The sequence below is a fragment of the Burkholderia sp. BCC0419 genome (genome assembly GCF_902830285.1).
GTDB lineage: Bacteria > Pseudomonadota > Gammaproteobacteria > Burkholderiales > Burkholderiaceae > Burkholderia.
Window position 1 is genome coordinate 2,104,723 of record NZ_CADESR010000001.1, and the last position, 115,343, is coordinate 2,220,065.

Annotated in this window: 88 protein-coding genes, 3 tRNA genes and 3 pseudogenes (2 of these 94 only partly in view); 33 read left to right on the top strand and 61 right to left on the bottom strand. The window is 65.5% G+C overall.

All coding sequences use genetic code 11. From position 1 onward, the window contains the following. The 7 genes from HWW87_RS09400 to HWW87_RS09425 form a co-directional block, all read right to left on the bottom strand. A protein-coding gene (locus HWW87_RS09400; RefSeq protein ID WP_175820065.1) for a cellulose synthase subunit BcsC-related outer membrane protein crosses the window boundary here: on the bottom strand, positions 1 to 3,205 show its 5' portion. 680 nt of this gene lie to the left of the window's left edge; only the first 3,205 of its 3,885 coding nucleotides appear in the window; its start codon is at positions 3,203 to 3,205; its stop codon lies beyond the left edge, outside the window. Next, on the bottom strand, positions 3,190 to 4,419 hold the full coding sequence (gene bcsZ / locus HWW87_RS37095) for a cellulose synthase complex periplasmic endoglucanase BcsZ (protein WP_244107160.1): 1,230 nt from the start codon (positions 4,417 to 4,419) through the stop codon (positions 3,190 to 3,192). The genes HWW87_RS09400 and bcsZ overlap by 16 nt, the downstream gene beginning before the upstream one ends. Before the next feature lie 3 nt (positions 4,420 to 4,422). After that, positions 4,423 to 6,756 carry a cellulose biosynthesis cyclic di-GMP-binding regulatory protein BcsB gene (gene bcsB / locus HWW87_RS09405; protein WP_244107162.1) on the bottom strand — a complete coding sequence of 778 codons (2,334 nt, stop codon included), beginning with the start codon at positions 6,754 to 6,756 and terminating at the stop codon, positions 4,423 to 4,425. An 836-nt stretch (positions 6,757 to 7,592) separates the two neighbouring features. Further along, entirely contained in the window at positions 7,593 to 8,045 is a 453-nt protein-coding gene (locus tag HWW87_RS09410) for a hypothetical protein (RefSeq protein ID WP_175820066.1), read from the bottom strand. Then, positions 8,045 to 9,454 carry a phosphatase PAP2/dual specificity phosphatase family protein gene (locus tag HWW87_RS09415; protein ID WP_175820067.1) on the bottom strand — a complete coding sequence of 470 codons (1,410 nt, stop codon included), beginning with the start codon at positions 9,452 to 9,454 and terminating at the stop codon, positions 8,045 to 8,047. Before HWW87_RS09415 ends, HWW87_RS09410 begins: the two co-directional genes overlap by 1 nt. Beyond that, entirely contained in the window at positions 9,451 to 11,220 is a 1,770-nt protein-coding gene (locus HWW87_RS09420; protein WP_175820068.1) for a bifunctional alpha/beta hydrolase/class I SAM-dependent methyltransferase, read from the bottom strand. Before HWW87_RS09420 ends, HWW87_RS09415 begins: the two co-directional genes overlap by 4 nt. Before the next feature lie 59 nt (positions 11,221 to 11,279). Beyond that, on the bottom strand, positions 11,280 to 11,885 hold the full coding sequence (locus HWW87_RS09425; protein WP_175820069.1) for a CDP-alcohol phosphatidyltransferase family protein: 606 nt from the start codon (positions 11,883 to 11,885) through the stop codon (positions 11,280 to 11,282). Positions 11,886 to 12,354: 469 nt separating this feature from the next. On the opposite strand from HWW87_RS09425, the gene HWW87_RS09430 reads away from it, so the two are divergent. Both HWW87_RS09430 and HWW87_RS09435 read left to right on the top strand, forming a co-directional pair. Beyond that, the gene (locus HWW87_RS09430; protein WP_175820070.1) at positions 12,355 to 12,987 is read left to right on the top strand and encodes a lysophospholipid acyltransferase family protein; all 633 of its coding nucleotides are present in this window, start codon (positions 12,355 to 12,357) and stop codon (positions 12,985 to 12,987) included. A 37-nt stretch (positions 12,988 to 13,024) separates the two neighbouring features. Then, a complete protein-coding gene (locus tag HWW87_RS09435; protein ID WP_012328300.1) occupies positions 13,025 to 13,954 on the top strand; it encodes a phosphatidate cytidylyltransferase in 930 nt (309 codons plus the stop codon). A gap of 234 nt (positions 13,955 to 14,188) precedes the next feature. Here the strand turns inward: HWW87_RS09435 and HWW87_RS09440 are convergent, their stop codons facing one another. The 5 genes from HWW87_RS09440 to HWW87_RS09460 all read right to left on the bottom strand — a co-directional run bounded on the left by HWW87_RS09440 (position 14,189) and on the right by HWW87_RS09460 (position 27,895). Beyond that, complete coding sequence (locus HWW87_RS09440) at positions 14,189 to 15,928, bottom strand: ShlB/FhaC/HecB family hemolysin secretion/activation protein (protein ID WP_175820071.1); 1,740 nt, start codon at positions 15,926 to 15,928, stop codon at positions 14,189 to 14,191. A 641-nt stretch (positions 15,929 to 16,569) separates the two neighbouring features. Beyond that, complete coding sequence (locus tag HWW87_RS09445) at positions 16,570 to 17,031, bottom strand: hypothetical protein (RefSeq protein WP_175820072.1); 462 nt, start codon at positions 17,029 to 17,031, stop codon at positions 16,570 to 16,572. Then, positions 17,025 to 18,365 carry a polymorphic toxin type 22 domain-containing protein gene (locus HWW87_RS09450; protein WP_175820073.1) on the bottom strand — a complete coding sequence of 447 codons (1,341 nt, stop codon included), beginning with the start codon at positions 18,363 to 18,365 and terminating at the stop codon, positions 17,025 to 17,027. The genes HWW87_RS09445 and HWW87_RS09450 overlap by 7 nt, the downstream gene beginning before the upstream one ends. A gap of 67 nt (positions 18,366 to 18,432) precedes the next feature. Next, on the bottom strand, positions 18,433 to 18,708 hold the full coding sequence (locus tag HWW87_RS09455; RefSeq protein WP_244107163.1) for a DUF4231 domain-containing protein: 276 nt from the start codon (positions 18,706 to 18,708) through the stop codon (positions 18,433 to 18,435). Then, positions 18,692 to 27,895, bottom strand: coding sequence for a hemagglutinin repeat-containing protein (locus HWW87_RS09460; RefSeq protein ID WP_175820074.1), 9,204 nt, complete (start codon positions 27,893 to 27,895; stop codon positions 18,692 to 18,694). The genes HWW87_RS09455 and HWW87_RS09460 overlap by 17 nt, the downstream gene beginning before the upstream one ends. A 212-nt stretch (positions 27,896 to 28,107) precedes the next feature. On the opposite strand from HWW87_RS09460, the pseudogene HWW87_RS09465 reads away from it, so the two are divergent. Beyond that, a pseudogene (locus tag HWW87_RS09465) lies at positions 28,108 to 28,286 on the top strand (phosphatidate cytidylyltransferase); the annotation flags it as partial. 44 nt (positions 28,287 to 28,330) lie between these two features. Here the strand turns inward: HWW87_RS09465 and HWW87_RS09470 are convergent. Together HWW87_RS09470 and HWW87_RS09475 are read right to left on the bottom strand one after the other, a co-directional pair. Then, entirely contained in the window at positions 28,331 to 29,155 is an 825-nt protein-coding gene (locus tag HWW87_RS09470; RefSeq protein ID WP_175820075.1) for a topoisomerase IV, read from the bottom strand. Positions 29,156 to 29,206: 51 nt separating this feature from the next. Then, the gene (locus HWW87_RS09475) at positions 29,207 to 29,962 is read right to left on the bottom strand and encodes a hypothetical protein (RefSeq protein ID WP_244107164.1); all 756 of its coding nucleotides are present in this window, start codon (positions 29,960 to 29,962) and stop codon (positions 29,207 to 29,209) included. A 218-nt stretch (positions 29,963 to 30,180) separates the two neighbouring features. On the opposite strand from HWW87_RS09475, the gene HWW87_RS09480 reads away from it, so the two are divergent. Then, the gene (locus tag HWW87_RS09480; RefSeq protein WP_175820076.1) at positions 30,181 to 31,002 is read left to right on the top strand and encodes a carbon-nitrogen hydrolase family protein; all 822 of its coding nucleotides are present in this window, start codon (positions 30,181 to 30,183) and stop codon (positions 31,000 to 31,002) included. Between the two features lie 32 nt (positions 31,003 to 31,034). Here the strand turns inward: HWW87_RS09480 and HWW87_RS09485 are convergent, their stop codons facing one another. From HWW87_RS09485 to HWW87_RS09495, 3 genes are read right to left on the bottom strand one after another with little or no spacing between them, the layout of a single operon-like run. Beyond that, positions 31,035 to 31,346, bottom strand: a complete 312-nt coding sequence (locus tag HWW87_RS09485) for a hypothetical protein (RefSeq protein WP_175820077.1) — start codon at positions 31,344 to 31,346, stop codon at positions 31,035 to 31,037. After that, positions 31,346 to 32,704, bottom strand: coding sequence for an acyclic terpene utilization AtuA family protein (locus HWW87_RS09490; protein WP_175820078.1), 1,359 nt, complete (start codon positions 32,702 to 32,704; stop codon positions 31,346 to 31,348). Before HWW87_RS09490 ends, HWW87_RS09485 begins: the two co-directional genes overlap by 1 nt. A 40-nt stretch (positions 32,705 to 32,744) precedes the next feature. Continuing rightward, a complete protein-coding gene (locus HWW87_RS09495) occupies positions 32,745 to 34,043 on the bottom strand; it encodes a citrate:proton symporter (RefSeq protein ID WP_175820079.1) in 1,299 nt (432 codons plus the stop codon). 97 nt (positions 34,044 to 34,140) lie between these two features. Here HWW87_RS09495 and HWW87_RS09500 point away from each other — a divergent pair, with 97 nt between their 5' ends. Then, positions 34,141 to 35,037, top strand: a complete 897-nt coding sequence (locus tag HWW87_RS09500; protein WP_175820080.1) for a LysR family transcriptional regulator — start codon at positions 34,141 to 34,143, stop codon at positions 35,035 to 35,037. A gap of 32 nt (positions 35,038 to 35,069) precedes the next feature. On the opposite strand, the gene HWW87_RS09505 is transcribed toward HWW87_RS09500, so the two are convergent. Both HWW87_RS09505 and HWW87_RS09510 read right to left on the bottom strand, forming a co-directional pair. Continuing rightward, entirely contained in the window at positions 35,070 to 35,654 is a 585-nt protein-coding gene (locus tag HWW87_RS09505) for a flavin reductase family protein (RefSeq protein WP_006481567.1), read from the bottom strand. Positions 35,655 to 35,786: 132 nt separating this feature from the next. Beyond that, a complete protein-coding gene (locus tag HWW87_RS09510; protein ID WP_006481570.1) occupies positions 35,787 to 36,212 on the bottom strand; it encodes a VOC family protein in 426 nt (141 codons plus the stop codon). 112 nt (positions 36,213 to 36,324) lie between these two features. Between HWW87_RS09510 and HWW87_RS09515 the strand changes: the two genes are divergently transcribed. Beyond that, a complete protein-coding gene (locus tag HWW87_RS09515; protein WP_175820081.1) occupies positions 36,325 to 37,215 on the top strand; it encodes a LysR family transcriptional regulator in 891 nt (296 codons plus the stop codon). Positions 37,216 to 37,230: 15 nt separating this feature from the next. Here the strand turns inward: HWW87_RS09515 and HWW87_RS09520 are convergent, their stop codons facing one another. The 4 genes from HWW87_RS09520 to HWW87_RS09535 form a co-directional block, all read right to left on the bottom strand. Continuing rightward, positions 37,231 to 38,007 carry a hypothetical protein gene (locus tag HWW87_RS09520; protein ID WP_175820082.1) on the bottom strand — a complete coding sequence of 259 codons (777 nt, stop codon included), beginning with the start codon at positions 38,005 to 38,007 and terminating at the stop codon, positions 37,231 to 37,233. Between the two features lie 74 nt (positions 38,008 to 38,081). Beyond that, positions 38,082 to 40,643, bottom strand: a complete 2,562-nt coding sequence (locus HWW87_RS09525) for a TonB-dependent receptor (protein WP_175820083.1) — start codon at positions 40,641 to 40,643, stop codon at positions 38,082 to 38,084. A 54-nt stretch (positions 40,644 to 40,697) separates the two neighbouring features. After that, on the bottom strand, positions 40,698 to 41,690 hold the full coding sequence (locus tag HWW87_RS09530; RefSeq protein WP_175820084.1) for a FecR family protein: 993 nt from the start codon (positions 41,688 to 41,690) through the stop codon (positions 40,698 to 40,700). A gap of 3 nt (positions 41,691 to 41,693) precedes the next feature. Beyond that, on the bottom strand, positions 41,694 to 42,203 hold the full coding sequence (locus HWW87_RS09535; protein WP_175820085.1) for a sigma-70 family RNA polymerase sigma factor: 510 nt from the start codon (positions 42,201 to 42,203) through the stop codon (positions 41,694 to 41,696). Positions 42,204 to 42,686: 483 nt separating this feature from the next. On the opposite strand from HWW87_RS09535, the gene HWW87_RS09540 reads away from it, so the two are divergent. Together HWW87_RS09540 and HWW87_RS09545 are read left to right on the top strand one after the other, a co-directional pair. Next, positions 42,687 to 43,847 carry a porin gene (locus HWW87_RS09540; RefSeq protein ID WP_175820086.1) on the top strand — a complete coding sequence of 387 codons (1,161 nt, stop codon included), beginning with the start codon at positions 42,687 to 42,689 and terminating at the stop codon, positions 43,845 to 43,847. 405 nt (positions 43,848 to 44,252) lie between these two features. Beyond that, positions 44,253 to 45,482, top strand: a complete 1,230-nt coding sequence (locus HWW87_RS09545; protein ID WP_175820087.1) for a transglycosylase SLT domain-containing protein — start codon at positions 44,253 to 44,255, stop codon at positions 45,480 to 45,482. A 31-nt stretch (positions 45,483 to 45,513) separates the two neighbouring features. Here HWW87_RS09545 and HWW87_RS09550 read toward each other — a convergent pair whose 3' ends face one another. The 3 genes from HWW87_RS09550 to HWW87_RS09560 form a co-directional block, all read right to left on the bottom strand. Next, positions 45,514 to 45,993, bottom strand: a complete 480-nt coding sequence (locus HWW87_RS09550) for a hypothetical protein (RefSeq protein WP_175820088.1) — start codon at positions 45,991 to 45,993, stop codon at positions 45,514 to 45,516. A 38-nt stretch (positions 45,994 to 46,031) separates the two neighbouring features. Further along, positions 46,032 to 46,367, bottom strand: coding sequence for a hypothetical protein (locus HWW87_RS09555; protein ID WP_175820089.1), 336 nt, complete (start codon positions 46,365 to 46,367; stop codon positions 46,032 to 46,034). 280 nt (positions 46,368 to 46,647) lie between these two features. Further along, positions 46,648 to 47,394, bottom strand: coding sequence for a MipA/OmpV family protein (locus HWW87_RS09560; protein ID WP_175820090.1), 747 nt, complete (start codon positions 47,392 to 47,394; stop codon positions 46,648 to 46,650). 245 nt (positions 47,395 to 47,639) lie between these two features. On the opposite strand from HWW87_RS09560, the gene HWW87_RS09565 reads away from it, so the two are divergent. After that, complete coding sequence (locus HWW87_RS09565) at positions 47,640 to 48,365, top strand: response regulator (protein WP_175820091.1); 726 nt, start codon at positions 47,640 to 47,642, stop codon at positions 48,363 to 48,365. After that, positions 48,366 to 49,751 carry an ATP-binding protein gene (locus HWW87_RS09570; protein ID WP_175820092.1) on the top strand — a complete coding sequence of 462 codons (1,386 nt, stop codon included), beginning with the start codon at positions 48,366 to 48,368 and terminating at the stop codon, positions 49,749 to 49,751. Between the two features lie 13 nt (positions 49,752 to 49,764). Here the strand turns inward: HWW87_RS09570 and HWW87_RS09575 are convergent. The 7 genes and pseudogenes from HWW87_RS09575 to HWW87_RS09605 form a co-directional block, all read right to left on the bottom strand. Beyond that, positions 49,765 to 50,818 (bottom strand): annotated as a pseudogene (locus HWW87_RS09575) (transposase). A gap of 129 nt (positions 50,819 to 50,947) precedes the next feature. Next, the gene (locus HWW87_RS09580) at positions 50,948 to 51,988 is read right to left on the bottom strand and encodes an iron ABC transporter permease (protein ID WP_175820093.1); all 1,041 of its coding nucleotides are present in this window, start codon (positions 51,986 to 51,988) and stop codon (positions 50,948 to 50,950) included. Beyond that, on the bottom strand, positions 51,985 to 52,977 hold the full coding sequence (locus HWW87_RS09585) for an ABC transporter substrate-binding protein (RefSeq protein ID WP_175820094.1): 993 nt from the start codon (positions 52,975 to 52,977) through the stop codon (positions 51,985 to 51,987). Before HWW87_RS09585 ends, HWW87_RS09580 begins: the two co-directional genes overlap by 4 nt. After that, a complete protein-coding gene (locus HWW87_RS09590; RefSeq protein ID WP_174386465.1) occupies positions 52,974 to 53,759 on the bottom strand; it encodes an ABC transporter ATP-binding protein in 786 nt (261 codons plus the stop codon). Before HWW87_RS09590 ends, HWW87_RS09585 begins: the two co-directional genes overlap by 4 nt. An 11-nt stretch (positions 53,760 to 53,770) precedes the next feature. Further along, entirely contained in the window at positions 53,771 to 55,861 is a 2,091-nt protein-coding gene (locus HWW87_RS09595; RefSeq protein WP_175820704.1) for a TonB-dependent siderophore receptor, read from the bottom strand. 259 nt (positions 55,862 to 56,120) lie between these two features. Further along, positions 56,121 to 56,432, bottom strand: a pseudogene (locus HWW87_RS09600) (transporter); the annotation flags it as partial. Positions 56,433 to 56,626: 194 nt separating this feature from the next. Next, complete coding sequence (locus tag HWW87_RS09605; RefSeq protein WP_175820095.1) at positions 56,627 to 57,550, bottom strand: LysR family transcriptional regulator; 924 nt, start codon at positions 57,548 to 57,550, stop codon at positions 56,627 to 56,629. 118 nt (positions 57,551 to 57,668) lie between these two features. On the opposite strand from HWW87_RS09605, the gene HWW87_RS09610 reads away from it, so the two are divergent. The 3 genes from HWW87_RS09610 to HWW87_RS09620 are packed head-to-tail and all read left to right on the top strand — an operon-like array spanning position 57,669 to position 59,924. Next, positions 57,669 to 58,550 carry an intradiol ring-cleavage dioxygenase gene (locus HWW87_RS09610; RefSeq protein ID WP_175820096.1) on the top strand — a complete coding sequence of 294 codons (882 nt, stop codon included), beginning with the start codon at positions 57,669 to 57,671 and terminating at the stop codon, positions 58,548 to 58,550. After that, the gene (locus HWW87_RS09615) at positions 58,547 to 58,849 is read left to right on the top strand and encodes a Dabb family protein (protein ID WP_175820097.1); all 303 of its coding nucleotides are present in this window, start codon (positions 58,547 to 58,549) and stop codon (positions 58,847 to 58,849) included. Before HWW87_RS09610 ends, HWW87_RS09615 begins: the two co-directional genes overlap by 4 nt. Before the next feature lie 7 nt (positions 58,850 to 58,856). Further along, complete coding sequence (locus HWW87_RS09620) at positions 58,857 to 59,924, top strand: maleylacetate reductase (RefSeq protein WP_175820098.1); 1,068 nt, start codon at positions 58,857 to 58,859, stop codon at positions 59,922 to 59,924. A gap of 167 nt (positions 59,925 to 60,091) precedes the next feature. On the opposite strand, the gene HWW87_RS09625 is transcribed toward HWW87_RS09620, so the two are convergent. Both HWW87_RS09625 and HWW87_RS09630 read right to left on the bottom strand, forming a co-directional pair. Continuing rightward, positions 60,092 to 60,532 (bottom strand): nuclear transport factor 2 family protein, encoded by a 441-nt coding sequence (locus tag HWW87_RS09625; protein ID WP_175820099.1) that lies wholly within the window; start codon positions 60,530 to 60,532, stop codon positions 60,092 to 60,094. A gap of 46 nt (positions 60,533 to 60,578) precedes the next feature. Continuing rightward, positions 60,579 to 62,603, bottom strand: coding sequence for an NADPH-dependent 2,4-dienoyl-CoA reductase (locus HWW87_RS09630; protein ID WP_175820100.1), 2,025 nt, complete (start codon positions 62,601 to 62,603; stop codon positions 60,579 to 60,581). A 152-nt stretch (positions 62,604 to 62,755) separates the two neighbouring features. On the opposite strand from HWW87_RS09630, the gene HWW87_RS09635 reads away from it, so the two are divergent. Continuing rightward, positions 62,756 to 63,322: a PadR family transcriptional regulator gene (locus HWW87_RS09635; RefSeq protein ID WP_175820101.1), complete on the top strand. Its 567-nt coding sequence runs from the start codon at positions 62,756 to 62,758 to the stop codon at positions 63,320 to 63,322. A 159-nt stretch (positions 63,323 to 63,481) separates the two neighbouring features. Here HWW87_RS09635 and HWW87_RS09640 read toward each other — a convergent pair whose 3' ends face one another. The 5 genes from HWW87_RS09640 to wecB form a co-directional block, all read right to left on the bottom strand. Then, a complete protein-coding gene (locus tag HWW87_RS09640) occupies positions 63,482 to 64,462 on the bottom strand; it encodes an NADPH:quinone oxidoreductase family protein (RefSeq protein WP_175820102.1) in 981 nt (326 codons plus the stop codon). Between the two features lie 144 nt (positions 64,463 to 64,606). Beyond that, positions 64,607 to 66,436, bottom strand: a complete 1,830-nt coding sequence (locus tag HWW87_RS09645) for an acyl-CoA dehydrogenase (protein ID WP_175820103.1) — start codon at positions 66,434 to 66,436, stop codon at positions 64,607 to 64,609. Positions 66,437 to 66,611: 175 nt separating this feature from the next. Continuing rightward, the gene (locus tag HWW87_RS09650; RefSeq protein WP_175820104.1) at positions 66,612 to 68,936 is read right to left on the bottom strand and encodes a xanthine dehydrogenase family protein molybdopterin-binding subunit; all 2,325 of its coding nucleotides are present in this window, start codon (positions 68,934 to 68,936) and stop codon (positions 66,612 to 66,614) included. Next, positions 68,933 to 69,394 (bottom strand): (2Fe-2S)-binding protein, encoded by a 462-nt coding sequence (locus HWW87_RS09655; protein ID WP_126360814.1) that lies wholly within the window; start codon positions 69,392 to 69,394, stop codon positions 68,933 to 68,935. Before HWW87_RS09655 ends, HWW87_RS09650 begins: the two co-directional genes overlap by 4 nt. Before the next feature lie 454 nt (positions 69,395 to 69,848). After that, positions 69,849 to 71,066, bottom strand: a complete 1,218-nt coding sequence (gene wecB / locus HWW87_RS09660) for a UDP-N-acetylglucosamine 2-epimerase (non-hydrolyzing) (protein ID WP_175820105.1) — start codon at positions 71,064 to 71,066, stop codon at positions 69,849 to 69,851. 1,319 nt (positions 71,067 to 72,385) lie between these two features. Between wecB and HWW87_RS09665 the strand changes: the two genes are divergently transcribed. Continuing rightward, on the top strand, positions 72,386 to 73,474 hold the full coding sequence (locus HWW87_RS09665) for a hypothetical protein (RefSeq protein WP_175820106.1): 1,089 nt from the start codon (positions 72,386 to 72,388) through the stop codon (positions 73,472 to 73,474). 47 nt (positions 73,475 to 73,521) lie between these two features. Then, a complete protein-coding gene (gene glmS, locus HWW87_RS09670; RefSeq protein WP_175820107.1) occupies positions 73,522 to 75,339 on the top strand; it encodes a glutamine--fructose-6-phosphate transaminase (isomerizing) in 1,818 nt (605 codons plus the stop codon). A 347-nt stretch (positions 75,340 to 75,686) separates the two neighbouring features. On the opposite strand, the gene HWW87_RS09675 is transcribed toward glmS, so the two are convergent. The 3 genes from HWW87_RS09675 to HWW87_RS09685 all read right to left on the bottom strand — a co-directional run bounded on the left by HWW87_RS09675 (position 75,687) and on the right by HWW87_RS09685 (position 78,692). Beyond that, on the bottom strand, positions 75,687 to 76,655 hold the full coding sequence (locus HWW87_RS09675; protein ID WP_175820108.1) for a hypothetical protein: 969 nt from the start codon (positions 76,653 to 76,655) through the stop codon (positions 75,687 to 75,689). A gap of 105 nt (positions 76,656 to 76,760) precedes the next feature. Continuing rightward, positions 76,761 to 78,404: a DUF2334 domain-containing protein gene (locus HWW87_RS09680; protein WP_175820109.1), complete on the bottom strand. Its 1,644-nt coding sequence runs from the start codon at positions 78,402 to 78,404 to the stop codon at positions 76,761 to 76,763. 12 nt (positions 78,405 to 78,416) lie between these two features. Further along, positions 78,417 to 78,692 carry a hypothetical protein gene (locus HWW87_RS09685; protein WP_175820110.1) on the bottom strand — a complete coding sequence of 92 codons (276 nt, stop codon included), beginning with the start codon at positions 78,690 to 78,692 and terminating at the stop codon, positions 78,417 to 78,419. Positions 78,693 to 79,651: 959 nt separating this feature from the next. On the opposite strand from HWW87_RS09685, the gene HWW87_RS09690 reads away from it, so the two are divergent. Together HWW87_RS09690 and HWW87_RS09695 are read left to right on the top strand one after the other, a co-directional pair. Next, entirely contained in the window at positions 79,652 to 81,610 is a 1,959-nt protein-coding gene (locus HWW87_RS09690; RefSeq protein WP_244107166.1) for a glycosyl transferase family protein, read from the top strand. Then, entirely contained in the window at positions 81,607 to 83,301 is a 1,695-nt protein-coding gene (locus HWW87_RS09695; RefSeq protein ID WP_175820112.1) for a bacteriophage N4 adsorption protein A, read from the top strand. Before HWW87_RS09690 ends, HWW87_RS09695 begins: the two co-directional genes overlap by 4 nt. A 43-nt stretch (positions 83,302 to 83,344) precedes the next feature. On the opposite strand, the gene HWW87_RS09700 is transcribed toward HWW87_RS09695, so the two are convergent. Then, positions 83,345 to 84,247, bottom strand: coding sequence for a hypothetical protein (locus tag HWW87_RS09700; protein WP_244107167.1), 903 nt, complete (start codon positions 84,245 to 84,247; stop codon positions 83,345 to 83,347). 564 nt (positions 84,248 to 84,811) lie between these two features. Beyond that, a tRNA-Arg gene (locus HWW87_RS09705) sits at positions 84,812 to 84,892 on the bottom strand. A 69-nt stretch (positions 84,893 to 84,961) separates the two neighbouring features. Here HWW87_RS09705 and HWW87_RS09710 point away from each other — a divergent pair. Together HWW87_RS09710 and HWW87_RS09715 are read left to right on the top strand one after the other, a co-directional pair. Further along, positions 84,962 to 85,981: a site-specific integrase gene (locus tag HWW87_RS09710; protein WP_175820114.1), complete on the top strand. Its 1,020-nt coding sequence runs from the start codon at positions 84,962 to 84,964 to the stop codon at positions 85,979 to 85,981. A gap of 98 nt (positions 85,982 to 86,079) precedes the next feature. Then, positions 86,080 to 87,225: a site-specific integrase gene (locus tag HWW87_RS09715; protein ID WP_175769869.1), complete on the top strand. Its 1,146-nt coding sequence runs from the start codon at positions 86,080 to 86,082 to the stop codon at positions 87,223 to 87,225. A 385-nt stretch (positions 87,226 to 87,610) separates the two neighbouring features. Here HWW87_RS09715 and HWW87_RS09720 read toward each other — a convergent pair whose 3' ends face one another. The 7 genes from HWW87_RS09720 to HWW87_RS09750 all read right to left on the bottom strand — a co-directional run bounded on the left by HWW87_RS09720 (position 87,611) and on the right by HWW87_RS09750 (position 94,634). Further along, positions 87,611 to 89,986, bottom strand: a complete 2,376-nt coding sequence (locus HWW87_RS09720; protein WP_244107168.1) for a hypothetical protein — start codon at positions 89,984 to 89,986, stop codon at positions 87,611 to 87,613. Between the two features lie 18 nt (positions 89,987 to 90,004). Further along, positions 90,005 to 90,895, bottom strand: coding sequence for a hypothetical protein (locus HWW87_RS09725; protein ID WP_244107169.1), 891 nt, complete (start codon positions 90,893 to 90,895; stop codon positions 90,005 to 90,007). A 197-nt stretch (positions 90,896 to 91,092) separates the two neighbouring features. Beyond that, a complete protein-coding gene (locus HWW87_RS09730) occupies positions 91,093 to 91,353 on the bottom strand; it encodes a hypothetical protein (protein ID WP_175820116.1) in 261 nt (86 codons plus the stop codon). Between the two features lie 113 nt (positions 91,354 to 91,466). Then, the gene (locus HWW87_RS09735; protein WP_244107171.1) at positions 91,467 to 91,751 is read right to left on the bottom strand and encodes a hypothetical protein; all 285 of its coding nucleotides are present in this window, start codon (positions 91,749 to 91,751) and stop codon (positions 91,467 to 91,469) included. A 582-nt stretch (positions 91,752 to 92,333) separates the two neighbouring features. After that, positions 92,334 to 93,149 (bottom strand): hypothetical protein, encoded by an 816-nt coding sequence (locus HWW87_RS09740; RefSeq protein ID WP_175820117.1) that lies wholly within the window; start codon positions 93,147 to 93,149, stop codon positions 92,334 to 92,336. A gap of 210 nt (positions 93,150 to 93,359) precedes the next feature. Further along, positions 93,360 to 93,905, bottom strand: coding sequence for a hypothetical protein (locus tag HWW87_RS09745; RefSeq protein WP_175769865.1), 546 nt, complete (start codon positions 93,903 to 93,905; stop codon positions 93,360 to 93,362). 111 nt (positions 93,906 to 94,016) lie between these two features. Then, positions 94,017 to 94,634 (bottom strand): recombinase family protein, encoded by a 618-nt coding sequence (locus HWW87_RS09750; protein ID WP_174433405.1) that lies wholly within the window; start codon positions 94,632 to 94,634, stop codon positions 94,017 to 94,019. A gap of 511 nt (positions 94,635 to 95,145) precedes the next feature. Here HWW87_RS09750 and HWW87_RS09755 point away from each other — a divergent pair. Beyond that, complete coding sequence (locus HWW87_RS09755; RefSeq protein ID WP_174433377.1) at positions 95,146 to 96,609, top strand: AAA family ATPase; 1,464 nt, start codon at positions 95,146 to 95,148, stop codon at positions 96,607 to 96,609. A gap of 220 nt (positions 96,610 to 96,829) precedes the next feature. Here HWW87_RS09755 and HWW87_RS09760 read toward each other — a convergent pair. Together HWW87_RS09760 and HWW87_RS09765 are read right to left on the bottom strand one after the other, a co-directional pair. Beyond that, positions 96,830 to 96,906 (bottom strand) — tRNA-Arg (locus tag HWW87_RS09760). A gap of 183 nt (positions 96,907 to 97,089) precedes the next feature. Continuing rightward, entirely contained in the window at positions 97,090 to 97,920 is an 831-nt protein-coding gene (locus HWW87_RS09765; RefSeq protein ID WP_175820118.1) for an undecaprenyl-diphosphate phosphatase, read from the bottom strand. Positions 97,921 to 98,399: 479 nt separating this feature from the next. On the opposite strand from HWW87_RS09765, the gene HWW87_RS09770 reads away from it, so the two are divergent. From HWW87_RS09770 to HWW87_RS09790, 5 genes are all read left to right on the top strand, one after another. Continuing rightward, positions 98,400 to 99,311 carry an aldose epimerase gene (locus HWW87_RS09770; protein WP_175820119.1) on the top strand — a complete coding sequence of 304 codons (912 nt, stop codon included), beginning with the start codon at positions 98,400 to 98,402 and terminating at the stop codon, positions 99,309 to 99,311. A 131-nt stretch (positions 99,312 to 99,442) separates the two neighbouring features. Then, the gene (locus tag HWW87_RS09775; RefSeq protein WP_175820120.1) at positions 99,443 to 100,144 is read left to right on the top strand and encodes a peptidoglycan DD-metalloendopeptidase family protein; all 702 of its coding nucleotides are present in this window, start codon (positions 99,443 to 99,445) and stop codon (positions 100,142 to 100,144) included. A 367-nt stretch (positions 100,145 to 100,511) separates the two neighbouring features. Then, entirely contained in the window at positions 100,512 to 102,134 is a 1,623-nt protein-coding gene (locus HWW87_RS09780; RefSeq protein ID WP_175820121.1) for an acyl-CoA synthetase, read from the top strand. 72 nt (positions 102,135 to 102,206) lie between these two features. Further along, positions 102,207 to 102,530 carry a DUF2288 domain-containing protein gene (locus tag HWW87_RS09785; RefSeq protein WP_175820122.1) on the top strand — a complete coding sequence of 108 codons (324 nt, stop codon included), beginning with the start codon at positions 102,207 to 102,209 and terminating at the stop codon, positions 102,528 to 102,530. A gap of 10 nt (positions 102,531 to 102,540) precedes the next feature. Beyond that, positions 102,541 to 103,920, top strand: coding sequence for an MATE family efflux transporter (locus tag HWW87_RS09790; RefSeq protein WP_175820123.1), 1,380 nt, complete (start codon positions 102,541 to 102,543; stop codon positions 103,918 to 103,920). A gap of 19 nt (positions 103,921 to 103,939) precedes the next feature. On the opposite strand, the gene HWW87_RS09795 is transcribed toward HWW87_RS09790, so the two are convergent. Beyond that, positions 103,940 to 104,116 (bottom strand): hypothetical protein, encoded by a 177-nt coding sequence (locus HWW87_RS09795; protein WP_175820124.1) that lies wholly within the window; start codon positions 104,114 to 104,116, stop codon positions 103,940 to 103,942. Between the two features lie 136 nt (positions 104,117 to 104,252). Between HWW87_RS09795 and HWW87_RS09800 the strand changes: the two genes are divergently transcribed. Beyond that, positions 104,253 to 104,423, top strand: a complete 171-nt coding sequence (locus HWW87_RS09800) for a hypothetical protein (protein WP_174433383.1) — start codon at positions 104,253 to 104,255, stop codon at positions 104,421 to 104,423. 204 nt (positions 104,424 to 104,627) lie between these two features. Here the strand turns inward: HWW87_RS09800 and HWW87_RS09805 are convergent, their stop codons facing one another. Together HWW87_RS09805 and sixA are read right to left on the bottom strand one after the other, a co-directional pair. After that, positions 104,628 to 105,434 (bottom strand): GNAT family N-acyltransferase, encoded by an 807-nt coding sequence (locus HWW87_RS09805; protein WP_175820125.1) that lies wholly within the window; start codon positions 105,432 to 105,434, stop codon positions 104,628 to 104,630. A gap of 170 nt (positions 105,435 to 105,604) precedes the next feature. After that, positions 105,605 to 106,066 (bottom strand): phosphohistidine phosphatase SixA, encoded by a 462-nt coding sequence (gene sixA / locus HWW87_RS09810; RefSeq protein WP_175820126.1) that lies wholly within the window; start codon positions 106,064 to 106,066, stop codon positions 105,605 to 105,607. Between the two features lie 167 nt (positions 106,067 to 106,233). Between sixA and HWW87_RS09815 the strand changes: the two genes are divergently transcribed. Then, positions 106,234 to 106,310, top strand: a tRNA-Pro gene (locus tag HWW87_RS09815). A gap of 625 nt (positions 106,311 to 106,935) precedes the next feature. On the opposite strand, the gene HWW87_RS09825 is transcribed toward HWW87_RS09815, so the two are convergent. Continuing rightward, on the bottom strand, positions 106,936 to 107,439 hold the full coding sequence (locus HWW87_RS09825; protein WP_175820128.1) for a DUF4189 domain-containing protein: 504 nt from the start codon (positions 107,437 to 107,439) through the stop codon (positions 106,936 to 106,938). Between the two features lie 348 nt (positions 107,440 to 107,787). Here HWW87_RS09825 and HWW87_RS09830 point away from each other — a divergent pair, with 348 nt between their 5' ends. Then, on the top strand, positions 107,788 to 108,177 hold the full coding sequence (locus HWW87_RS09830; RefSeq protein ID WP_175820129.1) for a zinc-binding dehydrogenase: 390 nt from the start codon (positions 107,788 to 107,790) through the stop codon (positions 108,175 to 108,177). A gap of 86 nt (positions 108,178 to 108,263) precedes the next feature. Here HWW87_RS09830 and HWW87_RS09835 read toward each other — a convergent pair whose 3' ends face one another. Then, complete coding sequence (locus tag HWW87_RS09835; RefSeq protein WP_244107173.1) at positions 108,264 to 109,607, bottom strand: MFS transporter; 1,344 nt, start codon at positions 109,605 to 109,607, stop codon at positions 108,264 to 108,266. A 35-nt stretch (positions 109,608 to 109,642) separates the two neighbouring features. After that, positions 109,643 to 110,137, bottom strand: coding sequence for a MaoC family dehydratase (locus HWW87_RS09840; RefSeq protein ID WP_175820130.1), 495 nt, complete (start codon positions 110,135 to 110,137; stop codon positions 109,643 to 109,645). A 176-nt stretch (positions 110,138 to 110,313) separates the two neighbouring features. On the opposite strand from HWW87_RS09840, the gene HWW87_RS09845 reads away from it, so the two are divergent. The 4 genes from HWW87_RS09845 (at position 110,314) to HWW87_RS09860 (ending at position 114,246) form a co-directional block, all read left to right on the top strand. Next, positions 110,314 to 111,216, top strand: coding sequence for a LysR family transcriptional regulator (locus HWW87_RS09845; RefSeq protein ID WP_175820131.1), 903 nt, complete (start codon positions 110,314 to 110,316; stop codon positions 111,214 to 111,216). A 101-nt stretch (positions 111,217 to 111,317) separates the two neighbouring features. Then, entirely contained in the window at positions 111,318 to 112,541 is a 1,224-nt protein-coding gene (locus tag HWW87_RS09850) for a CaiB/BaiF CoA-transferase family protein (RefSeq protein ID WP_175820132.1), read from the top strand. A gap of 23 nt (positions 112,542 to 112,564) precedes the next feature. After that, the gene (locus tag HWW87_RS09855; protein WP_175820133.1) at positions 112,565 to 113,347 is read left to right on the top strand and encodes an enoyl-CoA hydratase; all 783 of its coding nucleotides are present in this window, start codon (positions 112,565 to 112,567) and stop codon (positions 113,345 to 113,347) included. Positions 113,348 to 113,811: 464 nt separating this feature from the next. Further along, positions 113,812 to 114,246 carry a hypothetical protein gene (locus HWW87_RS09860; protein ID WP_175820134.1) on the top strand — a complete coding sequence of 145 codons (435 nt, stop codon included), beginning with the start codon at positions 113,812 to 113,814 and terminating at the stop codon, positions 114,244 to 114,246. A 124-nt stretch (positions 114,247 to 114,370) separates the two neighbouring features. Here the strand turns inward: HWW87_RS09860 and ppx are convergent, their stop codons facing one another. Further along, positions 114,371 to 115,343, bottom strand: partial view of an exopolyphosphatase gene (gene ppx / locus HWW87_RS09865; protein ID WP_175820135.1) — the 3' portion only. It continues 542 nt past the right edge of the window; 973 of the gene's 1,515 nt are visible here — the last part of the coding sequence; its start codon lies beyond the right edge, outside the window — the gene reads right to left on this strand; it ends in the stop codon at positions 114,371 to 114,373.

The window sequence follows — 115,343 nt, forward strand, 5'->3', positions numbered from 1 at the left end:
CGCGCATCCCCGCGTACGACAGCACGCTGCTCGTTTCCGGCCGCCGCGACGCATTCACGGAGAAGCTCGCGGGGCCCGCGTCGAAGCGATAGCGCACGCCGCCGACCAGGTAATGCACCGGGAAGCCGAGCGGCGACGTGCCGAGATCGACGCGCCACGCATCCGACAGATAGCCGGCGCCGAGCGCGACGCCCGTCGTCGACTGGTGCAGCGAGCCCGGCGGATTCGCGATCAGTGCGGCGGCCTGCGGGTTCGTCTGGCCCTTGAGCGCCGCGTACGTGCCGAACGTCTTCAGTGAATAGGCATCCGGATTACTCGTATCGAGCGTGCCCGGGTCGAGGTGCACGGTGTCGATCTGCGCGAACACGTGCCCGTCGTAGCGGATCGGCATCTGCATGTAGACCGGCACCTGCTGCGCACGATACGACGAGATGCCTTCGTCGCCCGATTTGTACGCGGGTATCCAGCCGGTCTCGATCTCGGGATTGCGCCGCTGCGCGAGGTCCGCGAACGCGGCCTGCGCGGGCGTGAGCCCGTCGCGGCCCGGGCTCACGCCCGTCGCGCGTTCCTGCGACTGCGACAGCCGGTACAGCGACGCCGCATCGTCATAGCGGCCCTGCGCCTCGGCCACGCGCCCGGCCGCGACCGTCACGTCGGCGCGTGCCGGATACGCGGCCTGCAGCCGGTCGGTCACCTGCGCGGCTTCGTCCGGGCGGCGCAGCGCGTTCAGGCGGCGCACGGCGGACAGTTGCGTGTCGACGTCGTCGTCCGGCGTGCGCGCCAGCACGGCCTGCACGCGCTCGCGTGCGGCGGCGCGGTTGCCGCTGTCCTCGTCGATCCGCGCGAGCGCGAGCTGCGTATCGGCATCGTCCGGCGTGCGCGCGACGACCGGCGCGAGCGCCTCGCGCGCCGCGTCGTAATGACCCTGTGCGCGCTCGAGATCGGCGAGTTCGAGCGCGTAACGCTTGTCCGCGCGGCCGGCCGGGCTCGCGCGCTCGAGCAGCGTGCGCGCCCGCGCATAGTCCTGTTGGGCGATCGCGTCGTCGGTCTGCCGCAGCACGAGCCGCAGCGACTGGTCCTCCAGTCGCGCCGTCTGCGCGGGCGAGAGCGACGGGTCGCGGCGCAGCGTGTCGAGCCACGCGGCGAGCGCATCGTCGCGCCCCGCGCGGCCGAGCAAATCGCCGTAGCGCAGCCGCACGTCCGCGTCGGCTTCGCGCGGATGCGCGGCGATCCAGTCGCGCAGCGGCGCGAGGCCGCGCTCGGGTTCGCCCGCGTCGATCCATTGCGCGCCGATCGCGGCGAGCATGTCGGGATCGTCCGGCGCGCTCGCCTGCGCGTGCGCGAGCGTCGCGGCGAAGGCCGCGCGGTCGCCGCGTGCCTGCGCGCTTCGCGCGTCGGCCAGCGCGCTTTCGGCATCGAGCTTGCGCGCGAGCGCCCGCATCCCGTCCGACTGGTGCGCATCGTCGACCGGCGCCAGCGCGGCCTGCGCGCCCGCGACATCGTCGACCGAGTTGCGGTACAGCGCGCTCGCGTAGCGCATCTCGGGCGTATCGCTCCGCGCGAGCCCGTCGTCCATCACGGTGCGGCCGAGCTGCGGCAGCCCCATGTCGCGATAAAGGCGCGCGAGCGCGAAGCGCGTCCACGGCGCGTCGGGCGCCGCGCGCACGGCCGCCTCGTAGCGTTGCGCGGCCGGCCCGCGTGCGCCCTTGTCGGCCAGCGCGCGCGCCTCGTTCGCGAGCACGTCGCCGCGCAGGCCGTCGAGCGCGCGGCGATCGTCGGCGCCCGTCACGCGCCCTTGCAGCGCGTCGAGCAGCGGGCCGATCCGGTCCGCGCGGCCGGTGTTTTCATACAGCGTGGCCGTGTCGCGCACGGCCGACAGGCTCGGCGAACGCGCGGCCAGCAAGCCGCGCAGCAACGGCTCCGCCTGCGCCCAGTCGCGCTGCGCGAGCAGCGCATCGGCAAGCTGCAGCTTCGCGTCCGGGTTGTCCGGCTGCATCGCGAGCGCCGCCCGCGCGGCGCGCTCGGCATCCCGCGGGCGCCCGGCGCTGGCCGCTTCGCGGCCCTGGGCGAGCAGCCCCCAGAACTGCGCGGTACGCGCGAGGCCCTGCCATTTGCCGCGCTGGTCGGTCGCCCGCGTCGCGGCCCGCGCGAACAGCGCGCGCGCTTCGTCGTGCCGCCCTTCGCGCAAGCGCAGCAGGCCGAGCCCACCCAGCGCATCGGCGTCGTCCGCCCGCGCCCGCGCGGCGCGCGCGAGCAGCGGATCGGCGGCGGCCAGGTCGCCGCGCGCGAGCGCCTGCAACCCGCGCTGCTGCGCGATGTAGTCGGGATCGCGTTCGAGCCGGCGCTGCGCGTCGCGCTGCTGGTCGAGGGCGGCCGCGCGATCGCGGAATTCGGTGTCGTCCGGCGCGAGCGCGAGATACGCGTGCAGCGCATCGAGATACGCGGGGTCGCTGCCGGCCGACTGCAGCACGCGCCGCCACAGCGCCATCGCTTCCGTATGGTCCGCGTCGGCGCGCTTCACGAGCGACGAGGCGATCCGGTTCGCTTCCGGCCGCGTGTCGTCGCGCTGGTTCAACAACCGTGCGAGCGCGACCGACGCGCTCGTGTCCCGCGGATCGGCGGCGACCGCTCGGCGCAGCGCGGCGATCGCCGGCTCGCGCCCGCCCGGTGCATTCGACACGATCTGGTAATACTCGGCGCCGAGCGCGCCCGACGGTGCGCCGTTCGGAAACAGCGCGACGATCCGCCGGGCTGCCTCGTCGGCGCGGCCGCTGCGCGCGAGCAGCCGGATCTGCGCCATCTCGCCGCGCCCGCTCGTCGCGACGCGGTATTCGTCGGCCACCCGCCGCGTGGCCGGCGCATTCGGCGACTGCGCCTGCAGCCGCGCCAGCGACGCCTGCGCGCCTTTCGCGTCGCCGAGCCGCAGCAGCACACGCACCTGTTCGGCCAGCAGCTCGGGATCGCCCGGCGCGATCAGCAGGCCCTTGCGCAGCGCATCGCGCGCGAGGTCGTCGCGATGCTTGATGCCCCACATCCGCGCGGTGTCGAGCTCGCGCCGTGCATCGGCGGCAGCCGAGGTCGCCGGTGTCGCGGGGGTCGCCACCGTCGCGCCCGAGACAGCGCCCGGCGCCGCCGCGCACACCGACGACGCGAGCCACGCGAATCCCGCGACGTGCGGCGCGGCGCACTTCAGCGGGCGGCGCACGAACGGCCTCCCCAGCGGATGTCGAGCGTGCCGTCCGCACCGAACCGGTAGCGGCCATCGCGCCAGCCGAGGCCGAACAGCGTCAGCACGCTCGTGTAGTAGCCAGGCGCCGACTGGCGCGCGAGCGTATCGACGCGGGCCGCCTGTGCATCCGCGAGCGCGTGCTGGCCGCGCGCGTCGAGAAACGGCACGGCGGCCGCGGAGAAACCGCCGTTGCCGTCGTTCGGCCCCGCGACGCCCGTCGTCGTATCGACCCGCTCCGGCGGTGCGCCATGCGCGGCGATATGGTCGGCAAACGGCGCGAACTTCGCGAGCAGCGGCGCGGCGAGCGGATCGGCGCGATCGAGCATGCCGGCCCACAGGTACACGCGGATCGCGTTGTACGCGCTCTCCGCATGCGTCTGCGGATCGGGCCCGAAACCGTTGCCCGCGCGATACAGCGCCCAGTCGGGCGAGAAGCCCTTCGGCGCGGTGTCGAGCAGCACGCGCCCGGTGCTGGATGCCAGCGCGGCCCAGCGCCGGTCGTCGGGCAGCCGCGCGCCGAGCGCGCGAATCACCTGCGGCGGCGAATAGCTCGGATTCACGCGCCATTGGCCGTTGGCCAGCTTGAACCCGGTCGGCCCCGGCAGCAGCGTGAGGCCGAGGCCCGGCACGGTCGCCGTCTCGGCGTCGAGCACGCGCTTCGCGAGCAGCGCGCCGCGCGCCGTATAGCTGCGCTCGTGCCACAGCCGCCCGGCTTCGACGAGCGCATACGCGATCCACAGGTCGGCGTCCGACGCCGGGTTCGCGTCGAGCACGCGCCACGCGCCGTCCGGTGCGCGGCCCCACAGCCACGCCGGCAGGTGCGCGCTCAGGTCGCCCTGCGCGAGGTTGTTCTCGGTCCATGCGAGGATCGTGTCGAACATGCGCCGGTCGTTCGCGACCAGCGCGAAGAAAAGTCCATACGCCTGCCCCTCCGATACCGTGCGCGAATCGGCCGAACCGACGTCGATCACGCGGCCGTCGGCCGAGATGAAATCGCGCTTGAACGTATCCCAGCGCGGCCACGCCGCGCTGCATCCCGCACCGACCGCATCGGCTGCACTCGCCCCCGCGGCGTGCGCGCGCGTGGCCATGCCGGCCGCCGCGCACGTCACCGCAACCGCCAGCGCGAGCATCGCGCCGACACGCCGCGCCGGCTGCGTTGCCCGTCGCTTCGTCATTGCCCGCGCCATCCGTTACATCCCCCGTCGACGCGCGGCGATTCGCTGCAGCACGCTGAACACGCCGAGCGCGAGCAGCAGCCCCGCGACGACGCCGACCGCGCCGAGCACGACCGGATGCCGCGCCGCCTCTGTCCACACGCGCGCATACCACGGCACGAAGCCGACCACGTAAGGCTCGCCGACCCGCAGGCTGTCGACCTGCCCCGGCCGCACCAGCGCGAGGTCGCCCTGCAATTGCGACACGAGCCCGCCGTTCTCGAACACGTCGAGCAGATCGCCGAGGCGCGGCTGGTCGGTCGCCGTCAGCGCGACGACGCTGCGGCCGCGGCTGCCCGGCAGCTCGAAACCGGCGAGCGCCGCGAGCGGGCCCGTCTGTTCGATGTGCGCGCCGCCGTCGGCGACGCCCACGCCGTTGCGCCAGCGCTCCTTCACCGTGAACGCGACGCGCGTCACGCCACCGCCCGCGCCGCCCTGCTCGCCGATCGCGAGCGGCAGCGCCGTGCGCCACTGCGCGAGCAGCGGCGACGCCGGCGAGCCGTCGATCACGAGCAGATCCTTGTGCCCCGACAGCGCGGCGACGTCGCCGGGCCGCGCGACCTGCACGCGCAGCGCCGGGTAGCCGGTCCATTCGCCCATGTGGCCGAGCATCGTCAGATAGGCCTCGAGCTCCTGCGGCGACGGCCGGTCGGGCATCACGACGGCCGTCTGCGACAGGTCCGCGAAGCGCGTGAACGGGAAGCCGCTGTTCGCGAAGAACGCGAGGTTCGGCAATTGCGCGTAATGAACGAAGTGCGAGAAGTCGATCGTCGAATCGGGATCGATCGCCGCGCGCTGCGGCTCCGTGGCCGCGCTCGAGCACAGGCCCGTCTTCTGCGAATCGAGCGTGAAGCGGAACTGCAGCTGGTTGCCACTGCCGACGCGGAACGCGGGAATGTCGACGTCGCTCGTCACGCGCCCTTCCGGCACCGCCAGCAGCGGCAGCTGCATGCGGCCGTGCGCGTCCTCCGCGTGGGCCGGCCCGAGCCGGTACGACTTCACGAGCTGATCGTTGATCTCGACCGCGAGCGTCGAATTGTCCTGCACGGTCGGCGCCGTGTAGCGGTAGCGCAGCGTGATCGGCACGCCCGCGCCGTTCCACGAATGCAGATCGGCCGGCACGCGCAGGTTCAGCCGGATCGCGTCGGGCGTCGTGCCGCGCACTTCGAGCTGGCGCGGGTCGTTCACGAGCTCGCGGAACGCGATCGGCCGATTCACCGGCAGCCAGCGCGGCGCGTCGTACGGCTTGCGCGGCGCGCCCAGATCGACGTGCGCGACCGTCGCCGCCGGCCCCGACAGCGCCGCGCGGCCGAGCACGAGCGTCGCGACCGCGTCGTCGACCTCGGCCGCCGTACGGCCCGTGACGACCAGCAGCTTGCGGCCCGGCGCGGCCGGGTTGTCGGCGACCGCGAGCAGCGGGCCGCCCACCGGCGGCAGCGCGAGACCGGCCGGCAGCATCGCGGCCGTGCCGACCACGACGGCCTGGTCGTCGGCCGGCAGCGCGGTCGACACCGGGAAGCGCGCATGCCGGTAGTCGGCCAGCGCGCCGAACCACGACGCGAGCACGCCCGCGCTGCGCAGCGTCGCCGAATCGGGCGTGGCCGGCAGCACGAACGGCAGCCGCACGCGGCCGTTGTCGCGCCGGTCGAAGAACGGTGCCGGCAGCAGCGCGAGATCGTTCGGCAGGCGCACCGGCGATTCGTCGAGGATCAGCTCGCTCGTCGGGCTCACGTCGGCCCACAGCGCCGAGTTCGTCGGATCCTCGCAATGGTCGAGCGTGTAATGCGCGATCAGGCGCAGGCCGATCTGGTTGAAATCGGAAAAGTAGCGCGGATCGATCGGGATCTCCTGCGTCACCGTGCGGCCCGCGCGGGCGGCGTCGAACGGGACGGTCGCGATCACCTCGCCGTTGACCGACACCTTCAGGTGCGACAGCGGAAAGACCAGCGACGGCGAATACGCGTAGGTCAGGCGCAACCGCGCGCCCGTGATCACGCGATCGAGCCGCACGCCGGCGTTGATCGTGCGTGCGTCGTCGGCGCCGCGCAGGCGCAGCGGATCGAACGCGCCGAGCGACGCGAACGGCACATGCACGGTCGTCGCCGGCAGGCCGGCGGCCGGCGCGCTGGCCGCCGTCGGCGCGGCCGCGGGCACTGCGGCCGGCGCCACATCGGGCGCCGCCGCGCGACCGGCAGCGGCCGTCGAAGCGGCGGCCGGCACCGCCGGCATCGGCGCGGCCGACAGCGCGGCCGTGTGGAAAGCGCCGGTCATCGCGGCCGCCAGGACGAACAGCGACACGGCCGGCTTCATGCGCCGCCCCGCGTCGTCACGATCGTCCGGTGATCCTGCGCGTCGCAACCGACGCGCGCAAAGCAGCTATGCCCGTAAGTGCACATCCCCTCTGCTTCCCCTCATATCTATGACTTGATTGCATTTATCGGTACGACGCGGCGGATGCTTGAATGACCGGTTCGTCGCGCTGGGGGGCGCCTGGCACAGGCGTCCGCCCATTCGTCACACTATCTCAAAAATAGAACAAAACTTACCGTGATTCGCGACTGAGAGGCGAAAAGAACCCGAATTCGGTCGAAAATGCTGCGCAGGAAGAACGAACAGCAAGAATTGCGCCGTTGCCGCCGGCAGGCCGACACGGCATGCTGCCGGCGCGCGACGGCTGGCCCGGCACCGGCTACGGTCCGTTGCGGACCGCCGAAACGCGCTGCCGCGAGCGGCGCGTATGCTACCGCAAGCACGCACTGCGCGACGGATTTTCTTCGCGGAAAACTGATTTGAATCAATTCATCGACACCGCCACCCGCTCCCGGGCGTGCAGCGGCGCGGCGCCGGTCGATATCGCGACGACCCGGGCCCCGAGATTCGGAGCACGATCGCTCACGGCCGGTTTCCGCCAATAACGCGCGTGCGCCCTGCCAGATCTCGGCGTTCCGCGAGGTCGGGCTTGCGCGGAGCGCGCGGCAAGCCGGCGAATCCGCCGAATTCGACAGCGGGCGCTACGGCCGGGTGTCGGCGTCGGCAGCGCGGAGCGATCGGCCGACGGCACCCGTAAGAAAAACGGACTGGCCGCGCATTCGAAACAGACGACGCAAGGAACCAACTGAACGCGGTCGCCGCGTACAGGCGCCGTGCTAGCCGGTCGGCGACACCGCGATCGCGATCCCGACGACGAGCCACTGCACGATCGCGACGAGCACGGCGGCCCGGCACAGCCCGACCGCGCCGCGCACGCGCGCGTCGAGCGTGCGCCCGGCCTTCGTCGCATCGATCCAGCCCAGATCGGCGAGCGCGCGGTCGAGCGCCGCGAGCCCGTCGTCGACCGACCCGTCGCCGTCCACCGCCCGGGCGAGCGCGGCAAACAGCCGCCGGTCGATCTCGATGCGCGCCGCGTACCACAGCGCCGCGATCCCCGATCCCGTGCTGACGGCGGCCAGCAGCACGCGCGCGAGCGTCGCCAGCGGCCAGCCCGCCGCGATCCATCCGCCCGCGCCGGCCGCGGCCAGCGCGGCCGCGATCGCCCACACGCCTGCATCGAGCGCGCCGCGCGCGGCGGCGATCCTGAACGGGGCGGACGGATCGCGCATCACCCGCGCGCCTCATCGCGACGGCGATCGATCCACTGCTGCAGCACGGCCACGCCGTCATCCGACCACACCGCGTGCGGCCGAACCGCGCGCACCGCGGCCAGCGCGTCGCGCGCATCCGTCAGCCCGCGCCGCGCGGCAAGCCATGCGGCCGCGCACAGCACGCTGCGCCCGTAGCCGAGCGCGCAACAGACCAGCACGTCGCGCCCTTCGCCGTGCAGGCGTTCGAGCGCCGCGACGGCCTGCGCAAGCTGCGCCGCCGTCGGCGCGACGAGGTCGAGCTGCGGCACGCACGCATACGCGAACGATGCATCGGCCGCGGCCCAGCGCGGCATCTCGGCGGTCAGGTCGACCAGCGCGGTGAAGCCGTGGCGCCGGATATCGCGCGTCGTCGGCGACCGGCCGATCGACACACGCTCGTCGATCCGCACCGGGGTCGGCTGCCGGAACGTCCACAGCCGTGAATTGACGAACGCGCCGGCGATCGTCGGCGCGAGCAGCCAGCCGATGAAGACCGGGAACCGCCCGTGCGCATCCTTCTGGAATGCGCCGGGCGCGCCGCGCCGGTAGGCCCATGCGACGCAGGCGAGCGCCAGCGCGACCCACCCTGCCGCCAGCGCCCAGCCCGGCGCGCGCGGCACGCACGCCAGCGCCGCGAGTGCGACCAGCGCGGCACCGAGCACATAGCGGCGCGCGAGCGCGCGACCGGCCTTACTCGGCGACGCATCGGCGCCCGGCAAGCGGCCCGCGACATCGCGCAGCGGAAACAGGAACAGCGCGAGACAGCCGACAGCCGCCCCGGTCGGCACGTCGATCGCGTGATGCTGGTAGGTCGTCAGCACCGACACGCCGATCGCCGCGAACCACAGATGCAGCACGACGCGCGCGAACGTGCCGCGCAGGTGCTTCGCATAGACGGCCCACAGCACGACGAGCAAGCCGATATGCAGTGACGGCGCCTGGTTGAACGGCTTGTCGAAACCCATCAGCAGCGTGAACAGCGCACCTGCCACGCCACCCGCGTCGGGCCGTTCGAAGCCGAAGCGCAGCGGCCACGCGATGAAGCACGCGACCGACACCAGCTGCACGGTCAGCAGCCGCTTCACGTGATCGAGCAGATCGTCGCGGCGCGTCCAGAAGAAGAACGACAGCGCATACAGCAGGTCGATCGACCAGTACGGCACGATCGTCCACGGCACGAACGGGATCGCATGCTCCCAGCCGAACGCGAACGTCGGCACCGCGGCGCGGCGCGCGGCGAGCCAGTTCGCGAAGCCGTACGTCGAGAAGAACACGGCGCCCATCGCCGCGAGCCAGCCGAAGCGCAGCGCGAACGACGCGTCGCGCGCGCCGGCCGCCGGCTCCGCGAGCCCGCCACGCGCGCCCGCGCCGCCGCCGAGCGCGCTCATGACGCGTCGACCCGCTGCGCGAGGCTGACCGTGAAGATGCCCATCTCGTCGATCCGCTGGTCGAGCTTGCGGAAACCCGCCCGCGCGACGAGCTCGTCCATTTCGGCCTGCGAACGGCGGCGCATCACCCAGGTCGACTCGCCACGGTGATTGTTCAGCGCGCGCGCGATGAATTCGAGCTGCGGATGCCACGGCTGCCCCGTATAGACGAGATAGCCGCCCGGCGGCACGGCCTGCGCGAGCCCGCGCAGCGAGCGCTCGATCAGCGCGTTCTCGCCGAACAGCTCGTACAGGCCCGACACGATCGCCAGCGTCGGCCGCGGCTCGAGCGTCGCGAGCGACGCCTCGTCGAACGCGTCGCCGCGTTCGAAGCGCGCGATCGGCTCGAGGCCGCGCTGCGCGATCAGCACGCGCCCGGCCTCGACGTTCGGCGGGCTGTAGTCGCGCAGCGTGATGTCGTCGGGCGCCGCGCCGTCGCGTTCGGCGGCCGTCGCGATCGCATCGAGCACGTAGCGTCCGTGGCCGGCCGCGATGTCGACGATCCGCACCGGCGTGCCGAGCCCGCGCAGCCGGCCGATCGCCGTGCCGATCAGTTCCTGCAGATGCACCTTGCGCTGGCGAATGCCGACCCAGCCCGGCGAATCGAGATACGTGCGGTCGATCAGCGCGCCGATGCCGAGCCGCCCCTGCGCGCGGTTGCGGTACACGTAGTCGAGCGTCGAGCCCGAATCGAAGCCGAGCCGCAGCCCGAGCGCGATGCCGTCCGACAGCGCGCCACCGGCTTTGAGGCCGGCGCGCGTGAGCGCCCAGTACGCACGGGCGAACACGTTGGCCGGCGGCCGGCCGAGCGCCGCGTACTCGTCGTGGAACGCGCCGCGCCGGTCCGCATCGGCGAGCGACACGCGCGGGCTCGGCGCATCGAACTCGCGCAGCACGAACGCCCGCAGCGGCGCGAGCGCCTGCGCGCGGTCGCGCTCGCCGAGCGTGTCGTGATAGAAGCCCGGCAGCACGATGCGCTCCTTGCGCGCCGAGCCGAGCCGCTCGAAGAAGCGGTCTTGCGGGCCGCGATGCACGACCCAGTCGGCGCCCGAGATCAGCAACTGCGTCGGCACGGTGATCGCGGCCGCGTCGGCGACGATCCGCTGCGCGGTATCGTGCAGGTCGAGCAGCATGTTGACCGCGATCGGCCGCGTGATCAGCGGATCGGACGCGTAGCTCGCGATCCGTTCGGGATCGTGCGTGAGGAATTTCGGCTTCACGTAGCTGTTCACGTAGAACAGCCCGCGCAGCTTGTGCATCAGCCGCAGCCCGGGCCGCGCGAACGGCACGTAGAGCTTGATGTGAAACGCCGGCGACGCGACGACGAGCGCGCGGATCGGCGGCGCGTAGTCGTGCGCCCAGGTCGCCGCGAGCACCGCGCCGACGCTCTGGCCGATGACGGCCATATCGTCGATCGCGATGCCGTGCGTGTCGCGGATATGCTCGACGAAGGTCTGCAGGTCGCGCACCGACGCAGCCGCGCTCGGGCTGTAGCCGCGCGCGCCCGGTGAGCGGCCGTGGCCGCGTGCGTCCCAGGCGAAAAAGGCGAATTCCGGCAGGTCGAGCTCGTCGACGAGGTGTGCGACGCGCGCCGAATGTTCGTGCCCGCGATGCAGCAGCACGATGGCGCCGCGGCAGCGCGCGCCCGTCGCTGGCCAGTGACGATAGAACAGCGTTTCGCCGTCGTGCGTGATGAAGTCGGCCTCACGGGCCGTGCGTGTGCTCATGCGATCTCTCTCGTTTCGTTATTCGAATGATGTGGCGCCGCCCTCCGGCGCCCGGCCCGTCAGCCGCCCGCTTCGGCGATGCCGGCCTGCACGCGCCGCACCGCCGTCACGATCGACAGTACGATCAGCAGCCGCCACAGCCACGCGGCGACGCTGCCGACCGGCAAGCCGAGGCCGATCCACAGCGCGAACGCGCCGAGGGCCAGCGCCCGGTCGCTCTTGCCGAACGGGCCGTCGTAGCGGCGCGTCGCGCCGACGAGCGGGCCGATCAGCCCCGCGCATTCGACGATCACCGCCGTCAGCGCGAACAGCCAGACGTCCGCCGGAGCGAACGCGGGAACGGCGAGGAACGGCAGCACGAGCGCGACGTCGGACACGATGTCGCCCAGCTCGTTCAGGTACGCGCCGAGCGTGCTCTTCTGCCCGTGCTCGCGCGCGAGCATCCCGTCGATCGCGTTGAGCGCCATCCGCGCGAACAGCCATAGCGGAATCAGCAGGAACAGCGCGCGGGCGAACACGCCGAGCCCGGCGAGCGCGCCGACGACGATCGAGCCGCCGGCCGCGAACAGCGTGACCTGGTTGGCCGTGACGCCGCGTTCGGCGAGCGAATTCGCGAACGGGCGCAGACGGTTCTGGAATTTGGGTTTGAGTGCGTAGAGGCTCATCGTTTCGTATTCGTATTATTCGCGCGGCACGGTCGGATACGTTTCCCGCCGCCATGCCCCGGGCGGCGAAACGGCCGTCGTCGGCCTGGATTGAACGGCCCTCATCGTCGCCGAGCGGCCTCGATGCGTCAAGCATGCAGGCCCGCCCCGCCCGCGTGGCGCCAATCTGGCGTTTTTCGGCGAAACTCGCGATAATCCGCTGGCCCGATCGCAGCGAGATCCCTTCGAACTGCAGACGGGCACTCGTGCAACAGCCGATTATCACGCCGCCGACCGGCGCATTCGCCGCGACGCAACAGCGTGCGACGGCGAATCGTCCGATTATCGCGGACCTGCGACAGGCAGCCACGAACTTGAAAAAATTTAAACAAGAGCCGTCCGGCGCGCATCCTGCCGCGCCGGCATTCCGGGGTTCCGCCCGCCGCGCGTGCGCAGCGGGCCGGGCATGCACGCAGGAGGCAGCGCGCCGATGAACATCGTCAACGTCTGGCAGCGCGACTTCCTGCTGTCCATCGTGCGGCTCGTCGCCGGCGCGTATCCCGTCTGGCATCAGGCGCCGCCGTCGCCGACCCAGAAGATCTATTTCTCGAACCATACGAGCCACATCGACACGCTCGCGATCCTCGCCGCGCTGCCGCGCGACGTGCGCGCGGTCGTGCGGCCGGTCGCCGCGCGCGACTACTGGGACAGCAGCGACCTGAAGCGCCACATCGCGCAGAAGCTGCTGAACGTCGTGCTGATCGACCGTCACCGCGAAAACGGCGGCGACCCGTTGGAGCCGGTGCGCGACGCGCTGCGGCAGGGCCACTCGATCATCATCTTCCCGGAAGGCACGCGCGGCGCCGACGTATTGCCGCAGCCGTTCAAGAGCGGGCTGTTCCATCTCGCGACCGAGTTCCCGGACGTCGCGCTCGCGCCCGTCTACCTCGAGAACCTGCAGCGCATCATGCCGAAGGGCGCGATCTGGCCCGTGCCGCTGATCTGCAAGGTGCATTTCGGGGCGAACGAAGCGCTCGGCGCCGACGAAGACAAGCCGACGTTCCTCGCCCGCATGCGCGACGCGGTCGTCGCGCTCGCGCCGCCGCAACGGCCGGCCGGCTGAACGCGGCGCTCCCTTCTCCCTTTTCCGGATATCAACCATGCGAACCCTCTTCTGGGAACTGGTCGCGGGCGTCACGGGCGTGCTCGTCGTCGCGACCGTGATCGGCGCGATCCTCGGCGCGCGCAGCGGCGGCACCAGCGCGACCATCGTCAACCTGAACCAGCGCATTCGCGCATGGTGGGCGATGATCGCGATCATGGCCGTCGCGATCGGCCTCGGCAACAACGTCACGTACCTGGTGTTCGCGCTGCTGTCGTACCTGACGCTGCGCGAGTTCATCACGCTCACGCCGACCACCGCGAGCGACCATACGACGCTCTTCATCGCGTTCTTCATCGCGATCCCCGTGCAGTACCTGCTGCTCGGCATCAACTGGTACGGGATGTACTCGATCTTCGTGCCCGTGCACCTGTTCTTCGCGATGTCGCTCGTGTCGGCGCTCACGCAGGACACGCGCGACTTCCTGAGCCGCAACGCGAAGATCAACTGGGCGCTGATGGTGTGCGTGTACGGGCTGAGCCACGCGCCGGCCGTGCTGATCCTCGACATTCCGCGCTACGCCGGGCAGAACGCGCTGCTGCTGTTCTTCTTCCTGTTCGTCGTGCAGATCAGCGACGTGCTGCAATACGTGGTCGGCAAGTTGTTCGGACGCCGCAAGATCGCGCCGCAGCTGTCGCCGTCGAAGACGATCGAGGGCTTCGTCGGCGGCGGCCTGCTGGCCACGCTGTGCGGCGCCTCGCTGTATCGCGTGACGCCGTTCAGCTTCGGCGCGGCGTTCGGCATCTCGCTCGCGATCGTGATCGCGGGCTTCGTCGGCGGGCTCGTGCTGTCGGCCGTCAAGCGCTCGCTCGGCACGAAGGACTGGGGCTCGATGATCGCCGGCCACGGCGGGATGCTCGATCGCGTCGATTCGATCTGCTTCGCCGCGCCGGTGTTTTTCCACCTGGTGCGCTACCTGTATGTGTGATGCGCGGGCGGCGCAACGCCGCCCGTCGTACGCCAAAACTTGTCGCCGATCGAGCACCGTGTCGGTCGTCCAGCTGAAGTGGCACTGGCAAGCCTGGCATTCAAACATCGATAGCCGGCCGACTGTTCGCGAACAAGACTGCAGCGATCTGCGCGGTCAGCAACACCGTCGGTTCCCGGTCCTCGTCGTCGTTATCGAATCCATGAAGCGCCGGCCGGATTGATCGCGTATTCATCAAAACTGGGCCGTCAGCTGGAACCCGAGCGTGACCCGGTTCGTCGGGAAACCAGACGGCTTGTACACCGGCGTACCGGCGAACAGGTCGTAGCCGTACCCGCCGAAACGCGTCGCGACGCTCCCCTTCACGCCGATCACCGCGCCTGCCAGTTGCGTGCCGACCAGCGCGACCGGCTGCGGGCCCCACACGCGGCCGTAGTCGAGGCCCGCGTAGGCCGCCACCCCCGTCTGTCCGATCGGCGCTTGAAGCTCGTTGCGCCAGTAGAAACCTCGAGAAGCCGCCAGCATCGTCTCTCCATCGAAGCCGCGTACCGTGTAGCGGCTGCCGATCGTCAGGTCGTCGATGTAATACAGCGTGTGGCCCGTGTATTGGCCGTGGAACGTCGTCACGTAACGGAACGGCTGCTGCGCGATAGCGAACGGCACCGACAGGTTCGCGTCGAGCACCGCCATCTTGTAACGGTAGGTCGGGCCGCCGTCGGCCGCAAGAATGTCGTCCTGCGCGCCGAATGCGCCGATGCCCTGCCGGTACGCGAGCGTGCCGTCGAATTGCGCGTTGCCGAAGTAGTGACGATCAGTCAGGCCGAATTCGACGAACGTGTTGTTGCGGCGCTGCTGCGGAATTTCGGTGTCTTCGATGAAGCTCTGACCGAAGCGGCGCGACAGCCGGAACTGCGCACCGAACACGTCGTTCTGGCTGCGCGACAGCACGCGGTTCAGCTTGAAGTCGACCGTCTTCGAATTGCCGCTCGCGATGAACGTCTGGTTGACGCCGGCGATCTGCTGGTAGTACGTGCTCGTGTATGCGGAAAGCGTCGCGGTCCAGTACCCCCACGGGATCGAATAGAAGCCGTTCCAGCCGTGCGAGCCAAGCCGCTTGTCGCCGAACTCGAGATCCTGGCTCATACCGATGTTGAAGATGTCGTTCAGGCCGAGCGGGTTGTCGACGCCGAGCGACAGGTTGCCCTGCAGTCGGCCGGTCGCGCGTGTGCCCGAGTTGTCGATCGAGGCGACGACCGTCCACGGCTTGCCGCGCTTCACATCGAGCACGACGTCACTTTCGCCTGGCACATCGGCCGGCACGATCTGCATCGACACGTCCTGGCTCGACACCCGTTTCATCTGCTCGAGGCCCTGCTCGAGATCGCGCAGGTTCAGCAGTTCGCCGTCGCCGGTCGGGAAGGCGGTTTTCCAGGTGCCGCGGAGCTTCTCGTCGGCGAAACGCACGTGGCGAATCACGCCGGGAATCAGCGCAAACTTGAGGGTACCGGTCGACAGATCCTGTTCGGGCAACAGCACGCGCGTGGTGACGTACCCGCGCGCCAGGATCGCTTGCGACAGGCCCTTGACGAGCACGTCGAGCCCCTGTTTGCCGACGCACTGGCCGGTGTAGTGCTCGAGCCATTCGCGCGCGAAGGCGAAGCGATCCATCGGCAACGCCGATGCGCCTTGCGATTTCAGGGATGCAGGCAGTGCGTCGGGTACGTCGAGTGCGAAATGCTCGATGCGAAAGCACGGTGTTTCGGACGGCAGCGCTGGATAGCCTGCGCTCGCCGTCACGCTCGAACGCACCCCGGGCGCGGTGACGGTCCGTTCGCGTTCACGAGCCTCTTCCTGCTGTCGGGTTTGCTGGTCGTTACCTGGAACAATCAGACGCGGAGCTTCTTGCGCCGACACACCGGTCACGATAAACAGCAGTGCTGCGGCAGCCAAATTCCCTCGGCGAATAATTTTCATGTTTTTCTAGATATGAGTCGTTGACTACAACCGAATCATGCGCATTCGTCAAGGATGCGACTACTTATTAACGCTACCAGCACACTGATCGCCGAGAAAAGTCCAGAAATAAATGCACGGGTGGCAGCCACACGAGTCCAATCAGCAGGATGCTGCTCGTGCATCATCTTGCCCCACTATTCCGGATTTTTGCTTCCGCCAACTGCTTGCTATCCAACCATCCTACTTTCCAAGAAATATCTCAGTATAAAAATATATTCTTCAATGCCACGAAAATTACGAAGCCCATAATTTCAGCGAAAGAGCACCAGCAGATAATTTTCTGCAGCCGTGTTTTCGGAACAGATTCAATTGGCGCCCCTGGCCACCATCTAACTCAAGCTTCCCTCAACCAATCCAGAATCCCATGTCAATAAAATTTTTTATCAAAAAATATTCTTTAGCATCACGCACGCAATGAAACTCACAATCGCAACGAAGACAATAACCCCACCATCTTCTGAAATAGTGTTTTGTTTTTAATCATGTAATCCCAACAAATTTATTATCCTGATTTATCTTGATCTATATTACACTCCCAGACCACCCTACATTATGTGCCCGTCAGAATTTCAGGATGCGGCCATCAGTTAGCAAACTACTCAACGCGCCTCGCCAGTACGTAGTAAACGCTGGCACTTAGAAATACTCGCAGCATCGAAAATCATTGCTATCGAACCATTCCTATCAGCTGTCGGAGCAGTTACTGATGCAAAAGCACCACCCTTACAAAGCGACAATTCGTTAGCCTCCTTTTTAACTGGCACCCATCCGCGTGCAAGCAATGTATTGCCGTAGGCTCTCTCTAGACCAACACCCCATGTTTTCCGATCAACACTCAGCAAGAGATAAACTCTCGCGAACGTTGTTTTTTCATTATTGTCATAACGAACAACACGCCCACCATCATTAATAATCGCTCGCATATCGTCACGCATCATCGCCAATTGGTCGAATAGTTGGCCTTGCGTAGGATCAGCTTGACAAGATCGAACAAGGCTGACCATTGCCACCGCGAAAATCGCAATTATCAAAAATTGAAACCACGTTTTAAATTTCACCAACGGGAACCTCCGACAGGCTTCGATACCGTAACACCAGTTGAAACTCCGGGCGTACCAACCCCAAACTCAATAGATGTCTGACCACCAATTGAATGATTCAATCCTATGCAAACGCCAAGCATACATCCGCCGATCGGAATTGCGGCTCCATTAAGGAAATTATTGGTTTCAAGCGTGGGGGAATCGCCTGGAAACAACAGATACCCAAACATAATATTCCCAGAGGGTGAAAACGGATTTGCCTTCCCACCGCCCACGTATATCTGGCCATCATGCAAGTTCACGGATGTTCCGTAGGCGACGCTCATACCGGATCCATTTGCGGAAGAATAATCCGGCGCCCGAAAACCAGGCCCTGCCGACTTGCCCGAGTTGCTCGCCAACGCAACCTGCTCGGGCGTTGGCGAGCCGTCCTTATTTCCGAACATGAGCGGATTATTGTAGTACTGGTCCTTGGCAAACAGTCCACCACCGTTCTGGTTAATATAAGCCACCGCTGTCGAATCACCACCCGGTCCTTTGCTGGCTGCTGCATCCACCAAACGATATCCATTCACCAGCAACATGTTCTGTGCTTGATCGATCGTAATGTCTTGCCCGGTTTTCTGCTTATAGAACGCCACGAAGTCCTTCGCGCGATCTTGCGCCCACTTCCGTTCGTCCGGATGCAACTGCCGATTGAATCGGTCAGCGTTATACCCAGAGAACGCTCCCGCTTCACCGCCAACTGCGGCACCGGCTCCCGTCGCAAGCGCGTTCGCCACGATGTTGCCCAGCGCCTGATTCATATTCGCGTTGCCGGTCGGATCGCTCCCCGCGATCGCGCTGCTCAGTTCGTTCAGTTTGCCTGAAGCGATCGACGCAATCGCCGCACCGGCGGCACCACCTACCGCGTTGCCGCCCGCCAATCCGGTCACCAGCGCCGCGCCTGCACCTTGCATCAGTGCACGGTTCGCCCCGCCTTCCTTCCACGCGTCGACGCCTGCCTGGTCGCCATTGGCTGCGGCGTCCTTCATCATCTTGTCCGCGTAGTCTCCGATCCGGCGCGACACCGCTTCGCCAGCCGCGCTGGCCGCAGCCATCATGTCCGACTGGTTGGCCAACAGGTTCTGCATGTCCGGCAGTTTGGCGACTGTTCCGTTCGTGTTCGTCGTATCGCGGTTCAAGCTCGCCACATCCTGCTTCTGGTTCGCCGAATCCGTGATCGTCACCGTCCCCGCGCTGACGCCGCTCTTCGTCGTCGCGCTATCACTACCGCTGTCGTTCTGCCCAAGCATGGGCGCTGCACCCCCCGCATTCTTGCCCGACGTGCTGCCGTGCGTACTGTAGTTCATCCCGCCGTCGCCGGTCGTCGCACCCGCACTGAAGCCGCTCGAAATCGCATCGCTGAGTTTATTGTCATCAGGACTTGTCCGGCTCGTCGCTCTTCGCTTCGTAGCTCTTGCGTGCCTTTTTGTAGCTGTTATCGAATGGCTTGATCCTCAACATCGCGGCGCGACTTGTATAGCCACCGACCAGCGCTATCCCGAAGCCAGCCAATAACACAATCCCTCCAAAAATTGATGGCGGAATGAATTTGACTGCGACATACATCGCCAATACCCCTATCACAATCAAACTCAATCTCACCCATCGAGGAAAATTTCCATCCTCGAACAATTTAATTTTTCGCACCATTCCCTCCCGTGTTTCCCGTTGCCGCCTTCACGACGCTCTGCCAATAAGAATTGAGTATCCCTTGAACCTTATTTGAAATATCACTGCTGCTAACGGTATTCGACACTCCATTGATAACCGGGCCTAGGAGTGGGTATTTCTCCGATGCTGCATTCGACACCACGTTCAGTACGCCACCAACGCCATACTGCCCAAAGTCTGGACTCACCATCTGTCCGATAGCATCGGCGCCGACACCAACGGCAGTCGCCCCAAATGCAATCTGCGCGAACAATGGAGCAAACGGAGATGGGGCAGACGCCAGTGCGCCGCTCGTCGACCCAACCCACCCGGCAGTCGTTGAGGTGACCGACGCTAAATCACCCGTGGTTGACTTGATGTAATTCACGTCGGTTTGGTTCGGCAGGCGAGTAAATGGCCCTGTCAGCGTGAAATGATAATCTGGCTTCGCCGGCTGATCGTAACTGAACTGGCTCGGCACCTGACTAGGCACAGCCGAGTTCGCATTTGCCACGATGTATGCCTGCAGATCCGAGTTCACCTGTGCCGTCGCCTGGGTCAGAATTGGTTTCCCGTCGGCCGTCGAACCCGCATAAATCCATTTAGCCCCAGAGTCCGTCGGCGCTTGCCCCACCAGCGTCTCCGGCGCACCTGATTGATGCTGGCCATCGACCGACACACCCATGATTCTCATCTGATCCTCAATTTGCGCTTGGGTATATTTACCTTTGCTCTTCTCTGCCAACTGCTTCGCGAGCGTCTTTTCCTCAGGATGCAACTGCCGATTGAATCGGTCAGCGTTATACCCAGAGAACGCCCCAGACTCCCCACCCACAGCTGCACCGCCCCCCGTCGCAAGCGCGTTCGCCACGATGTTGCCCAGCGCCTGATTCATATTCGCGTTGCCGGTCGGATCGCTCCCCGCGATCGCGCTGCTCAGTTCGTTCAGTTTGCCTGAAGCGATCGACGCAATCGCCGCACCGGCGGCACCACCTACCGCGTTGCCGCCCGCCAATCCGGTCACCAGCGCCGCGCCTGCACCTTGCATCAGTGCGCGGTTCGCTCCGCCTTCCTTCCACGCGTCGACGCCTGCCTGGTCGCCATTGGCTGCGGCGTCCTTCATCATCTTGTCCGCGTAGTCTCCGATCCGGCGCGACACCGCTTCGCCAGCCGCGCTGGCCGCAGCCATCATGTCCGACTGCTTGGCCAACAGGTTCTGCATGTCCGGCAGTTTGGCGACTGTTCCGTTCGTGTTCGTCGTATCGCGGTTCAAGCTCGCCACGTCCTGCTTCTGGTTTGCCGAATCCGTGATCGTCACCGTCCCCGCGCTGAGACCGCTCTTCGTCGTCGCGCTATCACTGCCGCTGTCGTTCTGGCCAAGCATAGGCGCTGCACCACCCGCATTCTTGCCCGACGTGCTGCCGTGCGTGCTGTAGTTCATCCCGCCGTCGCCGGTCGTCGCACCCGCACTGAAGCCGCTCGAGCTCGCATCGTAATGCGACTGGTTCTGGATGTCCGAGAAGGACAGCGAGCCCGTCGTCAGCGAATTCTTCGACGCATCCGCTTGACTTGCGATGAGTCCACCCTTCAGGTCGGTATTACCGGTGACATTGATATTGAAACCGCCGTCACCTGCTTGAATCCCGGCTTGCTCATTGACGCCGGCATAGCTGCCCGACGCGTTGCCCTTGCTCTGGCTGAAGCTCGCACTGGCACCGCCCTGACTGATGCTGAAGCCGCCACCCGAACTCGACTGATGCGCCGCGCTCGACAACGTGTCCTGCACGCTGACGATGTTCAGGTTTCCACCCACGTCGGCGTTCACCTGATTGCCCTTCACGTTCGAGCCGATGATGTTCGTATCGCCGCCCGAGATGATCGTCACATTGTTTGCAGCATTCACATGGCTGTTGTTCTGCGTGGCCAGATCGCTGTTACCGTCGCCGTTGGCCTTCGACATCGCCGCGGAAACACCGAACCCGCCGGTGCCGACCGACACGCCCACGCTCGCGCTCTTCGACTCGTTCGTGCTGCGAGTCGAATCGGTGTCCGTCGTATTGACGATATTGACCTGATTTTTTGCCGCCAGAATCACATCGTTTGCGTTCACATTCGAGCCGGCGATCGTCACATTACCGCTGCCAGCCTGACCGTTGCCGGTCGCCGCAAACGCCACCGTTCCGCCCGCATTCACATTCGAGCCACGATTCGTCACGCTGTCTTCGGAAAACGCGCTCTTGCTATGGCTACTACCGACGCTGACTTCGACCTTGAACTGAGGCGTCTCGCCCGCCCCCAGCGTCCTGACCAGATCGCCCGCAGCCATGTTCGCATCCCACGCGGCGCTCGCCGCGGCCATCCCGTGCAGCGCCGCTGCCCGGCCATCCTGGCTATTGCCGGACGCACGCGATTGACCAACGGCATTCGATACCGCGTCGATCACCGGTGCCTTCAGCGCCAGCGTCAGGCCGCTCTTCGAGACCTCCTGCGTCTCCGCGCGATGGTTCTTGTCCTGCGCCGCGTCGATCGTCACGTTCGCGCCTGTCCCGCTGAGATTCTTCGCTGCGATGAGGTCGCTTCCGGTCACATGCAGATCGTTTCCAGCCGTGATGTTGAGGTTACCCTTCAGCGAACCGATCGTGCTGCCGTTGTTCGATACCTCGGCCGTCTGACTGGTCGTCTTCAACGAACTGCTGCCCACTGACACCGACAGTCCGCCGCCCGACATCAGACCGGATTCCTTCTTGTTGTAGTAGCTCGACGATTGCAAGGTGTCCTGCGACGTCGTGACCGTCACGTTGCGCGCTGCCGCGAGCGTCACGTCATTCGTTCCGACGATGGTGCTGCCCTGAACATTGACGTCCTTTCCACTGACGATGTTCACGCCGTCCGCCGACACCAGACTGCCGCGATTGAGCGTCATCGTCTGGTCGATCCCGCTGGCGACCTTCACGCCGCTCACCACATTGCTATGGCTATGCGTTTCATGCGAGTTCAACTCGTGCGTTTCGGTTGCCGCGCCGACATTCACATCACCAGCCGCGAGCAGGTTCGCATTGCCCTTCTCGAGGCTGATTGCGCTGCCGGAGAGCGTAATGTCCTTGCCCGACACGATGTTGACCGTGTCGCCGCCCTTGAGCGTCGTCCCGGTCAGCGCCTGATCCGACGTGTGCAGCGTCTCCGCATAGCTGCCGTGACTGTCGCTGCCGGAACTGTTGCTGTTCACCGTCGATGTCGTGCTCGCCGCGCCGAGCGTCACGTTGCCCTTGGCAGCAAGCGTCCCACCCTGGCCGAGGTCGATCTGCGCGCCCTTCGCCGTCAGATCGCCGCCCACGACGACGTTCGATTGCCCGCCGACCGTCACCGAGCTACCGGTGACCTTGTTGATGTCGGTGTTCGACACGCCGTTCGCCCGCTGCACGATCTTGTGCTCGCCGGTCTGCACCGCACCGAGATCCCAGTTACCGCCGACGTTCATGCCGAGGTTGCCGCCGACCGACAGGTTGCCCGCGTTCTGCTGGAAGTTGCCGCCAGTGACGATCGACGCATTGCCCGCGACGTCCAGCTTCGCTGTCGGCCCGAGCGTCGTCACCACGCTCGTGGCACCGTCGCGGCTCACGCGCGTATTGGTCTTCGTCGCGGTATCGAGAATCAGGTCTTTCCCGGCATCCAGTTGCAGACTGCCAGCCTTCACGTTCGCCGACGTCAGGTCGATGTTGTTCTCGGTCTTCAGCGCCATCAGCCCGCCGCTTTGCAGCGCGCCGAACGCGTTGTCGATCTGCTTGCCCTGGATCGCCAGCGTGTTGTCTGCCTTGATCGTGCCGCTGTTCGTGAATGACTGCGCGTTCTGGAAATCGATGTTCGTTGCGGAAATCAGCGGGCCATTGACATTCTGCTGGCTGGCTTTCGCGAGATACACGACTGGCACGAGCACCGACTGGCCGTCGACCACGCGCGTTTCCATCATGATCACGTTGCTGGTCAGCTTCGACACCTGCTCGGCCGACAGGCTCGCGCCCATCGGCAGATCGAGCGACTTCGACAGATCCGCGCCCGCCGTCATCAACGATTGATACATCGTCTGCAAGTCGGCATACGGCCCCAGCACCGCCTTGCCGGTCAGCGCCGTTACCTGATTGCGCACGAGCTGCTGTTCATAGAAGCCGTCGCCGAGACGCTTCGGAATATGCGTGAGGTCGACGCCGAGTTGACCGAAGAAGTAGTCGCTCGAAATGAAGTTCTTCTGGTTCGTGAACGCCGGGTTCGTCTCGATCACGTAGTTCGCATTCGGCGCGGTAGTCGGCCGGTACAGCCCGCCCTGCGGAATCGTGAGGTTGTTCAGCACGTTCAGCGCCGTCGCGCTGGCGATGATCGGATCGACCGGCGCTGGCGGCCCGCCGTGCACCGACGACGCGCCCGATTTCACGCCACTCGCGTTACCGCTCAGGTTGGTCGGTGTAAGACCCGGCACCGACTGCCCCGGCAACAAGCCGAGCGACGGAATCGATGCGTTACCGGCCGTGTTGCTGACGCTGACGCCCGTCCCCGAGATCGTGCCGTTAGAACTCAGCGTCGAAAAGTAGCCCGGCAGCGTGTAATCCTTGATCGACGCCGGCGCCGCCTGCGTATAGCCGCCTGGACGCCCCGTCACGAACGGCGCATTGCCGAACGGCAGTTGCCAGTCGTGTTCGGTGTTGTCGTAGTTGTTGTAGTGATATTGCCCTGAGTAGGAAACCGTCACGCCCGGCAGTTTCTGGCCGGATGCCGCCCAGCCGTCGGCGTCGTAGCGGGCCGGCATCTTGATGTCGCCGACCGCCGCGATGTTGCTCCAATAGTTTTGCAAGGTGCCGACCGACGACGCATCGATCTTGCCGCCCGACACGATCTGCGCGGCCGGGCTGATGTCCGTCACGGTCGTCGCCGTCGCGCTGTCCGCATAGTAGGTCGTCTTCTGGTAGTTGCTGTTCCACTGCCCCCCATGAGGCGGATCGGTCGGAACCCCACCGACGAAATCCAGAAAGAGTTCACGCACTTCGGGCTTGCTCAGGTCGACCCCGCCCACGTCCCGACCCGAGCAGGCCTCCATGTGGACCGCCACGCATCCGGACATGCTGATGCCGAACTGCGCGAGCAATGCCGGATCGATCTGGCTGGTGGACGTCTTCATCACGCGGCGCGTGCTCGTCACCTTGTCGGCGTGCAGTTCCATGTCGGCGCCGGACTGGATCAGGGCAGACACGTTATTGATCAGCGCCGCGTTCCTGTAGTTGCCGCTCGCGTCCTTGCCGCCCGCCAGCACGACCTTGCCCATGCCGAAGATGGCGGTCGTCGCCATCGAATCGGCCGCAGTCGTGTCGTCGCGGTTTTCAATGTCGTGCGCGAGGATTTCGAGCGTGCCGCTGCTGTCCGATGCACCGATCAGCGCGGTCGGCCCGAGGTTCGAGATCGTATTCGTCGCGTTGAGCGAGGCGCTGGCGCCCACGAGCGCACCGGTATTGATCAGGTTGGTCGATTGCGTATGCAGCAGGCCGCCGGCCGTCAGGGCACCCACGTTGACGATGTTGCCCGCGTTCACGCTCAGGTTGTTGACCGATTGCAGGTTCGCGTTGTTCGTGAAGGTGCCGGGCAGCGTGAAGGCGAGATCGTGACCGACGTTGAACTGCGTGTCGGATGCTGCTGTGTAGTCGCCCTGCAGGTTCACGTTCGCGTCGTGCGTTGCGCTGTACGTGCCGCCGCCCTGCAGCGTGGCCGCCGCGACCGACAGATCGTGCGTCGAGCTGATCTGGCCGTTCGTGTTCGTGATCGCGCCGGTCGTCGTGACGTCCACGTCGCCGTTCGAATTCGTGACGTTGCCAATGGTGCCGCCACTGTTGTCCAGGGTGTTGCCTTGAACATGCAGCGATGCGCCACTGAGCTGACCGCCTTGCGTGTTGCTGATCGACGCCGCGCTGACCGTCACATCGCCATTGCCGGTAATCGCGCCCATGCCCGCTACGCCGCCGGCGTGGCTGTTGGCGATCTGGCTGCCGCCTTGCACCGTCATCTTGCCCGCACCGAGGTCGACAATGGCGCCGTCCGCGTTGTCGATCGAGGCCGATTGAATGGCGAGCGTGCTGGTGTCGCCCGCTGTCGACTGCCCGGCCTGGATGTGGCCGCCCCGGTTTGACAGGGCACCGCCGCCCTTCAATGACAGCGACGCATCCGATCGAAGCAGGCCCTGCGCGTTGTTCATGTCGCCCGCAATCGTGGCGTTGATGCCGCGCTGCGCGGCGAGGATACCGCTGGCGTTGTTCCAGGAAGCCGCGTTGACGATGGCTTGTCCCTTCGTCACGATGGTGCCCGACGCGTTGTTCAGCGCACTCGATCCGTTGCCCGGCGCAATCGTCAGCGTACCCGTGCCAGCGTGCGTAATGGTGCCGCCCGCGTTGTTCAGCTCGGCGGGGTCAAGCGTCAGGTCCGTGGCGTTGGTCTGAATCACACCGGCCGCCGAGTTGTCGAGCGTGCCGCTGACATTGATGTCCATCGCCGACGAGCCGTATTGCGTGATCGTGCCGGCGTGGTTCACGAGGTTGGCGGCCGTCAGCGCAAGCTGATTGGCTTCGAGCTTGCCGCCGCTGTTGTCGAGCATCGAATCGGCGATGACGGACAGGTTCGGCGCGACGATCGAACCGCCCTGGTTCGTCATCGAACCGGTGCGGATCGTCGCGTTCGTGCTGGCACCGATCTGGCCGCCGTCGTTCGACAACGTACCGCTTGTGGCACTTACGTCCGTATTCGACAACAGCTTGCCGCTCGCATTGTTCAGCGTACCGCCGACGGTTGCCGTCAGTCCGTTCTGCGCGTTGATCGAGCCCGCTGCGTTGTTCAGCGTGCCGGTTTGCGCGACGACGCGCCCGTTGCTGGCGATCGCGCCACCGATGTTCGACACAGAGCCGGAACCGTTGCCGAGCGTCAGCGTGCCGTTGCCGGCATGGGTGATCGTGCCGCCATCGTTGACGATCGACGTCGGTGCGAGCGTCAGGTCGGTACTGTTGGTTTGCAGCGTGCCGCCACTGGAATTGTCGAGCGTGCCGGACACGTCCACGCTCATCGCGCTGGCGCCGGTCTGTGTGATCGTGCCGCCGTGGTTCACGAGATCCGTCGCGTTCAACGACACTTGGTCGGCCTGTACGGTGCCCGCGCTGTTGTCGAGCGTCGTACCAGTCAGCGCGGCTGTCCGACCGACGATCGAGCCGCCGTTATTGACCAGGCGTGCGCCCGCATCGACAGCGACCTTTTGCGCAGCCTGCAGCGTGCCGCTGCCGTTGTCGACCGACTGGCCCGATACCCGCAGATTCGTGTTGGATGTGATCGCACCGCGATTGACAACGTTTGCGCCTTGAACCGACACATCGCCATTGCCGGCGATGACGCCGCCTTGCGCGCCATTCGCCGTCACGCCCGCTGCGTTGGTCAACTGGCTGCTGGTCGTCACAGAGAGACCGTCGCTGTTGAGCGACGTAATCCGACCCGCCGTGTTGTCCAGTGACGCACCAGCCACCGTCATGCCCGCCGCGCTTTGGATGGTGCCCTGGTTGTTCGCGATGGCGCCGCCCCCCACGTCCGCCGTGCTTTCGGATACCAGCTCACCCGACTGGTTGGCGATCTGGCCGGCGACGTTGACCGACAACGGACCCTGCGACGAGACCTTGCCGCCTTGGTTCGACAGGTTGCCGCCGGTCAGCATCGTGCTGCCGCCACTCGACAGGCTACCGTGGTCGTTGATCACCGTGCCCATCGCGTTCGCGTGAATAGCGCCTTGCGCGCTCGTCGTTGCGTTCGACAGGTTCACGTCGCCGGCAGTCGCGTTCAGCGACAGATCGCCGTTCGTCGCCGTCTGGCTGCCGGCGAGATTCACGCTGCCGCCCGTCAGCGACGCATTGCCGCCTGCGACATTCTGGCCGGTCGCGGTCAGTTGGCCCGACGCAGTGAGGTTCAGGTCGCCGCTGTGCGCGACGGAACCGTCGTTGTTCACGCCCGCGCCGAGCGTGCCGGTCGAGTTGACGCTGCCAGCGTTGACCGTCGTGTTCTGCTGCGCCGCGAGCGTCCCGGTGTTCGTGAGATCGGCGGCGGTGTTCGCCGACAGCGATTGTTGCGCATACGTGGTGCCGCTATTCTGGATGCCGCCCGAGGCCGACAGCGCCATATTGCCGCTTGCCGTGGTCTTGCCGGTGAGCACGAGCCGGCCGTTCGACTGCAGCGTCAGGTCGCCTGCCTGCGCGGCGATGGTGCCGGCGTTGGCCACCCCCACACCAAACTCGTTCGATGCGAGGACGATCCTATTGGCATACATACCGCCCAACTGGCTCACGTCGATCGCGACTACCGGAGCGGAGCCGTCGCCGGCGATCGGCGTCGCAGCAAGCGTGTCGTGATTGACCTGAGCCGCGCCTGCGATCACGTTCAGGTTCTTCGCATAGATGGCGGAATTGACCTGTACAGCGCGGGCGATAAGGTCCACCTGATCGGTACCGGTTGCGTTCAAGCCGGCGCCCGAGACGGTCACGAGGCCGCGGTTGACGTTGTACCCGGCGAGCGAACCATCGGCGCCGTAGTACGGCACGCCGGTCGTCAAGGTCGCGCGACTGGTATTCAGGAAGGTTCCACCGTCCACGAAAATCCCGGACGGATTCGCCAGGACGAGTTCCGCGCGGGCGCCTGCGATCTCCACGGCGCCGCGAATTTGAGAGGGGTTCGGACTGTTGACCTGGTTGACGATGATCCGCGCGGCCTGCCCGGCTCCGTAATTCGGGTTGCCGTTGATCCAGCCCGCCTGCTGTGTCTGAACCATCGTGGCCGAGTTGTTCAGGATCGCGCCGGCCTTTTGGACATCGAACTGATTGTAGGTGTTGACCGATACGCCGGCACCTGAAGGCTTGGCCACGTTGACTTGGGGCAGACCGTTCGGCGTCTGGATCACCTGTGTGCTGGTACCCGGCGTCGGGATGATCTGCGCACCGGACAGGGGGGGCAACATGCCGAGCGCGGCGACACCTGCCATCACAACGCGAACGCCAGACGACGATGAACGCCGCCGCGCACGCGCCTCGCCCGTTGCCGATTTCCCCTCAGCCGTCGCCGTCTCCGCGACGGCAACCACCATACCCCGAAGCCTGAAATACACCAGGCGATGCGTATTCTTGTTCATTCTCGCCGACGCGGCCTGCGTCCGTTCGTTTGGTTATTGAACGCGAGCTTACTGAAACATCGAAAAACGGCTGTCAAATATTGCCAAGATGTTGAATGCGAACCACAAATTTCGATTTTCAGTCTCGTCTGATTGACGTGTGCTGACGTACGACTTCGACAGCCGCCAGTCGAACGACAAGTCTCCGAGTACCACGCTAATTCGCCGTTTTAATCTCGCTCGCGATCGTGATCGCGGGCTTCGTTGGCGGGCTCGTGCTGTCGTCAAGCGCTCGCTCGGCACGAAGGACTGGGGCTCGATGATCGCCGGCCACGGCGGGATGCTCGATCGCGTCGATTCGATCTGCTTCGCCGCGCCGGTGTTTTTCCACCTGGTGCGCTACCTATATGTTGATGTGCGGGCGGCGCAACGCCGCCTGTCCCTGCACGCGAAGGATCAGTACCCGTCGCGCAGCGCCTTGGGCACGAGGTAGCGGCCGCGCGCGGCGTCGAACTTCACCGTGTAGCGTGCATGGATGGCCTTGTCGCCGCGCGTACCCGTTTCCGTGACCGTCAGCGGATAGACGTCGCCGGCGCCGGTCGTGTCCGGCACGATCTCGAAGCGGCGTTCCTCGCAGCGCGCGCGGGCGTGCGCGCATTCCGTCGACTCCGCATTGTCGAGCGCCTCGTCGATGCGCGCCGCCGCATGCACCAGCGCATTGCCGTACGGCAGCCAGATCGACCGGAAGCGTTGCGTATAGCCTTGCCGCGTGTCGCTTTCACCGATCACGAACCCGAACAGGTGCTGCCCGAACCGCTCGATGCGCACCGTGCCCGGTTCGCCGCGCTCGCCCGATGCGATCTCCGTTGTTTTCGCGACCGGCTCGAGCGTCCTGTCGTCCGGCGAAGGCTTCAGCACGTACAGGTCGATCGTGCCCGGCGTCGCGTCCGCATCCATGCCCGGCATCCCGTTCTGCACCGCCGCCTCGGTCTCGCCGCACATCGCGAGCAGCGTGCGCGGGCCGTCCGCGGTCGCCACGCGCAGCACGCCGCACGGCGAATAGATGGAATCGTCCCCTTCCGCCTGCCAGCCCTTGCGGTCCGCGCGCCAGTTGCCGTAGGTGTCGTGGATGAAGGTCTGCAGTGGCCGGTCGGGCCGGGGCGGCTCGGCGGCATGAACGGGCGACAGCGCGGCGAGCACCGTGAGTACCGTGAGCGCGCCAAGGGCAGCGCGCGAAGCCGTGAGCGGCTTGAGACGTCGGTTCCGGTTCTGGACAGTCATGATGAGATCAGGTCGGATTGATGTGTGGCAAATCGTTGCAGATTCGTCCAATCAGGGTTGCCGTGGCGCGATGCCCGTGCCGTCGGGCTTCAGCCGCGTGGAACGCACCCATCCTTCGGCGATGCCGCGCGTGCGCGGATTCAGGTAGACGACCGACGTGAAGCGGCCGTACTCGGTCCGCGCGTCGACGCGGTCATGCTCGACGATGAACAGCCCATCGATCCTGCATGCGTCGTCCGGTGCAGAAAAGAACGGCAGCCGCCCCTTGCCGGTGACGGCGCGCCCTGCGTCGCTGCCCATCACGTAATCGCCTTGCGCCTGCGCATGGCGGTTCAGCGCATCGCAATCGACGGCACTGTGTACCGGCGTCGCCGATACCACGCACGTCGACACGAAACGCGACAGCGCACGCCGGTCGATCTGCAGCACGTCCGGCCGATCGGAGTCGCGCGTGACATCGAGCGCCTGCATCGCCTGCGTATCGAGCGTCACCCAGCCGACCGTCGCTTCGCGATTCGGCGTGCCCGGATGGTCGGGCGTCGTGAACAGGCGGATGCGGTAGACGTCGCCGTTGCGCTCGTCCACGGCGGCACGGATGTCATGCCGATCCATCGCGGTCTGTCGCAGCGCAGGGACGATGAGTGCCGTCAGTTGCGCGTCACACGATGAAGCCGGCGCGGCGGCCGCCGATTGCACGGCAATCGCGCCGACACAAGCGAATGCGGCGCACATCGCGATTGCCGCACGCCGGCCACGATGGCCGGTCGCGCCATTCGCGCCGGCCGGCGTTACGATCTCGTTCTTCACTCCAGGCTCCGTTCGATACGCGCGGGAATCGGCCCGCGAGGCCGTAGCGTACACGCACGGCGCGGCGCCGCAAGCGTCGAGTGGCCTGCCGCAAGATCAATACCCCGAGGGGTTAACGCGTCGGCGGGATGGGAAATTGCCGGGTTCGGCGCATACTGGGCGCTCGCTCCAACCGCTCCGCCGCCTGCCGCGACGGGCCACTGCCATCGACACCGCCCATGAAACTGAAGCTCGACATCGTCCAGCTCGCCGGCCGCGACGGCGACACCCACACCAACCTGCAACGCACGCTCGAAGCGATCGCGGCCTGCGCGCCCGGCACCGACATCGTGATGTTTCCGGAAGCGCAGCTCACTGGCTTCCTCGATCCGTCGAATCTCGCCGAAGTCGCCGAGCCGCTCGACGGCCCGAGCGTCGGGGCGGTGATCGCGGCCGCCCGTGCACGCGACGTCGCGGTCGTGGTCGGGCTGATCGAGAACGATGGCGGCCGCTTCTACAACACCACCGTGTTCGTCACGCCGGACGGCATCGCGCTGCGCTATCGCAAGACGCACCTGTGGGTCAGCGAGCGCGACACCGTGCTGCCCGGCGACCGCTACGCGACGGTCGAATGGCGTGGCGTGCGGATCGGCCTGCTGATCTGCTACGACAGCGAATTCCCGGAAAGCGGCCGTGCGCTTGCCGCGCTCGGCGCGCAACTGATCCTCGTGACCGACGGCAACATGGAGCCGTACCGCAACGTCCACCGCACGTCGGTGTCGGCGCGCGCGATGGAGAACCAGGTGTTCGCGGCGGTCGCCAACCGCGTCGGCACCGGCAGCCACGACGTCGTGTTCGCCGGCGGCAGCCTCGCGGTCGATCCGTTCGGCAACCTGATCGTCGAAGCCGGCAACACCGAATCGCGTCATACGGTCGAACTCGATTTCGACCAGCTCGCCGCATCGCGCGCGGTCTACGACTATCGGCAGGATCAGCGCCTGCACGTCGCCGGCAAGCGCATCGAGCATGCGGACGGGCGTCGCGAACTGCTGATTCCGTGAACGCCCGGCCCGTCCCGGCCGCGACGCCTCCGTCACACCGGGTCGGGCACCTCGATCGCCAGCAACGCCGAACTGACCGACTTGCCATGCGCATCCAGCGCGAGCGAGCGCGTCACCCCGCCGCCGAGCGCATCGCGCAGCACGAAGTTGAACGCGCCGAGCGCCGGCAATTCGTAGCGCACGACGTCGCCGTGCACGATGCCCGCGAGCCATGTCTTCACAGCCTCCGCATCCAGATGCATGCGCAGGTGGTCGTAATGACGCGGATCGCGGCAGATGACCGACACGTTCAGCGTATTGCCCTTGTCGCCGGTGCGCGAATGCGCGAGTTCACGCAGTTGCATCAGGCCTCCACGAATGAAAACGACGGCGTCACGGCCGCGCGCGGCAACAGCACCGACTGTACGGCGATCACCTCGCGCGTCGACTTGAACGCACCGCCGCCGCCGGCCGGCCCGTTCGTATAGAGCGTCTCGACTTCATTGCCGATCCGCGCGGCTTCGGCAGCGTTCGTCGCGCGGCCGGCCACCCGCACGCGCACCTCGGCCGGCTCGCCGCGCGCGGCCGGCGTCGCGTCGCCATACAGCGCATCGACGCCGATCAGGTCGAAGCGCAGTTCGCTCGCCGCGACGCCGGTCAGCGGGAGCCGCTCGCGAACGATGTCGAGCGCCAGACGCGCACGCGCGAGCGCGCCCGGGCCGCCGTACGAGATCTGGCCTTCGCCGATCCAGCCGTCGACATATGCGACCGACACCTTCAGCGTATCGGGCCGCGCGGCGCCGCGCCCGCCCGTCACGCGCACGCGATCGATCGCCTCCTCGGCGACCGCCACGCGCGTGAAATCGGCCACGACGTCGGGCTGCAGATACCGCGCCGGGTCGTGAATCTCGTAAAGCAGCTGTTCCTTGCAGGTCGCCGCGCTCACGCGCCCGCCCGCATGCGGCACCTTCGTGATCACGACCGAGCCGTCGGCCTCGACCTCGCCGATCGGAAAGCCGAGCCGCGCCAGATTCGGCACGTCCTTGTAGCCGGGATCGGCGAAATAGCCGCCCGTCACCTGCCCCGCGCATTCGAGCAGATGGCCGACGACGGTCGCAGCCCCAAGCGTGTCCCAGTCGTCCATCCGCCAGCCGAACGCATGGATCAGCGGCGCGGCGAACAGCGACGGATCGGCAACGCGCCCGGTCAGCACGACGTCCGCGCCGGCCGCGAGCGCATCGACGATCGGCGCGGCGCCGAGATACGCGTTCGCGGACACGATGCGCTCGCGATACGCGGCGACTTCGTCGCCGGATTCCTCGAAACGGAACGCGCCACGCAGCACGACGTCGAGCACGTCGTCGCCTTCGACCGCCGCGACTTTCAGCCCCGCGATGCCGAGCGACTGCGCGATCTGCGCGGTACGCCGTGCGGCCGCGCGCGGGTTCGCCGCGCCCATGTTCGACACGATGCGCACGCGCTTCGCAGCCGCGACCGGCAGCACCGCGTGCATCCGCGCGTCGAGCAGCGGATCGTAGCCAAGCGCCGGATCCTTGCGGCGCGCCTGCTGCGCGATCGCGATCGTGCGCTCGGCCAGGCATTCGAAGACCAGGTAATCGAGTTGCCCGTGTTCGGCCAGTTCGACCGCGGGCTCGATCCGGTCGCCCGAGTAGCCGGCGCCCGCGCCGATGCGCACGCGCCGTTCAGGTTGCTTTGCTGTCATGTCCGTACCGTCGTCCGGCGGAGTGCGCCGCCGGGAAGAATCAAAAGATGCCGAGCACGACGCAGGCGATCGTCATCACGATCGACGCGCCGAACAGCAGCGGAAACGTGAATTTCTGATGCTCGGCCAACTCGATCCCGCACAGGCCGACGACGAGGAACGTCGCCGGCGTGAGCGGGCTGACCGGAAAACCCGTCGTCATCTGGCCGAGCAGCGCCGCCTGCCCGACCTGCACGGCCGGCACGCCGAGCTGGCCGGCCACCTCCGCGATCACGGGCAGCACGCCGAAGTAAAACGAATCGGGATCGAACAGCATGCTGAGCGGCATCGACGCGAGGCCGAGCACGACCGGGATGTGGCCGGCCATCGACGGCGGCACGAAGCCGACCGCCGCCTGCGCCATCGCCTTCAGCATGCCGCTGCCCTGCATGATCCCGGTGAACACGCCGGCCGCGAGCAGGATGCCGGCCATCATCAGCGCGGCACGCGCATGCGCGTCGACGCGCTTTCGCTGCATGTCGACGTCGGGGTAATTCACCATCAGCGCGATGCACAGCCCGACCATGAACATGATCGCGGGCGGAATCTTCTCGCCCATCACGACCATCGTGCCGAGCACGACGAGCGTCAGCACCAGGTTGAACCAGAACAGGTGCGGCCGGCGCAGCGCCTGCTCGTCGGGCGTCAGCTCGCGTTTGGGCAACGGAACCGACGCATCGTCGCGCGACAGGCCGAGCCGCTTCTCCTCGCGCCGCCCGAGCCAGTACGCGACGCCGAACACGAACACGAGCCCGATCGCCTGCACCGGAATCAACGGATTGAACAGCGCCGACACCGGCAGATGCAGCGACGCCGACGCGCGGATCATCGGCCCGGTCCACGGCAGGAAGTTGATGCCCGCGGCCATCGACACCGCGGCGGCGAGCACGCGCCGGTCCATCTTCAGCCGGTCGTACAGCGGCAGCACGGCCGGAATCGTCACGAGAAAGCACACGGCGCCCGAGCCGTCGAGGTGGATCAGCAGCGCGAGCAGCGTCGTGCCCATCACGATGCGCGTCGGCCGCGTGCCGACCGCGCGCAGGATCCGGTCGATGATCGGGTCGAGCGTGCCGGCGTCGGTGATCGTCCCGAAGTACAGGATCGCGAACACGAACATCCCGACCACGGGCGCGAGCCCCTTCAGCCCGTCGATGACGAACTTGCTGGTGTGCAGCCCGAAGCCGCCGATCAGCGACGCGGCGATCGGCACGATGATCAGCGCGACGAGCGGCGACATCCGCTTCGACAGAATCGCGGCCAGCAGCACGACGATCGTGCCAAGCCCGAGTAACGGCAGCATCCGTGTCTCCTACCTTGTCTTTTGTTGGAGACGAGCGTAAGGTCGGCGCAGCGATAGCACAATTGAAATGATTTGATCGCAGCAATCACGAATCGTTATGGATCTGAATCTTCGCGACATTCGCGCGTTCGTCACCGTCGCGCACGCCGGCAACTTCACGCGCGCGGCCGCACGGCTGCACCTGTCGCAGCCGGCGCTGACCGTGCAGATCCGCCGGCTCGAGGAAATCGTCGGCGCGCGCCTGTTCGACCGCAACAGCCGCAGCGTCGCGCTCACGCAAACCGGGCGTGAGTTGCTGCCGCTGTTGCAGCGCTCGCTCGACGATATGGAACGCGTGCTGCGCGATGCGCGTGCGCTCGGCGAAGGCACGAGCGGCACGGTGCGGCTCGCGTGCCTGCCGACCTTCGCGTCGAGCGTGCTGCCGGAGCTGATCCAGTCGTTCCGGCGCGACGTGCCGCGCGCGGGCTTCGAGATCCGCGACGGGGTCGCGAGCCTCGTCACCGCGCTCGTGCGCAACGAGGAAGCCGATCTCGGGCTGACCGGCGGCGATACGTTCGATGCGTCGCTGGAGGTGCTGTACGCAGGCGCCGACCGGCTCGTCGCCGTGTGCCCGAAGGATCATCCGCTCGCGCGCAAGCGCCGCGTCAGCACCGCCGACGTCGCCGGCGTGCCGCTCGTGCTCACCGCGCAGGGCACGAGCGTGCGCAGCGTCGTCGATGCCGCGCTGGAAGCGGCCGGCTGCACGCCCGACATCGCGTGCGAGCCGACCTACATGATGACGGCCGTCGCGATGGTGCGCGGCGGCCTCGGCGTGACGATCCTGCCCGCGACCGCGCGCGAGGTGCGCGCCGAGCCCGACCTCGTCGCGAAGCCGATCGACGATCCCGCGTTCGTGCGGCCGATCGCGCTCGTCACGAAGCGCGGGCGCACGCTGCCGCGTGTCGCGCAGGCGTTCGCCGACATCATGCTGGCGGAATTGAAAAAGCGCGCATGAAGCGCGCCTGATTCGGAAAGTTCGTCCGGCGCTTACTGTGCGTCCGGATCGACGTGCAGCGATTCGCCGATCGCATAGAAATTGCCGCCCGCGATGTAGTGCAGGCTGCGCAGCGCGGGATCGGCCGATTCGAAATACCAGTGACCGTCGCGGAACACGCGCGTGTCGGACCACGCAGCGACCACCTCGCCGATGAACAGGTCGTAGGTCTGCTGGTTGTGCGGCTCGGGAATCAACCTGCACGCGAGCCAGCCCGAGCAGCCGGCGACGAACGGCAGGTCGTGGCCGTCGACGTCGAACAGCGTGACGCCCGCTTCGCGCAGCTTGTCGGGCCGTTCCGCAAGGCTGTGGCTGCCGACCGCATGCGTGAGCTGCAGTTGCGCAGCCGTCGGCACCTGGATCACGAACGTGCCGCTGCGCTCGACGAGTTCGCGCGTCTTCGCGGATTTGTCTAGCACGACGGTCAGCTTCGGCGGCAGGAAATCCAGCGCGCACGCCCAGGCGGCGGCCATCACGTTGTCGACGCCGTCGTGGCGCGCCGACACGAGCACGGTCGGGCCGTGGTTGAGGAGACGGTAGGCCTTGTTCAGCGCCACCGGAGCGATGTGACTGTCCATACGGGTTCCTTGGAGAACGGCGCGCACGCACGGATGCCGTGCGGCGCGGCGCCGGCCGTCGCACCTGCGCGCGGCCGGGCCGGAGACCGCATTCTCGCACCCAATTTCAATCGGCGCTGGCGCCGCTGCCGGTCACTTCGCGAACAGCTGGCCGATGTCGCGGAACGCCTTGAATTCGAGCGCATTGCCGCACGGATCGAACAGGAACATCGTCGCCTGTTCGCCGACCTGCCCCTGGAACCGCACATACGGCTCGATCACGAACGTCACGCCGAACCCGCGCAGCCGCTCGGCCAGCGCTTCCCAGCTCGCCCAGTCGAGCACGATCCCGAAATGCGGCACCGGCACGTCGTGACCGTCGACCGCATTCGTATGCGCGCCTTCCTGCGATGCGGTTTTCGGATGCTCGTGGATCACGAGCTGATGCCCGTAAAAGTTGAAGTCGACCCACTGCGCACTCGAGCGCCCTTCCTCCAGCCCGAACACGCGGCCGTAGAAATCGCGCGCGGCCGGCAGGTCGTAGACCGGAATCGCCAGGTGAAACGGGGAAAGACTCATGATGGCCTCGTGAAGAAACGCTCGCGTGACGCGAGGACGGCATCATGGTAGACAAGGCCGAGCAAAAATTAAATCAATATATAGTTTTGCGATTCACAAACGGAATTGATCAATGATCCGCGAACTGAAAACCCTCGTCGCCGTCGCCCGGGAAGGCACCTTCGCCGCGGCCGGCAACCGTATCGGGCTCACGCAGGCGGCCGTCAGCGCGCAGATGCAGCGTCTCGAAGCCGAGCTTGGCTTCGCGCTGTTCGATCGGCAGGGTCGATCGGCGCGGCTCAACGAGCGGGGCCATCACGTGCTCGACCAGGCGCAGGCGCTGATCGGCCTGTATGAGAACCTGAGCTCCACCGCGCCCGGCACGCCGGCCGCCGTGCGCGTGACGATCGGCGCGATCGCGTCGGTGCAGAGCGCGCTGTTGCCGGCCGCACTGGCCGATTTCCATCGCCTGCACCCCGCGTGCCGGACGCGCGTGATACCCGGGCTGTCGATCGAGCTGGTCAACCGGGTCGACGCGGGCGAGATCGACATGGCCGCGATCATCCGGCCACCGTTTGCGCTGCAGAGCGACCTGCACTGGACGACGCTCGCGCAGGAACCGTTCCGGCTGATCGTGCCGCGCGGCGTGAAAGGCAAGGACTGGGCCGACCTGCTCGCGAACGCGCCGTTCGTGCGCTACGACCGCGCGTCGTTCGGCGGCCGCCAGGTCGACCGCTTTCTGCGCAAGATGCATATCACGGTGCGCGACACCTGCGAACTCGACGAACTCGACGCGATCGTCAAGCTGGTCGAGAACGGGGTCGGCGTCGCGATCGTGCCGCAAACCGCCGTGTATCGCCGCTGGCCGGCCGGCGTGCGCGCGATCGACCTCGGGCATCACACGTTTCACCGCGACATCGGGCTCGTGCATCGTGCGCGACGCACGATGTCGGAACCCGCGCAAACGCTGGCGCAACTGATCGAAGCAGCGTCGCGGCGGCGCGCGCCGCCGCAGGCCGCGTGATCGACGCGTGGCGGCTCAGCGTCGTCCCGCCGCCCAGTCCACCGCCGCATCGAACAGCGCAACACCGGCCGGCGACAGGTTCGTGAACGTGTCGTTGTCGAGGAAGAACATCACGCGGCGCGCCGGCGCGAGCGTTTCGTAGTCCATCGTCGCACCCTTCTCGTATGCAAAGATCGCGGCCTTGTCGGGTTGACCGTACACGGTCGCGATCGTGATCGCGCCGAGCCCCGGCTTGCCCCAGCTCATCGGCGCCTGCTTGCCGTACGCGTTCGTCGCGCCGGCCGGCAGCCCGGCCGCGATCGGATGCGGCGCATTGACGAGCCACAGGTAGCGCTCCTTGCCCGTTTCGCCGAAGTCGACGTCGTGCCGCTTGCCCGTCATCGCGAGATCGTCGAGCAGGTCGTTTTCCCATGTCACGAGCGGCTTGTCGAGCGTGCGCCAGCCGGGCCGCACGTTCTTCGACGATACCGTCGACGAGATCACCACCAGGTCGGCATCGCGCGCCGCATCGGGCGTGGCCGACTCGTCGATCAGGCGCACCGCGTAGCCGCGTTCGCCGAGATGCTGGCCGATGCGTTCGTCGACCTTCAGGTTCGGACCGTGCAGCTGCACGAGCATCGCGACGCGCGTGACGGGCTGCGCCGCAACGACGACATCGGCCGCGAACGCGGGGGCGCTGGCTGACAGGCCCGCGCACAATGCGAACGCCGCGCCGGCAAGCGAGCGCAACGCGCGACGCCGCGTGCCGACGGCCACGGCGCGCGCGGCGCCGGTCTTCATGTTCCGGTTCATCAGGTTCTTCTCCGAAGCCGCACGCCGTCATGTGCGACGCGCGGCGATTTGCGTGAATGAAGTGGGTTGCGCACTCAGAACTGCAGCGTGGTCAGCAGCGACACCTGCCGCGCGTCGCCGACCGCGACGAAATAGCGGTTCGCGCTCGACGGGTAGTACGTGCGGTTGAACAGGTTCTTGACGTTGAGCTGGAACGACAGCTTCTGCTTGCCGATCCGCGTGTCGTAGGTCGCGAACGCGTCGGCGAGCACGTACGACGGCAGCGTGAAGCTGTTCGCCGAATCGCCGGGCCGTGCACCCACGTAACGCGCGGCCGCGCCGATGCGCAGGTCGTCGCCGCCCGCCACCGTGCCGAAGTCGTAGACGGCCGCGAGCGACGCGGTGTGACGCGCGACGTTCCACAGCTGGTTGCCCGCGTACAACGGATCCTCGGTCGTTTTCGCGTCGATGTACGCGTAGCTCGCGATCACGTTCACGCGTTCGCCGATCTTGCCGGACACGTCGAGCTCGACGCCGCGCGAGCGCGCCTTGCCCGACGTGCGCCAGTCGGTCAGCTTCGTCGCGTCGTTGTACTGCGACACGAGCACGTTCTTCTTGTCGATGTTGAACAGCGCGAGCGTGCCGGTCACCCCGCCCGGCAGGTCGAGCTTGCCGCCCACTTCCCATGCGGTCGCTTCCTCGGGCGGCGTCGCGCCGTCGATCACGTAACCCGTCATCGGTGCGATCGACGACGACGGCTTCAGCGACTGCGAATAGCTGCCGTACAGCGAGAACGCATCGGTCCACTTGTAGACGACGCCCGCGCGCGGCAGCCACTTCGAGCCGCTGAGATCGGTGTTCGCGGTAAACGGCCGGCCGCGCCCCGCGACCTGGTTGTAGGTGATGTAGCGGATGCCGCCCGACACGATCCACTTGTCGGTCAGGTGAACCGTATCCTGGAAGAACGCGGATGCATCGTGCAGCGTGTCGGTCTGGTCGCTGTCGCTCGCGGACACCGTGCTCGACGGCGGCAGCAGCCCGTACACCGGATCGACATAGCTGAACGGCGTCTTCACGGCCTGGCGCAGCATGTCCTTGCGGTAGATGCGGCGGTATTCGGTATCGAAGCCGACCTGCACGTCGTGCCGCATCCCCGCGAGAGACAGCTTGCCGGTCACGTAGCCGATCCCGTAGCTGTCGGTGCTGAGCGACCCGTGCGTCGCATCGTTGCTGCGCGTCATCGTGCCCTTCACCGGATCGACGCCGGTCGTGCGCAACTGGTTCGCGTCGTAGGTCTCGCGGTTGTAGCTGTAGCCGAAATGCGCGCTCCAGTCCGCGTTGAACTGGTGATCGACACTCAGTTGCGCGAGATGCGATTCGCCGTCCATGTTGTTGAACGGCTCGTCGATGCGCCGCCGTGCGGGAATGTCGAGCGGCGCATTGGTGCGCGGATCGAGCGCGGTGCCTCGATCGAACGGCGCATGGAACTTGCGGTACTGGTACGACACCGCGACCTGCGTATCGCGGCCGTACCACGCGAGCGACGGCGCGACGAAGGTCTGCCGGTACTCGCCGAAGTTGCGCCAGTACTGCTCGTTCGACTGGTCGACGATCAGCCGGTACGCGAGCCGCGAATCGCCGACCGGCCCGGTCGAGTCGAAGGTCGCGCTGCCGCCGTTCTTGCCGTGCCCGAACGTCGAGGCGCCGAGCGAGATCGCGTGGTAGCGCGCGAGCTGCGGCTGCTTGCTGACGACGTTGACGACGCCGCCCGGGTCCATCAGCCCGTACAGCAGCGACGTCGGCCCCTTCAGCACCTCGACGCTGTCGGTCGCCGCGTTGAACGCGCGGCCCTGCACGAGCGGCATGCCGTTCTGCATGATCGAGCCGTCGCGGTTGCCGCCGAAGCCGCGCTTCATGATCGTGTCCTGCGTACCCGCGAGCGTGTTGCCCTGCGTGATGCCGCTCACGTTGCCGAGCGCGTCGTCGAGATTGCGCGGCCGCTGGTCGCGCAGCACCTGCGCGGGCACGACGTTGACGGCCTGCGCGGTGTCGAGCAGCGGAATGTCGGATCGCATCACGCCGGCTTCCTTCGGCGCGCGATAGCTTTCGGCGCGCAATGCGCCGGACCGCACGTTGATCGTCGGCAACTCGGCGGCCGGCGCGGCGCCGGCCGCCACGGGCGCGGCCGCCGAACCGTCGGCGCGCATCAGCGTGTAGCCGCCGCCCGGCTGGCGCAGCGCGACGAGCCCCGTGCCGGCCAGCAGGCGGTCGAACCCGCCGTCGACGTCGAACCGGCCATGCACGCCGCCGCTCGTCAGGCCGGCCGTCAGCTCGGCCGGGAACGCGAGCAGGATGCCCGCGTCGCGGCCGAACCGGTTCAGCGTTGCTTCGAGCGGGCCGGCCGGAATGTCGAACGCACGACGCGACGCGCGCTGCGCGGCGGGCGCCGCATCGGCGTCGGTGTCGGCCAGCGCGGGCAACGGCAGCAATGCCGACAGCAGGACGGCGCCGGCCAGCCGGCGGGCAAGACGGCTCGGCGCAGCCGGGCGCGACGCGCGCGGCTGGTGACGGGCGGGCGCCGGACGGCGCCGATACGTGAGACGGATGGAAGCCATGATCGGGGAGTCGGTGGACGATGGGCTGCTTTCATGACCCATGTCACGCGAACATCGAGAAACAGCTCAGGTCGGCGGAAAAAATTTTCGGGGCACTCACGAATGGGCCGAACGGGCCGGCACGACGGTCGCCCAGTAACGCGTCAGGTAGTGGACGTCGATCGGCAGCGTCGCCGTCAGCGTATCGAGCACGCGCGCGGGATCGTCGAGCGGATAGGTGCCCGACACGCGCAGCTCGGCCACGGCCAGATCGCAGCGCAGGCTGCCGGGCCGATAGCGGTCGAGCTCGGCGACGAGATCGGCCAGCCGCATGCGCGACGCGACGAGCATGCCGTTCGTCCACGCGGACGCATACGGATCGAGCGGCACCGGCGTCCCGATCGCATCGCGCGAGAAATCCGCGCCCTCTCCGGCCGCGATCACGCGCGTGCCGGCCGACGCATCGACCGGCTGCACCTGAACGGCGCCGGCGAACACCTCGACGCGCGTCGCACCATCGCGCTGCCGCACCGCGAAGCGCGTGCCGAGCGGGCGCAGCTCGCCCTGCGCGGTCGCGACCACGAGCGGCCGCGCGGGCACACGATCGTCGTGACCGCTGGTGACCATGATCGTGCCGCGCAGCAGGCGCAGGCGCCGCGCCGCGTCGTCGAAGCGCACGTCGAGCGCCGTATCGGTATCGAGCACGACAACCGTGCGATCGGCGAGCATCACCGTGCGCCGCTGGCCGACCGCCGTGCGCAGGTCGGCCGGCCAGATCGCCGCGCGCCGTGCGGGCTCGGCCATCCATGCGGCACCGCCCGCGAACAGCAGCACGGCCAGCGCCTTCCCGGCCGCGCGGCGGCCTGCCCGCTTCGGCAGCAGCGCCGCCTGCGCGGCCTGCGCGTCGAGCCCGGCCGCCAGCCGGCCGAACCGGCCCTGCATCGCTTCGATGTGACGCCACGCCGCGTCGTGCGCCGGATCCTCCGCGCGCCAGCGTGCGAGCGCGGCGACGAACGCGTCGTCCGTGCGGCCGGACTGCCGGTCGACCCACCATTCGACCGCGCGACGTGCGACGTGCGGCGGCACCGCCGGCGCTCCCGGGGCGGCCATCGGTCAGGCCGCCATCGCGAAGAAACACTGCGTGCCGGCCTTCACGAGATAGCGCTTCACCGTCGCGAGCGACACGCCGAGTTCACGCGCGATCTCGGCCTGCGTGAGCCCGTCGAGCTGCGCGAGCAGGAACGCGCGCTTCGCCGCGAGCGGCAGGCCGTCGAGCAGCCGGTCGATCTCGAGCAGCGTCTCGACGACGACGGCCCGCTCTTCCGGAGACGCCGCAACCGCTTCGGGGCGCTGCGCGAGCACGTCGAGATACGCGCGCTCGATCTGCTCGCGCCGCCAGTGGTTGCTCAGCACACGCTGCGCGACCGTCGTCAGGAACGCGCGCGGCTCGTCGGCGCCGATCGGCTCGTCGCGTGCGAGCAGGCGCATGAACGTGTCGTGCGCCAGGTCGGCCGCGCGGTGCGCGCAACCGAGCTTCCGGCTCAGCCAGCCGCGCAGCCACGCATGGTGGCCGGCATAGAGGGCGTCGATTTCTCGATGGAGGGACAGCTTGTCAGCGGACATGGCCGGGTTCCGGGGTGCGCGAGCATCAACAATTCTGTAAATGAGAATGATTATTATATACAAAAGTAAGCTGGCGGCCCGGGTTTCGGTGCGCGGGCGACGACGTAGCGAACGGAGGGCGACGTCGCGATGCCGTCCGCCGGACGCGATCCGCACGCGTTTATCACATCCGTTCCAGGCCGGCCAATACGATTCGTTAAATAATGATTTGACGGATCGATAACAATATTGAGATTGCGGTAATTCGCCCGAAAATCACGCGGAATTATCACGGCACGCGCAAAATGCAATGAAAAATCGGTGGAATAACAACCCATTGATACGCGGCTATCAATAATGCGAATCCCTCAACGGTGAATTTCCAGGAACATCCCCGTCAACATCAGGCCACAACGAAGAATTTCATTTTTGCCGTTTCAGTGCGGCTCTGTAGTCTCCTGCCATTCCGGATCACGAACCCACACCCATGCGCAAGGAGATGACATGAAACGCAAGACCCTCTCGCTGATTTCGCTCGCGTCGTTCGCGGCGATGCCCGTCGCGCATGCGCAGTCGAGCGTCACGCTGTATGGCGTGATCGACACGTCGATCACCTATGTGAACCATGCACAAGGCAAGGACAACGCGTGGATGCTCGGCAACAGCAGCGCGGGCAACCTGGCCGGCAGCCGCTGGGGCGTGAAAGGCACCGAGGATCTCGGCGGCGGGCTGAAGGCGCTGTTCCAGCTGGAGAACGGCTTCGACCCGAGCAACGGCCGGCAGGGCCAGGGTGGCCGCCTGTTCGGCCGGCAGGCCTTCGTCGGCCTGACGAGCGACCGCTACGGCACGCTGACGTTCGGCCGCCAGTACGATCCGCTCGTCGATCTAGTGCAGGGCATCACCGCCGACAACTATCTGGGCAGCGCGTTCGCGACGCCGGGCGACGTCGACAACTACGACAACAGCTTCCGCGTCGACAACGCGGTGAAGTACACGTCGGCCGTCTATGCGGGCCTGCAGTTCGCGGCGATGTATTCGTTCGGCGGCATTGCCGGCAGCACCGGCGCCGCGCAGTCGTACTCGGCCGCCGTGTCGTACAACAACGGGCCGTTCAGCGTCGCGGGCGGCTACTTCCACGCGACCAACAGCCCCGCGTCGAACGGCGTGCGCAACGGCTGGACCAGCTCGTCGGACGGCACGTTCGACGGCCCGATCAACAGCGGCTATGCCAGCGCGCACTCGTTCGGCATCGCCCGCATCGCGGGCCAGTACGTCGCCGGATCGTTCACGTTCGGCCTCGGCTACAGCAACGCGCAGTATCGCCGCGACGCAAGCTCGGTGTTCGGCTCGAACGAGCACTACAACACGGGGCAAGGTTTCGTGAACTACCAGGCGACGAATGCGCTGCTCGTCGGCGTCGGCTACAGCTACACGCGCTCGGGCGGCGACACGTCGGCGACCTATCACCAGGTATCGGCCGGCGCCGACTACAACCTGTCGAAGCGCACCGACGTCTACCTGACCGCCGCGTACCAGCACGCCAGCGGCCAGACCGGCGACGGCAACGGCGGCTCGATGGCCGCGCAGGCCTCGATCGGTTCGTACGGTTACGCGGGCACGAGCTCGCAGACGATGGTCAACCTCGGGCTGCGTCACCGCTTCTGACGGCGAGACTCGAGACGGCCGGCTGCGCGCGGCGTGGCCGGTCGGCTTCGCATTGCGCAGACGGCGGCTTCGGCCGCCGATTTTTTTTGTCGCTTTCTTTCGCCCCGCCAACGGCCGCCGGGCGATTTTTTCTCTCGCCCGCTTCATCGCCGGTTTCATCGCGCGGCTGACGCAATACGTCAAGTTCCCCTCGCCGCCATTGCATTCGCATTCGCGCAAATGCCGGCCATTTTTACCGATCAGGCATTGCTGGAGGCCGTGATCCGGCGCGATAAAAATGCGCGGCAAACGCGCGGGCAAATGCAAAGGAAAGTTTGACGCGAGCCATTTGCCCGCCCGCTATGGCACACTTCGCGTCTGCGTAATTTCCTTGCACCGGGCGGTCGGATTCCGCCCTATCCTGCCATGCCGCGTCATACCACTCGCCCGCTCAGCCGCGTCACGCTGACAATCGCCTCGACGATCGCGCTCTCATGCGCGCTCTGCGGCGTCGCGCGGGCCGATTGCCTGGACGACGCGGCCGCGTTCCAGCACGTGAGCGTCAGCCTGATGCGCGGCATCGCGCAGGTCGAATCGGGGATGAATCCGAACGCCGTCAACACGAATACCAACGGCACGGTCGACATCGGGCTGATGCAGATCAACAGCACGTGGCTGCCGACGCTCGCGCGCGAAGGCATCACGCGGGAAAGCCTGTTCGATGCGTGCACGAACGCGTATGTCGGCGCGTGGATCCTGTCGCAGAACATCCGCCAGCTCGGCCCCAACTGGAACGCGATCGGCGCGTACAACTCCGCCTCACCCGACAAGCGCCTCGCGTATGCGCGCAAGGTCTATGATGCAATCCGGACCATGCCGGATTCGCCGGATACTCCCATGCCTATCCTTCCACCGTCCTTCACGCCGCCGCAACAGGCCCAGGCGTACAACCCGTTCGCAAGCCTGAGCGTCTCCGCTCCCCAGGGAGTCACGCGCCCGCGCACGATTTCGCCGGCCCCGCCGCCTCCGCCGCCCCAGGGTGGCCCCGCCGGCCCGGCCGGCTCGTACAACTTCGGATGGACGGTCACGGGTGCGGATCAGGCGAAGCCGATCCAGGTATTCGACGACGGCGCGCGGGTCTACGTGCAGTTCAGCGACATGAAGCACGTGCCGGCGATCTTCACCGAGACGTCGGCCGGGCGCGTGCTGATGTCGTGGGAGCTGCAGTTTCCGTATGCCGTCGTGACGCGTCCCGCGCAAACGTTGATCTTCCAGCTCGGGCCGTTCGAAGCGCGCGCGCAGCGCAGTGCAGCGGCCGCGGGCATGACCGCGCAGGCGGGGACGGCGGGGACGGCGACGGCCGGGGCATCGGCATCGAAGAAGTCGGCCGGGACAGGCGCGAATGCGGCGACGAACACGGCGGCCAATACGGCCGCGAAACGCACGGCGTCGGCCGACGCGCTGTGGTACGTGAATACGCCGTCGACGTCGGGAACGGCGGCGGCCTCGCCTTCGACCGCGAATATTCCCGCCACGCTGCCGACGGCCATCACGTCGAACACGCCGCCGCCCGCGCCGGCTCAAGCTCAAGCACCGGCTGCGGCCGCCCAGCCGTCGCGCGCCAGCGCGGACGCGCTGTGGTACATCTCGAAGTGACGCGCGTCCGATCGCACGCGCGTCGCGGCGCTCATGGGCCCGCGGTCGGCCGCAGTTTGGGCGCGTTCATGTCGTCCACCCATTGCAGCTCGGCCGTGCCGTTCTTCCTGAAATACACACGCAGATAACGCGACGTCGACGATTCCGGCTGCGGAATCGTCACGTCGATCACCGCGTGCTCCGCCGGAACACCACGCTGGATCTCGTCCAGCGGCTGCGCGAATGCCCAGTCCAGCTTCACCTTCCGGCCCGGCGTGACCTTGCAGCCGCACGCGAACCCGCCGCCGCCGCCGAATGCCTCGCCGTCCTCACGTGCCGACGGATTGCCGAAGCATCCCGACTTGTGCTCGTTGTCGAGCCAGAATTCGTGAAGCTTACGGGTGTACTCGTTGTATCCGGTGATGCACACGGTATGCGCGTCATTAGACGCATCGCCGTCATGCCGCCCGCATCCGGCCAGCACGCCCGGCACCGTCAGCACCAGTGCGAGCACCCGCGCCCTGAACCGCATCGACGACCCGGCGCGCGCTGCGATGCCGACACCGGCCCTCACCCGCGCCGCACCCAGATCACTTTCCCGTCGCGAATGCCGAGATTGCGGCGCTCCTCCCGGTAATCCATCGTGCCCGGCAACGACTTCCCGTCGCGCTCGAGCACGCGCCACAGGCAGCCGTCGAGCAGCGCGGTCGCATCGGTCTCGGTCTTGCCGACCAGCGCATCGTCCGGCGCGGCGTCCGCCTTGCATACCTGCGCGGCGCCCGACTGCAAAGGGGCCCTGGCTGCGCCACCCGCGGTGGCGTTGGGGTGCTTCGTATCCATGTCCGCACATCCTGCAAAGGTTGCGCCCGCAACGAGTGCAACGAGCATCGCGATCGTGTTCTTCATCGGTTTCTCCCTGTCTCGGCCCGGCGGTCGATGTGCGGCATTCGTGCACGACCGGGCATCGCATGCGTAATCGATTCCGCGCGCTGCCGGCCGTTTCCTGATGGAGCCGGCCAGCCAATGGCGGCCTGTCGCGACCCGGCGGAGCCGCCTCGGCGCACCGGCGTCGCAGGCCCGGCCTGACGCCGAACCCGCCCGCATGTTACCGCACGCGGTTCGCGGCGACGATGCGACGCCGACGCATCGTGTGCGCCCCGCGCGCCGGCCCGCGTCGGCAATCCGTTCAGAACTTGTACGTCACGCCCGCGATGCCGTAGTAGTTGCTGCGCGACTGCACGATCGGGCTGTCGCCCGCGCGGCCGAGCAATCGCGTCACGCCGCCGGTCGCGAGCACCGACCAGTGCCGCGACAGCGTCCAGTTCCATGCAACCGCCATCGATGCGCTGTCGATCCCGCCGCTCGCCGAATACGGCCGGAACCGGCTCGTCATCGACTGCGCGTCGGTCACGCCGTAGAAGGTCTGCATGTAGCGTCCCGAGCCCGCGTGCACGGTGCCCGTCACGATGATCTCGTGCTGCGACGTCTTGAGCACCGGCACCGCGAGATCCACGTGCCCCGACACGCCGCGCGACGTGTGTGTCACGGGGGTATCGATCGTGACGCTCAGTTCCGCCGCGTCGAAGAGCGTCACGCCGGCGCGCACGCCGACGAGCACCGAGCCCGGAATCCGGCCCATCCCCTTCAGGTAGTCGGAGCCCGGCAGGTCGAAGCGGTTCTCGTCCGCGCGGCCCGCGTCGTAGCTCACCGCCGCCGACACGAACGCCCCGTGCGGCAGGTCCAGCCGGTAGCCGGCGCCCTCTGTGCTGTCAACGAAGAAGCCATTGCCGAACTTCGCGGAAAACGACGGCGCCACGACGCCGCGATACTGTTTGCTGCCCTGATAGCGCGGTGCGACCCCGCCGCCGAGCGACAACGAGTACTGGTTTTCCGCGTGGGCGGCGGCGGCGAGGGTCAGGCCGGCGAGCGGCATGCAATAGCGGTAGCGGCGAAGTGATGGGCGCACAATATTGAGATATGAGTGACGAAGCCCGCAGTCTAGGTGCCGCCCCGCGCCGAGACTGTCCTGAATGTGCGGCGAATGTGTGCGCAATTGTGTTCGATTGTTCGCGATTGTCGCCCCGCTGCCCCGGCCGTCGATCCGCCGGATAGAATTCGCGTGCCGCGCCGCGCATCGGCCTGCCGGGAGTGAGATGGCGCGTGCATCCTGAGGAGACCATGAACGAAGTTCCGCTCAAATACCGTGTGCTGCTGATCGAGGACGACGATCGCCTCGCGCAGCTCGTCCGCGAATACCTCGACGGCTATGAATTCGCGGTGACGGTCGTGCGGCGCGGCGACCTCGCCGTCGCGGCGGTGCGCGAGCACCAGCCGGCCCTCGTGATACTCGACCTGATGCTGCCGAATCTCGACGGCATGGAAGTCTGCCGGCGCATCCGCGCGTTCACCAACGTCCCCGTGCTGATCCTGACCGCGCGCGTGGACGTGTACGACCAGGTCGCCGGGCTCGAGACCGGCGCCGACGACTACGTGACGAAGCCGATCGAGCCGCGCGTGCTCGTCGCGCGCGCCCGTGCGCTGTTGCGCCGCGCGCAGCCGGCCGCGGCGGAAGCGCCCGTCGTCGCGCCCGACGCGCTCGTATTCGGCGAGCTCACCATTTCGCCGCCGAACCGCACCGTCACGTGGCGCGGCGAGCCGGTCGAGCTGAAGACCGCCGAATTCAACCTGCTGCTGATTCTCGCGCGCGCGGCCGGCACCGTGCTGAGCCGCGACGACATCCTCAAGCAGTTGCGCGGGATCGAATTCGACGGGCTCGACCGCTCGGTCGATTCCGGCATCTCGAAGCTGCGCCGCCGCTTCGAGGATGCCTCATCGGAGCCGCACAAGATCAAGACGATCTGGGGTCGCGGCTACCTGTTCAGCCCTTCTGCGTGGGACGAATAAATGCTGCGCCCGTTGCTCCGGTTGTACCTCGTCGTGATCCTGTTCGTCGGCGCGTCGATCATCTTCATCCAGCTGTCGTTCGACCGGATCTTCTACGAGCGCGGCGCGCAGGCGCAGCGCGACTCGCTGACGACCTATTCGTTCGTGCTGAACGACTACCTCGAACGCCATCCGGGCGCGCAGCGCGAGCTCGCACTGCGCGAACTCGCGCTGCACGGCCGCGAAGGATTCGGCTTCATGTCGATGGCCGACGCGCGCGCGCAACTGAACGGCGCGCCGCTGCGCGATCTCGATGCCGGCCGGATCGCGATCAGCTACAACGGCAAGGATTACTACATGCCGCTCGCGGACGGCTCGGTGCTGCATGCGCGGCCGATCGAGGCGCCTGACCTCGACATCCGCATCTATGCGTACATGCTGCTCGCGCTCGCGACGCTGTTCGCAGTGGTGCTGTGGATTCACTATCACTGGCGCGACATTCGCCGGCTGCAGGACGCCGCGCGCGCGTTCGGCGCCGGGATGCTGTCGACGCGCGTGAAGCTGTCGGGCAAGTCGAACACCTACGATCTGTCGCAGCAGTTCAACGACATGGCCGCGCGCATCGAGGCGTCGATCAAGCAGCAGCGCGAAATGATGCACGGCATCTCGCATGAACTGAAAACGCCGCTCGCCCGGCTCGAATTCGGGCTCGCGCTGCTCGCCGATCCCGACGAAACGGGCCGGATGCGCGAGCGTCGCGATGCGCTGCGGCGCGACGTGCGCGAACTCGACGAACTCGTCACCGAGCTGCTGACGATCGGCCGGCTCGAACAGGGTGCGAGCGAACTCGCGCCGATGGAGGTCGTCGTCGACGCACTGATCGACAGCGTCGCCGGCAACGTCGCGGACGACATCGCCGATCGCGGCATCGCGCTCGACGTGTCGACGCTCGACGCGCCCGCGACCCACGTCTGCGACCCGAAGCTCGTCGCCCGCGCACTGCTGAACCTGATCCGCAACGGCGCGCGCTATGCGTCGCGCAAGGTGTTACTGGCCGCCACCCGCGACCCGTCCGGCGCGCTCGTGCTGAGCGTCGACGACGACGGTCCCGGCATTCCGCCCGCCGAACGCGCCCGCGTGTTCGAGCCGTTCCAGCGGCTCGACTCGAGCCGCGACCGGCAGACCGGCGGCTTCGGTCTCGGGCTCGCGATCGTGCGGCGCGTCGCGCTCGTGCACGGCGGCGACGTGCGGCTCGAGGATTCGCCGCTCGGCGGCGCGCGCTTCGTGATCACGCTGCCCGTACGCGCGCTGCCGGACAGCCTCTTCGACGTCGCGCAGGACGTCGCGAACCCGCACGCCGATGCGCGCCGCCGTCGCGGCACGGGTACGGTCATCCCGCTTCGTTGACGTCCCCCTCTCCCTAAAGGGAGAGGATTCCCACATCTGGCGATGCACGTCCGCATCGGAGAATGTTCAGCGCAGCGTTGATATCGCGATCATGCACGACACCACATCCACTGCAGGCCCATTCTCTTACTCGCAGTCCCGCAATACCTTTCGGCCGCGTCGTGCTGTCTTTCGATCCGCACGCCGAACAGGACTGGGTCGAACCGCTTTCGTCCACTTCCTCGGAACGTGGCGCCGTGCGCGATCGCTTTGTAGCGGAGCTTGTTTCGGAAGGACGACCAGGATGCGTCGTAGACGCTCTTCGCCATCCTGGTTCTGGCGAGCTTCGCGGCCGACACGTTGCCGACCGCGATGTAATCGAAACGCCGCACCAGATCGAGCGCGAGCTTGTGCTGGAAATCGGCTCGGGCATTCGCCACCTTGGCGTGCAGCTTCGCGATATGCCTTTTGTGCTTTCGTGCCCGCTGCGCTTTCGCGAGCTTTTCCGCCGCGCGTCGGCCGAACCGGTCATTCGGCAGTTTTTCTCCGGTCGAAAGTGTGGCGAAGTCTTTCAGGCCGAGATCGATGCCGACACCGGAACGGATAGGTCGGGCCGGAACATCAGGCATCTCAATCGCAATGTTGAGAAACCAGTTGCCGCGTGCATCCTGCGCAAAGTTGGTGCCATCCTTGATCTTGCCGTCGGGAAGCAGCCGGCTGTTGAACACGCGAAACGTGTTGCCGGCGAAACGGAACGCGTCACCCTCGCGCTTCAGGTCACGCCCCTTCAGCGGCACCCAGCCCAGCGATTTCCTGCCGCGATAACGCAGGTAGGGCCGACGGTGCTGACTGCGCGACTTCGCGTATTGCTCGCACGTCGCGTTGACCGTGCCGGAGTGAATGCCGAGTTCCTTGCTGCTGCCGGTCGTCAGCACGTTCAGGTGGAATCCTGTAGGCCACTTCTTGCTCCACTTGAGCGCGTGCTTCTGCGTGTCGTTGCAGAAGTTCCAGACGTAGTTCACCGCGCGGCTCTGCTTGTTAAGCAGTCCGTTGAGCGACTTCACGCGGTAGCGGTAGACAAGGATCATGTCGGTGATCCTAACCCGTGGAAGAAGCTGTCTGTCAACAGCAATCCTTTCCTCCCCGTCCTGAAGGACGGGGTTTCTCGGAGCAACTGATAAAACAGGCGACCGGCTCCGACCCGCCCTCGCCTTCACTCAGCGCCGGCGCAGCAGCGCGACGAAGAACAGGCTGCCGAACAGCGCGGTCACGATGCCGATCGGCAGATCCTCCGGCGCCGCGAGCGTGCGCGCGGCGACATCGGCCCACACGAGCAGGATCGCGCCCGCCAGCGCGGCGACCGGCAGCAGCCGGCCGTGCTCGGCGCCCACGACGCGACGGCACAGATGCGGCGTCACGAGCCCGACGAAGCCGATCGCACCGCTCACCGCGACCATCGCGCCCGTCGCGAACGACGCGACGACGAACACCTCGCGCCGCATCCGCGCGCTCGGCACGCCGAGCGACGCGGCGGCGACATCGCCCGACATCAGCGCATTCAGTTCGCGCCGGCGCGCAACCAGCGCGCCGCCTGCAAGCACCGCGCACACGGCCGGCACCGGCAGCAGGTCCCAGCGCGCGAGCCCGACCCCGCCCAGCATCCAGAACAGCACCGACGACGCGGCGCGCTGATCGCCGAGATACAGCAGCAGGTTGCCGAACGCGGCCATCATGAACGACACCGACACACCCGCGAGCAGCAGCCGGTCCGATTCGAGCCGGCCGCCGCGGTACGCGAGCGCGATCACGCAGGCGGTCGCCGCAAGCGCACCCGCGAACGCGGCGACCGACAGCGTGAACGGGCCGAACGCCGCGCCGGCCACCACCGTGACCACGATCGCGCCGAGCATCGCGCCCGCGCTCACGCCGAGCAGGTGCGGATCGGCCAGGCGGTTCGCGGTCGCCGCCTGCAACGCGACGCCGACCGCCGCCAGCGTCGCGCCGACGATCGCGGCCAGCAGCGCACGCGGCATCCGGATCAGCCAGACGATGCTGTCGTCGCCCGCGGCGGCCGCGAACGCATCGGCACCGCCGAACGCCGATGCGACGTGCGCGGCGACGATCCGCACCGCGGCCGACATCGCGATCGGCGCGGGACCGAACGCGGCCGACACGACGATCGACACGACCAGCAGCACGGCCAGCCCCGGCAGCACCACGCGCATGCCGGGCCGCGCCGCCTGCCCGCGCACGCTCATCGCGCCGCTCCGGCAAAGGCGGACGGATACAGCGCGCGGGCGAGCGTCTCGACGGCCGCGACGTTCTCGGGGCCCGGCGTCGCGGCATCGTACGGAATCACAACGAAGCGCCGGTCGCGGATCGCGGCCACGCGCGCGAGCGCCGGCTGGCTCGACAGGAACTGCTGCTTCTGCGCGGCCGTGACTGCCGAATAGTCGACGATCACGATCACCTGCGGATCGCGCGCGACCACGCTTTCCCAGCTCACCTGCGTCCAGCTGCGCGGCAGGTCGTCCATCACGTTGCGCGCGCCCGCCGCCGCGAGCAACGCGGTCGGCATCGCGAGCCCGCCCGCCGTCATCGGCTTGTCGGTGCCGCTGTCGTACACGAACACGCGCAGCGGCGCCGGGCGCCCGATCGCGCGCGACACCGCCGCGAGCCGCGCACGCATCCCGGCGACGACCTGCGCGGCGCGCGCATCGACGCCGAAGATCCGGCCGAGATTGTTCAGATCGCGGAACACGTCGTCGAACGAGGCGGCCGACTGCTTCATCACGTGCGAACACGATTCGGTCAGTTCGTAGGTGCGGATGCCGAACGGCGCGAGCGTCGCCGGCGTCACCGGCCCGCCGACGTGCATGCCGTAGTTCCAGCCCGCGAGATAGAAGTCGGCGCGCGCGGCGGCCAGCACTTCCAGCGACGGATACTGGCTCGCCAGTTCGGGCACGCCGCGCAACGCGTCGCGCACGCGCGCGGTGCCCGTCTTCCAGCCGCCGATGCCGGTATAGCCGACGAGCCGGTCCTTCAGGCCGAGCACGAGCATCATTTCGGTCAGGTTCACGTCGTTGCTCACCGCGCGCGTCGGCGCACGCTCGAACGTCACGTCGCGATCGCAACTGCGCACGGTGACGGGATAGGCGCCCGCGTGAATGGCCACGCTGCCGAGCACGGCAGCGGCGACCAGCCGGCGGGAGACGGAGGACAGGACAGGAAACGGCATGGCGGTCATTCCGGATGAAGCGGCGTGATGCGCGGGCGGCCCGTGACGGGATGGCGATCGACGAGCGCGGCGACGCCGAACACGTCGCGCAGCAGCGCTTCGGTCAGCACGTCGTCCGGCACACCGGACGCGACGACGCGGCCATGCGCGAGCACATGGAGCCGGTCGCAATACGCGGCCGCGAGATTGAGGTCATGAATCGTCGCGAGCGTCGCGATGCCGAGGCGGCGCACGCGCGCGAGCAGTTCGAGCTGGTGACGCAGGTCGAGATGGTTGGTCGGTTCGTCGAGCAACAGCAGTTCGGGCTGCTGCGCGAGCGCGCGGGCCAGCAGCGCGCGCTGCTTCTCGCCGCCCGACAGCGACGCGAAGCGTTGTGCGCGGCGCTCGACGAGGCCGACATCGTGCAACGCGGATTCGACGATCCGGCGATCGTCGGCCGACTCCGCATCGAACGGCCGCTGGTGCGGCGTGCGGCCCATGCCGACCAGTTCGTCGACCGTCAGCCCGAAATCGTCCGGCGTTTCCTGCTGCAGCACCGCGATGCGCTGCGCGACCGCGCGCGGCCGCATGCGCCACACGTCCTGCGCGTCGAGCGTGACGCGGCCCGCGTCGGGGCGCGCGTAACGGAACACGCAGCGCAGCAGGCTCGTCTTGCCGCTGCCGTTCGGGCCGACCAGGCCGACGACTTCGCCTTCGGCCACCGTCAGCGTCACCGAATCGAGCACGTCGACCGCGCCGCCGGGAGACCAGCTCACGCGTTCGATGTCGAGCATGTGTGTGACGGGACGCATGTCGTGCCGCCCTAGAAGCGCATCGTCGCGACGAGCTCGGCCGAGCGCGACGGACCGAGCAGCCATTGCTCGCCGCCGTTCGACGTCGTCACCGCGTACGTGCGGTTCGCGAGATTGCGCAGATACAGTGCGAGCTCGGTGCGCGACGTCGGCTGCCAGCGCAGCGACGCATCGAACACCGTATACGACGGCACCTGCACGCGATTCGCGTCGTCGCCGTAGGTCGCGCCGACGTAACGCACGCCCGCATTCGCGTGCCAGCGCTCGGCGAACGCCCAGCCGAGCCACAGGTTCGCGGTCTGCTGCGGCACGCCGGACGGCACGTTGCCGGCCCGCGACACCGTCGTGCCGCCGGCCGTCTGGTTGAATGCATCGTAGCGCGCACGCAGCAGCGCGACGTTCGCATCGATCGTCCAGCCGTGCGGCAGCCGCGCGCCGCCGGTCAGCTCGACACCGCGCGACGACTGCCGGCCGACCTGCTGGCGCAGCGCCGGATTGAACGGATCGGTGCTGAGCAGGTTGCGCTTCGTGATGTCGTACACCGCGAACGTCCAGTACGCGCGACCGTCGAACAGCGTCTGCTTGAGCCCGGCTTCCCATTGTTCGCCGGTCGCGAGCCGGTAGCCCGCCTGCGACGCGGACAGCGTCACGAGCGAGCCGACGCCCTCCGCACCCGTCGTGTACTGCGCATACGCGCTGAACGTCGGCGCGATGTCGAATACGAAACCGGTGCGCCAGCCGACGTTCGCGAACCGCTTGTCGAAGCCCGTGCCGGTCGCCGCCTGCTCGCGGCTGAACGCGATATGGTCGTAGCGCAGGCCGCTCACCCACGCGAGCCGCGGCAGCACCTCGAGCCGGTTCTCCGCGAATACCGCCGCCTGCCGCGCGCGCGTGCTGAACTGCGGCACGGTCGGGTCGGGGCTCGTGAACACACCGGGATCGAAGCCATGCGCCGGCACCGTCGTTTCGCCGCCGTATGGCGAATTGTTGATGCCGCTGAACGTGATCTGGCTGAATTCCGTGCCGACGACGAAACGGTTCGCGCGACCGAACAGCATCCCGTCGAAACGCACACTCAGCCGGTCGCCGATCTGCCGCTGCTGGTGGCCGATGTCGAGATAGTCGCCGCGCGTGACGCGCCCCGTCGCGGGGTCGAGCGCATACGACTCGGCGTTGCGCCAGTGGCGGTTCGATGTCAGGTAGTAGAGCTGGTTGTCGATCGTCACGCCGGGCGCGGCCCGGTAGCGGGCAGACAGGCGCGTCCACTGGTCGTAGTACGAAATCGTCGCATCGCCGACGGTGTAGTTCAGCTTGCGCAGCGACGGATCGAGCACGCCGTTCGACGCGGGCACGCCATAGTACGTCGCCGGCATCTGGCGCCCGTAGTCGTAGTCGAGCGTCAGCGCGAGCTGCGGGCTCACGTCGAATGTCAGCGCGCCGCCGATCGCCGTCGTATGCGTATCGGCCCGCTCGGCGAGACCGTTCGCGCGTGCATCGCTCGCGTAGAAGCGGTACGACAGCCGTGGGCCGAGCGCGCCCGTCGTATCGAACGCGAAGCGCTTCGCGCCGTCGGGGCCGACGCCGGCCTGCAGCGTCGTCTCGCGCGTGCGCTGCGGCCGCTTCGGCACCACGTTCACGACCCCGCCGATCGCCCCTTCGCCGTACAGCACCGATGCCGGGCCGCGCAGCACCTCGATGCGCGCGACCGACCACGTGTCGAACGGAAACGTGCTCGTGCCGGCCGCCGGCATCAGCCGCACGCCGTCGAGCAGCGTCATCACCGATTCCTGTCCGCTGAAGCCGCGCACGCTCAGCGCGGTGCCGCCGGTGCCCGGCGCGATCGCGCTCGAAAAGCCGGCCGTGCGCGTGACCGCGTCGAGCACCGTGCGATCGCCACGTGCTTCGATCGTGTCGGCCGTGACGGTTTCGACGCTCGCGGGCGTGTCGAGGCTGGCCAGGCCGAGCCGCGAGCCCGTTTCGAGCGGTTGCGTCAGCGGGTCGGCCGGTGCGGACGAAGCAGTGACGTTGATCGCCGGCAACGCGTGCCGGTCGTCCGGCGCCGATGCTGCGGCTTCGGCGGCCAACGCGCCGGTGGTGGCCATCGCGCAGCCCACCCAGGTCGTGCAACTGCGTGCCGCGCGTGTGCGCCAGGTGCCCGCGTTCCGGCGCGGCGCGGCATGGCGCCGCGCCCCGCGCGCCGGGGTGTGTCCGGTTCTCGTCACGTCGTATCGATCTTGTTCGGTTGTCGTCGCACGCGCGTGTGCCAAGCAGCCCGGTTACCGGCGACGAAAACGTCAGATGATACAATATATCAACCTGATCCGTCAGGATTTCGACAGCCTGTGTTGGCGCCCCGCGCGTCTACAGCAGGAAACTGAACTGCACCCACAGCTTGTCGCCCCGCGGCCGGTTGCGCACCGCGAACGCGTGCCGGTACTTCACGACCACGCCCGACGCCGGCCCCCACATGTAGCGCGACTGCGGACCGATCGCGACCGTTTGCCCGCGAAAGCCGTCCGATCCGACCTTCACGCCGTCCTGCGTATCGTCCGTGAACTGCTTCAGGAACGTGCCCTGCACGCCGAGCTGCACGCGACGGTCGAGCGAATAGCCGATCAGGTAGTCGAGCACGGCGACCGCGCCCGAGTGATAGCGCGTCGCGTGGTTCGGCGATCAGGAGTGCCAACGGCACCCGTCGCAATGCGTATCTCATGTCGTCTCCAGACCGATCGTTATCGTGAGCCGGGCATGGCGGGCCCGGGGGAGACGCAATGTAAAACGCACGACAGCGGCGAAAAAGACGACGATCGGGAGAACCGTTCTCCGTCATGCGGAGAAATGCGCGACAGCGCCGCGCCGGCCTGCGCTCAGCGGCCGACTTCCTTCCATTTGCGCGCAAGCCCGAGCCGTTCGAACCGCTCGATCAGGAACTCGGTAAAGACGCGGATCTTCGCCGGCTGGTGTCGGCGGCTCTGATACGCGATGTTGACGGTGAGCGCCGGCAATTGCCAGTCGGTGAGCACCGGCACCAGCTTCCCCGCGACGATATCGTCGTGAATGATGTAAAGCGGCTGGATCAGGATGCCGAGCCCGGCGAGCGCCGCGGCGCGGATCACCTGCCCTTCGTTCGCATCGAGCACGCTCTTGATCGTGACCGACTGCTTCTTCGCGCCGTGACGGAAATGCAGCACGTACGGATCGTTCGCGAGGTTATAGACCAGCAGCCGGTGGTCGCCCAGCGCGTCGGGCGTCGCGGGCGCGCCGTGCTTCGCCAGATAGCCGGGCGACGCGGCCAGCACGCGCCGCGTCTCGGCGAGCTTGCGCACGGTGATGCCCGAATCGGCCTCGTGCTCGCGCGTGCGGATCGCCACGTCGATGCCGGCCTCGATGAAATCCGGGTAGCGGTTCGCCGCAATGATCTGCACGTTCAGGTTCGGGTAGCGCCGGTGAAATTCGGGCAACGCGGGCGCGATGTAGATCGACGCGAACGACACCGACGCGGTCACGCGCAGCGTGCCGGCCGGGTTGACGCTCGCTTCGTTGACGGCCGCGTCGGCTTCCGACAGCTCCGCCAGGATCGCGGCGCAACGCCGGTGGTACTCGTGCCCGGCGTCGGTCAGCCACAGCCGGCGCGTGGTCCGCTCGACGAGCCGCGCGCCCAGCCGCTCTTCCAGCGCGTTCAGGCAACGGCTCGCCGCCGCGCTCGACATGCCGAGCCGCTCGGCGGCCTTCGACAGGCTGCCCAGCTCCGCCACCTGCACGAAAAATTCGATCTGCGTCCACTTGTCCATGCGTTCGATTCTTCCACCTGGCGGAGAACAAAACTCCTCCAAACCCACTTTTTTACGATTCGGGGAGGAATTAATGTTACGTCAATGCGCCATCGAGCGACATCAGGAGACAACCCCAATGCGCAATCTCAACGAAGACACCATCACGCAGGCCGTGATCGCGTCGCTCTCCGGCTGTCGCGACGAGCGGCTGCGCACGGTGATGACGAGCCTCGTCCAGCACCTGCATTCGTTCGCGCGCGAAACGAAACTCACCGAAGCCGAATGGCAAGCCGCGATCGGCTTCCTGACGGCCGTCGGCCACATCACCGACGACAAGCGCCAGGAGTTCATCCTGCTGTCCGACGTGCTCGGGCTGTCGACGCTCGTGACCGCGCAGAACCACGCGAAGCCAGCCGGCTGCACGGAAGCGACCGTGTTCGGGCCGTTCTACGTCGACGGCAGCCCCGAATTCGGGATGTTCGACGACATCGCGAACGGCGCATGCGGCGAGCCGTGCTTCGTGTCGGGCCAGGTACGCGGCATCGACGGCACGCCGGTCGCCCACGCGTCGCTCGAGGTGTGGCAAGCCGACGAGGACGGCCACTACGACGTGCAGTTGCCGGACGACGACGGGTCGGTCACGCATCGCGCGCGCGGCCGGCTGCGCAGCGGCGCCGACGGCCGCTATGCGTTCCGCTCGATCCTCGCCGAGCCGTATCCGATTCCGCATGACGGCCCCGTCGGCGCGATGCTCGATGCGCTCGGCCGCCATCCGTGGCGCCCCGCCCACCTGCACTTCATGATCGAAGCGCGCGGCTACGAAACGCTGATCACGCACGTATTCCGCGACGGCGACCGCTATCTCGACTCCGATGCGGTCTTCGGCGTGCGTTCGACGCTCGTCGCCGACTGGGTCCGGCATGCGCCCGGCATCGCGCCCGACGGTTCGCCGATGGACACGCCGTTCTACACGCTCGATTACGACTTCGTGCTGAATCGCGCAGAGCGTGCCGCATGATCCGGCACGTCGTGATGTGGAAGGTTGCCGGCGCAACCGATCACGAACGCACCGCCGCGCGTGCCACCGTGAAGTCCGCGTTCGAAAGCCTGCGCGGCCGGATTCCGGGCATGACGCACCTCGAGATCGGCACGGATTTCAGCGCGGCCGATTACGCGTGCGACCTGATCCTCGTCGCCGAATTCGAGTCGCACGAGGCGCTCGACGGGTACGCGACGCATCCCGAACACGCACGCGTGCGCGACGCACTGACGGGGCTGCGCATCGCGCGCCACCAGGTCGACTACGCAACGGAGTGACGACCCCATGAACTTCATCTACCACGCACGCCCCGCACGCGTGATCTTCGGGGCGGGCAGCCTCGAGCATCTCGAACGCGAAGTGCTGGAACTCGGTGCGCAGCGCGCGATCGTGCTCTGCACGCCGGAGCAGCGCGACCTCGCGCAACGCATCGTCGAGCGGCTCGGCGCGCGCGCCGCCGGGCTGTACGACCGCGCGACGATGCACGTGCCGATCGAGATCGCCCGCGATGCGCAGGCATTCGCCCGGTCCTGCGGCGCCGATTGCGCGGTCGCGATCGGCGGCGGCTCGACGATCGGTCTCGGCAAGGCGATCGCGCTCGAAAGCAGCCTGCCGATCCTCGCGATCCCGACGACGTACGCCGGCAGCGAAATGACACCGATCTACGGACTGACCGAAGGCGGCGTGAAACGCACGGGCCACGACGCACGCGTGTTACCGAAGACGGTGATCTACGATCCCGCGCTCACGGTCACGTTGCCGGTCGAACTGTCGGTGACGAGCGGCCTCAACGCGATTGCGCATGCCGCGGAAGGGCTCTACGCGAACAACGCGAATCCGGTCATGAGCCTCGTTGCCGAAGAAGGCATTCGCGCGCTGGCGCGCGGCCTGCCCGGCGTGCGGCGCGACCCCGCCGATCTAGACGCGCGCGGCCACGCGCTCTATGGCGCGTGGCTGTGCGGAATGGTGCTCGGCAACGTCGGCATGGCGCTGCACCACAAGCTCTGCCATACGCTCGGCGGCAGCTTCAATCTGCCGCACGCGTCGACCCACACGGTCGTGCTGCCGCATGCGCTCGCGTACAACGCGGCGCACGCGCCGGACGCGATGCAGCGGATCGCCCGCGCGATCGGCACGAACGACGCCGCGCGCGGCCTCTACGCGCTGGCACGCGACAACGGCGCGCCGGTCTCGTTGCGGGCGATCGGCATGCAGGAAACCGACCTCGATCGCGCCGCCGATCTCGCGGCCGCGAATCCGTACTGGAACCCGCGCCCGATCGAACGCGACGGCCTGCGCGCGTTGCTGCAGGACGCCTTCGACGGCAACCTGCCCGGCTCGACGATGCGCTGAGCCAAACACACGACAAACCAATAAACGAAACCGTCATGGAGACAACCCGCATGTGCCGTTCGGCGCGGCGCGCCTGATCGGCTGGCTGGTTCATCCGACGACGGAGCACGCCCGCGGCACCGTGATCGTGTTCGGCGGCCCGAGCTGCGCCGTAGCCCCCACCCCGCTCAACCGCCGGTCTTGAACGCCGGCAACTGCTGCCCGAGCCGCGCGCCCATTTCCGCACCGAGCGCCTGCAGCGCATTGAACGGCCGGATCATGACCTCGAACTCGACGATCCGGCCGTCGTCGTCGAAGCGGATCATGTCGATTCCCTTCAACGCCTTGTCGCCGATGGTCGCGCCGAACTCCAGCACGACGCTCTTGCCGTCGTCGGTCACGAACTGGCGGTGATACGTGAAGTTCTCGAGGATCGTGATCACCGTGCGCAGCGCCATCAGCAGCGCGGGCGCCGGCCCGTACGGCTTGAACGCCATAGGCGAACGGAACACGGCGTCCGGATGGACGATCGATTCCAGCGCGCCAAAATCCTTGCGCTCGACCATCGCGTGCCATGTATCGAGCGATTTCGCGACAGCGGGATGAAGAGGCAGCGGGGAGTGTGTCATCGAAGTCTCCAGCATCGTGGTTGGACGGAAAAGAAACGAATCGGTATCAAAGGGTCGCGGCCAGCGTCGTGCCCTGGTGAATCGCGCGCTTCGCATCGAGTTCGACGGCCTCGTATGCGCCGCCGATCAGATGCACGCGGCATCCGGCGGCCTGCAGTTGCTCCGCCAGCTCGCGCGACGGCTCCTGCCCCGCGCAGATCACCACGCTGTCCACCGGCAGCGTCTGTTCCACGCCATCGATCGTCACGTGGAAACCGTCGTCGTCGATACGCCGGTACGTGACCGCCGACGACATCCCGACGCCGCGCGCCTTCAGCGCGGTGCGGTGAATCCATCCGGTGGTCTTGCCGAGCCCGTCGCCGACCTTCGACGCCTTGCGTTGCAGCAGATGCACGTGCCGCGCCGCCGGTTCGGGCCGCGCGGCGCCCAGCCCGCCGGCATTCGCATACGATCGGTCGACACCCCATTCGCTGAAGAACCGGTCTGCGTCGACCCGCTCGGCGCCGTCGCGATGAACGAGATACTCGGCGACGTCGAAGCCGATGCCGCCCGCGCCGACGATCGCGACGCGGCGGCCGACGGCCTGGTCGTCGCGCAACACGTCGAGATAGCCGAGCGCCTTCGGATGCCCGATGCCGTCGATCGGCGGCGTGCGCGGCACGATGCCCGTCGCGATCACCACTTCGTCGAATTCGCCCTGCAACAGCATTTCGGCGGTCGCACGCGTATTGACGTGCAGCGCGATGCCGCGCAGTTCGATCTGCCGGCGGAAGTAGCGCAGCGTTTCGTTGAACTCTTCCTTGCCGGGCACCTTCTTCGCGATGTTGAACTGGCCGCCGATCTCGGCGCCGGCTTCGTACAGCGTCACCGCGTGACCGCGTTCGGCCGCCGTGACCGCGAAGCCGAGGCCCGCCGGCCCGGCACCGACCACCGCGATCCGCTTGCGCCGCGGCGCGGGTTGGATCACGAGCTCGGTTTCATGGCACGCACGCGGATTCACGAGGCACGACGTGATCCTGCCGCTGAACGTATGGTCGAGGCACGCCTGGTTGCAGCCGATGCACGTGTTGATTTCGTCCGCGCGCCCTTCCCGCGCCTTGCGGACGAATTCGGCATCGGCGAGGAACGGTCGCGCCATCGACACCATGTCGCAATAGCCGTCGGCGAGCAGTTGCTCGGCGACTTCCGGCGTATTGATCCGGTTGGTCGCGACGAGCGGGATGCCGACCTTGCCCATCAGTTGCCGCGTCACCCATGCGTACGCGGCGCGCGGCACCTTGGTCGCGATGGTCGGAATGCGCGCCTCGTGCCAGCCGATGCCGGTATTGAGGATCGTCGCGCCGGCCGCCTCGATCGCCTGCGCGAGCCGGATCACCTCGTCGAGCGTCGAGCCGCCTTCGACGAGATCGAGCATCGACAGCCGATAAATGACGATGAAGTTCGCGCCGACGCGCTCGCGCACGCGCCGCACGATCTCGACCGCGAAGCGGATGCGGTTGTCGTACGCGCCGCCCCACGCATCGTCGCGGTGGTTCGTGCGCGCGGCGATGAATTCGTTGATCAGGTAGCCCTCGGACCCCATGATCTCGACCCCGTCGTAGCCCGCATGCTGCGCGAGCGCCGCGCATCGCACGAAATCGGCGATCGTCTCGTCGACCTCGTCGCTGCTCAGCGCATGCGGCGTGAACGGGTTGATCGGCGCCTTTAGCGCACTCGGCGCCGCGAGCGCCGGGTGATACGCATAGCGCCCGAAATGCAGGATCTGCAACGCGATCCTGCCGCCCTCCGCCTGCACCGCGCGCGTCACGACACGATGGCGTTCGGCTTCCGCTTCGGTCGTCAGCATCGCGCCGCCCGGCGCCGGACGGCCGCGCTCGTTCGGCGCGAAGCCGCCCGTGACGATCAGGCCGGCCTCGCCTCGCGCACGCTCCGCATAGAACGCAGCCATCCGCTCGAAGCCGTTCGGCGCTTCCTCGAGGCCGACGTGCATCGACCCCATCAACACGCGGTTCCGGAGCGACGTAAAGCCGAGTTCGAGCGGGGTCGTCAAATGCGGATAACGGGATGTCATCGGGCGTCTCCATTTTTTATGCAACAAGTTGCACTGATAGTAGCTCGTCGATTTCGTTTATGCAACATGTTGCACAAACAAGCTCCCGCCGTTTGTGCTGCGGCCCCGATATGGCAAGATACAGTTCATTGCGCAGCCTCCTTCGATCCGACATGTCCCTGCCTCACGCGCTTCTCACCGCCCTCGCCGAACGCCCCGGTTCGGGGTCCGAGCTCGCCGACCGTTTCGATCGCTCGATCGGTTACTTCTGGCAGGCGACGCACCAGCAGATTTATCGCGAACTCGGGCGTCTCGAGGAAACGGGCTGGATCGAATCGCTGCCCGCCGAGTCCGGCCGCGGCCGCAAGCGCGCGTACCGGATCCTGCCGGCCGGCAAGAAGGAATTGCGACGCTGGATCGCGGAACCGGAAGATCCGACACCGCTGCGCGAAGCGCTGATGGTGCGTCTGCGTGCGGAAGCCGTGCTCGGCCCGGCCGGTCTCGAGGACGAGATCAGGCGGCGCATCGCGCTGCATCAGGAAAAGCTGGACGTGTATCTGCAGATCGAGGCGCGTGATTTTTCGACGGCCGGCGATCCGGCGGCCGGCGGTCCGGCGGCCGGCGATTCGCGCACGAAGCGCCTGCAGCATCTCGTGCTGCAGGCCGGCATCGCGAACGAGCGGTTCTGGGTCGAGTTTTCGCAGCATGCGCTCGATACGCTGCGCTTGCCGAAGGATTGAAGGCGCCGACGAAGGACGGGCGGCGTTCGTTTCAGCACCGCTCGGCATCGTGCGCCGGTGTCGCTGGTCGCGACGTTTCTACAGCAGGTCGCGTCGCGCCCGCCGTCGTGACGAACCCGCCGCGCGGCCCGCATTGAATCGCCGCGCGGCGCAACCGGATCACGCGTCCGGAAGAATCACCACCTTGCCCTTCACCTGCCGGTTCGCCATCCGCGCGATCGCGTCGGCCGCACCGGCCAGCGACACGCGTTCGGTGATCGCGGGCCGCACCTTGCCGGCCGCGAACCATTCGGCGAGCAGCCGCATGTTCGCGGCATGCTGCGCCGGATCGCGCCGCACCGCATCGCCCCAGAACACGCCGAGAATGTCGCGCTCCTTCAGCAGCGCGAGGTTCAACGCGATCTTCGGGATCTCGCCGGCCGCGAAGCCGACCACGAGGAACCGGCCGCGCCACGCGGTCGCACGCAGCGCCGCTTCGCTGTATGGGCCGCCCACCGGATCGTAGACGACGTCGGCGCCGCGCCCGCCGGTCAGTTTGTCGACGCGGCGGCGCAGGTCTTCGGTCGCATAGTCGATCGTCTCGTCGGCGCCCGCTTCACGGCACAGCGCGAGCTTGTCCGCGCTCGACGCCGCCGCGATCACGCGCGCGCCGAGCGCTTTCGCGATCTCGATCGCGGCGATCCCGACGCCGCCGGCCGCGCCCAGCACGAGCAGCGTCTCGCCCGCCTGCAGCCGCGCACGCTGCTGCAACGCGTGCAGCGACGTGCCGTAGGCGAGCACGAGCGCCGCGCCCTGCTCGAACGTCATCCCCGGCGGCAGCGCGGCGAGCTGGTGCGCATCGGCCACGCACTGCTCCGCGAACCCGCCGTGGCCGGTAAACGCCATCACCGAATCGCCGGGCCGCCACGCGGTGACGCCCTCGCCGACCGCGTCGATCACGCCGGCAAACTCGACGCCCGGCGAAAACGGCAGCGCCGGTTTCACCTGATACAGCCCCTGGACGATCAGCGCGTCGGGGAAGTTGAGCGACGCCGCCTTCACCTGGATCCGGACCTGCCCGGCAGCCGGCTCGGGAATCGCGACGTCCTCGATGCGCAAGCGGTCGATCGGGCCGAATGCGGTACACAACAGGGCTTTCATGCGCTTTTGTCTCCTTGCGCGGTGTGGCCGCGCATCGGTGCAGTGTGCGGGATACCCCCCGCGCGGCCGGTTCACGACGAGCACGCGATGGCCATCGGCATCGACAAGATCGTCGGTATTCCGGAATGTTTTTTTAAGCCACGTTCAGAACCACGCGTCGCGCATGTCGAGCGTCGTCGTGTCGACGCTCGACAGCAGGTCGAGCTGCGCATCCACCTTCGGCAGTTCCCAGCGGAAAAAGTAACGGGCCGCCGCCCGCTTGCCGTCGTGGAAATCGCCGTCGTGCCCGTGCGCGGCGAGCGTCACGTCGAGCCATAGCCATGCGACGACGAGATGGCCGAATGCTTCGAGATACACGCTCGCGTTCGCAAGCCGCGTCTGCGGATCGCCGATCGCGCTCAACTGATGCGTCACGTCGCACAGCCCCGCCCAGCGCTGCGCCAACGCATCGGCCTGCTCGCGCGTGCCGGCATCCAGCGCTCGTGCACGCTCGACGGTCGCGCCGATCCGCGCATCGAGCGCGCGCAGCGACGCGCCGTCGTCCTGGGTCACCTTGCGGCCCAGCAGGTCGAGCGCCTGGATGCCGTGCGTGCCTTCGTGAATCGGATTCAGGCGGTTGTCGCGATAAAGCCGTTCGACCGCGTAGTCGCGCGTATAGCCATAACCGCCGTGCACCTGGATCGCGAAATCGTTCGCGGCGAGACACCACTGCGACGGCCAGCTTTTCGCGATCGGCGTCAGGACGTCGAGCAGGCGCGCGGCATCGGTGCGTACCGCCGCATCGTCGTGCGCGCGTGCTTCGTCGACCTGCTTCGCGCAATACAGGATCAACGCGAGACCGCCTTCGACGTAAGCCTTCTGCGCGAGCAGCATGCGCCGCACGTCCGGATGGTCGACGATCGGCGCCTGCGGCGCGGCCGCATCCTTGCCGGCCGGCCCGAGCGGGCGCCCTTGCGGACGGTTGCGCGCGTAGTCGAGCGCGTGCAGATAGCCGGTATAGCCGAGCGCCACCGCGCCCGCGCCGACCCCGATGCGCGCTTCGTTCATCATGTGGAACATGTACGCCAGCCCGTGATTCGGCTGGCCGACCAGGTAGCCGATCGCGCCCGCACGCCCTTCCGGCCGATAACGCGTCCCTTCGCCGAAATTCAGCAGGCAGTTGGTCGTGCCGCGATAGCCCATCTTGTGGTTCAGCCCGGCGAGCACGACGTCGTTGTGCTCGCCGTTCGCGTCGCCATCGGCGCCCGTCAGGAACTTCGGCACGATGAACAGCGAAATGCCGCGCGTGCCGGGCTGCAGCCGGCCGTGTTCGTCGGGGATCTTCGCGAGCACGAGGTGGACGATGTTCTCCGCCATCTCGTGCTCGCCGCCGGAAATCCACATCTTGTTGCCGGTCAGCCGGTAGCGCGCGCCGAGCGGCGAATCGCATTCGAAATCGGCGCGCGTCGCGATGTCGGACAGCGACGAGCCGGCTTGCGGTTCGGACAGGCACATCGTGCCGAGGAAACGCCCTTCCAGCTCCGGGCGCGCGAACGCGTCGATCTGCGCGGCGCTGCCGTGCGCGACGAGCAGGTTCGCATTGGCGACGGTCAGGAACGGATACGCGGCGGTCGCGATGTTCGCGGCCTGGAAGAACAGGAACGACGCGGCTTCGACCAGTTTCGGCAAGCGCATGCCGCCGAGCGCTTCGTCGTGCCCCGCGGCGATCAACCCGGCGTCCGCGAACGCGCGCACGGCCGGTTCGACTTCCGGGATCAGCGTCACGCGTTCGCCGTCGAACTGCGGCTCCTCGCGATCGCCGCGCGCCGCGTGCGGCGCGAACAGGTCTTCGGCAATCCGCTCGCTGGTGTCGAGCACCGCGTCGAAGGTCTCGCGGCCGTGCTCCGCGTAGCGCGGCAGCGCGGCGAGCGCTTCGGCGTCGAGCCAGTCATACAGCAGGAACGCGAGATCGCGTCGCGACATCAACAGGCTCATCGTGCTGCCTCCCGGGGTGCCGGCCATGTCAGCCGAATGAAGGGTTGCGTGACTGCAAGTGCTGGCAGGAATTTAGCACGGTCGTTCGCAAACGACAACGGCGAGCAAGCTAGTCCGCGTATCCGGGAGGTGGACCGGGCCGCACGACGCGGCCCGGCGCGGGACAGATGCCGCGTCAACCCGCCTGCGGTTTCGCGAGCTGATCGGCAATCGGCAGGCTACGGATGCGCGTGCCGGTCGCCGCGAAGATCGCGTTGGTCAGCGCCGGTGCGACGGGCGGCAGGCCCGGCTCGCCGACACCGCCGAGCGGCGTCGCGAAGTCGTCCGGCGCGACGAGATGCACGCGGATTTCGCGCGGCGCCTCGTTCATTCTCAGCACCTGGAAGCCGTTGAAGTTGCTCTGCTCCGGGTGGCCGTCCTTGAACGTGATCTCGCCGTGCAGCGCGATGCCGAGCCCCATCACCACCGCGCCCTCGAGCTGCGAGCGCACCCGCTCCGGATTGACCTGCGGCCCGCAGTCGATCGCGATGTCGACGCGCGGCACCGAAATCTTGCCGTCCGCGCCGACCTGCACCTCGCACACCGCCGCCGTGTACGACACGAAGCTGCGATGCGCGGCGATCCCGAGCCCGTGCCCCTTCGGGAGCTTGCGCCCCCAGCCGGCTTCGCGCGCGACCGTCTCGACCACACGCCGCAGCCGCCCCGTATCGACCGGATACAGCGCGGGATCCTCGCCGTAGTTCACGTATTTCACCGTGATGTGCGGCTCGAAACGCCGCGCGGGCCCGATCAGTTCGAGCAGGAAATCCTTCGGATCGCGGCCGGCCGCATGCGCGAGCTCCGACACGAAACTCTGGATGCCGAACGCATGCGGGATGTTGTACACCGAGCGGAACCAGCCGATCCGCGTGTGCGCTTCCGCGGCCGGATTCTCGATCCGCACGTTCGGGATCGCAAACGGCAGATCCGCAATGCCTTGCGCGAGCTCGCCCGGCTGCTCGTGCACGACGCCGGCGCGGAACGTCGACTGGATCGACGGCGCGACCGTGCGATGCTGCCACGCGACCACCTTCCCCGACGCATCGATCCCGCCGTCGAACGCTTCGAGCGACACCGCGTGGAAGTAGTCGTGCGCGATGTCGTCCTCGCGCGTGAAGGTCAGCTTCACGGGCGCGCCGACCGCCTTCGACAGCAGCGCGGCTTCCACCACGTAATCGGGCTTCGACTTGCGGCCGAAGCCGCCGCCGAGCAGCGTCACGTTGACCGTCACGCGCTCGGTCGGCACGCCGAGCGCCTTTGCGATCTCGTCGCGCGTGGTCTGCGGCGCCTGCGTGCAGGTCCACACTTCGCAGCGGCCGTCGGCCACCCGCGCGACGGCCGCGGGCGGCTCCATCGTCGCGTGTGCGAGATGCGGAATGTAGTACGTCGCGCGCACGCGTTTCGCGGCGCCGGCGAGTGCGGCGGCCGCGTCGCCGTCGTTGCGGATCACGTCGCCCGGTTGCGCGGCGGCCGCTTCGAGCGTCTTGCGATATTCGGCCGAGTCGTAGCCCGCGTTGGGTCCGTGCTTCCAGTCGATCTTCAACTGCGCGCGGGCCTGGATGGCCGTCCACGTATCGCGCGCAATGACGGCCACGCCGCCGAGCGGCTGGAAGCCGGACGGCAGCGGCGTCGACGCCAGCTGCACGATCTTGACGACACCCGGCAGCTTCTCGGCGGCCGACGCATCGAATGACGCTACCGTATCGCCGTAGACCGGCGGGCGCGCGACGACCGCATACAGCATGCCGTCGAGCCGCGTATCGATCCCGTACTGCGCACGGCCGCCGACGATGTCGCGTCCGTCGATCAGCGCCGTCTTGCCCTTGCCGATATAGCGGAATTCTGCCGGCGCCTTCAACGCGAGCGTCTTCGTATCCGGCACCGGCAGCGCGGCCGCTTTCGCCGCCAGCTCGCCGAAGCCGAGCTTGCGCCCGCTCTTCGTGTCGACGACCTCGTGCACCGTCACCTTCACCTGGCTGGCATCGACGCCCCATGCCGTCGCTGCCGCCTGCGCGAGCATCGTGCGCGCGGCCGCCCCCGCGCGGCGCAGCGCGGCGAAGCTCTGGCGCAAACTGCGCGACCCATCGGTGTTCTGGTTGCCGTAGCGCGGCTCGTCGCCGACCGCTTGCGCGACCTTCACGCGCGCCCAGTCCGCGCCCAGCTCGTCGGCCACCACGAGCGCGACGCTCGTGCGTACGCCCTGCCCCATCTCGGAGCGGATGCAGGTCACCGTGACCGTGCCGTCCGTTGCGATCGCAACGAACAGGTTCGGATCGTCGCGCAAGCCGTGCGGCATCCCCGCGCCGCCATACTGCGGATTCGCGCTGACGGGCGGCTGCACCGGCGCGGCCGCGTGCGCCAGCGACGGCACACCAAACGCGAGCAGCAGCCCGCCGGACGCGAAGCCGAGCAGCAGCGCGCGACGGCTTTCGTTGTGGACGGAGAGTTCGGGCGCGCTCATGCGTCACCTCCGCGGCGCACGGCAAGCCGGATCGCCGCGCGAATGCGCGTATAGGTGCCGCAGCGGCAGATGTTGCCGGACATCGCATCGTCGATGTCGGCGTCGGTCGGATGGGGGTTCGTCTTCAGCAACGACGCGGCCTGCATGATCTGTCCGGACTGGCAGTAGCCGCATTGCGCGACGTTCAGCTCCTGCCACGCCTGCTGCAGCGGGTGCGTGAGGTCCGTCGACAGCCCCTCGATCGTCGTCACGCGCTTGGCCGACGCCGCCGCGACCGGCGTGATGCACGCCCGGATCGCCACGCCGTCGAGATGCACGGTGCACGCACCGCACAGCGCCATGCCGCAGCCGAACTTGGTGCCGGTGTGGCCAAGCACATCGCGCAGATACCAGAGCAACGGCATGTCGGGATTGCCGTCGAAGTGCTGCTCGCTACCGTTGACGGTCAGCGTGATCATCGTTCACCTCCTGGTTGCGATGCCCGCCGGGCAGGCATCGGGTGGGGATTCGAACGGCGCGGCGCACATTCAGAACGATCAGGCAGGCGTGGCGCCGTTTCGTCGACCGTGTCGCGTGCAGGCACGGCCGGGCAGATGCCGCGAACGATGCGGCCGGCCGGTTGCCTGCGCAACCTTTCAACGTCACGCCGGCCAGCGGCTCGTCAGCACGGATCGCCGTCCGCATTATCGAACCATTTCGGATTTGACGTCGGATCGGGGGGATTCGGGAGTTTTAGGCAAGCGGGGAGGAAGCACGGCCAGGAACGGGAGGTGTCGGTGGCGTGACTTTTGAATGCATCGGGAAAATTCGGTCTGGGCCGCACACAGGCAAGCATCCGGCCGACCTCGAGGCCGAACCGGATGCCAGACGTCTGCGTAGAACGCGCCGGAAGACGCTACCGCGCGATCCGCCTCACGGCGACCGCAACGCCTGCAACCCGAGCGTGAGCGCGTTGAACGGCATCTCCGCGGTGCCCATCGAGAAGCTGGTCGTCTTCGTGGGCACGCCGGGCGTACGCATCAGCGCATGAACGATCCGCTCGCTCGCATGGCCGTCGCCGTACGGATTGCTCGCGCGCGACATTTCCTCGTACGCGCTCTCGCTGTCGAACAGCCGCGACGCCTCCCACACGATCCTGTCCTGATCGGTACCGACGAGCCGTGCGGTGCCGGCCTGGATCGCTTCGGGCCGCTCGGTCGTCTCGCGCGTGACGAGCACCGGCTTGCCGAGCGCCGGTCCTTCCTCCTGAATGCCGCCCGAATCGGTGATGATGAAATGTGCACGCGACATCAGGAATACGAACGAAAGATATTCCTGCGGCTCGATCAGGTAGATATTGGGCACGCCGCCGAGCCGCGCACGCGCCGGCTCCCGCACGTTCGGATTCATGTGCAGCGGATAGACGAACTGCGCGTCGCGATAGCGGCTCGCCAGCGTGCACAGCGCGTCGCAGAAATTCCGGAACGGCTCGCCGAAACTCTCGCGGCGATGGCCAGTGATCAGCACGACGCGCCGCGACGGTTCGAGAAACGGGAAGTATGCGGCGACCTTGTCCGAGAGCGCGGCGGTATGGTCCAGCATGCGCTTGACCTCGTGCAGCGCATCGATCACGGTGTTGCCGGTCAGCGAGACCGCCCCGCCCGGCACCCCCTCGCTCAGCAGGTTGTCGCGTGCCTGCCCGGTCGGCGCGAAATGCCATGACGACACCGCATCGGTCACGCGGCGATTCAATTCCTCCGGCCACGGCGACCAGATGTCGCCGCTGCGCAAGCCGGCCTCCACGTGCCCGACCGGCAGATAGCGATAGAACGCTGCAAGGCTCACCGCAAGCGTGGTCGTCGTATCGCCGTGCACCAGCACGATGTCCGGCCGCAAGTCGTCGAAAACCACGCCGATCGCCTGAAGAATGCCGGTCGTCACGTCGGTCAGCGTCTGGCTTTGCCGCATCAGGTTGAGATCGTAGTCGGGCTTGATGTCGAACAGCGTCAGCACCTGATCGAGCATTTCCCGATGCTGCGCGGTCACGCATACCCTGGCATCGACACCCGCTTGCGCCTTCAGCGCACGCACCAGCGGTGCCATCTTGATGGCTTCCGGCCGAGTCCCGAACACAAGCAAGATCTTTTTCATCGTTATCCTCGTTTAGCCACTTCGCACCTGGCGATCCTGAACGTGGCGCAAAGCATATATTCGGGCGGCGCATCCCCTGCTCGCACGCGATCAACACGCGGCGGTGTCGTGGGGCGAGCGCGCCGCCTCGTCCGCGCGGTCCGGGCCGCGCGAATCGTCGTACTACCGGTGTCCCCTTGCGCTTGATCGGTCACGTCATGATTCGTTCCTCGCTGTGTCGGGCGTCACGTTGGTTCGTCACGCCCTCTCCACTACAGCAATATTCAAACCATCCGCCCTGCGGGCGCGTCCGGTCCGCGCAGTGCACACGACACACACGCAGCGCGTGACGGAATGTTTCACAACTGCTACGAGCGTCGCATCGCCGGCCGAGCGCGTACGGACAAACATCCGGTCGGTTGCGCGATCCGTCCGACGGCGTCGTCCGATGAATCGCGAAGTCATATCGAGCATCCGTTGCGCATTGAACCGCACGCCTCTTTTGAAGCGCTTTGTGCCGCCTCGACTCGCAACCTTTGTCCGTGCAGTGCGCGGCACGTCATCGACGCCCGGCCACGGTCATGCAGGAGAATTTCCCGACACGCAACGCCGTTCACGTCGCACGAATCGAAGGGCGGGAAATGTTGCGAATGTGAAACACGCATTCGGCACGGGATGGTTTCATCGGAGTCCGGTTCATCCGGTGTACGCAGCAGCGGGTATTTCGCCCCCTCCATATAGTTGCACACGCACCTAATTTCACAATGTCGAGCAACCACGCAAAGCCGCTCCCGGCAAGGCGGCGCAGGTTCGGCAGACAAATCGTTGGCCGTGAGACACGTATGGGCTGCGACATCGACCGCGCGGTCGCGCCGCTTGCGCACCAGCTGATTCTTCGATGAATCAAAACGTGCCGCCGCCGCCCGCCCCGCGCACCCAGCCGGCCTCCCGACCCTTGCTGCGCGGGGCGTCGCGGCCGATGGCTCACGCCTTGCTTGATTCCAGACGGGTGTGCGCCCCGAAGCGCTCGTACGACAGCCGACGGACGGGCACGCCCAAGCAACGAAGCCGGGACGGGACGCGTCCGCGCGGAGCGGAGGACGGCCGCTCATGCGTGACGAGCGTGCCGTCGCGGCCCATTGACCTCCGCGCGAACCACGGTCCGCCTTCCTGCTCTCATGTGAGGAACGGGCCCGGCAGCGCGAATAACGGCACCAGCCTCAAGTTCACCGGCGCCACGGTGAACTTGAGCCACAACGTCGACATGCTCGCCAGGCGCGACGCGGCCAACGCCGCGCCCGGCACGATTGCGCAGGACCACCGCGCAGGAGCCTACGATCATGAACCGGCTCGCGCTTTTCCCGATCACACGCTCACGCGTCGCGGCCATCGTGCGGCTGTGCTGCCTGCGGTGCGTTGCCTGCTGTGTCGCCGCGTGCGGCTTCACGCTGTACGCGAGTGCCGCCGAGCTCCGGATCAACGGGCTGTACCAACGCCCCGACGGGGCGATTACCGTGCGCCTGAATGGCGCCGGCGTCGATCCTTATTTCGCGGCGAAGGCGCTGCTCGCCGCGGACGACGCGCAACTCGACGCCCATCAGGCAGCACTCGCCTGGATCGCCTGGTTGTTGCCGCGCCAGCGCAACGATGGCGGCTTCGATCGCTACTGTGTGAAAAACGACCGGTACAGCGCATGCGCCGAAGCTGACACCGACGACGCGATGATGGCAACCTGGATCGAGTTGCTCGCCCGCTTCGCACCACCCGACGGCTTGCCCGCCGCATGGGAACTCAGCCTGAACCGCGCGGGCATGCATCTGGACACGCTGCTCGACAAGCCCGCCGGCGTCTATCGGATCTCGTCGTCGCTGCACGTAGCGTTGCTGATAGACAACGTCGAGGTACATAGCGCATTCCAGGCTCTCGCGGCGTACTACGTCCGGCACGCCGACTATTCGCACGCGAGCCCATGGAGCCAGCGCGCCGACCGGCTCGCATCGGCCATCCTGAAAATATTCTGGCGCGGCACGCAATCCGGCTTTCGCGCCAGCACGCAGCAGGTCAGCGATACGAGCTTTTATCCGGCGAAAATCGCGCAAATCTTTCCACTCTTGTCTGGCATTCAGGTTCCCGAACAATCCAGTGAAATGATCTATGCGCAATGGATGCAGAAATACGGAAAGACCTGGCAACAACTCGCCGGCAGTGATTATCCGTGGGGTTTGGTCGCGCTGGTCGCGTCCAGGATGAACGACTGGAGCACGATCGCCTGCTGGCAGGCTCGATCCGGTCCGTACCGTCACGGCGCACACTGGAACGTACTGGAGGAGTCGCTTTATCTGGCATTCGAAAGCCGAATGGTCGCCCCCGTCGCGCCCGCTCGATGCGGATTCACGATGGCGGCGGCAACGGCAGCCGCAACGCGCTGACGCAAGGGCGCGCGATCCATGATCACCAAAAGAGAAGGAGACCTGTCATGTGTGGCATCGTCGGCGCGGTCGCGCAACGGGACATCGTCCCGATTCTGATTGAAGGTTTGCGCCGCCTCGAATATCGCGGCTACGATTCATGCGGCGTCGCGACGGTCGTCGGCGGCCAAGCTCGCCGAGAGCGCAGCATGTCGCGCGTCGCCGACCTCGACGCGCACGTGCGCAGCGCCGGCCTAACCGGCAGCACCGGCATCGCGCACACGCGCTGGGCGACCCATGGCGCGCCGGCAACCTGCAACGCGCATCCGATCTTCTCCCGCGATGAAATCGCACTCGTGCACAACGGCATCATCGAAAACCACGAAGCGTTGCGCCAGCAGCTTTCAGACGAGCACTACGAGTTCGACGGCCAGACCGACACCGAGGTCGTCGCGCACCTGATCCACAGCAAGTATCGCGGCGACCTGCTCGCCGCCGTGCGCGATGCGACGTCGCAGCTTCACGGCGCCTATGCGATCGCCGTGTTCAGCAAACACGAGCCGCAGCGGCTGATCGGCGCGCGGGCCGGCTCGCCGCTCGTCGTCGGCGTGACGGACGGCGAATGCTTTCTCGCGTCCGACGCGCTCGCGCTTGCCGGTATCACCGATCGCTTCATCTTTCTCGAGGAAGGCGACCTCGTCGAGTTGACGCCGGGCGGCGTGCGGGTGCTCGATCGCACCGGCGCACCGGTCGACCGTGCGATACAAACCGTTTCGTCCGCGCAAGGCGTGGTCGAACTCGGGCCATACCGGCATTTCATGCAGAAGGAAATTTTCGAGCAACCGCAGGCCGTGGCCGCGACCATCCCGGATGCGGGGCTGTTCGATCCGGCCGTATTCGGCCCGGACGCCGCGCGGGCGTTCGAGCAGATCGACAACGTGCTGATTCTCGCGTGCGGCACGAGCTATTATTCCGGCCTGACCGCGCGCCGCTGGCTCGAGACGATCGCGCGCGTGCCCGCGCAGGTCGAGATCGCGAGCGAATACCGTTACAGCGACGCGCTCGCTATGCCAAACACGCTGGTGGTGAGCGTGTCGCAATCCGGCGAGACCGCCGATACGCTCGCCGCGCTCAAGTACGCGCAGGCGCTCGGTCATATCGATACGCTCGCAATCTGCAACGTGCCGACCAGCGCGATGATGCGCCAGACCGGCCTGCGCTTCCTGACGCGGGCCGGCCCGGAGATCGGCGTCGCGTCGACCAAGGCGTTTACGACGCAGCTCGTCGCGCTGTTCATTCTCGCCGTGACGCTCGGGCGGCTGCGCGGCTACGTCGACGACGCGCAGCTCGCGCGCTACACGATGCAACTCAGGCGACTGCCCGGCGCGCTCGAAGACGTGCTCGGGCTGGAGCCGCAGATCGCGCGCTGGGCAGTGGAATTCTCGCAGCATGAAAACGCGCTGTTTCTCGGGCGCGGGCTGCACTACCCGATCGCACTCGAAGGCGCGTTGAAGCTGAAGGAGATTTCGTATATCCACGCGGAAGCGTATCCGGCAGGCGAGCTGAAACACGGGCCGCTCGCGCTCGTGACCCAGACGATGCCCGTTGCAACGATCGCGCCGAACGATGCGCTGCTCGAAAAGCTCAAGTCGAACATGCAGGAAGTACGGGCGCGCGGCGGCCAGCTTTACGTGTTCGCCGACGCCGATACGCGGATCGACAACAGCGAAGGCGTATCGGTACTCCGGATGCCGGATTACTACGGGTTGTTGTCGCCGATCCTGCACGTCGTGCCGTTGCAGCTGCTCGCCTATCATGCGGCATGCTTGCGCGGCGCGGATATCGACAAGCCGAGGAACCTGGCCAAATCGGTGACGGTCGAGTGACACCCGAGCGTATCCGCGGATGGTCTTGAAATGCCCGAACTGGGCCGTCCTGCACGATTCGAACGTGCGACCTTCGACCTGGACGAATGGAAGCTCGAAATGCCGGACCCTTATGCCCCGGGGAGCCTGATACCTGGATTGACGACTACATCGAAAATCCCGTCAACGAATAATCGTCATCATTGACTGAAATGGCGTGCTCGGCGACGGGATGCGTGTGGTGCCTTACGCCGCAGGATACGTTCTGAAATCATTTACGATCAGTGACTGCCGCACCGAGCCTCCCTTCGCATTCAACGCGCTGCTAGATCGCTCACTTCTTCTCGGGCTTCCGAGGTGACGCAGAATCAGCGTTCCGTCCCGGCAGGCCCGGCCGCAGGAGGCTTGGCCTTCCAGGTTGCAAGCGCGCGCGTGAGGTCGTTTGACATATAGTGGGGCCCATCGAACAGATAGGCCGGATAGCCGCGATAAGCCAATAGCTGCCTGCCCAACTCGTCGGCGCTGGCTGAACGGAACCCCCCATGCTCGGCGGGCCTGAAGGCCTCGGCAATGACCCGCACGCGTCGTTTACCCAGTCGTGAAGCCAGTTCGTCGAGGTAAGTGCGTGCGACGTCGGGCTCGCGCGCATAGACGCCGCAGCCGTCCTGGAAGAACACCCCGACATCCGAAGGCAGCCACGATACGAGCCAGTCCGCCAGCGCCTTGCCGCCGATATTGGTCTGGTCGTAGACGCTCACCCACAGCGGACGAGGCAGCCGCTGCAGGACGGCAGCAAGCTTGGGCGCGTCCTGCCAGGTCGGATCGATTTCGACCGGGAAGTAGTAGCCGGTGACATGCAGCGGGACAGGTACGCGCGCCGCCTCCACGGACTGGTCCGCGAGTGTCGACAGATGGGTGCGCGCACGTTTTTCGTCCTGGTAGCCGGCCAGGCCCAGGATGACGTTTCTGGCCCACGGCTCGCGACCGATGCGTTCCCAGTCGGGAAGGTGCGCCGCGGGACGGATGCGGGTATGGGCCACGTACGCGGTATCGTCGACGACGACCCACTGGATCAACAGATCGTGCACGCCAAGCTGTTGCCAGCTTCCGACGGGATTCGTCGTCGTGTTGTCCACCTGCCAGACGATGCCGTCAGCATGCACGTCGCGCGCCGTCCAGCTACACGCGGCCATGGCGAGCGATGCACCGATGATCGCGAGCGTCGCCGCCCGGGGCGAACGCGGCGCGGGCAAGCACCGGCGCGGCCGGCCGGCCTGTCGGAACCGGCCCATACGCTGTTGAAGCCTGCGCAAGGCCGGGATGGCGTACGTAGTCATCGCTGCCTCCCGGAAAACATTCCCGCGCGTCATCGTAGCCGATCAAACGCAAACGTGCGACCCGCGTTGCCGATGCGGGTCGCACGAGGTTGCTGCCAGCCCGCGTCACTTGGCCGTTGTGCCGTCCACCCATGTATAGCCGAGATTCGTGATGCCGGTCACGAGACTCTGGAAGTCCTGGTAGGCAGGTACGCCGAGATCGGACTCAAGCCAGTACGGATGGAAGAAGAACGACGCGAAGCCGTCCCGCACCGCCAGACCGTATTGCGCATTGGTGACGAGTTGCTGCCACGTATACGTGATGCATGAGAACTTGTCGATAGTGCAGATGTTGTACTGGATGCTGCCCAGGTTTTCCGGGATGATCCGCTGCCCGTAGTAATCGGAATTGATGATGTACGGGAAAAACTGCCCGGCCGAAAAGTCCTGGTTGGGCGCCCCCGTTCCGAGCTGCGGATTGGTCGCGGTGTAGTAGACGGCCCGCTGGAACGTGGTCGGGAACGTCTGCGCCGTGGCCGTTGCTGCCTTCGGCGACATCTGGTACTGCGGCGCGGCCCAGCCGACGACCTTGTAGCCGTTGAGCGTGAACTCGAGCAGGCCGTCGGCCATTCTGCCTTTCGCCCATTGCACCGAGTCCTCGTCGACCGGACGATTCTGGACCGCGAACCAGAACTCGTAGTCGCTGCCGCTGACCGCGGTCAGAAGATTCGGCGTCGAGTCATACTGGTGCGTATAGCCGTGCATCACGATCGAGCCGCCGCGCAGGAGCGCGTAGTTCAACGCACTCTTGAGGCCCGTTGCCTGCGCGAGGTGAATCGTCTCCGGCACGCCGCCGTTGTAATACCCGTTCGGATCGGTATACAACGGAATGGTCGCCATCGTGAACTTGATGTTCTTCGAGTACAGATAATCCGTCAGCTTTCTCATCGAACTCGTCGTCGTAAATGCGTCCACATCCTCGAGGCGGACGAGCGCACGATGATTCACCGGTGCATTGGTCTGCAGGATGTCGTGCAGGATGTCGCATATCACCAGGTAGCGATCCGTCGGGCCGATGTAGGAGAACGGCATATCCGCGAAGTACCACAGCTTGCCCGAGCGCATGACGTATGGCGTGGTCGCCCCACTCTTGCTGTTCTTCATGGTGACGAGCACCTGCGCCTTGGTGGCATCGACAACCTGGGTCAGTCCGACCTCCGGGTCCGCATTGATGGCGCCGGTCGACGCGTCATACGCGTAGTACTTGACCATCGGCAGGTTCTTGTACGTGACCGTGTCGTAAAAGCCGGGATTCGGATTGCTCGACGAAGGCGGTGCGTTCATCCCGGCAACGCCTTGAAAGCTGAACCCGAAGGTCTGGTTGAACGTATAGGCCGTGTTCCATGCGAGCTGCCACAGGTTGTACTTGAACCAGACCACGGTCTTCGTGGCGGTCATCACGTCGCTCATGAACGCCGCCGGAATCGGGTTGTCGTAGTAGTCGCCGATGTAGAACGTGGCGTCGTGGCTCCCGATCATGCCGGGCGTGTAGTTCTGTATCGGCACCAGATCGACCGTCGTATTGAAGTGGCCGAGCAGGTTTCTCAACATGATGCTGTACATCAGGCCAAGCTTCGAATACGGGTTGTTGGCCGGGTTGTCATACAGCACAAGCGTGTGTGCGGTGGTAGCCTGCGCGTGCGCCGTGCCCGGCAATGTCATTTGCGCGAGTCCGGCAAGCAGGGCTATGACGATCAAGATCTTTTTCATGGCCATTTCTCCCTAGTCACGTTCCACGTTGCCGCCGTGTTTCTTGACGAGCTTTCTGTCGAACTTGGGGCGCCCCGTCTCCTTGTACGCCTTTTCCCATTCCTCGTCGGACATACCGGGCTTCACGACGACCTGGGTCGAGCCGATAGGTAATGGCGGGGGCTTGATCTTGCCGTGAGACTCATTGTTCGTCTCCGCGCCGGTGACGACGAGTGCAGGGGCCAACGCGAGGAGTAGTCCAATGGTCCTCAACCCGTTTCGAAAAGATCGATTGCGATGCGAAGGCATGATTTTCATCCTTTGATATGCAAATTAAGTTCATCTCGTTAACGAAACGAGCACGGTGAAGTGCCATTCAGAATCGGGGCGTTATGTCGTGATTTTTGACACGCTTGATACCGGTTAAAGAAACGAAACCGGATAGTTTGGCTTTCAAGCTAGATCCGTACCATCCGCTGCAAATGGGCACCGGGCCGAGACGCCCAAATCGGTACGTCATGGCCGTCCAAAATTGCTTCGATAAACGTTTCAAGCATGCAACGCGGCCCGTTTCGCGAATTCAACGCGTAAAGCCTGGTGGGACGGTTCAGGGAAAACCGGTTGCGCGCCGCGCTCCGCACACGTCAACGCGGCAATCGAGCCGGTTAGCGCGTATGCAATGACGACTCGAACGCCGGATTTTCGGGTTCGATGTCGATTCCTTCCGGCCAATGACGCCGCAATCGCGTGACGCCCCTCCGATGGCGGCGACCGAAGCGCGGCAGCGGATCTGCCAGACACCTTTCATCGAATCGCTCGATCGCGTGTTTCAGCACTGAAACATTTGGTTCGGGTTCGATCAGCCGAGTGCGTGGCGTACACGTCCGGCGCCCGGCAGGTTCAAGGTGGTGGGACGGTGGCGCACGACTTGCTTGATGAACTGTCAGTCGAGAAGACAGTGCGCGGGGAGCACTGCGAGACGCCGGATCGAGCATGGCTGCAAGCGTTGGCGAATGCAGGGATGGAGGCAAGCAAGCGGGAGAACCGGCTGTCAAAAGTCATCCACTGAACACGTTGCATTTTTGATGATGTTACGTGGTCGTATCAATAGCGCTCGAGGTCTGACCGAGTCTGTTGAGAGCGACAGGAGTGAGCGTGGCGTTAGCCACGAGTGGACGTGACGGGGTCGACGGGGACGGGGCGTGTTTCGTCTTACGTTGGTACGAGGGAGAGGAAACGCTGACAAGAGAAAAATCGCGGAAAAAATGATGGATAATATGATATGGAGTGCATATTTATATGCACTTAACATTGTCGCCATTGTGGCCGCCCTCGTCATCCTGGTCAGCACGCTGGATGACCTCACGCTGGACGCCTGTTATTGGTCATTCGAAATCCGGCGCATCTTGCGTCGCGAGAAATCGCAGACCATCGATATCGGCATGCTGCGCGCGCTGGAAGAGCGCCATCTGGCGCTCATGGTGCCGGCCTGGAAAGAGTATGACGTGATCGCCAAAATGATCGAAAACACCCTGGCGACCCTCGAGTACGAGCACTACATCATCTTCGTCGGAACCTATCACAACGACGCCGAAACCACGGCGGAAGTCGAACGGATGGTGCGCCGGTATCCGGGCAGGGTGACGCGCGCAACGGTCATGAACGACGGGCCGACCTGCAAGGCCGACTGCCTGAACTGGATCATCGAAGCCATCCTGCGCTACGAAGAGGTCCACCATATTCGGTTCGCGGGCGTCGTCATGCACGACTGCGAAGATGTCATTCATCCGGTTGAACTCAAGTACCTCAACCATGCGGTGGCGGACAGCGACCTGGTCCAGCTTCCGGTCCTGTCATTGCCGCGAAAATGGAACGAGTTCGTGGCCGGCTGCTATCTCGACGATTTCAGCGAAACGCACCAGAAGGATGTGCCGGTGCGCGCCCGTCTGACCGGCGTCGTCCCGGGCGCGGGCGTTGCGTCGTGCTACAGCCGGCGTTCGATCGAAGCGGCGATGAAGGAGCGCGACGGTTGCCCGTTCAACACGAGTTCGCTGACCGAGGACTATGACTTCAGCTTCCGGTTGAGAGACCTCGGCATGAAGGAAACCTTCGCCCGCTTTGCGCTTTCGGACGTCGCGCACGACGCCGGCGGCCAGCGCGCAAAGGAAGGCGCCCCCAATCGAAACCTGCTGGCCACGCGCGAGTATTTTCCGAAGACCTTCCGCACCGCCTACCGGCAGCGCGCGCGCTGGATTCTCGGCATCGCGTTTCAAGGCTGGGAGCAACTCGGCTGGAAGGGCGACCTCCTCACCCGCTACATGTTCTTCCACGATCGCAAGGGCATCGTGACGTCGCTGTTTTCGGTGATTGCCTATGGCGTGCTGCTCAACTTCGTGTTGCTTGCCGCCCTGCAGAGAGCCGGGCACGTCATCCCCGCCGGCACCCACCTCGTCGCGGCCAGTGCATGGGTCACGCCGCTGCTGTGGGTGAACACCGTCATGCTGTTTGCCCGGGCCGGACAGCGCTTTCACTTCGTCAGCAAGCTGAACGGTCCGCTCCAGGGGCTGCTCTCGATCCCGAGGATGTTCGTCAACAACCTGATCAATTTCTATGCGGTCTGCCGGGCCTGGCGCATCTATATCGGCCACCTGGCGAGCGGCAAGCCCATCGCATGGGACAAGACCAGTCACACCTACCTGTCGAACGAACAGCTCGGAAAAGCGCGCCTCAAGGTCGGCGAGATCCTGGTCGGCTGGGGCGTGGTCTCGCTGGAGCAGTTGCAAGCCGGTCTCGAGAAACAACTGACATGCGGCAAGCGGCTGGGCGAACTGTTGCTCGAAGGCAGCGCGCTGTCCACCGAGTCGCTGGCCGACGCAATTGCCGAGCAGGCGGAACTGCCGCGGGTGAGCCTGGGCAACGTCGCGGTGGGTCACTTCGCGGACTCGCTGGCATTCGAGCTGCAGTACGCGTATCACGCCGTCCCGTTTTCAACCGCGGACGACGGGACGCTGAACGTCGCGGTCGGGCGACCGCTCACGCCGGACGAACAGGACATCGTGCGGCGCGGCGCCAGATCGAACGTGGCCTATTTCATTGCCTGCGATGCGGAGATTGCCGCCGAACTGGCCCGGCACTCGCGCTTCGTCGAAATTGCGCGGCTACGCGACGGCGACGACGCGACGCCGCAGGCAGCTTCGGTGAAAAAGCCGTCGGGAGAACAGGCATGAAGCGCTCGACACGTCCCATCGCGGCTGGCCTCAAGCGCTGCGCACGGTTGAGCGCCCTGGCAATCGCCATGTCGCTGGCCTGGCAGGCTCCGGCATCCGCCGCCCAGCAGCTCACCCCCAAGGCCTATCGGCTCGCCGATGGCGCATACAAGGCGATCAATGCCGGCGACCTGCCCCGCGCGGAAGACTATGCGCTGCGCGCCCTCAAGATTCAGCCCGGAAGCGAACAGCTCGGACTGCTGCTCGTGGATGTCTACCGGCGGGAAGGCAAGGTCGACGAAGCCGACGCGATGGTGGAATCGCTGAGCGTGCGTTTTCGGAAAAGCGCGGCGGTACGGGCGCAGCATGGCTATCTGGCGCAGCGGCAGATGCGCTACGACGTCGCGTGCAGCGATTTCTCGGCGGCCGTCGCGACGGGAAACTGGAGCAAGGAGCAGCAGCGCAACCTGCGCCTCGCGTGGTCGGACAGTGCGCTCGCGGCGAATCGTCCGCACGAGGCGGGCGTTGCGCTGGCGCCGCTGGCCGATGAAAAATCGGCCGTGATCCAGTTGCGTATCGCGCAGATGAGCTTGCAGGCGGGCGACCGCGACAGCGCCATCCGCGTGGCCGAGCTGGCGGCCGGCGACGCGTCGACCGATGGCGAGCGGAACATGGCCGCGTCGATCGTGGCACAGGCGCAGCAAGCCGATCAGCCGCCTCAGGTGCCGGTGGACGATACCGCGCAACGGAAGTTGCAGCAGGCCTACGACCTCCTGCGCGAGCACAAGGATCGCGAGGCGCTCGACACGTTCCAGGAGGGTTTCGCCGGTGGCGCCGGCAACGCGATGAACTACGCGGATGCGGGCTATGCCGCCAAGCGGATCGGATTGAACGAGCAGTCCGTCCAGATGTTCGAACACAGTCTCGACGCCGACGAAAACGAACATGCGTTCGACGCGCAGCGCAAGTTCGGCTATCGGCGGGAAGTCGAACAGCTGGAGCGCACCTGGGGTTTCGTGCTGAGCGCGCCATACCAGTCGGCGGCATTCGGTCCGCAGGGCACGATCAGCGTGCTCCAGCCGGGTATCGAGGCATACTGGCAGCCGCCGAAGATCGGCTATCGGAACGGCCGCATCCTTCAGTTCTTCGTGCGCGGATACGGCACGGCCTACGACGGCTCGGGCAACGTGACCGGCTTGCCGACCGTGCAAGGATCGGTGGGCGTGCGTTACAAGCCGATACCCGACCAGAACGTGGTGATGACCGCCGAGCGGCTGTTCCACATCGGCAGCCTGTCGATGACGGACTGGCTGATGCGCCTGGGCTATTCGTCGGAAGGGGGCACCGACCTGCGGGTCACCGAACCGAGCTGGCGGAGCTGGCAGGCGTATGTCGAAGGGGCGTATTTCATCCGGGCAGGCCGATACATCATCTATTCGGAGCTGCGTTACGGGCACACGTGGCGTTTGCCGATGCTCAGCAATCGGCTGACCGTCTACCCGCACGCCGCGGTGGCCGGCGATCACGACAACCGTCAGCCGGACAAGACGGCAATCGGTGCGGGGCCGGGGATCCAGTTCAGGTACTGGTTTCGCGAAGGCAGGTATACCGCGCCGGCAAGCTATCTCGATGTGACGGTGCAATACCGGTTTCCCTTGACGTCAGCGGTCCGCGCACGTGGTCTCGTGGTGCGCGCGACATTGTGGTTCTGAGCGACTGCGCTGACGCTTGGGGGCTACCCGCGGGATGGGGCGATCAGTTGGGCGACTTGAGCGTGATGATCGTTTGACGCAACAACTGGAAGTAGGCGCTCGTCGAGTACGGAAGCATCTGCTCGGCGTAGTTCCACCAGAAGAATCCGCCGATGAAACGCGGATCGGTCATGCTGTTGACCATCGGGTAATAGGTCTTGATCAGGTTCTGCTGCACCGACGCCGGCGCGGAGATTGACGACGTGCCGATTTCGCCGAAGCCGACCTTCGCGTTCGGGAAAATGCTTTCCAGCGCCGCGAAATCGTTGTTCCACGACGGATTCAGCCCCGTGCAATCCTGATACGGGTAGTAGCTGAACAGCGCATAGTCGGCCTGCTGGCGAACCGTCGACGAGAGGAAGTTCGTCGGCCAGGTCTTCCAGTAATCCTGCGGCTTCTCCCAGCAGTTGTTGCCCTTGCTGTCGTCGTTGTAGTACAGCGTGATGGCCGTCTTGCCGCCGTTCGATTTGACGATCGTGTTGGCCGCGGCGACCATCTGGCCGATCTGCTGCTCTTGCGAATTGACCACGGCGTTCGTGCCGCTCGGGTTGGCCCGCAACCATTCGCCGTTGATTTCGTTGGCGATCTCCCACACGTCGACGGTGTTCTTCAACTGCGACACCAGTTCCTGCGTTCGCGCCTTGTACGTCGCGAGATCCGTTGGGAAATAGTAAGAATCGTAGACCTCGCCCATCACGTATGCGACTGCATGCAGGCGCAGCAACGGTGCGTAGTAGTCGGCGGCAGACGTATCCGGATCGAACACGACACGCACGGTCGGCCGGTACGGCAGGTTCTGCAGCGACGCGATGATCGCATCAAGTTTGGTCAGATCGTCGAGCGTCACGCCGTAGACCGGACTCTTCAGGGGCTCGACCTGGGCCTCGGCGGACCGGGACAAAGGCATCAGCCCGGCACAAGCAACACATGCAGCAATGGTCGTACGTGAAATACATTTCGTCAGGTTAATCAAAACGTCGTTCCGTCTTAAAGTAAGAAGAAGCGCGATTTTAGACGAAAATAAAAGTAAATTATCTGATGATATCGAAATCAGGATGCCAGGCGTCGCGACGCCGACACCTCATGCGCGGGCGAGCACCGTGCCGGAGAAGTGACTCCGCGATGCTGTCGAGAGACAAGCGCAGTTCGTTGCCGCTCTTTCCTAGCGATGTAAAAACAGGGGTTATCCGCTTGTATCGCGCGACAAGTGCGCCGATCTCGTCATGCATGCGTCTGCAGGCCGTCAGCGACATCCTGCATGCGCCAGCACCTCGAGGCGCGCACGACCGGCGTGGGCGTCTGCTGAGTGCAGCGCACCAAAAGCGTGGAGCACTTGCACGAGCATCCAACGATGCGCATCGCGATAGCCTCCGATTCCCGCGTTGATCGGATCGGGTTACATGACGGTTGCACGAAGCAGCGCCGAAGAACCAGCGATCGATGGGGAAAACCCGGAAACTCCTGATGGCATTGGCCCGCCCTACACGATTCGAACGTGTGACCTACGGCTTAGAAGGCCGTTGCTCGTGGGTCGCCGCGCCTCGCTGGGCGCGGCTTGTATCCAACTGAGATGCCAGCGAGCACAAATTGAGCACACTGCGACTACCTTGAGGTAGCCGCAATGGCGACAATCACGAAGTACCGCAACAAGTGGAAATGCCAAGTCCGCAAGACTGGCTTCCCGTCCCGCACCCGCACATTCGCGTCCCGCGCCGATGCCGCTGAATGGGGCCGCATGGTCGAAATGGAGATGGACCGAGGGCTATTCGTCTGCATGGACGAAGCTGACCGCACCACCGTAGCTGACCTACTGGACCGATACACTCGCGATGTGTCCCCGACAAAACGCAGCGGCGGAAGCGACAAGGGCCGTGCTCAGAAGGTCACGCAGCGACTCGGTGCGTACAAGCTCACCGCCCTCACCTCGACCCATCTCGTCGGCTACCGCGACGCCCGGCTCAAGGAGGTGTCGCCGCAGACAGTCATCCACGAGCTAAATCTACTGAACCGGGCGCTCACGCTGGCGACCCGCGAATGGGGCATCGTGCTACCCGCTGGCATCCCAAAAGTCATCAAGCCACGGAAGCCACAAGGCCGGGATCGACGGCTTCACCCGGACGAGATACAGGCCATCATCGACGCGACGGAATCGCCCGACCTGCGGGACTTCATCCGGCTCGCCGTAGCAACCGGCATGCGTCGCGGTGAACTCGCATCCCTGCGATGGGAACACATCGACCTTGACCGACGCACCGCGCACCTACCGCTGACGAAGACGGACACGCCGCGCACCGTGCCGCTGTCCAGCGTCGCTACAGCCGTTCTACAGGCCCGCAAGGACGCCGGGTACACCGTACCCTTCGCCGTCACCGCGAACGCCCTCACGCGGGCATTCTGCCGTGCTGTGCAGCGAGCGCGAGGATTGTACGAGTCAACCTGCCGCGTACTGGAACGCCCCGCCGATCCTCAATGGCTCGTCGGAATCCGCCTTCATGATCTGCGTCATGAGGCGACGAGTCGCTTCTTCGAGCTGGGATTGCAGACGGTTGAGGTCGCCAGCATCACCGGCCACAAGACGCTCGCCATGTTGAAGCGATACACGCACCTCCGGGCGGAAGACCTCGCTCTTAAATTGGGCTGACACCCGCCACGAAACAGCAACACTCAGGCGGCATAGTTGTCGTTCCGAGCAAGAGCAGCATGACTGCCCGCGCCTGCAACCTCACATGGAGAACAGGCATGGGCACTATTCAATCACGCTCCCGACGCAGCGGCATACGCCTACAAGCGACAATCCGCATCAAGGGCTTCCCGACACTCTCCCGCGCGTTCGGGGACAGGACGGATGCTGAAGCATGGATTGCCGAGCAAGAGGCATTCATCCACCGCCGCATCCTCGCGTCGAAGATGGAAACCGAGCGCCAGCGAATCGCCGCTGGATGTGAAGTCCAGTACCGTACGCTCGGCGACCTGATGCGGCGCTACCTCGCGTCCGTCACTCCCCTTAAGCGGGCATCCGCGCAAGAAACCATCCGAATGCGCGGCATACTAAAACACGAGATAGCTGCCTGCCCCGTCATGAACCTTGACTGTCCGCGCGTCGCGGCATGGATTGCCACACGCCTGCGAACCGTCAGCGGATCGACGGTCCGGCGAGACATAACGCTGCTCGCGCACGTCGTCAAGATCGGCATAGAGGAATGGAGCGCGCCGCTTGTTCAAAACCCCTTCCAAAAGGTACGTCGCCCTCCTGCATCTCCCCCAAGAGATCGGCGTCTACGCCCCGGAGAAGAACCCGCGCTGCTTGCCGCGTGCGCCGATGCCAGAGCGCCATACCTGCGCCCGGTAGTTGAACTCGCCCTCGAAACAGCAATGCGGCAATCCGAGCTTGTCAGCCTCGATTGGCAGCGCATCAGCTTGTCCGGACGCTACGCCTATCTGCCCATGACGAAGAATGGGACAGCTCGCGGCGTGCCCCTCTCTTCGCGTGCCATCGAGGTACTTGCAACTCTCAGCAGAGGCGGGAATGGTGCCGGGTCGGTGTTTGCGGGCGTAACGGCGGAGGCAGTGAAGCGCGCCTTCATCCGCGCCACACGGCGCGCCCGCCTCGACAACTTCCGGTTCCACGATCTGCGTCATGAGGCGACCTCGCGGTTCTTCGAGCGCGGACTGACCGTACCAGAAGTAGCCCGCATTACCGGGCATAAGACATGGACTATGCTGGAACGGTACACCCACCTACAGCTTGACGACGTAGCACGGCGGCTGGACGGCCCGGCCAACCCGGCTGTAGCGCCTCGGACCATCGAGCAATTAACGCACGAGCTACGGCGACTTGTGGCGAACGCGGATAGACTGCTACCGGATCGCCCGCACCAACCTTGAGCAGCTCAGCCGAGGAAGTCCAGCTGCCTTGCGTTGAATAGCGCTAGAGGTCAGTTTGCCGTTGCGAGAAGCAGAGCCATCGCCCACCCGATTGCAACATAGCGCCGCCCACCTAATCGCGGAGGTGGTTGTCAGCCCGAATCTCGGGCGCTTCCGTTGCCACGTACTCCTTACGAGCATTGCTCATTCTCCAATTCGAATCAGGTTCCCTTCCGTGCAGTCGGGTTCGATAGAGTATCCAGCGTACCGACCGATAGCAAGCGCGGCTCGCGTCGGCTTCGCCTCGCTCGGCTGACGCCCGCGCCAACAGATACAGAACGAGTGAACGATGCGACAGGCGACACCCTCACGGGTGCCACCTGCCTGCTACCGCGCTGCTGCACGCTTAGTAAGCCCAGCCCCAAGCGTTCTTGCTCGAAAGCCCAATGTCCGGGTCGACGTGTTCCGGCTTGTTGCCAAAGGTATCCCGCATACGTTGGGCGACCACCTTCGCGGCGATGTTAATCATTTGCTGATGCCCTTGTCGATTCGTCAGGAACAAGGACATGAAGCCGTTACCAAGGTTCTCACCGGACGTTACTTGCCAATACGGGTACTCTATCGCGGTCGCTTTACTACGTGAACTGAATGGTGTCAGCGCCATGCCTACGTCAGTAGCATCCCCGGTAATCTCTGGCTCCAGCGGTCCCGCCTGCTTCTCAATCGCCCACTTCAACGCTGCTTGATAGTTCGATTGACCCTGCCGCTGAACGGCTCCGGGGAACTCCCGATTCACCATTTCATAGAACGGACGTGCACCGAAGGCTCGATTGTTCAAGACAACTGCACCGGGCACAAGGTCCGCATTCGCCACCACTTGCGACAGCGCTGTACGTGCCGCTGTGTCGTCGTCGTATGCGTACGCTTTTTTGTACTGCGCGATGAGCGGCGCGATGTGTTCGGCGAGCTGCCGCTTGTTGCCGTCCGTCAGGTTGTATGGTGTTAGCTCGCCATCCCCGCCCCACAGCGGAATCATGCGTTTGAACCACCCCGGCGAAGCGCTCGCCACAGCGCGCTGCGCATCCTGTACCTCCTGCGCCGTCGCAACTGCCCCCGCGCCACGGCTGATTAGATGACGAGCCGTCTTGAGCTGCAAAGGATCATCCAGCTTGTACCCGCTGTTCAGTAACGCAATCACTTTCGGCCCCATCGAGTCGCCCATGTACGCCATCACTGCCCCTTCACCGCCGATCCCACGCCGCAACGCATCCGCATACTGCAGCGCCTGCGCGGCATCCGGGGTAAGCGGTGTGTCTCCGTTCAGCATGAGGTTCATTTGCTGGGTCAGCACTTGCTTGAGCATCGGGGATTGGAGCGACGAATCGTACGCCACCGCGCTCAGCTTATCGAACAAGTTCGCCTGCACGTCCGGCTGGTTCGCGTATTCCGGGCCGCTGGCCTTCCGAAACATCGTATCTGCTACCTGCGCCTTTGCGCCATCGGGGAGCGGCAAGCCCGTTAGCGCCGCTGGCGACGAGCTATTGATGGCCTTCCCTACAAGGTCAACCGCTTGATCGTAGTTCAACTGCTTCAACTGCGCTTTCTGGTACTGAGCCAGAATATTGGCGTTCCCCGCATCGAGCATCTTGTGCATCTGCGCCCGCTGCTCGTTGTCGTACATCGCCGTGGCGTCGCCGTTGAGCTGGCGGTTCGAGTCCTCATGCGCGTCCATCACAGCGTCGAGCTTCGCGTGACCTTCCGGCGACGAGTCCATCCCCGTTGTGCCGTGTTGCAGGCTCCACCGTAGGTCAGCCCGCGATGTGAACAGGTTCCGTGCTGCCGGGTTCTTCTGCGCCCACTCCTGCTCCAGTCGCGGAATTTGGACTTCGAGGTTGTCCTTCATGTCAGTCGACATGGACTGGTATTCAGGCATCGCCCTAACAGCGCGCACCGCCTGCCAGTGCCCGCTACGCGCATTGCTGAGTGTGATGTCGCGGAGCCCGCGCTGGTACGCCTCAGTGGTCATGTTCGCGGGTCGAATGAGCTGGTTCGTAAAGTCAGCGTAGGCGCGGTCCACATCTGCTTGCTGGGGGTTGTTGTTCGCCGTGAGTGTGTCCTGTAACGCTTTGCCGCCGACCGTTCCAAGGTTCGTAAAGCCGTTGTACGCCTGTTCCTGCGTGAACTGCATGTACTGGCCCATGTGCGTGTCGAGCATTCGCGGAAGTTGCTCGGCGAACCCTTGCTGTACCAGAGAATCGAATGCAGGATCGCCCGTACTCTCGACTTGATTCATCTTGTCGACGATGTATGCACGCACTTGGTCGGGTGACTTCTCGCGAAGCTGCGGCATCGCAAGCATGAACTGCGACTGCGCATCCTGCATCGCAGCCGCCACATTGAACGCCTGTGCACCCTGCACCGTAGCATCCGGGCCGTACAGCTTCGTGTACCAAGGCTGCTCGTTCTCGATCTCGATGAGGCTCTTGCCCTGCGCTGCTTGGGCCATGCCCTCGGCGTACTGCCGCTTCTTCGTGCGGTCGATGTACGGCTGTAGCATCCCACCCGCCAGCTTGTTCAGCGCATCCAGCGTCACACCGGAGCCGAGCACGCCTTGCCGGGCAACCGCGCCCGAGTATGCGGCGATGTCCGTGCCGCCTACGGCGAGTGGCCCGCTGGACTGCCCGACACCACCCAGCCCGCCAGAGAAGCTGTTAGAGCCTCCGCCGCCGAGCGTGCTTTGTTGAGTTACAACGCCACCGTCACTCGACAGCGAAAAGCTCACGTTTGCCATAGTCTCCCCTTAATCCAGCATAAAGTTAAATGAATTGGTGCTGCTCGAATTGCCGCCCGAGCCACCGTCTACCGTGAAGCCGTACGCGTTGTTGCCGGACGTGCCGCCGGTACTACCCGCACCCCACGAGCCACTGAAACTGTTCACACCGTTCAAAATCGCCTGCGACGCATAGTTCGCCGTATTGCCCACGCTGTAGCCGCCGACGCTACCGCCGCCCGAGTTCCGGAACTGCTGGAACCCCATCCCGCCAACAGCCCCCATCGCTGCGCCCTGAGCTGCCGTGATGTCGGGCATCTTCTCGGGTGCCATGAAGGTTTGCGGGATGTCCTTCTGGTAATTCATGCCCGCGACGGTCTGCCCGTAGTCCTGCGACGTGATGAGGTTCGAGCGCAGACCCGCCGCCGCCATCACCTGATCGAAGGACATCTGTGCGCCCTTCGTGGCTTGCATCGCGGTGAGTCGCGAGGTTGTTGTCTGCATGGTCGCGCGCATGATGTCGGCGGACGTGCCGCCAACACCACGAGCTGCCGAATCGGCACGCATCGCACCTAGCTGGGCTGCCGCCGCAATCTGCTGCTCCAAGCTGCCTCGCGTCATGGCTTCTGTTGCTCGCGCCATGTTCACGGCTTGCGCATTCGTCTGCGCGCCGATGGCGATGGCGCGGTTCTGGTTGCCAATCGCGCGCTGCGTGTTCGACAGCGCCGCCTGCGCCGCGAGGAACTCATTGTTCGCATCACGGATCATGTTGTTGTTCTCCGCACTGGACTTCGACAACAAGTTCGAGGCGGTGGTCTTGGCGGTATCGACCGTGTACTGCGCATCATTCTGCGCGTTCTGTAGACGGGCCTGCATCATGCCAACACCCGCTCCGGCGATCATGCCGAACAATTGGCACATTAGGCCATCCCGCAGTCAGAAGCGAGAGAGAAAGATAAATACATCCGTACTCCTTATTTAATACATCGCTGCTAAGCTCGGCTGGGCTGCTTGGTCAGGCTTCTACGTCCCGCTGATTGCGGGACAGGCTCCGCGCAGGCCGCAAAACTGCGCGCACCACGCGACAGCTGTTTTCAGTCGGGCAGTTTCAGCGCTGCTCAGCGCTCTCGTACATTCGACTCTACCCCCATCTCCCGCGCCCGTATGAGTAGATCGGGGCTGAATGCAAAGGCGCGCTCACGGTCGTCATTGACACGCGCATTGCCCGGCTCGCGCTTACGGAATTCCACAATCACCTCCGCCAGAATCGCCTGTGTGCGGGCCAGCCCAACCGCGCTAAGCAGGGCCTCCAGCGCACGGTCGTAAGCCTGCTCATTCGTCAAGCTCGTATCCGGGGTAGTGCTCACTGCTGTTTCCATGTTCGAATCCTCCTATTGGTGTTCTGTTGGTAATGGGCGAACCTCCGCTGCGTTCGGCGCAAAGTTCTACAGGATGGAGAACAGATAGCCGCCCGCATGCAAGCCGCCGACGCTCAACGCGGAAGCCGATAGCCGCGCCGCGCCCGCTCGATGTAGCGGCGATCAATCACCGGCGGCGGAGGCTTCGTCGCCTTTCGAATGGCTGCGCTTGCGAAGTCTTCGATGCTGACGCCGCGCATAGCGGCGCATACCGCGAGCGAAGCGCGATCCATGCCGCGAAGCCGTGACGCCTGCTCGATCACCTCCGGTTCAGGTTCCTCCGGCCGGGCCATCGGAACGCCCAGCGCGGACAGCCGGGCGATGCGTTCCTGCTCCATACAGTCAAGCTCATCGTTCATGCTTTCACCCGCGCCCGGTATTTCCGCGCGGCCCAGCTCGGCAGCCCGCCCGTACATGCTTCTACTGCTTCCCGCCATACAGCTACCGCCCCTTTCGATGCTCGGGCCTCAAGGCGCTCGAAGTAGGACTGCGCCGTGCCGCTGTGCTCAAGCGGATGTTGAGGGGTCTTGCTCATACTCATCCTCCAAATGTGACAAAGCCCGCACGACGGCGGGCCTCTGGTTGCGGCAGGCGATGCCTGCGCGGGAGCGTACGGTGCGAATGTCCGCGTGTGTGTCTTGGTTGGGACATGAAATGGAATCGCTATCCGGCCCCCAGCCGTGTGCCTGTCTGCCTAGTGCAATGAAATTGAATCCATCGCGGCCGGGCTACTGCCAAGGATTCGACAGGCGGCTCGCGAACCGCCGTACACAGGCGCTACGCGGTCGGGACGAGATGAAGTAAGAATGTGCCGCCGAGGTGCAATCAACCCGTCACGGGCCTGCTGACGCAGTGTTAGGGCCGAACTCGTGCGCGCCTTGCGGGTTCATTTCTCCGCCGGGCAGTTTCACGCGTGCCGGACGTATCGGCACGGCCTCCGCTCACTCTCCGAGGATGCCGCCGAGGGCCGCGTCGATCTCATCAGCAGCGGCCTTATCGGCAGCTTCCGCAGCGGCCTGCACCTCGACACGCTCCCGCGCTACACGCGCCGCCTCGTCGGCATTCCTGAGCCAGCCGAGAATCGTCTCTTTGGTCAGGGTCTTATCCAGCGCCAGTAAAGCCGCAACGACGCCGTGATCCTTCCCGCCGCTGCGCACTACCAACGTGCCGCCGTTCCCCTTCCGGCGAAGCGTCCGCGCCGATCCGAACCAGTACACTTGATCGTTGCCGAGGAAGGCGAATCGGCCCATGGCGAAGTCCTGCCCGGTATCACCAGCCGCTTTACGAGCGGCGAGCCGGAACTTGGCGACCTTGGAGAACGTGTCGAGTCGGGGTTTCCCGCGACCATTCCATCGGTCAGCATCCGCCATCAGGCCAGCTTCGACGAGCCGGGACTCGGCGTACTCAATGAGGCTCGGCGGGAGCTTCGTGCTCGACCATGCCTTCGGGCCGATGCCGACAGCGGCGAAGCCAGCATGCTCCGCGACAGCATCCCTTACTGCCGACCGAGACAGGCCGTCTAGCGCCGGACTCACCATGAAAGCCAGCCCTCTACGGATTGCCTCGTAGTACGCTTGGGGCTTCTTCGGCCGCACGATGACGGCCCCGATGATGTCGATGTCGATACCCAGCGCCTTGGCGTCGGCGATTACTTCGCGGCGCGCTTGATCTAGCTTCCGCTGCAAGCCCTTGATCTGGTCGGCGAGGATGGCGGCACGCGTTGCGTCGGAGATAGCGGCCTTGGTCGATGAACCCATGTAGCGTCTGATGCTGACTTGATTACGAGAGGGGAACCTACCCTAAACAGCGACCGACCACAATCCCTTATGCAGTCTAGCTTTTGTACTGAATAGCTCGATAGGTTCCCCTTTCCTGCACTATTCTATGGAGAAGAATAGAAGTACAGGGTTCCCTTTGGCCCCGGCCCAAACCAGATTGTGCTCGGCCGCGTCGCCACCAGTCTCGCATCAGCACACCGCGAGCACATCTCCGATAGCGGATTCCGCAAGCGCTTCCGCATCCTCTGCCCGGTAACGGTCGGCCACCTCGCCGCTCGCATCTGCCCGCGCCCGCCATGCAGTAGCCCCGAGTCGCAGCGCACGCAGGGCGCGCAGCATCTTATCGTCTGCGCCTGCTGCGTCCTCCCAAGGCTCGGACTGCAAGACCCACCCCTCGGTATCGGCCACCGTCCCAGCTTCGGCCAGCGTCTCATAGCCAGCCTCGCCAGCATTCGCCAGCTCGGTCGCCCGGTCCTCATAGCCGACGAAGAACGCGCCCTTCGCGTCAGCGTGATCCCACTCCGGACAGACATGCTGGCGGATGAAGTCCCAAGCGGTTTGGCAATGGTCCGCCATGCTGGAATAGCCGGGCGCTACGGGCATCGCGCGGGCTGGGACGGGCGTATCCTTGCGCGCCGCTTGCCAGTCCACCTCAGCGAAGAATGCGCCCTCCTTGTAGGCATCTGCGGCGTCGATGTTCGAGTTACGGATAGCGATGATGTTCGTTTGATTCATGGTCGTTTTGCGGTACTCTGCGGGCGCGCTGGCCCGCATCGGTTAGGTGATGCCCGGTCGATCCGCCAAGACTGAACCGAGCGTTACTGTGGTACGTGCGGTGCCAGCGCCCTACTCGGCGGTGCCTCCTTCGGCCCCAGCCGAACCGGCAGCAATCACGGATTGCGCCGCCTTCATGATGGTCACGTGCGTTGTGCCGTATTCCTTCGCCAGTGAGCGCGCCGACGCGCCTCCATCTAGCCTCGCCCGAATCGTGCGCTTCTCGTCCGGCGTGAAACGCTCGGGCCTGCCGCCGACGCGGCCCTCCGCGCGCGCGCGCTCAAGCCCCGCGTGCGTCCGCTCGACGATCAAGTCGCGCTCAAACTGCGCGAACGCAGCGAACATGCGCAGGATGAGATCGCCCGCCGCGCTTGTCACCTCCTGCACGGGCAAGTCCAGCACAACTACCCGGACGCCTGCGGCGCGTAGCGCCTGCACCGTGCCGTCAACGTCGGCAGCATTCCTGCCTAGCCGGTCCAGCTTCGCAACGACAAGCACGTCGCCCGCCTCTAACTTCTCCACTAGCTTGCGGAACTTCGGGCGCTCCATCGCTGGAACTGTGCCGCTGATAGTCTCAGCACACACACGATGCGGCTCTACCTCATACCCCGCCTGCTTCGCGACAAGCTGCTGGTTCGTCGTGTCCTGATCCTGCGTCGATACGCGGCTGTACAGAAATGTTCGTGACATAGTTTGTGCGTGTGAATCGCCATGGATAGATAACGTGGATAGAATCATCTTTCGGATAGAAACTATTGTCAAGGACTTTCTAACCACTCTCGGCGCACCGAATCCCCTGGACACTTAACGAACGTTATCTATCCATGTCTCAGCGGATGCTCCTTCCACGGTGCACATGCGTCGACGATGAGGCCCCCACCCTCGGCGTGTCGCCGGTCAGCGGGTGCGCATCGGCGAGATCAGCGGCACGCGGCGCGGCTCACGCCGCGCCCGGCAGTTCGCCAATGAACATGGATGATGCCCGGCGACGAATCCCGCTGGATAAAACGCGCACACCCACGCACGGGGGCGCACGCGTGCGGGCGAGTGGCGTAAGTCCGCGCAGATAAGCACATCAAATTTGGCTTCGGCTATTTTGTCGGCGCAGCGCAACTATTCGGAGCGAATTGCAGCAATCCGGCAAGGAGACTGGCGGTATGATTACTTCGCCCAGCCATGAAGCGAATAACGAGGAGCGATTGTGGACCACCAAGAAGTGAATACGATCCGGGGACAGTTTCAGGCAGGTCAATGGCCGCAGTTCTTGCAGATGATCTCGATTGCAGGCCTTCGTGGCTGGGCGGGCCAAAGCGTTGAATTCAACTACCCGGTAGTGGCAGTCGTCGGGGAAAATGGCAGCGGTAAAAGCACCTTGCTGAAAGCCGCAGCCTGCGCATACGATCAAGGTGATCGGGACAAGAGGTTCTACCCTTCCACTTTCTTCGTTGAGACGGTGTGGGACCAAATCCGCAACGTGGCCATTAATGTTCGGGTCAGGCGCGGTCAAGCGGTTGACACCTTCCGCATCACGAAACCCACGGCTCGTTGGCGGGTGCCGGAAAACGCGCCCCACCGCAACGTCTATCTGCTCGACATCTCTCGAACACTCCCTCTTGATGCCTCCGCTGGGTACGCCAAAATAGCCCGGTCGGCTGCATCCGAGATAGAAAGCAATGACATCGACAATGAATTTCGTCAGCGACTGTCTTATGTCCTTAGTCGTCAATACAATCGAGCACGCTTCGCCACGTCAAACGTTGATGCCCGCCGACAAGTAGGGTTGCTCGAAAGAGAATGGGGCGAAGTCTCGCAGTTTCACCAAGGTGCCGGCGAGGATGCGACCCTTGACCTCTTTCGCGTGCTTCAGGGGATGCCGCAGTATTCCCTTCTCCTTATCGATGAAGTGGAAGCATCACTCCATCCACGTGCTCAAAGGCGACTCATTAGATTCTTACTTTGGCTTTGCCGCCAAAGGCGAATTCAAGTTGTGCTATCAACGCATAGTCCGTACGTACTGGAGGAATTGCCGCAAGAAGCCCGTGTGCTATTGCTGCCCGGGCCGCAAGGGCTGAGTGTCCTGTACGGCGTTTCGCCTGAGTTTGCGATGAGCAGACTTGACGATGAGGTCCATCCCGATGCACATGTATTCGTTGAAGACCGCGAGGCTGCGGTGTGGCTGCGGGAAATTCTCGCATCTTCGGCGGACACCGCCGAGCTTATCGGCCGCATCACTATCAGTGCTGTTGGCCCGTCGAATGTCGTTTCCCTCATTGGTCAGTTGGGACGTAATGGGCGACTGCCTTACCGATCGGTCGCAGTGATTGATGGCGATCACGATGACCCGAACTGCGTACGCTTGCCGGGTGATCTTGCCCCGGAGCGGATCGTCTTCACGCAATTGCGCGAGCGGAATTGGCCTAATTTGCCGGAACGCTTCGGTATCGGCGCGGGTACTCTGCTTACGGCGCTTGAGGACGCAATGTTGGCTCCCGACCATCACGACTGGACACGACTGGTCGGGGATCGAGTGCACAAAAGCTCCGCGAGCGTGTGGGAGATTTTGGCGAACGAATGGAGCCGAACGTGTCTTGATGCAGCCGACTGCCAGCGAATCGCCGACGCAATAACGACAATTGCCGACCAACCACAAGCGGGCGGGCTTTAGCCGTTCGCGGCGGGCCGCGAGTGCACAGAATTCCTACCGGAATTCTACCGGCTGTTACAGGGGAAGCGCATGGGACGGCACTAGAATGCCACCCATCACGCCCGTTCGCCGCTAGAATCCGAGCACACTCTGAGCACAGTGAGTGCAGTTCCGCGTGCTGATCGGAGTGCAACCCAGCAGTGTGCTCGACTCACAACTTGTTGATCTTTCAGGGAAATTCTGGCCCGCCCTACACGATTCGAACGTGTGACCTACGGCTTAGAAGGCCGTTGCTCTATCCAACTGAGCTAAGGGCGGTCGGGGAGAAAAGACACGGCCTGACACGGGACCGCATTCGGCATCGGGTTTTGGAGCAACGAGCGGCAGCCACACCGCCCACAACCACTCAAAGCCCCGAAACAAAACGGGCCCGGCATAGAGCCGAGCCCGAAATTATACCCGATCATCGCGCCGGATCACGCGAGAGCGGCGCCCGCGGCATCAAACCGGCTGCGGATGCAGCATGAACCAGCCGAGGCAGAACACGCCGGCGATCACGCAATACACGCCGAACGATGCAAGCCGGCCGCGCCCTTCGAAATAGCGCATCAGGAACCGCACGCTCAGGTACGCGGCGATCGCCGTCAGCACGCCGCCGAGCAGCGCATCGGCGAGCTGGTCGCGCGCATGGAACAGCTTCGGCAGTTCGAGCACGCCTGCGGCAAAGATGATCGGCGTGCCGAGCAGGAACGAGAATTCCGCCGCCTTCTCCGCCGTCAGCCCGGCCGCGTTGCCGGCGATCATCGTCAGCCCGCTGCGCGAGAAGCCCGGAATCAGCGCGCCGATCTGCGCGAGGCCCACGAAGAACGCCTGCTTGAACGTCATCTTCTCGGGCGCCTGATGCGCGCGGCTGCGCTGGATGCGATCGCCGAGCCACAGCAACACGCCGTTGACGATCAGCGCGATCGCGACGATCCGCAGATCGTGAAACACGCGCTCGATGCGCTTCTCGAGCAGCAGCCCGACGATGCCGGTCGGGATCGTGCCGATGATCAGCGCCCACATCAGGTGCCCGTCGTCGTTCTTGCGGCCGCCGAGCTGCGCGAAGAAGCCGCCGATCAGCGCGATCCAGCGCGCGCGGAAGTACCACAGCAGCGCCACCGCGGTGCCGAGGTGGAGCGCGACGAGGAATGGCAGCAGTTGCGGCGCGTGCTTGTCGATGTGCATGCCGAACAGCGCCGGCACGAGCAGCGTATGGCCAAGGCTGCTGACGGGGAAGAGTTCGGTGACGCCCTGCAGGACGCTCAGGAATACCAGAAACCAGAGGCTCACGCGTCGGTCCTTTTAGTGAAGATTAAGCGGGAAGGAAGGCGGACGACGCGATGCGCGTCCTGAAAAACGCGCCCCGATTATGCCGAGCCCGGATTACTGCGCCAAGGCATTTGGCAGGATATTGCGGCAATGCACACAAACGCTTGCAACTTGTAAGCACTCAGAAAGCAAAAAGCCCGCCATTTGCATGGCGGGCTTGTCGACTTCGGCAGAAATTGCCGTCAGCGGCCGAGCTGATAGAAAAATAATACCGTGCTACCGGTAAACATGCCGAACAGTGCGATTCCCATTGCCATTGCCAGATCCATGGCCCCCTCCACGAAGTGTCATGACCCGGCAACATCACCGGTTTAGATGCATTATCCAGACCGTCGACAGTGTTAAAAACTCGCAATTTCCCGAGAAGGGTTTTCCCCGATCGGCCGCGGCCCGATAATGGAACGCACGTTGCTCCCGTCACCCGCCCAACCCGATTCGCCATGCCGATCTTCCAGCAACACGACATTCACGAACTTCACGCCGGCCCGTCGCTCGTCCGGGTCGCCCCGCAATCCGGCGGCCGCCTGCTGTCCTGGCACGTCGATGGCGAACCGGTAATCTTCTGGCCGGAAACCGCCGACTGGAGCAACCTCGCCCGCGTGCGCGGCGGCAATCCGCTGCTGTTCCCGTTCCTCGGCCGCCACCGCGTCGGCGGTGAAATCGGTCGCTGGCGCGACGCCGCCGGCGTGGTCCGCGATCTGCCGATGCACGGTTTCGCGCGCGATCTGCCGTTCGACGCGCACCCGTCGGCCGACGGCGCCGCGCTGACGATGACGCTCGACGCGAACGACGCGCTGCGCGCGAGCTACCCGTTCGATTTCCGGTTCGAAACGACCTACCGGCTGGCCGACGCGCATACGCTGGAAGTCGCGCTGACGACGACCAATCGCGGCGACACGCCGCTGCCCTATTACGCCGGCCACCATTTCTATTTCGCGCTGCCGCACGGCGAGCGCGCCGATACCCTCCTCGAGCTGCCGCCGACGCACCGTTGCCAGCAGCGCGCGGATGGCTCGATCAGCCCGCTCGAACCGGGCGAAGCCCGTTACCGCCTCGACGATCCGGACATCCTCGACCGCTTCCACTGCCTCGACGGCGAGCCGTCCTCGCCGGTGCGCATCGTGATGCCGGGCCGCCGCCGCACGATCGAGATCGCGCTGGACGTGCCGGGCTCGATCCCGTGGTACGCGGTCACGACGTGGACCGAAAAACCGGATTCGGACTTCTATTGCGTCGAGCCATGGCTCGGCCTGCCCGATGCGATCCACAACGGCCTCGGGCTGCGCATGCTCGCGCCGGGCGCGACCGAAACGGCCGCGCTGCGGATCCGCGTCACCCCGCTCGCCGGCTGATTCGGCCCGCATCGAACCGGGGCGCGGCGGCCCGCCAGCGACCGAAACTGCGGTGCACGGGTCGAACCCGTTAAAATCGGACGTTTTGTGTTGCCTGCCGCGTCACGCGCGGCAGGGTCTTGCGAGGTTCAATGTTCGGAACAACAACGAAGCGACTCTTCGCAGCCGCCTGCGCCGCCCTGCTCGTCGCGTGCGGCTCCGCGCCCGTCGGCCCCGGGTTCTATCGCGTCGAGCGTGGCGACACGCTTTACAAGATCGCGCGCGACAACCGCACGTCGGTACAGAGCATCGTGCGCTGGAACCAGATGACGAACCCCGATGCGATCGAAGTCGGCCAGGTGCTGCGCGTCGCGCCGCCGCCCGGCACGGCCACCGCATCGACGCCGTCGACCACCGGCACCGGCAGCGCCGGCCGCGCGCGCCCGACCCCTTCCGCGCCGGTCGAATCGGCCGTGAAGCCGGCCACGAGCATTGCGCTGATCTGGCCGGCGGCCGGCAACGTGGTGCGCACGTTCGACGGCTCGAAATCGAAGGGCATCGACATCGCGAATTCGCCGGGCACGCCGGTGATCGCGGCCGCGCCGGGTGTCGTGGTCTATGCCGGTAACGGGCTGCGCGGCTACGGCAACCTGATCATCCTGAAGCACAACGCCGATTATCTGACCGCCTACGCGCACAACCGCGCGCTGCTGGTGAAGGAAGGCCAGTCGGTCACGCAAGGGCAATCGATCGCCGAGATGGGCAACAGCGACAGCGATCGTGTCGCGCTGCATTTCGAGCTGCGCTACGGCGGCCGCTCGATCGATCCGTCACGCTACCTGCCGGCGCGCTGAGCGCACGACAGACGGCATGCGACGCCGGCGCGCATCGCGTGCCGTCGTGGCGAAAACGGAAAAAATCGAGTCAGCGCTTGCGCAGACGTCCGGTGAAACGGCCGGACAACGGATCGACATGACGAGCAAACGCCACCAGCACACCGATTCCGATCAGGCTGAACCCCGCAGCTATCAGAAGCAAATCCATGGTCACACCACTGTTTTGTCTTGATCTTATGCGTCATTGTGGAATCGTGCACTGAGCCGTGGCTATTGGACGAGTCCGAACATTCCCTATCAACACACACCATTGTGGATTCGTCTGCGTGAAATCCTGATGTAAGCCGTTCACCCGACGCCATGCCCACACCCGGGAGACCATGCGATGCTGCCCGCCGCCGACCGCTACGATCACCTCCTCTCCCGCTTCCGCTGGGACATTCCGGCGCGCTACAACATCGGCGTGGACGTGTGCGACAAATGGGCCGACGGCAGCGGGCGCCTCGCGCTGATCCACGAAACGGCACAAGGCGACGTCTCCCGCATCACGTTCGACGACCTGAAGAATGCTTCTAACCGGCTCGCGAACAGCTTTGCGCGCGCCGGCCTGCGGCGCGGCGACCGGATCGGCATCTTTCTCGCGCAGGGCCCCGAAACGGCGATCGCCCATCTCGCCGCGTACAAGTTCGGCGCGATCGCGGTGCCGCTCTTCACGCTGTTCGGCGTCGATGCGCTCGAGTACCGGCTCGCGAACAGCGAGGCCGCCGCGCTCGTCACCGACGCGGCCGGCTACGCGAAGATCGCGCCGCTGCGCGCACAACTACTGCCGGCGCTGCATACCGTCTACTGCATCGGCGACGATGCGCCCGACTCACCGGGCGTGCTGCGCTACGACGCGGCGCTCGCCGCAGAAGCGCCGGAGTTCGTGCCGGCCGATACGGCCGCCGACGATCCGGCCGTGATCATCTATACGTCCGGCACGACGGGCAAGCCGAAAGGCGCACTGCACGCGCATCGCGTGCTGCTCGGCCACCTGCCGGGCGTCGAGATGTCGCAGCAGTGCTTCCCGCGCGACGCGCGCCTGTTCTGGACGCCCGCCGACTGGGCATGGATCGGCGGGCTGCTCGACGTGCTGCTGCCGTCATGGCATCACGGCGTGCCGGTGCTCGCGCGCCGCTTCGAGAAATTCGACGGCGACGCGGCGTTCGCGCTGATGGCGCGGCACGGCGTCACCCACGCGTTCCTGCCGCCCACCGCGCTGAAGCTGATGCACGCCGTCGCGGCGCCGCGCGAGCGCTACGCGCTGTCGCTGAAATCGGTCGCGAGCGGCGGCGAATCGCTCGGCACCGAACTGACGGCGTGGGGCCGCGACGCGCTCGGCGTGACGATCAACGAGTTCTACGGGCAAACCGAGTGCAACATGGTGCTGTCGTCGTGCGCGGCGCTGTTCGATGCGCAGCCCGGCGCGATCGGCAAGGCCGTGCCCGGTCATGCGGTCGCGATCGTCGATGCGGACGGCACGCCGCTGCCGCCCGGCGTCGAAGGCCGTATCGCGGTGCGCCGCCCCGATCCGGTGATGTTTCTCGAATACTGGCGCAACCCCGGCGCGACGCGCGACAAGTTCGCGGGCGACTACCTGCTCACCGGCGATACGGGCACGATCGACGCCGACGGTTTCGTGCGCTTCGTCGGCCGCGACGACGACGTGATCACGAGCGCCGGCTACCGGATCGGCCCGGGTCCGATCGAGGACTGCCTGCTCACGCATCCTGCGGTGCGGATGGCGGCCGTCGTCGGCGTGCCCGACGCGACGCGCACCGAGATCGTCAAGGCGTTCGTGGTGCTGAACCCCGGCCACGTCGGCGACGATGCCCTCATCAGCGCGCTGCAGGCGCACGTGCGCACGCGGCTCGCCGCGCATGAGTATCCGCGCGCGATCGCGTTCGTCGACAGCCTGCCGATGACCGCGACCGGCAAGATCGTGCGCCGCGCGCTGCGCGACGCGTGAGCGGCCCGCCCCCGCTCGGCCCGCCCGGCCGGATGGTTTATAGTGGCGCCACGCAGCTTTTCCAAGAAACCGATGTCCTCTGATCAACACGCCGCCGCGGGCGCGTCGCACAGCCCGCTCTACACCAAACTCCTCGGCGAGACCGCCAAGATCGACTGGTGCGATCTCGAGCGCTTCTTCGCACAGGGCAAGCTGCTGTCGGTTGCGCGCGACCTCGATCTCGTCAGCGTCGCGGAAGCGGTCGCCAGCGACGATGCCGAACAGGTCACGCGCTGGCTGTCGTCCGGCCTCGTCGCGCGCATGCCGGCCGAGACCGCCGCCGACTACGCGGCGCGCAATCCGGAGCTGTGGGCGGTCGTCGTCTCGCCGTGGGTCTGCGTGCAGGAACGCGCCTGACGCGTCCGCCATGTCCGAATCCGCCTTACCGCACGGGGCCGGCGGCGCTGCGGCCACCGTCACGCATCGGCGCGTCCTCGCACTCGCATTCCCGATCGTCGTCGCGAACCTGACCCAGCCGATCCTCGGCGCCGTCGACACGGCCGTCGCCGGCCACCTCGACGGGGCGCAATATCTCGGCGGCGTCGCGCTCGGCGGGCTGTTCTTCAATTTCGTGTTCTGGGGCTTCGGCTTCCTGCGGATGGGGACGACCGGCCTCGTCGCGCAGGCACATGGCGCCGGCGACTCCATCGGGATCCGCCTGAACCTGCTGCGCGCGCTGATCGTCGCGTTCGCGCTCGGCGCCGTGGTGCTTGCATTGCAGGTGCCGCTGCTGTCGTTCGCGCTGTCCGCGCTCGGCGGCAGCGATGCCGTCCGCGCGACGGCGCTCGCCTACAGCCACTCACGGATCTGGAGCGCCCCGTTCGCGCTCGCGAACTACGTGGTGCTCGGCTACCTGCTCGGCGTGCAGCGCGTCCGGCTCGCGCTCGTCGCGCAGGTGTTCATCAACGCGGTGAACATCGGCGCCGTGCTGCTCTATGTGTACGGTTTCGGCTGGGGCATCGCCGGCATCGGCGCCGCGACCGCCACCGCGGACGCATGCGGCTTCGCGCTCGGCGCGTGGATGCTGTGGCGGCTGCGGCCGCGCGGCCTTGCACCGCTCGCCGTACGCGCGCTTGCCGACCGCGTCGCGCTCAAGCGGCTGATCGTGCTCAATCGCGACATCTTCCTGCGCACACTGTGCCTGCTCGGCGCCTTCGGGTGGTTCGCGCATCTCGGCGCGAAACAAGGCGACGCGACGCTCGCCGCGAATGCGCTGCTGCTGAATTTCCAGACCTTCATGGCGTATGGCCTCGACGGCTTCGCGCATGCGGCCGAGGCGCTCGTCGGCGCGGCGGCCGGCGCGCGCGACCGCCGCACATTCAGGCAAGCCGTGCGCGTCACGCTGTTCTGGTCGGCACTCGGCGCGCTGCTGTTCGCGCTCGTTTACTGGGCGGCGGGCGGCTGGATCGTCGCGCGCCTGACCGACCAGGCCGAGATCCGCGCCGTCGCGTTGCGTTACCTGCCGTGGGCCGCGATCTCGCCGATCGTGTCGGTCTGGGGCTTCCTGCTCGACGGCGTGTTCATCGGCGCGACGCAGACGCAATCGCTGATGCGCGCGATGGTCGTTTCGTTGTCGATCTTCATCGTGGCCACCCTCGCCGCCGTCGGCACGTTCGGCAATCACGGCCTCTGGTTCGCGCTGCTGCTGTTCATGGCGGCGCGCGGCGCGACGCTCGCGCGCTACCTGCCGGCGCTGTTGCGGCGCATTGGCGCCGACCCGCAGGCCGCGTCGGCGGCCCGCGCGTGACAGCGGGCCCGAGCGACCGTTACTGCACCGGTTTCGGCGACGGCGCGTCGAGCATCGACGGCGGCGTCATGTCGGTCGGCACGCCGCGATAGTCGGCCGGATCTTCCGGCGGGTGGCCGCGGCGCGCCTGGCGGGGATCGCTGGTGCAGGCAGCAAGAAGGGATGCGGCCAGCACGGCCAGCATGAAACGGGTCATCAGGGAAGGCTCCGGAAGACGGCGCGCCCATCGCACGCCGGGACCGCGTCGAGTCTAGCGGAAATCCGGTTTCAGGGTTGCGCCGCGCATGTCCTACTATGTACGCATGGCGCTGTGCCGTTGAAAGGAGGCTGCCATGTCGTCTGAGGAAATTGCGGGCCTGATCGGCCTGGTCATCGGTCTGATGGTGCTGGTCGCACTGTCGTACTTCGAGTCGCGCGAATACAAGCGCAACCACGAAGGCGAAGGGATGATCCACCACTGGATGGCGGAGCACCACCTGCTCGACTGGCGGCGCAAGCACTGAGCGCGCCGCGGCCGTCGGCCCTCCCCGGGGCCATCGCGAACGTGCCGCCCCGCGGCACGGCGATAGCTGCGTATCGCTGAAATTATCAGGGCCTGATACGTCACACCTGAACCGGATATACGAACGCCGTCGCGCGGCAGCTACCGCGCGACGGCGTTGGCTTGCGCGCGTCGCACCCGGTGGGCGCGACGCGATGCGGACCGCTTAGCCCAGGAAGTGGCGAGCGTAGCGCACGTTGATGTCCGACAGGCGGAACAGCGTCAGGAAATCCGCGCAGTTGAAGTCGGGATCCCAGGCCGGCGCGCCGCAAATCTTCGCACCGAGACGCAGGTAGCCCTTGATCAGCGGCGGCGGCGCGACGACGGTGCCCGTCTGCAGTTCGTCGACCGGCAGCGCCGTGTGCGGAAACGCGCGATACTCGGGCGCCGTCAGCGAGCCTGCCGACAGCGACTGGTACAGGTTCGCCGCGTAGTGGCCGCCGTCGGCCATCGACACGCTCGCGCAGCCGAGCATCGTCTCGTAGCCGTTCTGCATCATGTACGCGCCGAGGCCGCCCCACAGCGCCATGATGACGGCGCCGCTGCGGTAGTCGCTGTGCACGCACGAGCGGCCGACCTCGACCATCTTGCCGCGCAGGTGCGTGAGGCGCGACAGGTCGAATTCGCCTTCGGCGTACAGGCGGCCGACACGCGCCGCCTGGTGCGGCGGCAGCACGCGGTACGTGCCGACGACTTTCAGCGTGTCGAGATCGCGGACCAGCAGGTGGTCGCAATACGCGTCGAACGGATCGACGTCGAGACCGGAAGGGCCGCTGACCTGCGCGCCCATCTCTTCGGCGAACACGCTGTAGCGCAGGCGCTGGGCTTCGCGCAATTCGTCTTCCGTACGCGCCCATGCGGCGCGCAGGCGATACTCCGATGTGACGGTTTCACTGGCGCGCGGCAAGTGGCGCCGCGACGTGTCGAGGGGCAGCGAGGCAAAAGGGAGCGTAGGCGTCGGCAGTTCTCGCATTAGGCTTTCCTGGTCGTAAGGAATAGGGCGACATGCCCGCCAATGTAGTAATCGGCCGTGACCGTTATGTGGCACGACCGTGTCCTTTCAATGACGTGTCGCCGAATTGACTTTAGCAGAAAGCTCGCGAAACCGTATGATCAATCCCTACAAACCAATTCAGGCGGGCTTCACACCAGTTCGGGCGTCAGGACGGCCCGCAGCACGGCCTGCCGGCTGCCGTCGCGCGTGCGGCTCGCCAGCCACACGATTCCGCCCTTCTTGATGCTCCAGCTGTCGTCGTCGCCGGCGATCAGTTGCGCGGCAACGCTGCCGAGCGTCGGCTGGTGGCCGACGATCACGACCGTCGGCGCGACGCCTTCCGGCCAGCCGGCCGCCGCCAGCACGTCGTCGACGCTGCCGCCCGGGGCGAGCGCGTCGATGGTGCGGTACTGGTCGGTCAGCGCCTCGACGGTCTGTACGGTGCGCGCCGCCGGGCTCGCGAGGATCACGGCATTCGTCTCGAGCCGGCCGCGCAGCCATTTGGCCATCGCCTGCGCGTCCTTGCGGCCGCGCACGGTCAGCTGGCGCGCGAGATCGCTCGTCGCGTAATCTTCGGCTTCGGCGTGGCGCCACAGGATCAGGTTCATCATGATGTTCTCCTTGCGTCGACGGGCGACCGCGCGCATGCGTGCGTGCGTGCGGGTCGGCCGATCGTCACGGGAATTGTCGCAAATCGCGACCGCTTCGCGGCCGCGGCATTTACCCGCATATCGTGATTGACCGAGCCGGTCATTCAACGTTATTATCTTTGGCTCGTCGGAGCGTAGCGCAGCCTGGTAGCGCATCTGATTTGGGATCAGAGGGTCGTAGGTTCGAATCCTATCGCTCCGACCAAAGGAATCAAGGGGTTACATGCCAAAAGCGTGTAACCCCTTTTTCTTTATTCGGGAGCGCCGCTGCAATCAGTCTGCGTAATCGTGTTCGCATGTGCCGCCTCCTCGGAAGGAGTCTTACTGCACCGGCCTGGGAAGACTGCAACCCGAATAGAAAACGCGGCAGTTCCTGTCGTTCGCGTTGCAGACTTTCATGGCCTTGGCTGTGGCCTCGTCGATCGAAGCCCCGTAGTTCGAGTTGTGCGTGTTTTCTCCAACAGACATGACCGCGCAGCCATTCGCGTACGAGAGGTCAACCTCGCACTGCGTACCACCTTGCGCCTTGCATTGCGAAAGCGCGGCGCGCTCAGCCTGTCGCTGGCTGTCCAGATCGGTAGATGTGCCCAGAGCGCCCACCTTACCGTCGGTGGAGATTGCCCCCCAGCGGGAGATCCAACTCATCTGGCGTTGAGGTGGAGATGCGCCTTGCTCTTGGCCGCCCGAATCCCGGCCACATCAACCCGCGCTATAGGGGATCCAACCCGGCGGACACGCGACTTGTGCATCGCTGAGCGATGCAGCGCCCAGAAGTGTCGCCAGCAAGGAAAACGTTCGGATGGCACGCATAGTAGATGAAGTCGCCCACGCTATTGGATACGTTGAGGAAGACTGCAGGCGGAGTAGTAAACGTGGCAATTTGAATCTCCTGCGGCACGGCACATCTTCAATCCCTTCTGCGCGGCATCGTCCTCCGTGATACTGCCATTCATGTTCATGGCTCGATCGCCGACCACCATCGCCACACAGCCGTTTCCATAGGAAATCTGCAGTGTGCAGTCAGTGCCGCCCTTGAGGCGGCAATCCCTCAGAGCAGCCACTTCGGCCAGCGCCCTGTCGGGCTGGTCTTTCGAGGCTCCGAGGATGCCCTTAGGCGTGTCTGTCGCAAGCGCCTGCCAGCTGGAAGCCCACCGGACGGAGGGCGCCGAGCTCTGTCCAGGGTATTGCTGTTGCGCGTTCGGATCCGCGCCGCACACGCTTTGGTCCTGCGCCGTGCCATACGGAACCATCCCCGGAGGACAGGCGGTCTGCGCTTGGGCGATAGAGCCGCAAGCCAGCGCACTCAGCAAGCCAAGCAAAAATACGAAGCGCATTCGGTGCATCGATGGTTTCCGCTGGATCACCCGTTATTCGATTTCATCTTCACGGCAATTATTTCGATGTCGGCGATATCGCACACAACGAAGTTGATCGCGAAAAAGTCCTGCCTCAGCTTGGACTTATCGACGCCCATGTCCATCGGCAAGCAGCCGATGAAACGCGCTCGCCAGATTAAGCGCGCAGCGTGCAGAGAATGTATACTAATCGGTCTATCTTGAACAGAATACTGAGCGCCGGGTTCGGACATGCTGGCGTAGAGGCAACGCCTGCTTTGTTTCCATTTCTTAGTATTCGCTACCGCAGTCGTTCAGTAAGCGTGGAGCCGACACCGTCTTGACGGCGTGAGCATCAACCGCAATGCGGAGGATTGGGTCGAGGTCGTCTGGCGGCTCACCGGCGACCGCGGCGTCGATCATGTCCTGGAGGTGATTGGCGGCGCGCATCTCGGCAAGGCGGTCCAGGCAGTGGCGATACACGGCCATATCGCAATGGTCGGAACGCTCGACGGGTTCGAGGTCTCGGCCTTGGCCCACCCTCTGCTGCTCAAATCCCCAACCATCCAGGGGATCGGCGTCGGCCATCGCCGGGCGCTGGAGGATCTGGTCGCCGCAGTCGACCGGACCGGTCTCATACCCGTGATCGACAAAAAATACACCCTTGAGGAGCTTCCGGCGGCGCTCGATCACCTCGATCGCGGTGCCTTCGGCAAGATCGTCCTCGAACTCAACTGAGCGAAGATAAACGGGATAATAGGGCATCAGTGGTCAATGTGACCCTGGCTCAGGGTCACTTCAAAGTCATTGCCGAACTTCACTCATCACGGAAGCTGCCGGCGGAATGCGAGAACAACGATGAGACCCGTTGTAACCTGGATGATCGAAACCACGTAGAGTCCGGTCACCATACTGCCCGTCAAGTCCTTCAGAACCCCGAGCATCCATGAAGACAGCAGGCCGGAAATCTGCCCTAGGCTGCTGATGATGGCGATGCCGATGGCCGCCGTACTCTTTGAGAGATAGGTCGGCGGAATCGACCAGAAGACCGAGAACGCGCCATACTGCCCGATACTGACGAAGGTGAGGAAGACAATGGCCGGCAACCAACTGCTATGGAAAGCCGCGAGCAACAACGAGCCGATGGCAGTAATCGACACAGTTGCCATGAAGTGCCAGCGTCGCTCCTGCATGCGATCTGACCGACGTCCCACCGTAATCATGGAAATCGCGCCTGCGACGTTCGGGATGACTGTCAGAAGGCCAATGACGAGAGGACTGCTAATGCCGGACTGCCTGATGATGGCAGGCCCCCAGAAGTTAAGCACGCTCAGTGCCCAGGGGCTGAAGAAGTAAGCGAGCGACAGGAGATAAATACGGGGGTCACGCAGTAGTTTGGCGAACACGGCTCTGGTGCCATGCATGTGCTGCTTGCCAGCTTGCTCGTGGTTCAGCAGTTCGCGAAGGTAGTGCTTCTCGTTTTGATTTAACCAGCGCGCGTCTTCAGGACTATCGTCCAGATAGAAAAATGCTGCCACGCCCATCACCAACGCAGGCAATCCTTCGATGAGGAACATCCACTGCCATGACTTGAGGAGATACTCGTCTCCAAAAAACTGCATGATGCCGCCCGATAGCGGGCCACCGACAATACCGGCCACACAGAGGCTAACCATCAGCATCGAAGTCGCACCTGCCCGACGGCTCGCCGGAAACCAGTAGCTGAGGTAAAGAATCAGGCCGGGGAAGAAACCAGCTTCGGCGGCACCCAGAAGAATACGCACGATGTAGAACTGCGTCGGCGTGCTCACAAATGCCGTACAGGCCGACACAATGCCCCACACGACCATGATGCGCAACAGAGCGGCTCGAGCGCCGAGCTTCTCGAGCAACATGTTGCTCGGCACCTCGAAAATGACGTACCCAAGATAGAAAATGCCGGCACCAAGACCATACGAAGCATCGGTGAGTCCGACATCGGCCTTGAACCTTAGATAAGCGAAGCTGACGTTCGAACGGTCGATGTAGCACAGTACGTAGGCGAGCAGCAGAAACGGTATTAGGCGGAGCGCGATCTTTCGGAAAAGCGCTGCCTCGTCAACAAAGACGACTCCTCTCGCTTCAAGGCGCGAGTCTTCCGCACCGTCACTGATGGTGGCTTGATTCAAGCTTGTCTCCTGGATATGGTCTTGAGCGAGAGGGCTCAGTTGTTCTTGGTAGGATGCTTGCGGAGCAGATAGCGCTGCATCCCCTCAAGTACCTTTTCGCCGCGTTGATTCACCACGGTCGACGACATTGTCAGAACGCCAGTTGTGCGTTGTTCGAGCAGTTCGCTGACTTCGAGCGCGCTGTAGAGTGTGTCGCCCATGAAGACCGGCTTCAGAAACTTGCTGTTCTGTTCGATAAATCCCATCAGAGAATGCTCGATCATGTGCGGAAAGAGACCAGCGCCGGCTGCAGTCTGAATGACGACCTGGAATCCATGTGCCAGCATCCCAGGCATGCCGCGGGCGCGACAATACTCCACGTCGTAGTGAACCGGATGGTTGTCGCCGCTGGCAAGTTGGAATGCCGCGAAAAGGGCATCGGTTAGTGTGCGCGATGGAAGTGCGAACCGCTCTCCGACTCGAAAGTCTTCGAAAAATCGCTGCTCCGCTAGATAATACGTTTGTGGGCTGATGTTTTCGTGTGTCTCCATCGCGTCCGAGAGTATCTAAGGGTTGGGAGTGAACCGCGCGAACTTAGCTGCAACCGACGGCTCGTACGGATGGTGGAGTATAGAAAGCGCGTTCGCGCAGGCGATAGTCGAATGTTTCGAAAGGTGCCTTCGTATCTGTCTAACGCTGCGTCCCGCAGTCACAAGAGGAAGACCAAATGAGATACGAACTGACGGACCTGAAGCTGTTCCTCGCCGTGGCGGAGTCAGAAAGCCTGTCTGCAGGCGCCTCTGTCATACATATCTCAGCACCATCGGCAAGCTATCGATTGAAAAATCTGGAGCAGGCCATCGGCGCGGATTTGTTTATACGTAGTCCGAAAGGAATGTCTCTGACCCCTGCAGGACGGGTTCTGCTCTCGCATGTTCGGACCGTCCTGTCGGCTATTCAGCACATGCAGGGCGATGTCGCGAAATTCGGCAACGGCGTAAAAGGCCACATCAAGATGGTGGCAAACAGCTCATGCATGGAAGGTCTCACCTCGGCGCTTAGCCGTTACCTTGGCACCCATCCGAACATCAACGTCGAGTTGGAAGAGCGACTAAGCGCAGACATAGTGCGGGCCGTTACAGACAAGAGCGCAGACATTGGTCTTCTCGCTGGCGACGTGATGACCGACAAGCTTTCCTCCATGGGGTATGGAGAAGATGAGCTCATCCTGGTCACTCCGGTACCCCATGTCCTCAGCTCGCGTTCGCGACTTTCTTTCGAAGAGGCTCTGGATGCCGACTTCATCACGCTGAGCAAGCGCAGCAGCAACACTCAGTTCCTTACCCAAATGGCCGACCGCCTTGGACGCAGCCTGAAGGTCCGGGTCAACGTCCATAGTTTTCCTGTGGTGTTGCGCCTCGTTGAAGAGAATGTCGGTGTCTCCATCGTGCCTCGAAGTGTCGCCGTGCGCGCCATTCAGGCAGGGCGAGTCGCCGGCATACAGCTGACCGAGGCGTGGGCGAAGCGCAAGCAGAGTGTGATTGCAATTGACTTCGATGCTCTGCCGGAATTCGTTCGGGAGTTTGTTGAATATCTCAAGGAACCACGACAAGGAGACGCTGCGGATTAGACAGCGCCTAACGCATTGTTCGAATCATTCGACTCGTGCTCAGAGAAGATCGCCTCCTATACTGCGACGCTACTTGAAGCGATGAAATGGGAGACGACACAATGCTTGACGGTGCGCTCAAAGGCGTAAAGGTCCTCGACCTCTCACGTATTCTGGCGGGGCCTTGGTGTACGCAGAATCTGGCCGACATGGGTGCGGACATCATCAAGGTGGAAAATCCCGATGGTGGCGACGACACGCGCGAATGGGGGCCGCACTACCTCGATTTTCCCGGTGATGAAACGCGTCTTTCCGCGTACTTCGCGAGTTGCAATCGCGGAAAGAAGTCCGTTGCCATAGATTTTTCTAAGGCGCAAGGTGCCGCCATCGTACGTCACCTTGCGTCGAAGGCGGATATCGTCGTTGAGAACTTCAAGTCCGGCTCACTTGCGAAGTACGGACTTGACTATGAGACGCTCAGTGCGTTAAATCCTCGCGTCATCTATTTGTCGATTACGGGCTTCGGGCAAGAAGGACCGATGGCCGGTCGCCCCGGCTACGACTACGTCTTCCAAGGTGCCGGTGGGCTTCTGAGCTACACCGGCTGGCCGGAGGGCGAACCAGGAGCGGGGCCTGTTCGTGTCGGCGCATCTATTATCGATGTCAGCACTGGCATGTACGGCACTGTCGCAGTGCTCGGTGCCCTGTTCCAGCGGACGCAGACTGGAACAGGTCAGCATATCGACCTCGCGTTGTCAGATGTTGCAATCGCGATCAACGCGAACAATAACCTCTCGTATCTCATATCCGGCCAATCACCGAAGCGATTGGGCAACGCCCATGCCAATCTCGCCCCGTATGAAATCTTTCCGTGCGCAGACGGATACATCGTCCTCGCAGTAGGTAATGACCAACAGTTCGCCCGTTTCTGCAAGGTAGCCGGACGACCGGAAATGGTGGCCGATTCGCGCTATGTGACCAACGAGGACAGGCTAAAAAATCGCGCCTCGCTGCGTGAGGCCGTGGGCGAAGCGCTCCTGGGTCGTACCCAGCACGAGTGGGGTGACGCATTCGATGCGAATGGCATCCCTTGGGGACCTATCAATACGCTTGAGCAGGTATTCGCCAGTCCGCAGACGAAGTACCGAAAGATGGCGCAGACGCTCACGCATCACCAGGGCGTCAGCGTCCCGACCGTGCGCAATCCGGTCGCCATGGTCGATGTTTCCGGGAGCAAAGCGCCCCCCCTGCTCGGCGAAGACACGCACGCAGTTCTGACGACGCTCGAGCTATCGCCTGCCGACATTGAACAACTCGAGGCGCAAGGCGTGGTTCGCACTGTTTGATACCTGAGTTTCACCTCACATCTATGAACGAATTCTCTACGTTGACTCGGGACGACCGAGGCGTTGCAACTCTCACAATCGCCAACGCAGGCAAGGCGAACATTCTGTCGTCTCCGGTTATGGATGGCCTGATCAAAACGCTCAATGAACTTGCGAAGGACGAGTCGCTGAAGGTGCTGGTGCTGGCCAGCAACGGCGAAAATTCATTTATCGGAGGCGCCGACCTCAAAGAGATGGCCCGGTTGGAGGCTGCCGAAGCGGAGGCGTTTATCTGTCGTTTGAAAGCGCTGTGCGATGCCATCCGGGCATTTCCGACGCCTGTCGTTGCACGTATCCAGGGATGGTGCCTCGGTGGCGGGCTGGAAGTCGCTGCTTCGTGTGACATCCGCGTTGCGGGTTCCAATGCAAACTTCGCCATGCCTGAAGTACGTATGGGCATCCCGTCCGTCATTCACGCCGCCCTGCTGCCTCGTCTCATGGGGCGCGGTCGCGCAAGCTGGCTGATGCTGGTTGCCGATAGTATCGATGCGAAGCAGGCGCTCAAATGGGGGTTGGTCGAGCAAGTGGTCAATGCTTCGCAACTTGATATGGCCGTTGACGAATTGGTGGCAAAGCTCGTCGATTCGAGTGCATGCGTGCTGCGGACGCAGAAGGCACTGTTGAACCAATGGGATGAGTTACCGCTTTCGGCAAGCGTCGAAGTCAGCATTCAGTCATTTCGAGACTCATTTGAGACAGGCGAGCCAACACAGTTCATGAACGCCTTCTTCGAGAGACGCAAAAAACGTGACGCCTCTGCTTCCTGAGCGCGACGGCAAATTAACAACCACTACCTCGGCCATCCTTGCCTGCACGCTGCTTCTTCTCGTTTTCGCTCATCGTTGCCACCGTTTTGCTACAACATATAGCGTAGCGGGTCGGATCGCAAAATCTCAATGAGCTTAAATTTCACACAAAATCAATGACTTATGATTTAAACCGATTACCATCGACGTTGAAAGTAACGGGACCCGATTGGGGATCAGAGGGTCGCAGGTTCGAATCCTATCGCTCCGATCAAAGGAATCAAGGAGTTACGGTCAAGCACCGTAGCCCCTTTTCCGTTTACGGGCTCTTGAGCCGCCCGCCCTGAATCCCGGCTCGCCGCGATTCGGTCCATTGCAGGGATCAACCGGGGTGTCGACGCGACCATGCATCGATCTCTACCGCAGCCCGCGCACGGAACTTGCTCGAACACGCGATAATACGTGTGAACAACCTGCAACCGCGCATGAAAAACAACATTCTCAAGCCAGCCCTCTGCGCGTCGCTGCTCGTGCTCGCCACCGCCGGCACCGCGTCGGCGAAAGCGCTCGACGACGCGCTCGATTGCCATTCGACCGGCCACAAGTTCGTCGCGCCGCTGCTCGCGGCCGGCGACATCCAGTCGGAGCCGATGCACGTCGAATCGAATTCGGTCAATGCGTTCCGCACGAACCGCTCGCTGACGGCGTACGGCTTCGGCGTCTACGTCGTGCTCGGCTACCAGGCGAATGACCCGATCTTCCGTCCGGGCGACGGCAAGCCGATCGGCGACTGGGCCTACGGTGTCGTCGTGCGCGGCACGAAGAGCGCGGTCGAGGAAGCCGTGCGCAAGGCCGGCAGCGACGCAACCGTCAAACAGGCGTTCCCGTTCCTGACCGCGATCGTTTGCTCGTCGGATTGAGCCGACCGTCAGCACCCGCGTTGCGCGGCCCGTAACGATCGTACGGCGCGGCGTCCGACGGGTGCCGCCAGCGCGGCACATCCCCCGCAGCCCGGAACACCCTCCGGGCCCCGCTATCGCCCTGTCACGCGCCGGTATAAACCACGCGATACGGGATACCGACCTTCTCCCACTCCGCCGCCTCCTGGCTGAGGCTGTAGTCGGTCAACGGGTTCTGCTCGACCCAGGCGTTAGGCAGACGCACCTCATACCCGCCCTTCTTCATCTGCGAAACGGAGATGTCGGGCAGCCCCGCATCGGTCCGGCGCCGGCATAGCAGCGCCGCGAGCCGCAGGCAGAACAGCAGCGGCCATTCGACCTCGCGCGCCTGCGACAGCTTGCCGAGCTTGCCTGCATGACCGAGCACGAGCGCGGCGAGCCGCGCCTGGTCGGTGCGCGAGAAACCCGGCATGTCCGCGTTACTCGCGATATAGGCCGAATGCTTGTGATACGCGCTGTGCGAGATCGACAGGCCGATCTCGTGCAACGCGGCCGCCCAGCCGAGGAACATCCGCCCTTCCTCGCGCGCTTCCTCGTCGTCTTCCTCGAGCTCGTCGTAGAAACGCACCGCGAGCGCACCGATCCGCTCGGCCTGCGCACGATCGACGCCGTAGCGGCGCGTGAACCCCTCGACGGTCACCGCACGCATGTCCTCGTGCTGCGTCCGGCCGAGCAGGTCGTACAGCACGCCGAGGCGCAGCGCGCCGTCGGTCGTATCGACGTAGTCGACCCCCAGTTCCTCGAACACCGCCAGCATGATCGCGAGGCCGCCCGCGAGCACCGGCACGCGGTCGGGTTTCAGCGCGATCAGCTTCAGCCGGTTGACGTTCTCCGACTTGATCAGCGCACGCTTCAGCCGCTCGAGGCCGCCGCGCGAAATGCCGTGCGTGATGCCCGGATCGTTGAAGCCGTTCGCCTCGACGAGTTCCGCGAGCGCGCGCGCGGTGCCGGACGAACCGATCGCCTGGTCCCAGCCGGCCTTCTTGTACTCGCTCGAAATGATCTGGATCTCGCGCTTGGCCGCGAGTTCGGCCTGCCGCATCGTGTATTCGTCGACG

Coding starts and splice junctions, on each gene's coding strand:
- HWW87_RS09800 (WP_174433383.1), top strand. CDS start 104,253: ATGTCGTCTGAGGAAATTGCGGGCCTGATCGGCCTGGTCATCGGTCTG.
- HWW87_RS09460 (WP_175820074.1), bottom strand. CDS start 27,895: ATGAACAAGAATACGCATCGCCTGGTGTATTTCAGGCTTCGGGGTATG.
- HWW87_RS09610 (WP_175820096.1), top strand. CDS start 57,669: ATGCGCAATCTCAACGAAGACACCATCACGCAGGCCGTGATCGCGTCG.
- HWW87_RS09535 (WP_175820085.1), bottom strand. CDS start 42,203: ATGTCCGCTGACAAGCTGTCCCTCCATCGAGAAATCGACGCCCTCTAT.
- HWW87_RS09510 (WP_006481570.1), bottom strand. CDS start 36,212: ATGAGTCTTTCCCCGTTTCACCTGGCGATTCCGGTCTACGACCTGCCG.
- HWW87_RS09665 (WP_175820106.1), top strand. CDS start 72,386: ATGAACCGGCTCGCGCTTTTCCCGATCACACGCTCACGCGTCGCGGCC.
- HWW87_RS09680 (WP_175820109.1), bottom strand. CDS start 78,404: ATGAAAAAGATCTTGATCGTCATAGCCCTGCTTGCCGGACTCGCGCAA.
- HWW87_RS09570 (WP_175820092.1), top strand. CDS start 48,366: ATGCTGCGCCCGTTGCTCCGGTTGTACCTCGTCGTGATCCTGTTCGTC.
- glmS (WP_175820107.1), top strand. CDS start 73,522: ATGTGTGGCATCGTCGGCGCGGTCGCGCAACGGGACATCGTCCCGATT.
- HWW87_RS09415 (WP_175820067.1), bottom strand. CDS start 9,454: ATGAGCGCGCTCGGCGGCGGCGCGGGCGCGCGTGGCGGGCTCGCGGAG.
- HWW87_RS09470 (WP_175820075.1), bottom strand. CDS start 29,155: ATGACTGTCCAGAACCGGAACCGACGTCTCAAGCCGCTCACGGCTTCG.
- HWW87_RS09585 (WP_175820094.1), bottom strand. CDS start 52,977: ATGACCGCCATGCCGTTTCCTGTCCTGTCCTCCGTCTCCCGCCGGCTG.
- HWW87_RS09780 (WP_175820121.1), top strand. CDS start 100,512: ATGCTGCCCGCCGCCGACCGCTACGATCACCTCCTCTCCCGCTTCCGC.
- wecB (WP_175820105.1), bottom strand. CDS start 71,066: ATGAAAAAGATCTTGCTTGTGTTCGGGACTCGGCCGGAAGCCATCAAG.
- HWW87_RS09430 (WP_175820070.1), top strand. CDS start 12,355: ATGAACATCGTCAACGTCTGGCAGCGCGACTTCCTGCTGTCCATCGTG.
- HWW87_RS09715 (WP_175769869.1), top strand. CDS start 86,080: ATGGGCACTATTCAATCACGCTCCCGACGCAGCGGCATACGCCTACAA.
- HWW87_RS09645 (WP_175820103.1), bottom strand. CDS start 66,436: ATGAGCCTGTTGATGTCGCGACGCGATCTCGCGTTCCTGCTGTATGAC.
- HWW87_RS09590 (WP_174386465.1), bottom strand. CDS start 53,759: ATGCGTCCCGTCACACACATGCTCGACATCGAACGCGTGAGCTGGTCT.
- HWW87_RS09700 (WP_244107167.1), bottom strand. CDS start 84,247: ATGCCTTTGTCCCGGTCCGCCGAGGCCCAGGTCGAGCCCCTGAAGAGT.
- HWW87_RS09770 (WP_175820119.1), top strand. CDS start 98,400: ATGCCGATCTTCCAGCAACACGACATTCACGAACTTCACGCCGGCCCG.
- HWW87_RS09740 (WP_175820117.1), bottom strand. CDS start 93,149: ATGGGTTCATCGACCAAGGCCGCTATCTCCGACGCAACGCGTGCCGCC.
- HWW87_RS09520 (WP_175820082.1), bottom strand. CDS start 38,007: ATGAACCGGAACATGAAGACCGGCGCCGCGCGCGCCGTGGCCGTCGGC.
- HWW87_RS09690 (WP_244107166.1), top strand. CDS start 79,652: ATGGATAATATGATATGGAGTGCATATTTATATGCACTTAACATTGTC.
- bcsB (WP_244107162.1), bottom strand. CDS start 6,756: ATGAAGCCGGCCGTGTCGCTGTTCGTCCTGGCGGCCGCGATGACCGGC.
- HWW87_RS09790 (WP_175820123.1), top strand. CDS start 102,541: ATGTCCGAATCCGCCTTACCGCACGGGGCCGGCGGCGCTGCGGCCACC.
- HWW87_RS09615 (WP_175820097.1), top strand. CDS start 58,547: ATGATCCGGCACGTCGTGATGTGGAAGGTTGCCGGCGCAACCGATCAC.
- HWW87_RS09580 (WP_175820093.1), bottom strand. CDS start 51,988: ATGAGCGTGCGCGGGCAGGCGGCGCGGCCCGGCATGCGCGTGGTGCTG.
- HWW87_RS09625 (WP_175820099.1), bottom strand. CDS start 60,532: ATGACACACTCCCCGCTGCCTCTTCATCCCGCTGTCGCGAAATCGCTC.
- HWW87_RS09420 (WP_175820068.1), bottom strand. CDS start 11,220: ATGAGCACACGCACGGCCCGTGAGGCCGACTTCATCACGCACGACGGC.
- HWW87_RS09840 (WP_175820130.1), bottom strand. CDS start 110,137: ATGGAGACACACGAAAACATCAGCCCACAAACGTATTATCTAGCGGAG.
- HWW87_RS09495 (WP_175820079.1), bottom strand. CDS start 34,043: ATGCTGCCGTTACTCGGGCTTGGCACGATCGTCGTGCTGCTGGCCGCG.
- HWW87_RS09605 (WP_175820095.1), bottom strand. CDS start 57,550: ATGGACAAGTGGACGCAGATCGAATTTTTCGTGCAGGTGGCGGAGCTG.
- HWW87_RS09505 (WP_006481567.1), bottom strand. CDS start 35,654: ATGGACAGTCACATCGCTCCGGTGGCGCTGAACAAGGCCTACCGTCTC.
- HWW87_RS09555 (WP_175820089.1), bottom strand. CDS start 46,367: ATGAAGAACACGATCGCGATGCTCGTTGCACTCGTTGCGGGCGCAACC.
- HWW87_RS09435 (WP_012328300.1), top strand. CDS start 13,025: ATGCGAACCCTCTTCTGGGAACTGGTCGCGGGCGTCACGGGCGTGCTC.
- HWW87_RS09540 (WP_175820086.1), top strand. CDS start 42,687: ATGAAACGCAAGACCCTCTCGCTGATTTCGCTCGCGTCGTTCGCGGCG.
- HWW87_RS09440 (WP_175820071.1), bottom strand. CDS start 15,928: ATGAAAATTATTCGCCGAGGGAATTTGGCTGCCGCAGCACTGCTGTTT.
- HWW87_RS09805 (WP_175820125.1), bottom strand. CDS start 105,434: ATGCGAGAACTGCCGACGCCTACGCTCCCTTTTGCCTCGCTGCCCCTC.
- HWW87_RS09595 (WP_175820704.1), bottom strand. CDS start 55,861: ATGGCCACCACCGGCGCGTTGGCCGCCGAAGCCGCAGCATCGGCGCCG.
- HWW87_RS09735 (WP_244107171.1), bottom strand. CDS start 91,751: ATGAACGATGAGCTTGACTGTATGGAGCAGGAACGCATCGCCCGGCTG.
- HWW87_RS09650 (WP_175820104.1), bottom strand. CDS start 68,936: ATGAGCGCGCCCGAACTCTCCGTCCACAACGAAAGCCGTCGCGCGCTG.
- HWW87_RS09685 (WP_175820110.1), bottom strand. CDS start 78,692: ATGCCTTCGCATCGCAATCGATCTTTTCGAAACGGGTTGAGGACCATT.
- HWW87_RS09855 (WP_175820133.1), top strand. CDS start 112,565: ATGAACGAATTCTCTACGTTGACTCGGGACGACCGAGGCGTTGCAACT.
- HWW87_RS09630 (WP_175820100.1), bottom strand. CDS start 62,603: ATGACATCCCGTTATCCGCATTTGACGACCCCGCTCGAACTCGGCTTT.
- HWW87_RS09530 (WP_175820084.1), bottom strand. CDS start 41,690: ATGGCCGCCCCGGGAGCGCCGGCGGTGCCGCCGCACGTCGCACGTCGC.
- HWW87_RS09695 (WP_175820112.1), top strand. CDS start 81,607: ATGAAGCGCTCGACACGTCCCATCGCGGCTGGCCTCAAGCGCTGCGCA.
- HWW87_RS09710 (WP_175820114.1), top strand. CDS start 84,962: ATGGCGACAATCACGAAGTACCGCAACAAGTGGAAATGCCAAGTCCGC.
- HWW87_RS09730 (WP_175820116.1), bottom strand. CDS start 91,353: ATGGAAACAGCAGTGAGCACTACCCCGGATACGAGCTTGACGAATGAG.
- HWW87_RS09655 (WP_126360814.1), bottom strand. CDS start 69,394: ATGATCACGCTGACCGTCAACGGTAGCGAGCAGCACTTCGACGGCAAT.
- HWW87_RS09560 (WP_175820090.1), bottom strand. CDS start 47,394: ATGCCGCTCGCCGGCCTGACCCTCGCCGCCGCCGCCCACGCGGAAAAC.
- HWW87_RS09635 (WP_175820101.1), top strand. CDS start 62,756: ATGTCCCTGCCTCACGCGCTTCTCACCGCCCTCGCCGAACGCCCCGGT.
- sixA (WP_175820126.1), bottom strand. CDS start 106,066: ATGATGAACCTGATCCTGTGGCGCCACGCCGAAGCCGAAGATTACGCG.
- HWW87_RS09525 (WP_175820083.1), bottom strand. CDS start 40,643: ATGGGTCATGAAAGCAGCCCATCGTCCACCGACTCCCCGATCATGGCT.
- HWW87_RS09500 (WP_175820080.1), top strand. CDS start 34,141: ATGGATCTGAATCTTCGCGACATTCGCGCGTTCGTCACCGTCGCGCAC.
- HWW87_RS09825 (WP_175820128.1), bottom strand. CDS start 107,439: ATGCGCTTCGTATTTTTGCTTGGCTTGCTGAGTGCGCTGGCTTGCGGC.
- HWW87_RS09455 (WP_244107163.1), bottom strand. CDS start 18,708: ATGGTGCGAAAAATTAAATTGTTCGAGGATGGAAATTTTCCTCGATGG.
- HWW87_RS09795 (WP_175820124.1), bottom strand. CDS start 104,116: ATGACCCGTTTCATGCTGGCCGTGCTGGCCGCATCCCTTCTTGCTGCC.
- HWW87_RS09845 (WP_175820131.1), top strand. CDS start 110,314: ATGAGATACGAACTGACGGACCTGAAGCTGTTCCTCGCCGTGGCGGAG.
- HWW87_RS09850 (WP_175820132.1), top strand. CDS start 111,318: ATGCTTGACGGTGCGCTCAAAGGCGTAAAGGTCCTCGACCTCTCACGT.
- HWW87_RS09725 (WP_244107169.1), bottom strand. CDS start 90,895: ATGTGCCAATTGTTCGGCATGATCGCCGGAGCGGGTGTTGGCATGATG.
- bcsZ (WP_244107160.1), bottom strand. CDS start 4,419: ATGGCGCGGGCAATGACGAAGCGACGGGCAACGCAGCCGGCGCGGCGT.
- HWW87_RS09425 (WP_175820069.1), bottom strand. CDS start 11,885: ATGAGCCTCTACGCACTCAAACCCAAATTCCAGAACCGTCTGCGCCCG.
- HWW87_RS09490 (WP_175820078.1), bottom strand. CDS start 32,704: ATGACAGCAAAGCAACCTGAACGGCGCGTGCGCATCGGCGCGGGCGCC.
- HWW87_RS09450 (WP_175820073.1), bottom strand. CDS start 18,365: ATGAACTACAGTACGCACGGCAGCACGTCGGGCAAGAATGCGGGGGGT.
- HWW87_RS09775 (WP_175820120.1), top strand. CDS start 99,443: ATGTTCGGAACAACAACGAAGCGACTCTTCGCAGCCGCCTGCGCCGCC.
- HWW87_RS09860 (WP_175820134.1), top strand. CDS start 113,812: ATGAAAAACAACATTCTCAAGCCAGCCCTCTGCGCGTCGCTGCTCGTG.
- HWW87_RS09480 (WP_175820076.1), top strand. CDS start 30,181: ATGAAACTGAAGCTCGACATCGTCCAGCTCGCCGGCCGCGACGGCGAC.
- HWW87_RS09745 (WP_175769865.1), bottom strand. CDS start 93,905: ATGAATCAAACGAACATCATCGCTATCCGTAACTCGAACATCGACGCC.
- HWW87_RS09545 (WP_175820087.1), top strand. CDS start 44,253: ATGCCGCGTCATACCACTCGCCCGCTCAGCCGCGTCACGCTGACAATC.
- HWW87_RS09675 (WP_175820108.1), bottom strand. CDS start 76,655: ATGACTACGTACGCCATCCCGGCCTTGCGCAGGCTTCAACAGCGTATG.
- HWW87_RS09410 (WP_175820066.1), bottom strand. CDS start 8,045: ATGCGCGATCCGTCCGCCCCGTTCAGGATCGCCGCCGCGCGCGGCGCG.
- HWW87_RS09785 (WP_175820122.1), top strand. CDS start 102,207: ATGTCCTCTGATCAACACGCCGCCGCGGGCGCGTCGCACAGCCCGCTC.
- HWW87_RS09640 (WP_175820102.1), bottom strand. CDS start 64,462: ATGAAAGCCCTGTTGTGTACCGCATTCGGCCCGATCGACCGCTTGCGC.
- HWW87_RS09485 (WP_175820077.1), bottom strand. CDS start 31,346: ATGCAACTGCGTGAACTCGCGCATTCGCGCACCGGCGACAAGGGCAAT.
- HWW87_RS09620 (WP_175820098.1), top strand. CDS start 58,857: ATGAACTTCATCTACCACGCACGCCCCGCACGCGTGATCTTCGGGGCG.
- HWW87_RS09550 (WP_175820088.1), bottom strand. CDS start 45,993: ATGCGGTTCAGGGCGCGGGTGCTCGCACTGGTGCTGACGGTGCCGGGC.
- HWW87_RS09565 (WP_175820091.1), top strand. CDS start 47,640: ATGAACGAAGTTCCGCTCAAATACCGTGTGCTGCTGATCGAGGACGAC.
- HWW87_RS09515 (WP_175820081.1), top strand. CDS start 36,325: ATGATCCGCGAACTGAAAACCCTCGTCGCCGTCGCCCGGGAAGGCACC.
- HWW87_RS09750 (WP_174433405.1), bottom strand. CDS start 94,634: ATGTCACGAACATTTCTGTACAGCCGCGTATCGACGCAGGATCAGGAC.